This window comes from Modestobacter versicolor (assembly GCF_041028285.1).
GTDB lineage: Bacteria > Actinomycetota > Actinomycetes > Mycobacteriales > Geodermatophilaceae > Modestobacter > Modestobacter versicolor_A.
The window spans coordinates 677,519-791,675 of record NZ_JABGDB010000002.1; the positions used below are offsets into that span (position 1 = coordinate 677,519).

Genomic DNA, 114,157 nt, shown 5'->3' on the forward strand with positions numbered 1-114,157 from the left:
CACGCCCGCGAGGCCGGCGCGGTCCTCGCCCTGCACCGGGACGTCGACGCACTGGCGCTGCGTGCGGCGACGACTCTCCCGCTGCACAGCCTGGCCCGCCTCGGTCCCGACCCGGTCGCCCGCTGGCGGCGCGGGGAGCCCGGTGCCACTGCGCAGCTGGCAGCCCTGCAGTGCCGGGAGTTCGGCGTCCACCCACCCGACGACACGCGGCAGCCGCCGGGCTCCACCCGCGGCTGACCGGACGCCGGCAGTGCGGCACCTGTGCCCCGGTCCCTCACTGCCGGCAACCGCTCGACGTCATCCCCCCACCGCCGGGTCGCACCGGCGTCCCCCTGCACCGGGAGTCCTCATGCACATGTCCGCCCGGCTGGTCCGGGATCCCCAGGCCCTGTTCGTGCGGGTGGCCGGTGAGCTCGACCAGGCCACCGCGCCGGTGCTCGACCAGGTGCTGCGCACCGCCACCCGTCTGCTGTCGGCCGCAGCCGGCCGAGCCACCGGGTCGAACGCAGCCGATCGTGGTCTGTGGGTCGACCTGAGCGACCTGCAGTCGGTCGACGCCGCGGGACTGGTCCCGCTCCGGTCGGCCGAGCAGCGCCTGGCTGCCGACGGCGGGCACCTGCACCTGACGGGAGCTCCCGCGACCGTGCTGCGGCTGCTCGCCCTGCCCGACCCCCCAGCTGCTGCACGCCGATCCCCCGGCGGCACCGGGTCCCGCTGCAGGGCCGTGGTGAGGTGATCGGCGGCCTGGTGGACACCGCGATGGACCTGATGTCCTCACCCTGGGCGTACCTGGTGATCGTGCTCGTGGCCCTCGCCGATGCCCTGGCTCCGGTGGTGCCCAGCGAGACGGTGGTGATCACCGCCGCAGTGCTGGCTGCGTCCGGCTCGACCAGCGTGCCGCTCGTGGTCCTCACCGCGGCCGTCGGCGCCATGCTCGGTGACCACCTCTCGTACCTGGTCGGGCGGACGACGAGCAGGTGGACCACCGGGCGGGACTCCGCTGGACGGCGGGCCCGCACGATGCGGCGAGCCGGCTCGGTGCTCGCCGAACGCGGCGGGATGGCCCTCGTCGTCGCCCGCTACGTGCCCGGCGGGCGCACAGCAGTGACCCTGGCCATGGGCGCCCTGCGCCAGCCACTCGCCAGGTTCACCGGGTGGGACGCGATCGCCGCCATCAGCTGGGCGGGGTACTTCACGGTCATCGGCGTCGTGGGGGGCAGCGCCTTCGCCGAGGACCCCCTGCCCGCCGTGCTCCTCGGCAAGCAGATGACCCGGGACGGCTTCGAGCGGCAGTTCGGCACCAACCACCTGGGCCACTTCGCGCTCACGGGGCTGCTGCTCGACCAGCTGCTGCCCCTTCCCGGTTCGCGGGTGGTGACCGTCAGCAGCACCGGTCACCGCATCCGGGCGGCGATCCACTTCGACGACGTGCAGTGGGAACGCTCGTACTCCCGGACCGGCGCGTACGGGCAGTCCAAGCTGGCCAACGTCATGTTCAGCTACGAGCTGCAGCGCCGGCTCACGGCGCCTGCGTCCGGCGACCGCCACGCCGCGGGCGACATGGCCGTCATCGACCGGTAGGTGCACCAAGGCGCGCCGCGCGACCCACCCCACGACGGTCCGCACGACCACCACCTCCGCAGACGACCCAGGACCACCACGTCCAGCATTGCCATCCGCGGCGGCATCGCCGGGCGTCACCCGGCCCCGGAGGGCCGCCGCTCCTCCCCGTCCACCGCCTCGTCCGCCGCTCCGTCGCCGGCGCGGTCGAACGAGTACATGATGAACGTCGCCGTGCTGGTGAAGGCGGCGACGAGCGCGAGCAGCAGCGACGGGACGAACGCCGACGGATGCGGCAGCCACCCGCCGGCGGCCCACGGCAGGACGACCAGCAGGAGGACCAGGACGGTCGTCGCGACCTCGTTCACGGTGACGGACGGCGACATGCGGGTCGCTCCCTCCGCGGTGATCCGGCGGGAGGTGTCGACGGTCGCCGCGACGAGCGCCGCGCCCAGCAGGGCGAAGGACGCCGCCGCCCACCGCGGCCCCACGCCGGCGAGCACGAGCGGCACGAACAGGGGGAGGCTGTAGGCCGCGAACACCCACCGGGCGCCGGACCGCATGTAGCGGTCCGCGGCCACGCCGGACCCACGCTGCTGGTGCCGCGAGGAGTCGAGGTAGAAGAACACCCCGAGGGTGAACGTGCCCAGCAGCGTCGCGGAGATCCCTGCCAGGCTGAGCAGGAAGGCATCCGACACGTCTCGCACCTCCTCGGCCCGCCCTGCGGCGGCGACAGCGACCTGTGCATCGATGGCGGTGAGCCCGGTGCCCGGACCCGGCCGCGCGCCACCTCGTCGGTCCGGGCCGATCAGGCGAGGACGGCGGTGGCCTCGATCTCGACGAGCAGGTCCGGCGTCCACAGGGCCTGGACGCCGATGACGGTGATGGGTGGCAACGGGGAGCTGAACCCCTCGGACTCCTGGGCGCGCGCGGTCCCTGCCAGCAGTCCGCCCGCCATCCCAGGCGTCCAGCCGACGACGTAGAAGGTCAGTCGAGCGACGTCCCCGACGTCACCTCCTGCGCCTCTGACCGCCGTGGCGACGTTGCGCAGCGCGGAGTGGACCTGCCCCGTCAGGTCTGCCGAGGTCGGTTCGCCCGCGGGGGTCACTGCCGCCTGCCCGGCGAGGAGGAGGAGGCGCGATCCCGCCGCCACGGCGACGGGCGCGTACTCGGCCTGCTGGAGCAGTCCGTCCGGGTGGCTGAGGTGCACGGTCACCTGGGCGTCCTCCGTCGGAGGGTGTCTCGTCCTGAGCAGGAGCACCGGTCATGACAGGAGGGGGCGGGTCGCCGGCGGAGGCAGCTCATGGCGCGGGCACGGCCGGTGCCGCCGTGTCGCCGGCAGCGCCGAGGAAGGCGCGCAGGGCGGCGTTCACCTCGTCGGCGTGCGTCCACAGCAGCCCGTGCGGTGCGCCCTCGATCTCGACGTACTGCGCCAGCGCGAGCAGCTGGCGGAAGCGTCGGGCCGTGGCGTCGATCGGGAGGATGCCGTCGGCGGTCCCGTGCAGGATCAGGGCCGGCACACCGCTGTCCCGGACCGCCTCGACGTCGGTGCGGAAGTCCTCGATCCAGGAGGAGACGACGGCGTGGGCCGCGACGGGAGCGCTGGCGATCGCGACGTCCCAGCTGGCGGTGACCGCCTCCTGGCTGATCCGGCTGCCGAGGTTCTGCTCGAGGTCGTAGAAGTCGGCGAAGAACTGCCTGGACCAGGCGTAGCGATCACCCTTCGCCGCGGCCTCGATCCCGTCGAAGACCTCCTGCGGCACGCCCTCCGGGTCGTCGTCCCGGGCCACGAGGAAGGGCTCCAGCGAGGCGAGGAAGGCGAGCTTCGCGACCCGGTCGGAGCCGTACCGCGAGACGTGGCGGGCGAGTTCCCCCGTGCCCATGGAGAAGCCCACGAGGACGACGTCGCGCAGGTCGAGGGTCGTCATGAGCGTGTCGAGGTCAGCAGCGAACGTGTCGTAGGCGTAGCCGGATCCCACCTTCGAGGACCGCCCGAAGCCGCGACGGTCGTAGGTGATGACGCGGTGGCCGGCGGTGAGCAGCTCCCCCGTCTGGCGCTCCCAGCTGTGGCCGTCCAGCGGGTACCCGTGGACGAGGACGACGGGCTGGCCCGCCCCCTGGTCCTCGTAGTAGAGCTCGATCGGGCTGCTGTTCTCCTGCCCCACCGCGATGTGGCCCACGATCCGACTCCCTCGTACGGCGCGCCGGCCGGATGGCGACCGGCCCCTGACGCCGTCAGGCTCGCCTCGCCGGAGGCGCCTTCGCGTCGGTGAGAACCACCTACGGTGCCCGCCGGGCCGACAGCCGACCGTCACGCGCAGCCGGTGCCTAGTCTGTGTACCGCCAACACAGCGGGCCTCGGACGGGAGTGGACCTGACGGACCTCGTGGGCCGACGCGCGGAGCGCGAGGCCGTCGAACAGCTGCTCGCCGGCGCCCGCGCCGGGCACAGCGGAGCGCTGGTGATCCGCGGCGAGGCGGGCATCGGGAAGAGCGCCGTGCTGGCGTACGCCCGCGACAGCGCTGTGGGATCCGGCTTCCGGGTGGAGCACTCGGTCGGTGCGGAGTCGGAGAGCCAGTTCGCGTTCTCGGGCGTGCACCAGCTCTGCGCGCCGCTGCTCGACCGGGCAGGTGCGCTGCCCGCACCCCAACAGGCAGCCCTCGGCGTGGCGTTGGGGCTGCGCGACGGTCCTGCACCGGACCGGTTCCTGGTGGGGCTGGCCACGCTCAACCTGCTGGCCGAGGTCGCCGAGGAGAGCCCCCTGCTGTGCCTGGTGGACGACGCGCAGTGGCTGGACCGCGCGTCGGCACACGTCTTGGCGTTCGTGGCGCGGCGGGTGGGAGCCGAACGGCTGGCGCTGGTGTTCGCGGAGCGCGACCCGGGTGCAGGCGAGGCCCCTCCGTTCGCCGGGCTGCCGGAGCTACGTCTGGACCCGCTCGGTGAGACCGACGCGTGGGCGCTGCTCACCACCGCGTCCCGAGCACCACTGGACGACGCCGTCCGCGCCCGGATCGTCGCTGAAGCTCGCGGCAACCCCTTGGCACTGCTGGAGCTGCCCCGCACCGCGCAACCAGCACACCTGGCCGGCGGGTTCGAGGTGCGCGATGGGCCGGACGTCCCTCGCCGCATCGAGGAGGCCTTCCGCCGTCGCTCGGGCGACCTCCCCCCGGGGACGCAGCAGCTGCTGCTGGTCGCCGCCTCCGAGCCGACGGGCGACGTGTTGCTGCTGTGGCGTGCGATCGCGCACCTGGGCCTCGCTCGTGAGCTCGCGACGCCGGCGGAGGTCGCCGGCCTGCTGGAGATCGGGGCACGGGTCCGGTTCCGCCACCCGCTGGTCCGGTCGGCGGTGTACCAGGCCGCAACGCCGCCGGACCGTCGCCGCGCCCACGCCGCGCTGGCCGAGGCGACCGACCCGGAGGCCGACCCCGATCGCCGTGCCTGGCACCGCGCCCAGGCGGTGCTCGGAACGGACGAGGAGGCTGCGGACGGGTTGGAGCGCTCCGCCGGACGGGCACGCGCCCGCGGGGGTGTGGCCGCCGCGGCCGCTTTCCTGCAGCAGGCGGCAGAGCTCTCCCCCGAGCCTGCTGCCCGGGCGAGGCGGGCACTGGAAGCCGCGCACGCGAAGCACGAGGCCGGGGCCACCGAAGCGGCCCTCGACCTGCTGGCAGTCGCGGCCGGCGGCCCGATGGACGCCCTGTCCCGCGCCCGCCTCGAACTGCTCCGCGCCCAGATCGCGTTCCACCGGAACCGGGACAGCGCAGGGCCGCAGCTGCTGCTGGACGCCGCGAGGACGCTCGCCCCGCTGGACGCAGCCCTGGCCCGGCAGACCTACCTGCAGGCACTGGACGCGGCCATCGTGACCGGCGACCCCAGCTGCGGCGTGGTGAAGGTGGCCGAGGCAGCCCGGGACGCGCCGGCGCCGCCCTCGTCGCCCCAGCCAGCCGACCTACTGCTCGACGCGCTCGTGACCACCTTCACGCGCGGGTACGAGGCGGGGGTCCCGGAGCTTCGCCGGGCGCTGACCGCCTTCGCCCGCGACGAGCCGCGGCCGGGCTCCGCGGGTGGCAGCGACGGCCACCGCTGGCTGTGGCTGGCCAGCAGGACCGCGATGGCGGTCTTCGACGACGAGACGGCCCACGTCCTGGCGGCCCGCCACGTCCAGCTGGCCCGGGAGACCGGCGCGCTGGCCACGCTCCCGGCTGCCCTCCTGGTCCGTTCCGTCCTGCTGGTGCTGTCCGGTGAGTTCGCTCGTGCCGCCGAGCTGGCGGACGAGCAGACCACCATCACGGCTTCGACGACGGCGGTGCCGCTGCTCCACGCCCAGCTCATCCTCGCGGCCTGGCGCGGCCGCTCGTCCGAGACGGGCGACATCCAGGCGACGATCGTCCGGGAGGCTGCCCGGCGCGGGGACGACACCGAGGTCTCGCTGGCGCAGTACGCCCTGGCAGTGCTGCACAACGGGCTGGGTGACTACCCAGCGGCCCGGACCGCCGCGATCCGGGCGTTCCAGTCGGAGGAGCTGACGCACAGCAACCTGGCCCACTCCGAGCTCATCGAGGCAGCGGCTCGTGCCGGTCAGCCGGAGAGCGCAGCGGAGGCGGTGGACCAGCTCTGCACCCGCGCTCGCGCCAGCGGTACGCCGTGGGCACTGGGGATGGCGGCGCGCGCACAGGCGCTCACGATCAGCGGGCCGGCAGCCGAGGACCAGTACCGCGAGGCGATCAAGCAGCTCCAGGACAGCCGGATGGGCGGTTACCTGGCCCGCACGCACCTCGTCTACGGGGAGTGGTTGCGCCGCGAGGGCCGTCGCCAGGACGCCCGTGAACAGCTGCGCACCGCCCACCAGATGCTGTCGGACATCGGCGCCGAGGCCTTCACGGCGCGGGCAGCGCGCGAGCTGCGCGCCACCGGCGAACACCCGCGCACCCGGAACGCCCAGCCGACCGATGCACTGACGGCCCAGGAACTGCACATCAGTCGGCTGGTGGCCACCGGAGCGACCTCCCGTGAGATCGGGTCGCAGCTGTTCCTCAGCCCCCGCACGATCGAGGCGCACCTGCGGAACATCTTCCGCAAGCTGGGCATCACCTCACGCCGGCAGCTCAGGGAACTGCACCTCCCGTGACCGGCGACCCGTCGAGCGCCCGGCACGACGATCCCCTCCACGGGCGGCCGGCCGACGGACCGCGACCCACTGGTCCGCGACCGCCGCCACTCGCCTCCGACACGGTGCCGCTCGCCGTCGAGGTACGTGACTCTCACCGACGCGAGTGCCCGCACGCGGGAGCCAGTCTGACGGCATGACGACCACGTCGACCGACCTCACCGTGACCAGACACCCCGACCGGCGGCGCTACGAGGCCTCCGCCGGTGGGGCGACGGTCGCAGGCTCCATCGACTACCAGGAGACCAGCGAACTGGTGGTGCTGACCCACACGGAGGTCGACGCCTCGTTCGAGGGCCGCGGCGTCGGCAGCGCGCTGGCCCGGGCCGCGCTGGACGACGTCCGCCACCGCGGGCTGAAGGCACTGGTGATCTGCCCCTTCATCCTCGGCTGGCTGCGGGACCACCGCGAGTACGGCGACGTGCTCTTCAACGCTCCCCCGGCCAAGGCCAGCGACTAGTGGGCCAGGAGACGGACTTCACCGGGCTGCGCGCGATGTACGTCAACTGCACCCTCAACCGCTCCCCCGGGCGCAGCCACACCCAGGGCGTGGTCGACCGCAGCGTGGCGATCATGGAGGCGAACGGGGTCTCGGTGGACCAGATCCGCGCTGTCGACCACGACATCGCCACCGGCGTCCGCCCGGACATGACCGAGCACGGGTGGGACTCCGACGCCTGGCCGGTCCTGCTGCCCCGGATCCTGAGCGCCGACATCCTGGTCATCGCCGGACCGATCTGGCTCGGCGACAACAGCTCGGTGACCCGACGGGTGATCGAGCGGCTCTACGGCCACTCCGGAGTGCTCAACGAGCACGGCCAGTACGCCTACTACGGGCGGGTCGGTGGCTGCCTGCTCACCGGCAACGAGGACGGTCTCAAGCACTGCGCGATGAACATCCTCTACAGCCTGCAGCACATCGGCTTCACCGTCCCGCCGCAGGCCGACGCGGGCTGGCTGGGCGAGGTCGGCCCCGGCCCCTCCTATCTCGACGAGGGCTCCGGCGGCCCGGAGAACGACTTCACCAACCGCAACGTCGCCTTCATGACCTACAACCTGATGCACCTGGCCGCCATGATCCGGCGCGCCGGCGGGATCCCCGCCCACGGCAACCAGCGCACGGCCTGGGACGCCGGCTCGCACCCCGCTCAGACCAACCCGGAGTACCGATGACCGAGCTGATGACCTGGCCGAGCCTCCGGGTCTCGGACTGGACCGCCACCCGCGAGACCCTGCACATGTGGACCCAGGTCGTGGGGAAGGTCCGCCTGGCCCACGCGCCGCTGCTCAACCACTGGTGGCAGGTGACCCTCTACGTCAGCCCGCGCGGGTTGACGACGTCCGCCATCCCCCACGGCACGGGCGCCTTCGAGATCGAGTTCGACTTCCTCGGTCACCAGCTCGAGGTGCGCAGCAGCACCGGTGGCGTCGAGAGCTTCCCGCTCAGGCCCATGCCGGTCGCCGAGTTCTACCGCCGGACCCTGGACGTGCTCGACCGGCTCGGCATCGAGGCGCCGATCCGGCCCTCCCCGAACGAGGTGGACCCGGCGATCCCCTTCGCCGAGGACCACGAGCACGCCTCCTACGACGGCGAGGCGGCCACCCTCTTCTGGCGGCAGCTGCTGCAGGCCGACCGGGTGATCGGCGAGTTCCGGTCCCACTTCGTCGGCAAGGTGAGCCCGGTGCACTTCTTCTGGGGTGCGATGGACCTCGCCTGCACCCGCTTCTCCGGGCGAACTGCTCCCCCGCACCCCGGCGGGGCACCCAACTGCGGGGACTGGGTCATGGTCGAGGGCTACTCGCGGGAGCTCTCCAGCTGCGGGTTCTGGCCCGGTGGCGGCGCGGAAGGTGCCTTCTACTCCTACGCCTACCCGGCACCCGACGGCTTCGCCGATCGGCCGGTCGGTCCTGACGGGGCGTACTACAGCACGGAGTTCCAGCAGTTCCTGCTGCCCTACGAAGTCGCGCGAGCCGCGCCCGACCCCGACCGCGCGGTCGCCGAGTTCCTCCGCACCACCTACGAGGCGGCCGCGGACCTCGGACGATGGGACCGGGCCGCGCTGGAGGACGATCCCCTCCGGTGGCACCGGGCCCCGACGCCCCCCGACCGCTGAGGAGGCCCCCACCGGCCCGTACCGACGTCGCGCGTCTCCGCGACGTCGGTACGGGCCGGCCTCGCTGATCGCCACGACGGGGGGACGTGCCGGGACCGTCGGCCGGCTGGCGCGGAGCAGGCCGGCGCGACCCTCCGTGCGGTGGCTCACCGCCGGGACCGCTCGACACGCTCGCTCCGGATCTCCTCGACGGACCGGGCGTCCTCGTCGGCGATGGTCCGGGCTTCGGCCAGGACCCGGTCGAGACTGCGCGCGGGGATCACCACCCCGCCGGAGGCGTCGGCGAACACGTAGTCGCCTGGGACGACCGTGACGCCGGCGATCTCGACGGCGACGCCGGCTGCGTACGGCATCACGGTGTCCCCGCCCCATCGGGTCGCCTCTCCTCGGCACCAGCTCGCGAACCGGTAGCTGCGGAGCTCGTCGAAGTCGCGGAGCCGTCCGTCGGCGAGGACTCCCGCGATCCGGGTGTGCTGCCCACGGGACAGCTGGGTGCCGCCACCGTGCGACGCCTCCGGGTACCCGCCACTGGAGAGCACCAGCACCCGTCCGTCCGGGTGCTCCCCGACCGCCTGGTGGAAGAGCGCGCCGAACCCCGCGCCGGTCTCTGGCAGGTCGTCGCGGTAGGGCAGGTAGGCCAGGGTGGACGCCGGCCCGAACAACGGCCGGGCGGGGTCGGGGCTGACCAGGGGCAGGATGTGGGCCCGGTGGGAGTGGACCCTGCCCATCGCGTCGACCAGTGGCGCGCACCCCAGGTCGGCGGCCAGCGCGGCGCGGCCGCGCGCGTCATCGGTGCTCATCGGTCCCGGCCCGGCTCGGTGACGGGTCGGTGGTGCTGCTCTGAGCTCGCCGTCCGGTCGGCGAGGATCCCCTCGAGGATGCCCGTGGCCTGGCCGACCTCGATGAGGTGGCCGTCGGGATCGTGCAGGTAGCAGCGCAGCTCGGCTCGGCGGTCCAGGGGTTCGGTGAGGAACCGCGCTCCCTTGGCCGTGGCGTCGGTGTAGAAGGCCGCGATGTCGGCGACGCGGACGTTGAGGAAGCTGGACACGGGGTCGCCGGGCTCCGGGGCGCTCAAGCTGATGTCCGGCTTGTCCGGGGTGGGCCCACCGCCGGGGTTCATGATGATCCACCCGTTGGCGATCTTCACGATCGCCGGGTTCTCCTCCAGCACCACCTCGCCGCCGAAGACGTCGGCGTAGAAGCGTCGGGAGGCGGCGACGTCGCGCACCGTGATGAAGTGGGTGAGGATCAGCCCCTCGCTGGGGGCGGGCAGGTCCTTCTGGGTCGCCATCGGTGGTCTCCTCTGCTCGGATCCGCTACCTGTCTGGCCGCGGTGGTGCTGCTCCACAGCTGGTCTGCTCGAACCCGGGCCGCGCCCGGCTGGGCGTGCCGTGCCGCTGGTGCCCCGGTCAGACCCACCCCCGCGACGGCAGTGCGTCCGTGGCAGCCATGTGGGTGCCCGCCTCGGGCTGTCCCGGCACCGGGGCGCGCTCATCGGGTGTTCGCCCGGACGGCGGCGGTGATCGGCGTCTCCCCCGCGGTGAGCTCGAGGATCTGCCGGCGGATCCGGGGTTCGTGCAGGAGCTCGGCCAGCGTGGCGGCCACGTCCTCACGCGCGATCTCATCGTGCGGCTGGGCCGGGCCGAGCGCGACCCTCCCGGTCCCGGCGCGGTCGACGAGCATCGAGGGCCGGACGATCAGCCAGTCCAGGTCGCTCGAGCTGACCGCGACGTCCGTGAGCTTCTTCACCGCGAAGTAGTGCTCCTGCTCGTCGTCGAGAGCGCGCTCACGCCAGGCCTCGGGGAGCACGGAGACCAGCACGAAGCGCCTCACCCCGGCACCGCGGGCGGCGTCGAGCGCCGTCACGACGCCCTCCCCGTCGACGGCATCGGTGACCTCCTTGCTGCCACCGTTGGAGCCCGCGGCGTACACGACCACGTCGACCCCGACGAGCAGGGCGGCCAGCTCACCGGCGGTCATGGCACCGATGTCACCGACGTGCACCGTGCTGCCCCGCGCGGCGAGACCGGCTCGCTGGTCGTCCCGACGCACCAGTCCCGTCACGACGTCTCCTCGCCGGGTCAGGTCGTCTGCGAGCACCCCGCCGACCCCACCGCTGATCCCGATGACGAAGACCCTCATCCCCGATCCCTCTCTGCGCCTGGGGGCCCGACGGGCCTGACCGGCCCAGGACCGCTGTGGCCTCGTTCCGGCAGCCGACGACGGTGACGGGCGGCAACGTGGAGCTGGAGCCGTCGGGTCGCTGGGCGCGCGATGCCCTGCCGGGGTGCGTCCGCCCGCGCTGATCGCGTCGCCGGCGCCGCCGCCGTCGACCGGTTCCTGCTCGTCACGGCGTGAACAAGGTGGCGGCGATGGAGCCCAGCGGCATGAACGAGAAGCTCCCGTAGAAGGCCAACGCCCACCGGGGCGATGCCATCACGGCGCTGCCCGCCACGATCGGCGACCTCATCGCGCCCGCGGCGGGGTCGAACGGGCGCTGGTCCAGGCGCACCGTCTCGCGACGCGGGCCCGGCGGTCTCCGCACTGCGCGCTTCGGCGACCCTTCCACCAGGCTCGTCGTCGTCACGGCGTGAGGATCGCGCCGCCGGCGGCTGGTTCGCGTCGGTAGGAACCCCGCATGGTGCCACCGGACCCCCCGCCTCAGCGGCCGTACGCAGCGGCGCCCGCACGGCGCCACCCCGTGACGCTCGACCAGCGCCCGGCTGCCCTGCCCACGCGCCACCGAGGGCGAGGCCAGAGGTGCCGCGACGCAGGACGCCAGGTGGCGTCCGGACGCGAGCGGTCAGGCACCCGCGGGCGGACGCTCGTCCTGTCCGGCATCGACAGAAGAACGGGCTCGTCCCAGCCGCCACTCGGCCGTCGCCGGGGCAGCGGTGGAGCCGGTCACGCCGAGGTGCTCGGCCACCGGCCGACCGAGGGGGCGGATGGTGCGCCGCCCGGCCGTCCCTGGTCCCGTCTCGACGGGCCCGCGTCGCCCTGGTGGGGCGTCCGGCAAGCGGTCGCGGGCCTGCCGTCCTCGATCGCGGGAGTCCGCGGCGAGCTGCCGAGCCGCGGTGACCGACGCCGGCTCGGGGCCGGTCATCGGACGCTCACGTGCTCGTACCCGACACGCTGATGGCGACGGCGGCGCTGGACGCGGCGATCCCGGCAGCCGTCCGCGCCACCGCCGTCCCGACCGCCGCGGGGCCCCACTCGCCACGCTGCAGCTCCTGGGCCCGGGTCGCCGTCCGCGTCGTCCAGGGCAGCGGTGGCCGCAGTGAGGGCAGCGAGCCGCTGGCGGACAGCAGCCCGATGAGGGCTGCGGTCCGGGCGTCGGGCTCGTCGCCGTCCTCCAGCACCCGGCGGATGCGCACCCGCAGCTGCGCCTCGTGCCGCTCGTCGTCGGCCGGCCACCTCGTGCTGCGGAACACGCCGAGCCAGCGGCGTTCCTCCCGGCGCAGCAGCCCGCGGTCGACCAGCCGGTCGCGGACCACCTGCCACAAGTCGGCGCCGAGCGCGAGCAGCAGCGGCTGCACCCGCTGGGGCCTCGCGGCCACCGTGTCGTAGGCGGACTGCAGCAGCGGGTCCGGGAGCGGCCCGGTACCCGCGGGGGTGACCCGCGGGCCGTTCACGATGCCGGTGTCGTCGGTCTGCACCCGGCCGAGCAGCGCGAGCTCGGTGAGCACCGCCCCGCCGAGCGTGTAGTACAACGTCCCGGCTCCCTGCACGGAGGCGCCGTCGTCGTCCATCAGCAGCAGCATCAGGTCGTCGACGATGAGCAGGTCGCCACCGCTCGACCCGGTCACCGGCGCGGCTCCCAGCGGAAGAACCGCGCGGCGAGCGCGACCGAGACGACGACCCAGCCGACGGTCGGGAGCAGCAGGAGCAGCGAGTCGGCCACGGGGACGCCGCCGTTCCAGGCATCGATGACCAGCTCGGTGGCCGAGCCGCCGGGCAGCAGACGCTTCAGCCAGGGCATGCTCTCCGTCCCGGCGATGCCGATCCAGCTCGCCACGGCGATGGTGCCGAGGCTGATGGGGAGGGTGGTGACCTGCGCCTGCTCCGGCGACCCGGTCACGCCGGCAGTGGCCACCCCCAGGGCGAGCAGCATGAGGAACGCCGCGAGGACCGCCGTCACCAGGAGCGCGACATCGGCCGGGCGCCCGCTGACCACGGCGAACACCCCGAGGATGACCGCGGCCTGGAGCACCGAGATGACCACGACCGGGAGGACCGAGCCGATCAGGATGGCCGGGTCGCCGACCGCGGTGGACCGCAGCCGCTTGAGGAAGAGGGTCTGCCGGCGGGCGGCCAGCGTGGTCACGATCGTGGCGTAGAGGCTGAAGGCGCCGACGGTGAACACCAGCACCGCGCCGATGTAGCCGAGACCGCCGTCCCCCTGGAACGTGTCGCGGGAGTAGATGAAGAAGGCCGCGGCCGCCGCCGGGAACAGCAGGTTGGTGATGAGCACCGAGCGGTTGCGGAAGACCTGGATGAGCTCGCTGCGCGCGATGGGGAGCATGGGGTTCCTCGTGGAGGGGGATGGGTCAGGAGGTGGGCTCGGAGCCGACGGCACGGAAGACGTCGTCCAACCGGGTGGGGTTCGCGGAGAGCCCGAGCAGCTCGACGGCCTGGGCGTCCGCCCAGTCGAGCAACTGCTTGAGGTCGGCCTGGACGTGGAAGGTCTCGATCACGTAGGTGCTCCCGGAGACCGGTGCCGAGTGCATCGGCGGCGTCGCGGCGTCGGGGGGCAACGAGAACTGGATGGACGCCGGCAGGGCCCGGGTCAGCTCCGACACCGTGCCCTGCTGGCGCAGGGTGCCGTCACGCATCAGCCCGATGCGGTCGGCCCGCTGCTGCGCCTCTTCCAGGTAGTGCGTGGTCAGCACGACCGTGGACCCGTTCTCACGCAGCTGCTGCACGGCCTCCCAGAGCCTGTCCCGGGACTGGATGTCCAGCCCCGTGGTGGGCTCGTCCAGGAAGATCAGCTCGGGTCGTCCGTAGACGGCGGTGGCGAAGTCGAGTCGTCGCTTCTCGCCCCCGGACAGCTGGGACACCAACGTGTCGGCCTTGCGCGTGAGGTCGACGACCTCCAGCACGTCGTCGACGACGTCCGAGCGCCCGGTGAGCCGGCCGATGAGCCGCACCGACTCGGAGACGGTGAGGTCGCCCGAGAAGCCGCTCTCCTGGAGCATGATCCCCGTCCGCGGCCGTACCGCACGCCGGTCGGTCGGGCTGTGGCCGAAGACGCGCACCGTTCCCGACGACGCCGTCCGGTGCCCTTCGACCACCTCCAGGGCGGAGGTCTTGCCTGCTCCGTTCGTGCCGAGGAGTGCGTACAGCTCCCCGGGCTCGACCTGGAACGACAGGTCCTTGACTGCGTGGAAGTCGCCGTAGCGGACGTTCAGCTCGTCGACGTCGATGACGGGGTTGGCGGACATGCGTCCATCGGACAGGCCGCCGACGGGACTGCCCAGTGCCGCGGCGTCACCTCCCCGGCATGACCCTGCTGGGGCTGTCCCCGTGACACGGCGTCACTACCGGCCGGGCGCGCAGGGCCTCAGGATGAGCTCCACCCCTGCCCCCTCGTACAGGAAGCCGCTGATGGAAGCTCTCCGCTCGCGCCGGGCGCTGCCGCGCCCGTCGGCAGCGCCGCGGTCGCCCGGAGCGGCCCGGTCGTCGCGACGTCGGTTCCGGGCGCTCAACCTCGCCGTGTTCCTGCCCGTGCTGTCGGCAGTGGGGGTGCTCCTGGTGGCCCGGCAGGCCCAGACGTGGCAGCAGGCGTGCGTCCTCGGGCTCGGCCTCGGAGCTGCGGTCGTCGCGTTCGAGCGGTGGACGGCGGGCGACCTGGCCCGGGTGGCGGTCCCCTGCCTGGCCGTCGCCGCCGCGGTCTGGCCCTACGGGGTGCTGGTGATCGACACCAGCACTCAGGGGGCGTACTACGCGCTGGCCCTCGTGGGCGCCCTCGTGGTGTCGCAGCTCCCCCGCCACCGCGCCGTGGCTGCCCTGGCGCTGACTGCCTACGTGGCGGCGGTCGGCGGGCTCGGACTGGTCGCCACCGCCGAACCCGGCGTCGGCGACCTCATCGCCGAGGTCATCGTCCCGACCGGTTTCACGGCGGTCCTCACCGGCCTGATGTTCCCCAACAAGCAGTTCTACGACGTCGTGGCCGAGCTCGAGGAAGCGCGGGAACGCGACGCGGAGCTGGCGGTCGTCCGCGAGCGGATGCGCTTCGCCGGCGACCTGCACGACATCCAGGGCCACACGCTGCACGTGGTGAAGCTGAAGATCGCGCTGGCCCGGAAGCTGCTGCACACCGACACCGCGCGCGTGGAGCAGGAACTGCGCGAGGTGTACGCCCTGGTCGGCGACACGATCGAGCAGACCAGGGAGCTCGCCTACGGGCGGCGGAAGCTCAACATCGCCGCGGAGCTCGAGAACGCGAAGAACCTGCTGGAGGCCGCGGGCATCCACGTCCGCGTCGACTGCCACGCCGGGGACTCCCGCGCCGACGAGCTCCTCGCCCAGGTGCTGCGGGAGACGACGACCAACATCCTCCGCCACTCGCGAGCCACGCTCGTCCGGATCGCGCTGTCCGCGGACGGCCTCACCGTCGTGAACGACGGGGTCGACGAGAAGGGTCTGCCGGAACTCCGCGGGCTCGCCGACCTCGCCCGCCGGATGACGGACGAGGGTGGCGAGCTCACCGTCCAGCGGGCGGACGGGTGGTTCCGGACCGCGGCAGCCTTCCTCGCGCCGGCGCCCGAGGGCGACCGGGCGGCGACGGCCGGCGAAGCGAGTCCATGACCACCGTCGTGCTCGCCGATGACGAGATGCTGCTGCGGAGCGCGCTCGCGTCGCTCCTGCCCCTGGAGGGGGACATCACCGTGCTGGCGGAAGCAGCCGACGGCGCATCGGCGGTGGCGGCCACGCTCACCCACCGGCCCGACGTGCTGGTGATCGACCTGGAGATGCCCGGGATCGACGGGCTGGAGGCCGTGGCCGACATCCGCCGGGTGCTGCCCGCGCAGGTCGTCCTCATGCTCACCCGGCACGCCCGGCCCGGCGTGCTGCGCAGCGCCTTGAAGCTCGGGGTCCAGGGCTTCGCGAGCAAGGCAGCCGAACCCGCGCACATCGCCTCGGTCATCGCAGCCCTGCACGACGGCCGGAGGTGGATCGACCAGGACGTCTCGGCCGCGGCGATCGTCGACGACTGCCCGCTGACCGACCGGGAGCTGGAGGTGCTCGGGGTGACGCGCGAGGGCTACTCCGTCGCCGAGATCGCCGATCGGCTGCACCTGGCGCACGGCACGGTGCGCAACTACCTGTCCAGCGCGATGCAGAAGACCCAGACCCACACCAGGCACGAAGCGGCTCGTTACGCGCGTGAGCACGACTGGCTGTGAGCCCTTCCGGCGGGCACGTCCACGAGGTCGTCAGAACATCCCGTTGTCGTTGGCGGAGTGGTCGGGGACGACCTGCAGGACGTCCCAGTGCTCGACGACCTTGCCGTCGGCGTCGAGCCGGAAGACGTCGATGCCGGCGTAGTCGTGGTCGCCGGGCCAGGTCTGGTGGCAGTGCAGGACGACGAGGTCGCGCTCGGCGATCACGCGGACGAACCGCACGTGCTTGCCGGGGTGCTCGCGGGCCATCCGCTCGAAGTAGTCGACGAAGGCGGCCTTGCCGTCCCCGACGTGCGGGTTGTGCTGGGTGTAGCTGTCCCCCGCGTAGCGCTCCAGCGCGTCGGCCGGGCGGCACTGGTTGAACATGAGGTCGTAGAAGGACCGCACGGTGTCCTTGTTGCGCTCCAGCTGGTCGGGGCTCGTCACGGCTGCGACTCCTCGCTCAGGCGGCCGGTGGGGCTGACGTCCCGTCCGCCGACGACGGTGATCGCGCCATCATCGGGGTCGTGACGCCGATCTGGGTCCAGGCCCTCGCCTCCGACGACACGACCGTCGGTGGGGGTGGCGCGCAGGCCGCGGTCGATGAGGTCGACGAGCCACTCGAAGCTCTCGTCGACGTCGGTTGCCCACTGGAACCCGCCGGTCGCCTGCAGGGTGGCGAAGCCGTGGAAGACGCTGCGCAGCGCACGCAGGGCGTGGGTCGTCTGCTGCGGAGGGACGTCGTAGCCGCGGAGCACCGCAGAGAAGGGGCCCAGCCCGCGGACCGCCGCGATCGTCACCGGGTCGTCGGGTCCGGTGGCGGTGAGCCCGATGGTGGCTGCGTACCGGCCGGGGTGGGTGACCACGAAGTCCCGCATCGCCCGGGCGGCCGCCCCGAGTGCGTCCCGGCCGGCCCGGCCCTGCGTGGCCGCGCCGATCGCGTCGGCGACCTCGTCGAGGGCGAGGACGGCGATCCGCCGGTGCAGGTCCTCCTGGCTGGCCACGTGCTTGTACAGCGACGGGGTGCGGACGCCGAGCCGTTCGGCCAGCCGTGCCATCGTCAGCTCGGGGAAGCCGATCTCGTCGGCCAGCTCGGCCGCGGCCGCGACGACCACCCCGGCATCCAGGCCCGCCCTAGGCACCGTGACCGTCCTGGGTGTGGTCGGCGAGGAAGGGCAGGACCACGGCGAGGACCTGCTGGGGGTGCTGGGCGTGCGGGTAGTGCCCGGCGCCCTCGATCATCACCAGGCGGCCCAGGCCGGTGGGCAGGTCGGCGACGATCGCCTCGCCCTCGGCCTCCGGCGACGCCCAGTCCGGGTCCGCGCTGCCCTGCACGACCAGCACCGGGCAGGTCACGTTGGGGAGCTGCTCACCGGCGTCGGTGGGAGCGATCCTGAGCATGGCCTGCAGTGCCTTCATCCGGCCCGGCTCCGCGAGCATGGCGGTGATCTGCTGCATGCGGCTGTCCCAGTCCGCGGGCTTGGTACCGGGGTAGGCGGCATCGAGGTACTTGGCCCACTGCCGACTGCTGCCCAGGACGGTGGTGGCCATCAGGTGGGTGGCGCCGCGCCGGTAGGTGCCCACCCGGAAGTCACCGAGCTTGATCTGCTGCTTGCGGGTGAACGGGGCGAGCTCGACCACCGCCGTCACCAGCTCGGGGGCCTGCGCTGCGGCGATGGTGACCGCACCGCCGGCGATCGAGTGGCCGACCAGGACCGCGGGCCCGCCCAGGTGCCGCACCAGGGCGATGAGGTCACCGGCGAGGTCGGTGCGGGTGTAGCCGGTCCAGCCCACGCTGGTGTCGCCGTGGCCGCGCAGGTCCACCGCCGCGACCCGGTACCCGGCCTCCACCAGGGCGGGGGCGAGGAAGCGGTAGGCCGCGCGGCTGTCGCCCATGCCGTGCGCGAGGACCACGAGGGGACCTGCCGTGCCGCTCAGCTCGTAGGCGATGGTCCCACCGTCGATGGTCAGGTACTCGGTCATCTCGTCCTCCGTCGCACTGGCTCATGCTGTTAGCTCAAAGCTAGTGCTATTAGCCAACACCGTCAATGACCAGTTCCCGGACGTCGCCAGCGGGGCAGCCGGCAACTGACGTCACGCACGGGAGCCGGGTCCACCCACGGTCCCCCGCAGCCGCCGGCGTGGGAGGACTGGCTGTCGCAGCCGGCGAGCTACCGCAGCAGCCGGACGCGGCGCCCGGCGGACAGCCCACCGGCACGCCGACTCACGCCGGTTCCTCCGCAGCCTCGACCGCACCGTCACGGCCCCGCCCGCTGACGCGCAGGTCGGTACCGGTCAGCAGGTCCTGAGGGGCTCGGTCGTCCCGTCGGAGGGCGACGGTGCCGATGACCGCGGCGACCAGGCCGGCCCACAGGACCAGCGGTGCCACGACGACGAGCCCGGGCAGCTCCGCAGCCCGGTCGCCGGTCCAGCGCGAGAACGCAGCGACGACGAACCACGGGCCCGCGATCAGGACGCCCCGCACCACCAGTGCACGACGTGCAGCGGGGCGGCCGTCCCGCTGCACCACTGCGGCCCGTACCAGGCGCTGCCCGGGGGTGGCTCCTCCGGTCAGGAGCGGGACGGCGACGAAGACGAAGAGCAGGGAGACACCCGTCCCGATCACCGAGCTGCCGTCGAGGAGGCCGACGAGCAGGAGGTCGACCGCAGCAGCGGTCGCTCGGCGCAACGGACCGGACCTGCCCGGGCGTGCCGCCCCGTGGCCCGGGTGCGGCACGACCACGACCACCGGCGCGAGCAGAGCGCCGATCAGGGCTCCGCAGACGTTGGTCAGGACGTCGTCGACGTCGAGGACGCGGTAGGCGCAGTCGTAGAGCCCGAGGACGCCGGTGCCCTGGACCACCTCGATCGCCACCGAGGACGCCAGTGCGACCACGAGGACCCGGGGGAGCGACCACCCGAAGGAGCGCCGGAGCAGCACACCCCCGGGGACGAACATCGCGACGTTGTAGAGCAGCTGGAACAGGGCGGGGCTGGACGACAGGGAGTACCCCTCGGCCAGGTCACCGCGAACTGCCCCGACGAAGGCGAGTGGCTCCAGGTTCCTCCCGACGCAGACCACGTCATCGGGTGACGGCAGCGGGAGCAGCGTCAGCGCGACCACGAACACGGCGTAGGCACCGAAGAGGTAGACGCCCGCCGCGCGCCCCCGGTCGACCACCCCGAAACGCCGGTACTGCACGACCAGCACCGGGACGGCCAGCACCGCCAGCACCAGCAGAGCGAGGACCGCACCCAGGCCCAGCTGCCCGCGGAAGGCGTCGAGCACCGTGATCACATCGGCTCCCTCGTCGACCGTGGGTGTCCGACCGTCATGCCGTGCACTGCCCGTGGCCGGACGTCGACGCCCGACGTCCATCGCGACCGCCTCGATGCGCGCACCAGGCCGGTGGTCATGCCGCAGTCAGGGACAGCCAGGCCAGGCCGGCCATCCCCACCACCGCGAGTCCGGAGAGCGTCACCAGGAAGCGCTGGCCGACCATCACCGCCACGAACTCGCGGAGGTACGCGCTCGGCCAGTAGTAGAGCGCGGTCGGGCAACCGACCGCCTGGGCGTCGATGCCCGACCGCCGCGCGAGCAGCGCCGCTCGGGGAGCGTGGTAGTTGCTGGTGACGATCAGGTAGGGCTCGGGGACCCCTCGTTGCTCCAGCAGCCGCGCGCTGAACCGGAGGTTCTCCTGCGTGGTGCGTGAGCGGTCCTCGACGATCACGTCCTCGTCGGCGACGTCGTGCCGGCGCAGCCACTCCGCCATGGCCGCCCCTTCGGCGCGCGGCTCGCCGGGCCCCTGGCCGCCGCTGGGGACGATCGGCAGCTCCCCCGTCCGCCCCCTCAGCTGCTCGACGGCGGTGACGGCACGCCGCAGGCGCGCGGCGAGCAACGGGGAGACCTCTCCCGCCACCAGACCGGACCCGAGCACGATCACTGCCCGGGCCTCGGCACGCCGGGCGATCCGTGCGTAGAGCGCGGTGTGCGTCGCGAAGACCAGGAAGAGCAGACCGGCGCACGCCTGTGCGGTCAGCAGGCCCACCGCCAGAGTGCCGGTCACGGGGTTCTCGTGCCGGAGCAGTGCGACCAGGACGATCGGGAGACCGATCATCGACAGCCCGGCCAGCAGGGAGAGGGCATTGGCCAGCGATCTGCGCTCCCGGCGCAGCACGAGGACACCGTCGAGGACCAGGAGCAGCGGCAGGAGGGCGAGACCGAGCCCGACCAGTGCTGCGGCCGCGAGGAGGACGACGCCGGCGGCGATCTCCAGCCCTCGTGACCGGGAGACCACGACGGCGACCGAGGCCACCAGGTAGTGGACGAGGAGCACCACCAGGACACCGTTGCGGAGGGACCGCGGGTCCCTCCGCAGCGACCAGACCAGTGCTGCGCCCACGACGAGGACCCCGAGGAGAGCAGCCAGACCCCGGCCGGCGAACTCCGTCTGGGCGCCCACGCGTCGATCCAAGCACCCGGGGGGCAGGCGCAGACAGCAGACCCGGGGAACCGTCCGATGTGCAGGTGAGCGGTCCCCTAGGGTGCGGTCATGCCGGTCGGGAGCCCGTACCGCCGCCTGAGCCGCCGGATCCGGGCACTGCCCGGACTGCTGTCCCGGGCGCCGTGGTGGGTGCTCCTCGTCGTCGGCGTGGTGACCACCGCGCTCGGCGTGCTCCTGGCCGTGCGTCCGCTCAGCTCGTTGACCGTCCTGGGCGTCTACATCGGCCTGAGCTGCGTCGTCTCCGGACTGGGCGACCTCGTGACGCGTCGTCACGCTGCCGGATGGCGACCGCTCGTCAGCGGCGCCGGCTGGGTCCTCACCGGCGTCGCCGTGCTGGTCTGGCTCGGCAGGAGCCTCGAGCTGCTCGGGCCCTCGGTTGCCGTCCTCCTCATCGCCAGTGGCGCCGTGCGACTGCTCGACCTGCGCCGCGGCCCGACCGCGGACCGGGCGCTCTCCGGTGTGTTCGGCCTGTCGGAGATCGCGTTCGGCCTCGCCGCACGCTGGTGGCTCGATGCCACCCTGCTGGTCGTCGCCTTCCTGTTCGGCGTGCGCACCGCCGCCTTCGGTCTCTCCCTGCTCTGGCGGGGGGTCGGGCTCGCCCGTCGAACCCCCTCGGGTGCCCGGCGGCCGTCCCGCGGCGCCGCCCTGAGGTGGACGGCCGCAGGCGTCGTCCTGCTGGTGGCGAGCACGACGCTGGCGGTGAGCCACCAGTTCCGGCAGGGCGTCCCGGTGCTGGACGGCTTCTACGACGCCCCGGACGCCGTCCCCGACGAGCCCGGGCAGTTGCTGCGCGTCGAGCCGTACAGCGGGGACCTACCGCCCGGCCTCGTTGCCCACCGCATCCTCTACACGACGACCGCCGACGACGGCGTCCCCGCGCTGGCGAGCGGCGTGGTCGCGGTGCCTGCCGAGCCCACGGGTCGGCCTGTCCCCCTGATCGCCTGGGCACACGGCACGGTCGGTGTCGCGCGAGCGTGCGCGCCCAGCCTGGGCCGCGACGCCATCTCCACCGAGGGCATGCCGGCCATGGACGCGCTGGCCCGCAACGGGTGGGGGATGGTCGCCACCGACTACACCGGCCAGGGCACCGAAGGGGACTTCCCGTACCTGATCGGGCAGGGTGAGGGGCGCTCGGTCCTGGACGCCGTCCGCGCCGCGCATCAGGTCCCCGACCTGGACCTGTCGCCGCAGACGGTCATCTGGGGGCACTCCCAGGGAGGCCACGCCGCCCTGTGGGCCGGCCAGCTCGCCCCGACGTACGCGCCGGACGTCGCCGTCGTGGGGACCGCCGCGCTGTCGGCGGCAAGCGACCCGCTGTCGCTCGCGCAGGTCGTCACCGCACACCCCGGCGCCCTCGGCGCGAGCCTGGGCATCTCCTTCGTGGTCGCCGCGTACAGCCGGTGGTACCCGGACATCTCCCTGGACGACGTCACCCCGGCGGCGCGGACGCTCGTCCGGGAGGCAGCCGCGCGCTGCACCAGCGAGCCGGGGAGCCTCGTCACCGTCCTGACCGGCGTCGCGGTCTCCGCGGACACCCCCATCCTCCGGTCGGACCCGACGACCGGCGCGATCGGCCGTCGACTGCGCGAGAACGTGGCGCTGGGGCCCTGGACCGCACCCCTGTTCCTGGCCCAAGGAGGCGTGGACGAGGTCATCAGCCCCCGTCTCCAGGACGACTACGTGTCCCGGCTCTGCGCTGCCGGGCATCCCCTGCGGTACACGAGGTACGCCGACAGGTCGCACATGGGCGTGCTCGAGCCCGACTCTCCCCTGAACGCCGACCTCGAGCAGTGGACGGGCGACCGGCTGGCCGGCCTCCCCCAGGGCAACACCTGCGGCTGACCCATCGCCCCTCGGATCACCGACCGTCGTCCCCTGGGCATCGGGGGTGGTCCGGTTGGCACTGGTCATCTGCACCCCGGCGTTGCCGACGAGGCGCCGGTCATGACGGGCTCATCGGCACGGGCGGCGGCGCGATCGCACCGCACACCGGCTGGTGTCGCCGCCGGCCCTCCGAGCTCCGGAGGTCCCCTCACCCGGATGACCGACCCGCCCTGCCGAGCAGGAGGGGTCAGGCCGGATCTGTCTCCGTCGGCGGCAGCAGCTCGAACGGCGCCGGCCCCGTCAACACCCCGTTCACCTGCAGTGCGATCGCATGAGCGCCCGGGTGGTAGCGGCGGGTGGTGATCTGCCGGAAGGAGTGCCACCGGTCGATCTCCAACTCCTCCCCCACGGCCAGGTCCCGGCTGGTGAGCTTGAAGGTCTTGGCCGTCGAGCTCCCATCGGCCTTGCGGTGGTGGACGACGTAGTCGATGGCGAGCCGGGCGCCGTCGGCACCGACGTTCCGGAGCACGGCGCGGAAACGAACGCTGCCACCCCACGGGACCTGGGCTTCGAGGACGTGCGGGCCGTCGACGTCCACCGCAGCCGGCGCGAAGCCCAGGAGGCCGAGAGCACCGGGGTGACCGCGTTTGACGAGCGTCCGCAGACCGCGTCGCACGAGGGCAGCCGTCGTGGGCGCGGGGGCGTCGAGCCATCGGTGTGCCGTGTCGACGACCAGGTCCGGTTCGTCCCGACTGAGGTCGTTCAGGTGGTTGGCGACGGAGCGGCGCACGTACTCGCTCTCGTCCCGGTACAGCACGTCGAGGATCGGCACGGTGACGCCGGGGCGGTCGAAGAGCTCCGGGACACGCGTGGCCCAGGGCAGGTAGGGGCGGGTGCCCTCACTGGCCAGTCGCCGCACGTGTTCGTCCGGGGAGACCGTCCACCTCCGGACGCTCTCGAGTGCCAGGTCGAGGTCGTGGCGGAGGAGCGTGCGGACCGCGAACTCCGAGGTCAGTCGGCCCGTGAGCTCGGCGAGGAGCGCCATCGCGTCCGTGAAGTCCGCGGCACTCCCCCGTTGCACGGCACGACTGGCGACCGCGCTGGTGACCGGCCAGATCAGCCACCCGCCGAACGCGGGACCAGCATCCGCCGCCGCACGGACGACGTCCGCCAGGGCGCGGTGGTCGCCGGGGACGTCGGCGAGCAGCGCGTCGCGCAGCAGGTCGGCCCGTTCCCGCAGGGGCAGGCCGTCGAGCGCGCCGGCGGCGTGCGGGAGCACGCGCAGCGATCCGCCGGGGGCCGCGGCCTGGATCGAGTGGAACAGCGTGGTGGCGACCTGCGGGCCGATGAGCTCCTCAGCGAAGGGCATGGCTCCATGATCGGCGCCCCGAAGGACGCGTGGCCGGGCGCGCTGCCCTAGGAGCACCGCACCCTGGGCCGGACGAGAGCCAGCGCCCACAGTCGGCCGTGCCATCCGGCACACCGCGCCTGCTGATCCGCTCCGGAGCAGCGGCCACCACGAGGAGACCGACATGTCGGGCACCGAGCAGCACACCGTCGAAGGACAGTCCCCAGACACCATGCGCGACGCAGCCGAGCCCTCACGGCGACGTCCCCGCCTCGATCGCCGCCATCATCGCCCGACGGTGGTGGACCTTCGGCACACCGTCACCCGGAGCCGTCGTCGTGGGCTCACCTCGGCGGCTGGAGTCGTCACCGCGCTCGTCGCGGCCCTCGGGCTCGCTGCTCCCGCCAGTGCCGGGGGCGGCCACGACGACCGCGACAAGCCGACGGTCGTCATCGTCCACGGCGCCTGGACGGACGCAGGGTCCTTCAGCGACGTCCAGCAGCGGCTGCAGGAGCGCGGCTACCCGGTGCTCGACTTCGCCAACCCGCTGCGGTCGCTCAGCGGCGACAGCGCAGAGCTGGCTTCCTTCCTGGCGAACCGGACGAGCGGCCCGGTGGTCCTCGTCGGCCACTCCTACGGCGGCGCGGTGATCACCGAGGCCGCGACCAGTGACCCCGACGTCCGCGCCCTCGTCTACGTCGACGCCTTCGTACCGGACAAGGGCGAGAGCCTGCTGGCACTGCTCTCCAGTGCGGGCCCCGTCGACCCGTCGGCCCTGTTCGACATGGTGCCCTACGCCGGAGCGCCGGAGGGTGACGTGGACCTGTACCTGAAGGAGGCCGCCTTCCACGCCACGTTCGCGAACGGACTCCCGCGCAAGGACCAGGAAGACCTCTACGCCCGGCAGCGCCCGATCACGTTCAGTGCGGTGAACGAAGCGACGGCGAACGAGCCCGCATGGACGTCGCTGCCCTCGTGGTACGTCGCGGGGACCGAGGACGGCTCCATCCCGCTGGCGCTGCAGGAGCGCATGGCTTCCCGCGCCGGCGCGGAGCTCACCACCGTGAAGGCCGGGCACCTGGCCATGACCAGCTCCCCCGCCACGGTCGCGAAGGTGATCGAACAGGCCGCCACCGCGACGGCCCGTCCCTGAGTCGACGTCGCCGCAGGGCGGGGAGCCGGTGGTCCATCGGCCTCCCACCCTGCGGCGGCGACGCGGGGACCTCCCGCGTCAGAGCGACGCGGCCGCCTACCTCAACGGCGCTTCCCTGGACGTCGACGGCGGCTACAGCGCCCGGCCGGCGTCCGCGCACACACTGCCCGCCCCGACGACGTCGACGTGTCGGCGGGGACACCCCCCGCAGCGTCGGCGGCGCCGTCCCGGCCGCCGGGCGGACCGTCTCCCGCGGCTTCGGATCACCTGCCCGGCCCCATCCGGCAGCGGCGCCCCGCACCGATCTCCACCCAGGACACGAGGAACGAGGAAGCCATGTCACCCAACCGCCGCACGCCCCACCTCCACGCCGCCGACGAGCCCGAGGTCGTGCGCACCCCGGCCGTCCACTACGTCTCCATCAGCGGGGCCGGCGCCCCAGGGACCGACGAGTTCTACCGCAAGAAGGCCTCCGTCGCCGAGGTCGCCCGGGTCCTGGACGAGGGCGGCTCCGACCCGGTGGTGGAGATCCAGTACTGGTACCCGGCAGGGTCGACGCCCGTCGAGATAGCCGACTTCTACAGCGTCAACGCCATCCCCTCACTCCAGTACCGGGTGCTGGCGCTCGTCCCTGTCAGCACGACGACGGACGACCTCGCCGCCGCACGTGCTCGCGCGGCGAGCCCTGCCGAGACGGACGAGGTGGAGCTGTTCGCGCTGCCCGAGCAGGACGTCGTGCAGGTGATGCACCACGGGCCGTTCGCCGATGAGTTCGAGACGCTCGCCCGACTCGGCGAGTTCGCCCGGGGTCTCGGGCTGCACCGCAACGGGCCCCACCACGAGCTGCACCTGGATGGCTTCACCCGGGAGACCCCCCAGCACGCCCTCCGCACGATCCTCCGCGACCCCGTGGCGTAGGTCCAGGGCGGGCGGGTGCCGGGACCACGGTCCCGGCACCCGGCCCGCACCTGGTCGGCGAGGCAGCACCACCGTTCTCGGCGCAGCCACGTGCACCCCGTGGCTGCGCCAGCTCGCGGGCAGCGGATTCCACGACTCGACCACCTGCTCAGGACCCGTGGCCGCACCGCACACCACGAACCCGTCCACGGTCCGCCACCTCGTCGACGACGGCGTGCCCCTTCCGCCACGGCGCGTCGCCCCGATCGGCCTCGTCGACACCGCCCGTCTGCTGCCTGCGGGCCCGAACCGGCGCACGTGGACGTGCCTGCCGGCGGCTCCCGGGTCGGGACGGGCCGCTCGTCAGGGGCCCGGCCGGAGGTCAGGACTGAGCGGTGGGTCCGCCGGCCGAGGGGGCGAGGCCGTGCTCGATCCGGTCCATGGTGTCCGCGAACGCAGCGGAGATGTCGATGCCGAGGCGCTCGGCGATGACGATCACCCACCACAGCGACTCGGACAGCTTGTGTGCCAGCTGCGCGTCGACGTCGCCGGCGATCTCCCAGGTCCCGTCGTGGGCCAGCACCAGCCGACCGACGGTGCCGACGTCGTTGCTGAGACCCAGCATGAGCTCCTGGAGCGTCCACACCTGACCGTTGAGCCGACGCTCGATGGCCTCGTACAGCGCTCGGACCTCCATCGCCCGCCGGCGTGCTGACTCCAGGTCGACCTGTTCCGGGTGGTTCACGAGAGCTCCTGTGTCGGTGAGGTGCGGGGAGCACCCGGCTGGCGGAGACCTGGCGAGCCCTCGCGCTGAGTCGCCTCGATCGTGCCGAGGAGGGCCAGGGCGTCCTCGCTGGGACTGCCTGGTGCAGCGCTGGCCACGGTCAACTGCAGTCCCGGGGACTCGCGTACGTCGAACGTCTGGTACGACAGCTCGAGGTCGCCGACGGCGGGATGACGGATGTGCATGTGCACCGTCGTGAGCCCGGCGACCTCGTGGTCGTCCCACATGGCGGCGAACGCCGGGCTGCGGACGTAGAGCCGGCGCACGAGGGCGGCGACCTCGGGGTGGGGCGGCGAGAAGCCCGCAGCGAGGCGTATGCCGCTGACCGCGGCGTGCGCGGCGTCGTCCCAGTGCACGAAGTACGTCCGCGCGGCCGGATCGAGGAACATGTACTGCAGCACGTGGCCGTCGTGGTTGGCGGGAGCGATCAGCCCGGTCGCGACGTCGTTGGCCGCGACCACCCGGAAGGCGGGGTTCACCACGTAGGCCGCGGCCTTCGGGAACGAGTTCATCAGCTGCCGCAGGTGCGGGCTCGGCTGCTCGTCGGTGACCCGGGTCGTCGGGGCGAGCCTCGCCAGGCGGAAGGCGTGGTCCCGAGCGTCAGCGCCCAGCTGCAGCGCACGTGCGACCGCCTCCATGAGCTGCGGGGACGGGGTGCGCTCGCGACCTTGCTCGAGGCGGGCGTAGTAGTCGGAACTCACGCCGGCCAGCACGGCGACCTCTTCGCGCCGCAGGCCGACCACCCGTCGGCTGCCGATGCTGCGCAGCCCGGCGGACTCGGGGGTGAGCCGGGCGCGGTGAGCCCGGAGGAAGTCCCCGAGTTCGTTTCCCCTCCCGCAGGGGTGCGTTCCGGGCATGGTCAACTCCGTTCGGTGTTCACCATCACGAACCGGCTGCAGCGGCCGGACTCCTCGAAGGTCACGGTCCACAGGTTGTCGAAGTCGCCGAGCTCCGCGTACCGCCCGATCCCGGTGATGACGACGTCCCACCCGTCGATCGCGGTGATGGACCACTCGAACTCCCAGCCGCCACTCTGCCAGTCCCACCGGCTGCGCCAGCCCTCGACGATCGCGTCCCGACCGATCCACTGGGTGTCGAAAGGCGATTCGTGGTACTCGGCGTCGTCGGTGAAGAGGACTTCGATGTCACCGGGATCGTTGCTCTTCCAGGCCGTCACGTAGGCCTCGACCCACCGGGTGATCGAAGCGGTCGTCGGGCCCGGGGCGTCCGGAAGGCCCACTTCCGCGGGGGCTGGCGTCATGGACCCGATGCTGCGCGCAGGCGGAGACGCCAGACAGGGTGCAGCGCTCCCAGGCAGTCGGGCCCTGCGTGTGAGCCCGCTCGCGCTCGGGACGATGGCCTTCGCTGACGGAGCCATGACCTCAGCCGCATGCGTGCTGTGCCCGCCGGGGATGGGCGCGTCGGGACGTCGACTACCTGGAGGTCCCCGCCCGGCGCCAGCACCGCGTTGGTCCACGTCCTGGCGATCCCGCACACCCTGGGACGCGGTGTCCTCGTCGCCACCTGCCACGCACCGTCTGCCTGACCGTCTCCACGCGCCGTCGGGGAACGCCCGTTCCTGGACCGCCCTCGACCTCCCCGAGCCCGAGGTGCATCTCCGCAGGTCGGTCGCCGAGTCAGCGGGACCAGAACTCGTGCGCGAGATCAACGGCCCGGATCGACGGACCCGTCACGTTCGTGGGCCGCTCGCGCCAGCCTGCACGGTCCCGCCCGAGGCGGCTCGGGCCCGGTCTGCGCCGTCGAGGTCACGCCAGCACGGATGCGCCGTCGACGGTGAGCACGGATCCGGAAACGAAGGTCTGGGTCATGCAGAACAGGAACGCCGAGGCGATGTCCTCCACCTCACCGACGCGCCCCAGGGGCACCGCGGCCGCGGTCTGCCGGTACAGCTCAGCACGGTCGTCGTCGCTGAGGGACTGCCACAGGGGGCTCCGCGTCACGCCGGGACGGACGACGTTGACCCGGACAGGAGCCAGTTCCAGCGCCAGCGCGCGGGTCAAGGACTCCATGGCGCCGCAGATCGCCGCAGGCACCGCCCAGCCGGGGCCCGGCCGGTCCCCGAAGGTGCCCGTCACCAGGGTGATCGAGCCCGCCGCCGACAGGTGCGGCAGGACGGCGTGCACGGCGGAGAGGGCACCGAAGAAGCGGAGCTCGAAGAACCTGCGGGCCCGTTCGCCGTCCAACTCGGCCAGCGGCATCGGGGCCAGCGGCTCGCCAGCGGTGTAGACGAGGTGGTCGATCCGCCCCGTCGCGCGGGCGACGTCGCTGACCATCTCGGTGACGGCGGCACTGTCGGTGAGGTCGGTCGCCCGGCCGGTGCTGCCGGCGGGAAGGGACCCGAGGGCTTGCCGGACGTTCTCGCCGCGGCTGGAGACGACGGTGACCGTGGCCCCCTCAGCCGTCGCGGCGACGGCGGTGGCCAGTCCGATGCCCGACGTGCCGCCCAGCACGAGGACGTGCTGGCCGGTGAGGGCGCCGTTGGGGTTGGCGTGCGGGTTGGGCATGGTGTGGCCTCTCGGTGGGACGACGTGTTCGCCGTCCACCTTCGGCGCGGGGTGCTGTACCCGTCCAAGACCTGTTCCCACGCCTGTGATGCCCATAGGGTATTACCGTGCGTGCCGACGTAGACCTGCGCAAGCTCCGGTATTTCCTCGCTGTCGCCGAGCACCTGCACTTCGGCCGGGCAGCCGAGCGGCTGCACATCGCCCAGCCGGTCCTCTCCCGCCAGATCCGCGCACTGGAGCAGGAGCTCGGCGTCCAGCTGTTCGTGCGCGACCAGCGCAGCACCGCGCTCACTGCAGCCGGTCGGCAACTGCAGGTGGACTCGGCTCCTCTGCTGTCGGAGGCCGCGGCGCTGCTGCGCCGGGTGACAGCGGCAGCCCACGGGTCTCCGTCCTTCCGTGTCGGGTTCATGCCCGGGCTGATCGTCACCGCTGAGGTCCGCGCGCTGCGCGAGGCCCACCCCGAGCTCGACGTCGAGGTCCTGCGCACCGGGTGGGACGACCAGACCACCGTGGTCCTCGACGGGCGAGCCGACGTCAGCTACGTGCGCCTGCCCGTCGACCAGCGCGGTCTCGCCTTGGAACCATTGCTCGAGGAGCCCCGCGTCGTGGTGACGGCCGCCGACCACCGCCTCGCGGGCAAGGAGTCGGTGAGCATCACCGACCTCGCCGACGAGCACCTGCTGCAGGACCCCGATGCGGTCCCGGAGTGGCGTGACATCGCCAGCGAACTCCGGACCGGCCGCCGCGCTGCGGCGCCACCGGCCTCGACCGTGGAGGAGAAGCTGGAGCACGTCGCCACCGGCCGGGGGGTCGCTGTGCTGCCCCTGTCGACGGCGACCTTCTACACCCGGCCCGACGTGGCGCACAGCCCCATCACCGACATCGCACCGAACCGGGTCTGCCTGGCCTGGGCGGCTGCCAGCCGCAGCCCCCTGGTCCGCGAGTACGTGGCGCTCGCCCAGCAGCTGCGCCATTCGCCCCACCGGAACTGAAGTCGGCGTCGCCCTGGCACACGCGCGCACGACTGGGCGGACACGGTGACTGCGGAGCCCGGCGTCCTCATCGGACCCTGGTCGTCGACCGTCTGACGCGCAGCCGGTCGTCGTCCTCGAGGACGACTACGACGTTCGTCGGCATGGTCCGAGACCGTCACCCCGTGGCTGCCGCGAGCTCGACCGCGACCCAGCGTCGGACCACGTGCGCGCGCCGTCGCTGTGCGGCGCTCGCCGGCTCGGCGGTCGTCAGCCCTGACGGCCGATGTGACCAGCGAGGGACCCGCCGCAGGCCGCACCGCGAGGCGACCCCGCGGCGGGCGGGGCCCAGAGCCGGTCCGACGACCATGGCGGCGACCCCTCAGCGCCCCTTCCGGACGGTCCATCGGCGCCGGAGCGTTGTTGTTCGCGCTTCCGACGATCGCCGTCACCGGCGCCTCCCCACCGACGCGGGCGAGCACGAGTGACCCCCGGCGGGCGGCGTCGCCACGTCCTCCACGATGGGAGCCGGAGTCACGGCGCCTCGGGCACGCCCCGCCGGTGGACGGTGGAGCGGCCCAGAGCAGGAGTCGGCGCGCGGATCGGGCTCGGCGAGCGGATCTGCAGGCCCGGCACCTCGGTGAACCCCAGCCGGCGGTACACCCGGGCCGCGCGCTCGTCGTCGGGCTGCAGGTGCGCCAGTGCGGCACCAGCGGTGAACGCCCGCGCCAGCAGCCACGAGGAGATGGCGGCCCCGATGCCGCGGCGCCGTGCCGCGGGGAGGACGGCAACCCCGGCCAGCAGCGCGGCGGGACCGGCGCGCTCCGCGGAGTGGACGGCGTACGCGGTGGCAACCGGTTCCCCTCGCCAGGTCGCGAGCGCCACCGCGGCGACCGCACCGCGCTCGGAGGCCGCCAGCAGCCCGGCCAGCCATGCGCGCGCAGGCGCCTCGCTCCCACCGAACGCTGCGAGGTCCACGCCGACGACGGCGTCGGCGTCGGCCTCCCCCGCGATGCGCAGCTCGACGTCGGCGGGCAGCGGCGCGGGACGGAAGCTTGCGGGCTCCAGCCCCATCAGCCGCTGTGTGATCACCAGCTGGCCGGCGTCCCACCTGCGGGCCGCGGGCACCCGCCAGGCCCACGGCACGTCGTGGTCGGCGAACCAGCGGGCGACGGCGGCCTCGTCGACCAGGCGTGCGTCGGTGAGGTCGGCGCCGTTGTGCTGCGGGTGCGGCAGCCCGCTGGCGGCCAGCCGGGCGCCCGGCAGTTCGGCGGTCGCGCCGCCCGGCCGCAGCCGGGCCTGCGCGGCCCAGGCGTCGGCCTGGGCGTGCAGGACGCGGGTCGCGAGGTTCACACGCCGAGGGTGCAGCAGCCGCGCCGGGGGGCGCGACCCCTTTCCGGCGGTGACGGCGCCCGGCGAGACCCGCGCGCGGCGGGTCACCAGCCTCGAGGGTGGTCGAGGGGGTGGGCGTCGCCACCGGCGTGGCTGGTGGTCGGCAGCGCTTCCCGGTTCGTCGCCGACGACCGGCGGGCCCTGGCGCCGTGGTCGGCGCTGGCAGCAGCACCTCACGGCCGTGGACCGAGGACGCATGCACACGGTCATCGGGCCGCGGCGGAAGATCACCGTCGTCTGGTCGCTGCGGCTGTTCACCCGCCGGCGCAACGCACTCACCCACGAGCGCCTGAGCCGCCCGAAGGTGCAGGCGGGGGTCCGAGGCATCAGCCCGCCGCGCCTCCGGACACCGACGACACCGACGACGCCGGCGCGCCGACGGCGTGCGGGCTCTCCCATCGCAGCGAACCAGCTTCGCTGCATGCGGGCCGTGCAGTTCACCCGCTTCGGTGTCCCCGAGGTCACGGACGTAGTCGACCTGCCCGACCCGGTGCCCGGGGACGGCGAGCAGCTCTTCGACATCTCCTCGTCCGGGGTCGAACCTGCGGATGCACACCACCGGCTGTCTCGTCACTGACCTGAACGACCCCCGTGTGCGCGATGCAGCCGCGCGCATCCGCCATCGGCGGACGCGGCCCCTTCCGCCTCCCGAGACACGATCCGGCGCCACGGGGGCATCGGGCGGCGGCGGCATGGCCCGCTGTTCCGAACACCCAGGGCCGGCACGCGGCAGGTGCGCATCCGCGTCGCTGCGACGACGTGCAGGTCGGCGATGCGGTCATCGGCTCCCTCGCGATCATCGGCCTGATCACGCCTTGCAGGCGCTCGTCGACCAAGCAGGTGACGGCCCGCGGACGGGCGTCCGGCGGAGCAACGCCTGCGGCGCGTCGGTGTCGTGACGGTTCCGCGCAGCTGGTCCGTGTCCTCGCGTTCATCCACCCGGAGGACAGGCCGGCCAGTGGAACGGCGCTCGCCCGAGCGACTTCGGGCAGACCGTCACACGCACACGCGGGGCGGATCCGGCGGGACGAGCCCCGACGAGGTGCGGGGCAGGGCAAGCTGACCCCGTGCGGCACATCGGGATCGACCTCGCCTGGGGGCTCAAGCAACCCACCGGCCTCGCCGTGCTGGACGACGCCGGTCGGCTGGTGCACGTCAGCGCGGTGCGCACCGACGAGCAGATCGAGACCGCGCTGGCCCCGTTCACCGCCGGCCCGTGCATCGTGGCGATCGACGCCCCACTGGTGGTCACCAACGCGACCGGGAACCGGGCCGCCGAGCGGGCGCTCAACGCCGACTTCGCGAGGTTCCAGGCTGGGGCGCACCCGACGAACACCGGCAAACCCGAGTTCACCGATGGTGACACCCGTGGAGGGCGGATCGGCCGGCGCCTGGGGCTGGATCTCGACCCCCGCTCGTGCCGCGACCGCCGGGCGATCGAGGTCTACCCGCACGCGGCGACGGTGGCGCTGTTCCGGCTGGGCCGCACGCTGAAGTACAAGAACAAGCCGGGCCGGGCGCTCGAGCAGATGCGCGCGGAGCTGCTGCTGCTCGTCGACCTGCTGGGCGCGGTGGTCGAGCTCGACCTCGGTGCACCGTTCGCCGCGCTGCGCCAGCAGGTGCAGGCCGCCACCCGCAAGAGTGAGCTGCGGGTGGCGGAGGACCAGGTCGACGCCGTGGTGTGCGCCTACGTGGGATGGATCGCCGTCCGGCGCCCGGACGAGGTGACCACCTACGGCGACGCGGCCCGCGGCGCCATCGTGACCCCGACCCTGCCACCGGACCTGCAGCCCGGCCCCCGGGTCGCCGCACCCCCGCCCGACCCGGTGCAGCAGGCCATCCAGGCGTACGCCGACGGCCGGCCCGAGACCCTGGTCGCCGGGGCGCAGGCACTCGCGCTGGTCACCGGGCTGCTCGACGACGCCGGGATCAACTACCTGTCGGTGACCGGGCGGACGAAGACCATCGCCTCGTTCGCAGAGAAGGCGGCCCGCACGGTCGACGGCGTGCCGGCCTACCCAGACCCGGCGCGGGAGATCACCGACCAGATCGGCGTGCGGGTGATCACCTACGTGCAGAGCGACGTGGCGGCGGTCGCCGAGCTGCTGGCCGCGCAGGTGCGGGTGATCGACGACCGCGACATGGGTCGGCGGACCGCGCAGCAGGGCCGGTTCGGTTACTCCAGCCGGCACCTGCTGATCGGCCTGGACCCGGGGCGGGCGGCCGAGCTGCCGGAGTTGGTCGGGCGCGTGGTGCAGGTGCAGGTGCGCACGGTGCTGCAGCACGCGTGGGCTGAGTTCGAGCACGACATCCGCTACAAGGGCACGGTGCCGGACGAGCACGCCTCCGAGTTCGACCGCCGGTTCACCCTGGCCGCCGGGTTGCTGGAGCTGGCCGACCACGAGTTCACCGCGATCCGTGCGCGCCTCCGGGCACCAGTTCCCGGCGACGAGGCCGAGGACACCGACCCCGACGACCCTCGGATCGCGCCCCGGGAACTGGCTGCGTTCCTGGCTGGGCAGTACGCCGACGCCGGCTGGTCGCGCCCGGACCACTACACCTGGATCTCCGGCCTGCTGCTCGAACTGGGCGTGACCAGCCTGGTGGAGCTGGGCGAGGTGCTGCGCGGCGCCGACGACAGCGGCATCCCCGCCCGGATGGACTACCGCTATCCCCCGGGTGCCGTGCGCCGGCTGGACGACACGCTGCTGGCCGGCTTCGGGCAGCGGTACGTGGACCTGCACGGCAACGCCGACCGGCGGACCGCGCTGACCACCCGGCTGCAGCGGCTCGCCGGCGGCTGACCCGCGGCCCGGCAGCCGCCCGCGCCAGCGAACGGCGACCGGCGGGGCCTGGCCGAGTCGACGTCCGGGCGTGAGCAGGTCATGGCCCCACCCCCATGCGCCAGTCCAGATCACCGAGTTCGGTGGCCCCGAGGTCCTGACCGTCGTCGACGTCCCCGAGCCGAGGGGCCCCGGCCGGACCCTGCACGACGTCTCCACCGCCGGCATCAACCACGCCGACACCCACCACCTCCTGTCGTCGAATCGACCTGGACCCGCCCTTCTCCTGGCTGGTACGCGCGCTCCAGCAGGGAGGCCAGGATCCGGCCGGCCTGGGTCCACAGAAGGGCGCCACCAGCGCCGTCCACGACGTGCCGACGTGCCGTCAGGATACGCGCCTCGAGTGCCGCCCCGAGGTCTGGTGAGTGCACCGGGCTGGTGTCCTCGGTCCCGTACCAGAGGTCGACCGGAACCCCGATCTGCGACGCCTCGAAGGGCCAGCGGCTCATCGACAGCACCGTGTCGGTCGCATAGCCGTCCGCACCCTGCGCGAACGCTTCCTCCAGCGCGCGCCGGTAGGCCGCGGCGAAGGCGGTGTCGCGGTACACGAGCCGGTCCGCCGCGCCGCTCATGGCGGTCACCATCTCCTCCATGGTCTGCGGTCCCATGCCGGTGAACGAGGCGGTCGCTGCTGCAGGGTCCGTGACGCAGAGCTCCACCAGACGCTGCACGTCGGGGACGAGCTGCGCACGCACCGACGGATCGGCGAGCTCGTCGGTCCCTGAGACGAGGGCGACCGCGCTCACCACGCCGGCCGCGGCGCAAGCCAGAGCGAACGGAGCGCCCTGCGAGAACCCCACCGCGGCCGGACCTTCGAGCCTGCGGTCGCGTACGAGCGCGGCGACGTCGACGGCCCAGTCGTCCAGGTCGCGGCCGGGGCAGGGATCGGAGGCACCGAGGCCCGGACGGTCGGCCGACACCAGGCGGACGCCGAGGTCCTCGAGAACGTCGGCTCCGAAGCCCAGCCAGCGGCTCGTAGCTGCACCTGGGCAGAGGAGGACCGGCGTGCCCTCGGGCGGCCCCCACTCGCTCCAGCCGAGCCGGCGGCCGTCGGGCAACAGGGTCGTGCCGAGGCGGCCGGGAGGCGTCACCCCCGGCGACGGGATCCACTCCATGCCCTCAGGTTAAGCGGGCGCGGTCGCCCAGCGGCATGCCCCGCCCGCGCTGACCTGGCGGTGACATCCGCCGCCGAAGAGCAGGTCTTAGCCTCTCAGTCATGCGTGCTGTCCAGATCACCGAGTTCGGTGGACCCGAGGTACTCGACGTCGTCGACCTGCCCGACCCCACCCCCGGGGACGGTGAGCAGCTGTTCGAGGTGTCCACCGCGGGCATCAACTACGCCGACACCCACCACCGCGAGTCGTCCAACTGATCTGAGCATCGAGCGGCCCCGAAGGCGCGCGCGGGAAGGGGCGGTCTACGGCCACTGCCCCGCGTGCCCGGCTCGTGCCGAACCGACCACCGGGTCGGAAGAGCGGTACGCCCGTGTTACCGGCGTGCGGGACCTCGTCGTCGGCCCGTTCGCCCACCGGCCTCGTGGCCCACCTCGCCGTTCCGCTGCTCCTGCTCGCCGTCGGGCTCGATCGGCTGCGGGTCCGGGCCCGGACTCGGACAGGAGTCGCGGCCCCGTCCCGGTGAGGGCATGGCGAGCCGACCACGGCGTCATCCATCTCCCCGCCGCATGTCCACCGGTCAGGCACCCGTCCGATCGCGACCTGCCTGCATGGCGGGCCTGCCCCATCCGACCGGGTGAGAGGGCAGTACACCGACGACCACGCTGATCACCGGCGCCACCGGCGCCACCGGCGCCACCGGCAAGCCTCGACCCTCGCTCGTCCGCCCGCGGCCGGGACACGACGTCCGAGCGCGGGACCAGGACGACAGCTCTACGAGGTGAGCTGTGCAGGAGCTGACTCTGCCGACACCCTCTGACACGTCCGGAGCTGGGATGCTGGGCGACGCCACGGGTCCGACTGCGCAGCCGACGAGGACCGGCTGAGAGAGCTACTCCGCCGCGAGATGCCCGAAGTGGCGTCGGTGGTCCCCTGGGGTGGTCTTCAGCCGGCGACGGAACGCGCGGTTCATCGTCTCCGGCGCCCCGAACCCGCAGGTGCGCGAGATGTGGTCGATGGCGTGGCTGGTCGTCTCGAGGAGCCGGCAGGCTGCCTCCAACCGCAGCTCCTCCACGTGCTCGCTGGGTGTCACGTCGACCTCGGCCTTGAACACCCGGCTGAACTGCCGCTCGGACAGGTGGACGCGCCGTGCCAACGTGGGCACCGACAGGTCGTCGGTGAGGTGGTCGGGCAACCACGCCAGCAGGTCCCGCACCGGCTCGCTCTCCGCTGCCTGGGCGGCCAGCATCGTGGAGAACTGCGCCTGCCCACCGGACCGCCGCAGGTAGACCACCAGGTGCCGCGCGACCGCCGCCGCCGCCCGGGCGCCGTGGTCCTCGGCGACCATCGCCAGCGCCAGATCGATGCCGGCGGTCACACCCGCGGAGGTCCAGACGTCGCCGTCGCGCACGTAGATCGCGTCGTCGTCGACCGACACCTGCGGGTACTCGGTGGCCAGTTGCTGGCACTCCGCCCAGTGCGTGGTGGCCCGCCGGCCGTCGAGCAGTCCGCCGGCGGCCAGGATGAAGGCGCCGGAGCAGACGGAGGTGGTCCGCCGGGCGCTGCCGGCCAGCCGCCGGACGTGGCCCAGCAGTTCCTCGTCCGCGCAGGCCCCGTCCATGTCCCGGCCGCCAGCGACCACGAGCGTGTCCACCGGCTCGGCGACGTCGCGCAGGGCGGTCGTGCCGAACGAGAGCCCCGAGCTCGCCAGCACCTGCCCACCCGTACTGCTCACCACCTGCGTCCGGTACGCCGCTCCCGGCACCAGGCGGCTGGCACTGGAGAACACCTCCAGCGGGCCGGTCACGTCCAGGATCTGCGCCGACGGGAAGGTCACCACCGCGACTTCGAGACCGGCCACGGTGACACGCTACGCGGCAGCATGGCCGGATTCGTCAACTCTTCGTCCTGGCGCCGCCGACACCCGCGGCCCACTGTCGGACCGTGCCCGCGACCGCTGCCCTGCCCGCGACGACGAGATCCGACCGCGATGCGGTCCGGAGCGACGGCGGTCGGACCTGCGGCCGTCGCCTGACCTGGGTGGTGGCCGGCTCGGTGCTGCTCGGCCCGCTCGCCGCCGCCCTGCTCGTGCTCGGCGTCGTCCCAGGCGCGCCCGAGCACGTGCTGATCGGGTGCGGACTGCTCGGGCTGGCGCTGGGGTGGGCGGCGCTCGCCCTGGCGTCCTCGGCGCTGACCGACCGACCGCAGCGCTGGGCCGCGGCGCCTGCTGCGGCGCTGGGCGCCGTCGGAGCGGCCCTGCTGCTCCTCGCGCCCGGCGACCGGGCGCTTTCCGCGGCCGGCTGGGTGTGGCCGCCCTTCCTCCTGGCTCTCACGGCGTGGACCACCGCTCGTGCGGCGCGCTCGCTGCAGCTCCGGGTCTCGTTCTGGCTGCTCTGCCCCGCCCTCGTGCTGCTGATGCTCGCCTCGCTCGGCGGCGGCGCGGCGACCGTGCGGACGGCGCTCGCCGATGATCCGCCGTCGATGCCCGGGGAACTGGTCGACGTCGGGGACCACCGGCTGCACCTGTCGTGCACCGGCTCCGGCAGCCCGACCGTCGTGTTGCTGGGCGGGATGGGTGAGACCTCCGCCGCCTGGGGACTCGTGCAGCCCGCCGTCGCCGGTACGACGCGGGTCTGCTCCTACGACCGCGCCGGTCAGGCGTGGAGCGACAGCGCTCCGGGGGCGAAGGACGGCGTGCAGGTGGCCGATGACCTGCACGCCTTGTTGCGCCGAGCGGGCGAGCCCGGCCCCTACGTGCTCGCCGGGCACTCGGTGGGCGGTCCCTACGCGATGGTCTACGCCGCGGAGCACCACGACGACGTCGCCGGCCTGGTCCTGCTGGACTCCGCGAGCCCCTTCCAGTTCACCTTGCTGCCCGACTATCCCGGCGCCTACTCGTTCATGCGGCGGGCCGCCGCACTCCTGCCGGTCCTGCAGCGCCTCGGTGCCGGTCCGCTGCTGGCCTCCGATGTCCCGGCGGATCTGCTGCCCGCTCCCAGGTCGCAGGTGCGAGCGTTCGACTCGAGCTCGCGCGAACTGCGCGGCCTGCGAGAGGAAGTGGCGGCCTACCCCGCGCTCTTCGAGCAGGCACAGGCCCTGACCGGGATCGGCAGCACCCCGCTCGTCGTCGTCACCGCGACCGACGGAGACCGGCAGGCTGGCTGGGCGTCCGCTCAGGCCGAACTGGCCGGGCTCTCCCCCACCAGCAGCCACCGGCTCGTGCCGGCGACCCACACGTCACTGCTGCTGGATGCCGCCGATTCCGACCACAGCGTCGCCGCCATCGAGGACGTGGTGCAGGCGGCGAGGAGCAGCTCATCGGTGTCGGGACCGTGACCGGAGCCGCCCGACCGACACACGCACCGGAGGCCTCGCTGACCGCCGTGGTCGCGCACGGACACCGGCCGGCAGCCGGACCGCGACGGGCAGCCGTCCTGGCTCGCCTGACACGTGCGCCGGCGCTGTGGGGCGTGGTCTTCGGGTGCCTGCAGGCGGCGTCGCCGTTGGGCTTCCCCTGGCTGACCCCCTCCGCCGTCCACGCGTTGGGCCTCACGCTCATCGCGGCCGTGTACGTGGGGTTCAGCGTCGCGGACGGGCGGCGCACGGTCATCGTCGTGGAGACCGGTGTCGCTTCCGTCTTCATCGTCATCGCCGCGGTCGCGGTGACCGGACCGGTTTGGCTGATCGTCGGCGGCCTGGCCGGCCATGGCCTCAAGGACCTCTGGCAGCACCGAACTGGCTTCGTGGCCAACACCCGGTGGTGGCCGTCGTTCTGCGCCGTCGTCGATCTCGTCGCTGCCACTGCCATCGCGCTGATGACGATGACCCACCACGGCTTCCCGCTGTGAGGGCCTACCGGCGACGAGCCGAGCGTCGTCCCCTGGCGTGCCCTGCACTCGTGCTGCGCAGATCACCCGCTCAGGCAGCCCCGTCAGGACGTCGTCGACCTGGCCGACCCGGTCCCCGCCGACGGCGCGGTCCGCTGCGACATCTCCTCCGCCGGCGTGGACCACGCCGACACCCGCCACCGGCGATCCGGGAGCACCAGCCGCCCGGGGACGCGCGGCTGGTGCTAGAGGGACGGGTCGCCCTCCGGCACCTCGGTCGCGACCACCTCAGCCACCTCGGCGTCCTCGCCGGACAGCCCGTCCGCCCGTTCGTGCTCGTCGTGGAACGCCAACCAGCGCATCCCGAGGGCCTCGCGCTGCTCGTCGTCGACGGCCTCCTTGAACGGGGGGAAGAAGTCCGTCTCCTCCTCGCTCATGTGGTCGGCGTTGACCTGCCGCGCGGTGCGCACCGCCTCCCACCAGTCCTCGCTGCCCACCTCGTGCTCCTCGACCGCGGCCGCCGCGTGCCGGATCTCGTTGTGGTCGTGCACGCCCTCCGCCGTCTCCTGCTCGCCGTCCGCCTCCTGGGCGAGCAGCGGGTAGAAGAGCTGCTCCTCGGCGACGGCGTGCACCTCCAGCCTGGCGTGCAGTGCCTCCCACGCGCCGGCGAGCTCCTGGCCGGACAGGTCCTCGAGCGCTGAGAACTCCCGCCGGAAGATCTCGTGCTCCGCCAGGACGAGGGCTGTGATCTCGAAGTCGGACATGCGAACCGCCTACCCGTGCCGAGGGCGACCTAGGCGGACGGGGCAGGCTCGGGCGCCGGGACGGCCCGTCCGGGCAGTGAGGCCGTTGGTCGGGTCGGCGCAGCGCGGCTCTAGCCTCCGTTCATGCGTGCCGTGCAGATCACCCGCTTCGGCGGCCCCGAGGTCATGGACGTCGTCGACCTGCCCGACCCCGTCCCCACCGAGGGCCAGACCCTCTACGACATCTCCTCGTGCGGGGTGAACTACGCCGACACCCACCACCGCCTGTCGGGCAACTGAACTGACACGGCCGTGGGTTGCGGAACGTAGGGCCCCGCCCTCAGCGACGCGGACATCGGCCCTGCCGGGCGGGTCACACACTGGCAGCGGCGGTACGCGGTGGGTGGACGCGTTGTTCCCCGGACTGGCCGGTGCCGTCTCCCTGTGCGCCCGCGGGCTGCGCACGAGGACATGGCTGCGGTGCCCAGCCGATCGCTCCGGGATCTGGTCGGCCCGTTCCTCCACTGACTCTCCGACTACCGCGGACGCAGTAGACGAGACCACCGCGGCAGGATGACGACGACCCGCTGACCAGGCACGACCCTCGTGGAGTGAAGGACTGGGGCCCACCGGCCGGAGATGCGGCTGGCCTGACCATGCCGACGAGTGCCGCGCGGCCCCCAGGCGAGCAGCGCGCCACTGCTGCGCAGACCCTCGCTCGGTCGAGGAGCGACCTCCTGCGCGCCGAGTTCCCGCGGTTCGTAGCGGTGGGCCTGGTCTCCAGCGCTGTCTACGGCGTGATCTTCATGCTGTTGAGCTCCTTCACCGACGCGCCACACCTGGTGGTCAACGTGGTGGCCACCGCGGACTCCGCCGTCCTGGGCAACGAGCTGCACCGTCGCTTCACCTTCCGCGCCGGCACCCCGGCGTCCGTGGCACGTGGCCAAGCCGCCGGCCTGGGCATGGCCGCTGTCGGCCTGGTCCTGAGCAGCCTGGCGTTGACCGGTTGGCAGTGGGTTGCCCCGGATGCCAGGGACGTGAGCTCCTTGTTGGTCGCGTACGGGACCAACGGTCTCGTCGGTCTCGCCAACTTCGCGACCCAGCACACGGTGCTGCGCCCGCGTGCACGACCCAGCGGCGGTCGATGAGGAGAGGGGGCAAGGACACCGGGCTGGCCCGATGACCGCACCTCGCCGACCTGCGGAACCCGATCTGCTCGTGTGACCAGTGCACGGCGCCCGAGCCCTGCTGGCCCTCCGTGCCGTCATCCACCCCGAGCCGGGCAGCGACGGGGGTGATCGGCAGCCCCGACTCCTGCGCGGCGCAGCAGCCGGATCCCGTCCGCCGAGACGACGTCCGACGGGTTCGAACGACGGAGTCTGAGCGCAAGCTCCCCACGGGGTGACCGGGAGATCTGACTGGGCCCAGGGGTCGTGTCAGCCCTCGCCGCCAGCTCGACCAGCAGCCATCACCCGTACCGCTCGTGCGGAGCGGAACAGCCGACATGTCGTCCGGACCCGCCACCGACGCCGTCCGGCCGACGGACCCGGACTCCACCGCGCCTCTGGACGACGACCTCGGCGCAGACCCCGGCCAGCCGAGCAAGCGCCCGTTTCGCGTGGAGCGGACGGACACCATCGCGACACACGGGACCACAGCACCCGGCGCCGTCAGCACCCGAGCTGAGTGGAGGTGCCGCAGCCGTCATGGCCGCGCACCGGCCTCAGGTCGCCTGGAGACCGGCGCGGACGGCCATGGCGACCAGCTGGCCGCGGTCCCGGGCACCGACCTTGGTCATGGCCCGGTTGGCGTGGGTCTTGACCGTGAACGGGGAGAGGAAGAACCGCTCGGCGATCTCGGCGTTGTCCAGACCGGAGACGATCGCGGTGACGACCTCCCGCTCCCGTGGTGTCAGCTCAGCGAATCGGGCGGTCAGCACCGGGTCCAGGTCCACCGCCCGCTGCTGCACGACGTGGTCCACCACCGCACTGACCGCGGTGGGCGACAGCGCTCGACTGCCGGCGGCGACCGCCAGGATCGCGTCGGTGAGCTCGGTGGGTCCCGCGCCCTTGCTGAGGAAGCCGTCGGCGCCGGCGCGCAACGCACGCAGCACGTTCTCGTCCTGGTCGAACGTGGTGAGGACGAGGATCCGCAGCTGCTGCGGGGGGTGGGTGAGCCGGATGCGGCGGGTGGCCTCCACGCCGTCGATGCCGGGCATCCGGATGTCCATGAGGACGACGTCGGGCCGGACCTCGTCCACCTGCCGGAGGACGGCCAGCCCGTCCCCGGCCTCGGCCACCACCTCCAGGTCCTGGTGGGTGCCGATGATCGAGCGCAGCCCGGCCCGGATCATCTCCTGGTCGTCGACCACCATCACGCGGATCACCGCAGGACCTCCTCGACGACGGGCAGCGCCGCTCGGACCCGGAACGTACCGCGGTCGTTGGTCACCTCGAGTCGGCCGCCTGCGGCGGCAGCCCGCTCCCTCATGCCGATGAGGCCGTGGCCGATCCGGTCGGGATCCGAGGCCGGCGATGCGACCGCGTTGACCGCCTCGACGGTCACCGCCGGTCCGGCCACCTCGACGGCCAACCGCACCTGTCCGCGGCCGTACCGCTGGGCGTTGGTCAGCGCCTCCTGGGTGATCCGGTAGGCCGCTGCGCTGGTCTGCGGGGGGAGCTCGCGGGACAGGTCCCCGATGCAGGCGTCCACGTCCATGCCGGCGGCGCGGACCTTGTCCACCAGATCGGGGATGTCGTGGTGGCTGGCGACCGGGCCCGGAGGGACGCCGCCCGGGCCGGTGTGCAGCACGCTCAGGATCTCCTGGGTCTCCGCCAGCAGCGACTTCACGCTGCCGCGCGCCGCCACCAGGTGCTCCCGGGCGGGAGCGGCGGTGGCCGGCAGGTGCACCTCGGCGGCGCCCAGGTGCATGCTCACCACGGCGATCTCGTGTCCCAGGGTGTCGTGCAGGTCGTGGGCGATGCGCAACCGCTCCTCGGCGACGCTGCGCTGGACAGCGGCGTCCCGCCCGGCGACCGCCTCATGGGTGCGTTCCTGCAACGCGGCCCAGTACTGCTGCTGACCGCGGATCGCGCTGCCGGCAGCAGCTGCAGCGAACGCGGTCGTACCGGCGATCCAGGCGATCGGGTCGTCGAAACCGAAGCTGCCCGCCGCCAGGCCCATGGCCAGGAAGTCGGCTGCACCGATCACCACTGCGCACCACACCCCGGACAACCCGCGCAGACACAGCAGGAAGGCCCCGAACATGGACACCTGCCAGGCCACGATCGGCTCGACACCGGCCACGGCGGCGACCAACGGTCCGGCTGCCAGGAGGCCCAGCCCCAGGACCGGGCGGCGATAGCCCAGGACGACCCCGGCTGCGCTCACCACCAGCGTGAGCAACGCACCCACCGCCCGGTCGCTGAAGGGCGACGTCGCCACACCCGCAGCCAGGCTGGCGGCGATGACGATCGGGGTGGTCTTCTCCAGCAGCCGGGGCCTGCGCATCCACAGCGGCGGGGCGGGCAGCTCCGGCAGCTGGGCGGGGAACCTGCTCACCGGCTCATCCTCACACCAGCCCGCTGGCTCGTGCCGGGGTTCGCGCCGTCCTGCACCCGACCGAGCTGGGTGTGCATCTCGCGTCCGCTCCTCTTCCATCTCAGCCCAGGAGCGTCAGCCGACGAGTCACCGGGCCCCCAGGACCCGGTCATGACGACCGGCCTCCCCGCCATGCGCGCCGGGCGAGCCGGTCGGTGCCAGACCGTGCTGGCCGCCCACCGGACCTGCTGCTGCGCACATCGTCCAGCCTGGACGACGATCCGTCGTCATCCGCACGCACCGGGTCCACCTACTGCGCTCGCAGTACGACACCGCGCCAACGGCACACGCCCACTCCTGCAGGCCTTCCCTCGGTCCGTCCACGGGCACGGCTGCGCGGGCGGGCAGGGCGGCGGGCCGACCAGCTGGTCGGCCACCGCGAGAGCCACGGGCGAGGCGTACTGCGGACGCAGTAGGAGAAGTCGATCTGCTCAGACGATCCCCTCGCAGCGAGGCGGCGGAAACCTGGGGTCCGATCTGCTCCCCTCCCCGAGAAGGACCTCATGTCTACGTTCTTGTCCCGCCTGGGACGTCTCAGCGCCCGGTTCCGGTGGTTGGTGGTCGGCGCCTGGATCGCAGTCCTCGCCGCGCTCATCGGCGTCCTGGCGGTGGGGAGCAGTGGCGACTCCGCAGGCGAGGCTGAGGTCTCGGTCCCCGAGTCGCAGGCGTCGCTGGCGCTGGAGCGGCTGAACGCGGAGTTCCCGTCGGAGACCGACGCCGCCGGCGCGAGCCTTCAGCTGGTGTTCCACCCCGACGACGGCGCCGTCACCGACCCGTCGGTGGCGCAGGAGATCGCCGCGGTCCGCACCCAGGCCGAGAGCCTGCCGGGCGTGCAGTCGGTGAGTGATCCGCTGGACCCGGCGAGCCCCTACCTGGCTGCCGACGGCACGCTCGCCGTCGCGACGATCACCTACGGTGAGCTGACCGAGGACGAGCAGGTCGAGTTCTACGACGCCGCACTCGCGCTGCAGGAGAACGCACCCCCGGCGCTGGGGACCGAGCTCGGTGGCAACCTGATCCCACTCGGCGCTCCCGAGCAGGGACCCGGTGAGGCTGTCGGGGTGATCGTGGCCTTCCTCGTACTGGCCTTGACCTTCGGCTCCCTGGTCACAGCCGGGGTGAACCTGCTGATCGCTGTCATCGGGGTCGGCGTCGGGCTCGTCGGCGTCCTGGCCTACGGCTCGTTGACCCCGATCGACGGCAACAGCATCGTCCTCACCGCGATGCTCGGCCTCGCCGTCGGCATCGACTACAGCCTCTTCATCCTCTTCCGGTTCCGGAACGAACTCCGCGCCGGGCGGACCGTCGATGACGCCATCGCCCGCGCCTCCGGTACGGCCGGGACCGCCGTCGTCTTCGCCGGCCTCACCGTGATCGTCGCCCTCGTCGCCTTCATGGTGGCCGACCTCAGCTTCATCACGCAGATGGGTGTCGCCGGCGCCTTCGGCGTCCTCGTGGCGGTCCTCCTGGCACTCACGCTGCTGCCGGCCATGATGCGGTTCCTCGGGATGCGCGCCCTGTCCAGGAAGCACCGGCAGGCCCTCGCCCGCGGCGAGCTGTTCGACGAGGAGCAGACCCAGCAGCGCGGGATCACGAGCCGTTGGGGCGGCTTCGTCGTCCAGCGGCCGGTCATCTCGCTGATCGGCGGGGTGCTGGTCCTGGTCGTGGTGGCCGTGCCGCTGCTGAGCATGAAGACGGCGTTCAGCGTGCCCGGCGGTGCGGACCCCACCTCGACCGAGCGCACGGCCTACGACCTCGTCGTCGAGGAGTTCGGTGGCGTGCAGAGCCCGCTGATCGTCCTCGCCGAGGGCGACCAGGCCGCCACCCAGGCCGCCGCCGTGCAGGCCCAGCTCAGCGGCTACACCGGCGTGCGGAGCGTGGCGCCGGCGCAGATCAGCGCTGACGGTGACACCGCTCGCCTCATCGTGATCCCGTCCGGCGGGCCGATCGACGACTCCACCGAGGACCTGGTGCACCAGATCCGCGACAACGCCGACAGCGTGTCCGGTGTGCACTTGGAGGTCACCGGCGAGACCGCGATCGGGATCGACCAGGACGAGCAGCTCAGGTCCGCGCTGATCAAGTACGTGATCGTGATCGTCTTCATCTCGATCGTGCTGCTGATCGTGCTCTTCCGGTCCCTGCTGATCCCGGTGGTCGCAACGCTGGGGTTCCTGCTCTCGGTCGGTGCGTCCTTCGGCGCCAGCGTGGCCGTGTTCCAGTGGGGTTGGCTCGACCCGCTCATCGCCGCCCCGCAGGGCGACCCGATGCTCAGCCTGCTCCCGCTCCTGCTGGTCGGCGTCCTGTTCGGCTTGGCCATGGACTACCAGGTGTTCCTGGTCTCGCGGATCCAGGAGATGTACCGCAAGGGCATGGACCCGAGGACCGCGATCCGGGAGGGCTTCGGACGGTCCGCCCCGGTGCTGGTCGCCGCCGCATCGATCATGGTCGTGGTCTTCGCCGGGTTCGCCACCAGCTCCTTCGCGGTCGGCGCCTCCATCGCCTTCGGGCTGATGGTCGGCGTGGCCGCTGACGCGTTCATCGTCCGGATGGTGCTGATGCCGGCCCTGCTGTCCCTGCTCGGCCGGTCCGCGTGGTGGATGCCCCGCTGGCTGGACAAGGTCGTCCCCGACGTCGACGTCGAGGGCCACTCCCTGGACCGCCACGAGCACGAGGCACCCAAGCAGCCGGCAATGGCCAGCTGACCGCAATTCCGCGACGACGGGGCCGCTACCGACCAGTTAGCGGCCCCGTCGTCGAGGCGGTCCGGCGTTCGTCCCACAGCGCTGTACATCGCCTTCGCCGGCATGCGACCCGACCCGGATGGTCTTGCTCGATGCGCCTCCGCGCCGACCGACCGTCCCCGCCGCCGCGCCTGGCCATCGGGTCGCGACCGTGAGCTCAGGTCTGTGCTCCTGGCTGGTCCTGGCCTCACTGGCACGCGTGCACTGCTCGGGCTCCCAGCCCTGGGGCTGTGGCCGGTGACTCAGCCGCTCGGCACAGCCGCCGCCCGCTCCCCCGGCTCCTCACCGTCTGGAGCACGGCCGACCGCCGGGTACAAAGGCCATAGCCTCACCGTCATGCGTGCTGTGCAGATCACCCGCTTCGGCGGCCCCGAGGTCATGGACGTCGTCGACCTGCCCGACCCGGTCCCCGGGGACGGCGAGCAACTCTTCGACATCTCGAGCTCGGGCGTCAATTTTGCGGATACACACCAGACCGAGGACACCTACCTGGCCAACCAGACGCTGCCGCTGGTCCCGGGTGCGGAGTTCGTCGGCACCGCCGCCGGCGGCGGTACGCGGGTGGTCGGGCTGGTCGGCGGGGGCGGGTACGCGCAGCGGGTCGCCACCGACCCGCGGCTGACCTGGGCGGTGCCGGACGCCGTCACCGACGAGCAGGCGCTCGCCGTCGTCCTGCAGGGCGCCACCGCCTGGCACCTGCTGAGGACCTCCGCCCACCTGGCGCCCGGCGAGTCCGTCGTCGTCATCGCCGGCGCCGGCGGGGTCGGCTCGCTCGCCGTCCAGCTGGCGAAGCGGTGGGGCGCCGGTCGGGTCATCGCCACCGCCTCCAGCCCGGAGAAGCGCGCGCTCGCCGAGTCCCTCGGCGCCGACGCCACGGTCGACCCGGCGCTGGCCGACGACGACCCGAAGACCTTCACCGCCGCCCTGCGCGAGGCCAACGGCGGCCGCCGCGTCGACGTCGTCCTGGAGATGACCGGCGGCGGCGTCCTGGACGGGTCGCTGTCCGCGCTGGCCCCCTTCGGCCGGCTCGTCGCCTACGGCATGGCCGGCCGGGAGGCCCCGCGCCCGGTGGGCGTCCCCTCGCTGATGGGCACCAGCCGCGCCGTCATCGGCTTCTGGCTGGCGCACTGCATGACCCGTCCGGAGATGATGGACGCCGCCATGGCCGACCTGCTGCCGATGGTCGCCGACGGCACCTTGAAGCCGGTCTCCGGTGGCCGCTACCCGCTGACCGCCGTCCGGGAGGCCCACCAGGACCTGCTGGCGCGGCGCACCAGCGGCAAGCTCACCCTCGACCCGGCCCGCTGACCCGCCGGTAGCGCTCGTAGACCACGCGCGAGCCGAACGTCCGGCTCTCGACCAGGTCCAGCTCGACCTGGTCGGTCACCGGCGGCAGGTACGGCGTCCCGCCCCCGACGACCACCGGGTAGCGGAACACCCGGAACTCGTCGACGAGGCCGAGGCCGATCGCGGTGGAGGCCAGGCCGGGGCCGCCGATCTCGACGTCCCGGTCGGTCCCGTCCAGGACCGCCGCGACCTCCTCGGCCACCGGTCCCGTGGCGAGCCGGGCGTTGCCCTGCACGCTGTCGAGCGTGCGGCTGAACACGACCTTCGGCAGCGCGGTCCAGACGTCGGCGAACGCGGCCCGGGCCCCGTCCACCCGCATCGCCGGGTCGGTCTCCCACGGCAGCATCGCCTCGTAGAGCCGGCGGCCCAGCAGGTAGCCGCCGAGGCTGCCCACCCGGGACAGGTGGAAGCCGAAGAGCTCGTCGTCGGGGGGTGACCAGGAGAAGTCGCCGTCCCGGTCGGCGACGTAGCCGTCGACCGAGACGCCCATCGCGTACAGCAGCATGGCGGCGAGCCTGGCCTCAGAGCAGGCGGTTCGTCCAGAGCAGGGACGCCGCGACGCCGAGGAAGGCGAACAGCAGCCCACCGCGGACGAACCACGGGCTGATGTCCTGCGGCTCGGTGGTGTACCCGATCTGGCTGCCCAGGTCCTCGTACACCTCCTCCAGCTCCTGCGCGCTGGCCGCCTCGCTGTAGTCGCCGCCGGTGTCGTCGGCGATCTCCTCCAGCGTGGCGCGGTCGACCGGCACCGGCACCTGCTCGCCGTTGAGGTCCAGCGTCCCGTAGTCGGTGCCGAAGGCGATCGTGGACACCGGCACCTGCGCGGCGTTGGCGGCGTCCACCGCCTGGGTCGCCTCCCGCCCGACGGTGCTGTAGCCGTCGGACAGCAGCACGATCCGGGCCGGCGGCAGCTCCTCACCACCGGCGTCCAGGCTGGACTGGAAGTTGGTGATCGCGGTGAGCGAGGTGAACACCGCATCGCCGATCGCGGTCGCCTCCGCCAGCTCCAGGTTGTCGATCGCGGTGGTCACCTGGTCCCGGTCGGTGGTCGGGGTGACCAGCGTGGTCGCCGTCCCGGCGAAGCTGACCAGGCCCAGGTTGATCCGGGCCGGCAGCACCTCGACGAACTCCTTGGCCGCCTGCTGCATCGCCTGGAACCGGTCGGGCTCGATGTCGGTGGCGCGCATCGACAGCGACACGTCGACGGCCATGACCACCGTGGCCCGCTCCCGCGGCACCCGCACCTCGGTGCTCGGCTGGGCCAGCGACACCACCAGCACGCCCAGGCCCAGGGTGACCAGGCCGAAGGCCACGTGCCGCCGCCAGCCGGCGCGCTTGGGCACCAGCGAGCCGAGCAGCGCCACGTTGGTGAACCGCGCGGCGTACCGCGCCCGGCGCAGCTGCAGCACCACGTACAGCCCGAGCAGGGCGAGCACGGCCAGCAGGGCGACCAGCCACACCGGCGACTGGAAGGTCATCGGGACGCTCCCCCGCTGCCGGCCCGCCGGCGCTCGGCCACGAAGCGGACGACGTCGGCCAGCCAGTCGCGGTCGGTCTGCAGCCGCAGGTGGCCCGCGCCGCACCGGCGCAGCGCCGCGGCGACCTCCCGCCGCTGCGCGGCCGCCCCCTCGGCGAACCGGCGGCGCACCTCGGCGTTGCCGGTGGGCACCTCCAGCGTCTGGCCGCTCTCCGGGTCGACCACGGTCAGCAGCCCGACGTCGGCGAGCTCCAGCTCCCGCGGGTCGACCACCTCGATGGCCAGCAGCTCGTGCCGCGCGGACAGCCCACGCAGCGGGCGCTCCCAGTCGGCGTCGCCGAGGAAGTCCGAGACCACCACGACCAGCCCGCGGCGGCGGGGCGGACGGCGCAGCGACTCCAGCGCCGTCGCCAGGTCACCGCGGCGGCCGCTGGCGGCGCGCGGCGTCGCGACCACCGAGCGGAGCAGCCGGTCCGCCGCCATCCGCCCGGGCACCGCCGGGTAGCGGTCGACCCGCTCGCCGGTGGTGACGACGGCGCCCAGCCGGTTGCCCCCGCGGACGGTGAGGTGGCTGACGGCGGCCAGCCCGGCGATCGCCAGGTCGCGCTTCTCGCAGTTGGCGGTGCCGAAGTCCAGGCTGGCGGACAGGTCCAGGACGGCCCAGGTCTCCAGCTCGCGGTCGGCGATCGTCTCCCGGACGTGCGGCACCTGGGTGCGCGCGGTGACCGGCCAGTCCATCCGCCGGACGTCGTCCCCGGGGTGGTAGGTGCGCGAGTCGCCCGCCTCGCTGCCCGAACCCGGCACCAGACCCAGGTGGTCGCCCTGCAGCAGCCCGTCGAGCCGCCGGCGGACCGTCAGCTCCAGCCGGCGCAGCAGCACCTCGGCGTTGCTGCCCGAGCCGAAGTGCGGTGGGGCGCCGTCGTCCGGGATCGTGCCGACCGGCGGGCCCTCGGCCGGCTGCGCCTCCGACGGGCCGGTCACACCGGCCGCGGGCCGTCGGGGCGGTCGTCCGCGGACGCCGCCGTGGACCCGGTGCCGGGTTGGCCGTTCGGGCCGGCCGGCCGGCCGGGCTGCTGACCGGCCTGCTGGCCCGGCTGCTGACCCTGGGGCTGGGCGTAGGGGTTGTACTGCTGCTGCCCGTAGGCCTGCGGCTGACCGAACTGCTGCAGTGCGCCCTGCGGCTGCCCCTGCGGCGGGCCGAACTGCCCGGGCTGGCCGAAGCCACCCGGCTGCCCGCCCTGCGGGGCACCGTTCGGCGGGCCCTGCGGGGCGCCGTAGCCGCCGAAGCCGGGCACCGACGGGCCACCGGGGGTGCCCGGGCCGTAGCCGTTGGACCGCTGCCGGGGGGTGACCTGCGGCAGCGGCACGCTCTGCACCACCCGCTTGACCACGTGGTCGGCCGGCACGCCGTCGGCGAGCGCGTCGTAGGAGAGCACCAGGCGGTGCCGGAGCACGTCGCCGGTGACGTCGAGGACGTCCTGCGGCAGCACGTAGTCGCGGCCGCGGATCAGCGCCAGCGCCCGGCTCGCCGCGATCAGCCCGAGCGAGGCACGCGGGCTGGCGCCGTAGGAGACCCAGTTCGCGACGTCGGGCATGCCGTGCTCCCGCGGCGCCCGGGTGGCGACGACCAGCCGGACGACGTAGTCGACCAGCGCGTGGTGCACGAACACCTCCGACGCGGTGCGCTGCAGCCGCCGGACGTCGTCCGGGCCGAGCACCGTCTCCGCCGACGGCGGGTTGGAGCCCATCCGGTAGATGATCTCCCGCTCCTCCTCCGGCGTCGGGTAGTCGACGAGCACCTTGAGCAGGAAGCGGTCGCGCTGCGCCTCGGGCAGCGGGTAGACGCCCTCGTTCTCGATCGGGTTCTGGGTGGCCAGCACCAGGAACGGGTCGGGCAGCTTGTGGGTGACCCCGCCGATGGAGACCTGGCGCTCGGCCATGACCTCGAGCAGCGCCGACTGCACCTTGGCCGGCGCGCGGTTGATTTCGTCGGCGAGCACGAAGTTCGCGAAGACCGGGCCGAGCTCGGTGTCGAAGGCGTCCTGGCCGGACTTGTAGATGCGGGTGCCGAGGATGTCGGCGGGCACCAGGTCGGGGGTGAACTGCAACCGGGCGAACTGCCCGCCGACGACGCGGGCGAGGGTCTCGACAGCCAGGGTCTTGGCCACGCCCGGCACGCCCTCCAGGAGCACGTGGCCGCGGGCGAGCAGACCGACGAGCATCCGCTCGACGAGCCGGTCCTGGCCCACGATGACCCGCTTGATCTCGAACAGCGCGCGCTCCAGGCGCTGCGCGTCGACCGAGGGCGGGGTGGGGCGATCGGAGACGGGTGGGCTGCTGGCAGCGGTCACGTCGCCAGTCTCCTACACCTGGCTGTGCGGGCCACCGGGCCACGCGGCCGGGGGCCGTCCCCCGATCGTGCGCGGCCCTGCCCACGGGGGTCCGCGGCTGCTAGCCTCGTCGGTGCGTCGGGCAGCTCCCCCCGTGGCTGCCCGACGCCCTACTCCTCTGCGCCGTGTCAGCTCCGGCGCCAGCTCAGTCCCCGCCCGGCGTCAGCCGGTCGGGCGCACCGCACCGAAGTAGGTGCCGCTCGACGTCCGGGCGGTGGAGACCTTGACCGACTGGCCCCGGTCGGGCGCCTCGATCATCTGGTTGCCGCCGAGGTAGAGCGCGACGTGCACGATGTCCTGGTAGGTCGGGTTGGCGCTGCCGTTGTCCCAGAAGAGCAGGTCACCGGGCTGGATGTCGCCCTTGGCCACGGTCTGGGTGCGGAACCGGTACCACTGGTCGCGGCTGGTGCCACCGATCTGGATGCCGGCCTTCGCGTAGGCGTACTGGGTCAACCCGGAGCAGTCGAAGCCCCAGATGCCGGTGTCGGGCGAGATGCCGTAGCTCGGGCCGCCGGAGCCGCCGCCGCCCCACGAGTAGGGCACGCCCAGCTGCGAGCGGGCCGCGGCGATCGCGGTCTGCACGGCGTTGCCCGACGGCGCACCGGCGGTGGTGCCCTGCGGCGGCGCCGGCACGCTGACCGGCGGCCGGACCGTCGAGCCGCCGGTGTTGGCCGACGACCCGGACGACGACGACCCGGTCGACGCGGTGGACCCGCCACCGGCCGAGGCGGCCGGCCGGGAGGCGTTGGCCCGCTGGGCGGCGGCCGCGGCCTCGGCGGCGGCGCGCTGGCCCTGCAGGGCGGTGAGCGTCTGCTCGGCCGAGGCCAGGCCCGCCTCGTACTGCTCCTGCTGCTCGGCGAGGGCACCGGCCTGGCGGCGCGCCGCGGCCTCCTGCTCCTGCGCGGTGGCCAGCAGCGTCGCGGCCTCGGCCTTGAGCGCGTCGGCCTGGGCGACGGCGGCCTGCGCGGCCTCATCGGCGGCGGTGGCCTGCTCCTCCAGCACGGTCAGCTGGGCGACGACGTCCACCCGGTGCTCGCCGACCGCGTCGAGCAGGGCGGCCCGCTCCAGCAGCTCGGTGGGGCCGCCGGAGGTCATCAGCGCCAGCGCGCCGGCGTTGGTGGTGCCCTGCATGTAGCTGTCCCGGGCGAAGGCGGCGACCTCGTCCCGGCCACCCTGCAGCGCGACCTGGGCCTGCGCGGCGGCGGCTGCGGCGGCGTCGGCCGCGGCGCGCGCCTCGTCGTAGGCGGCCTGCTTCTCCTCGTAGTCCTGCAGGGCGATGTTGGCCGCAGCCGACGCGCTGGCGGCGGCGGACTCCGCCGCGGCGAGGGCGGCGTTGACCTGCCCGACCTGCGCGGCGGCGGCCTGCCGCGCCTGCTCGGCCGCGCTGATCTGCGAGTCGCTGGGGTTCACCGGCGCGGCCGCGGCGAGGCCCGGGGCGAGCCCGAGCCCGACTGCGGCGACGGCGGCGACGCCGACGAACCGGGTCGCCCAGTGGCGACCCGACCGACGTCCTGTGGTGCTGACCTGCGTCCTGACCTGCGTGCGCACTGTCCCGACTCCTCCGTTGCCCGGCGCCAGGTTGCGTGGCGGCGCCGGTCTCGACCAGTCCCGGCACACCCGTAGGGGTGCGCTCTCCCGGGTGTGATCGACGCGAAGGGGTGGAGCACGGAGGGTCACGGAGGACCGCCTCCCCCTTCCGGGGGACACGGGCGTGACGGACGGTCAGCGGCGGAGCCGTCCGTCCTGGCTCAGCGGACGTGCTCCTGGCTCACCTCCCACGGTGAGCCAGGAGCAGCCGGGATCAGGTCAGCTGATCCCGGGGCAGCGCAGGCGGGGTCAGTTGACCTGCTTCTCGGCGCCGGCCCAGAACGCCTCGCGGAGCTTGAACTTCTGGATCTTGCCGGTGGCCGTCCGCGGGATGGCGTCGCGGAACTCGACCCGCTTGGGCGCCTTGTAGCCGGCCAGCGAGCCGCGGACGTGCGCGATGATCTCCGCCTCGGTGACCTCGGCGCCCTCCGCGCGGACCACCAGCGCGGTCACCATCTCGCCCCACTTGTCGTCGGGCACCCCGATCACCGCGACCTCGGCGACGGCCGGGTGGCTGAAGACCGCGTCCTCCACCTCGATCGAGGAGACGTTCTCCCCGCCGGTGATGATCACGTCCTTCTTGCGGTCGGAGATGGTCAGGTAGCCCTCGTCGTCCACCGAGCCGCCGTCGCCGGTGTGGAACCAGCCGCCCTCCAGCGCGTCGGCGGAGGCGTCGGGGTTCTCCCAGTAGCCGGCCAGCACGGTGTTGCCGCGGGCCAGCACCTCTCCGCTCTCGCTGGTGCTGATCCGGGTGCCCAGCGCGGGGACGCCGGCGCGGGACAGCGCCTTGGCCCGCGCCTGGGGGTCCAGCCCGTCGTACTCGGCGCGCGACCGGTTGATGGTCAGCAGCGGCGCGGTCTCGGTGAGGCCGTAGATCTGGTTGAACTCCCAGCCGAGCTCCTCCTCGACCCGGGCGATCGTCCGGGACGGCGGCGGCGCCCCGGCCACGATGATCCGCACCCGGTCCCGCCCGGGCACCGGACCGTCCCAGTCGGCGGCGGCGTCCAGCACGGCGTTCCAGACGGCGGGCGCCCCGGCCATCAGCGTCACCCCGTGCTGCTCGACGCGGCGGAGGATCTCCGCGCCGTCGACCTTGCGCAGCACCACCTGCGTCACGCCCAGGCCGGCGCTGGTGTACGGCAGGCCCCAGCCGTTGCAGTGGAACATCGGCAGCGTGTGCAGGTAGACGTCCCGGTCGCTGACCTGCATGTGCATGCCGAAGGTCGTGGCGTTGACCCACAGGTTGCGGTGCGTCATCTGCACGCCCTTGGGCCGGGCCGTCGTCCCGCTGGTGTAGTTGATGGTCGCGGTGGCGTCCTCGTCGGGGTCGGACCACGGCGCGGGCTCGGCGTCGTACCGGAGCAGGCCGGCGTCGTACTCCTCCCCCAGCAGGAACCGGTGCGGGACGTCGATGCCGTCGAGCTGACCGGCGACCTCCGGGTCGGCGAGCAGCACGCGCGCGCCGCAGTGGTCGACGATGTAGCGGAACTCCGCGGGTGAGAGCCGGAAGTTGATCGGCACCAGCACCCGCCCGGAGGACGGGACCGCGTACAGCAGCTCCAGCAGCCGGGCGGAGTTGTGGCTGACCACGGCCACCCGCTCGCCCTCGCCGACGCCGAGCGCGTCCAGCCTGGCCGCGATCGCCCGCCCCCGCCGGGCCAGCTCGCGGTAGCTGACCCCGCCCAGCGGTGCTCCGGGCTGGTCGGGCTCGTCGACCACACCGACCCGGTCGCCGTAGACCAGCTCCGCCCGGTCGAGGAAGTCGCGGGTGGTCAGAGGCACGCGCATGCCGGCTCCTGAGGTCGGGGCCGGCAGCGGTGCCGGCCGCGGGACGTGGTCGCCGTCACGCTAACCGGCGGCGACCGGGAGGACGAGGGACGACCGGACGGCGGCGGGGCCGGTCACCCGGTCCCCACCGCCGCCCACGCCGTCACGCGACCGAGGTCACCGGGGTGGGGGCCGCCTGGGTGGCTCCGCCCGGCCGGGGCGGCAGCTCGTCCTCCGCCATGGTGAGCGGGAAGTGGCAGGCCACCTGGTGGGAGGGCAGCAGCTCGACCAGCTGCGGCTCCTCCTCGGCGCACTTCGTCTGCGCCCGGGGGCACCGGGTGCGGAACCGGCAACCGCTCGGCGGGTCCACCGGCGACGGCGGCTCCCCCGGCAGTGAGACGGGCTTGTTCGCCCGCCCGGTGGCCGGGTCGATCCGCGGGATCGAGTCCAGCAGCGCCGAGGTGTAGGGGTGCAGCGGCTGCCGGTAGATGCCCTCGGCCGGCCCGATCTCGGCCAGCTGGCCCAGGTACATGACCGCCACCCGGTCGCTGACCTGCTTGACCAGCGCGAGGTCGTGGGCGATGAACAGGTAGGAGAGGTTGAGCTCGCGGCGCAGCTTCTCGAACAGGTTCAGCACCTGGGCCTGGATCAGCACGTCGAGCGAGGACACCGCCTCGTCGCAGATGACCAGGGCGGGGTCGAGGGCGATCGCGCGGGCGATGGCCACCCGCTGGCACTGGCCACCGGAGATCTCGTGCGGGCGCCGCTTGGCGTACTGCGACGGATCGAGCCCGACCAGGTCGAGCAGCTCCTCGACCCGCTTCTTGCGCGAGGTCGCGTTGCCCTCCCCGTAACCGATCAGCGGCTCCTCGACCAGCTCGGCGATCCGCCAGCGCGGGTTCAGCGAGCCGAACGGGTCCTGGTAGACCATCTGCATCTGCCGGCGGGCCTGCTTGAGGTCGCGGCGGCGGAGCTTCATCAGGTCCTTGCCCTGGAACTCCACCTCACCCGACTTCGGCCGCGGCGCCTGGATCACCGACCGGGCCAGGGTGGACTTCCCCGAGCCGGTCTCCCCCACCACGCCGAGCGTCTCGCCCGGGTAGACGTCGAAGGACACGTTGGACACCGCGTGGACGACGCCGCCCCGCACGCCACCCGCGCCGCGCACCGGGAACTCCTGGACGAGGTTGCGCGCCTTCAGCAGCGGGGTCCTCGGCGCCGCAGGCAGGCCCTGCTGGCGCTCCTCGACTGCCGTCATCGGGCGACTCCCTCGTCCTCGGGTCGATCGTGCTCGGAGTGGTGCGCCGCCTCGGTGGCGCTCGCCGGCGTCAGCGCGGCGGTGATCTCCGGCGCCGTGTCCAGCTCGGTGCCGGCGGGGTTCCAGCAGGCCCACCAGTGGTCCGGCTCGTGCTCCAGGAACGGCGGGTGCTCCAGGCACTTGTCGGTCGCGTTGGAGCACCGCGGCCGGAAGGGGCAGCCCTTGGGCAGCGCCGAGAGGTCCGGCGGCTGCCCCGGCGTCACCGGGAGCATGGAGTGCGGCTCGCGGTCCAGCGCCGGGATCGCCCCGAGCAGCGCCCGGGTGTAGGGCATCCGGACGTTGGAGAACAGCGTCCGGACGGGCGCGTGCTCGACCGCCTGGCCGGCGTACATGACCACGACGTCCTCGGCGTAGCTGGCGGCCAGGCCCAGGTCGTGGCTGATCATGATGACCGCCATGCCCAGCCGCTCGCGCAGCTCGACGAGCAGCTCCATGATCTGCGCCTGGGTGGTCACGTCCAGGGCGGTGGTCGCCTCGTCGGCGATCAGCAGCCGCGGCTCGCCGGCCAGCGCGATCGCGATCATCACGCGCTGGCGCATGCCGCCGGACAGCTGGTGCGGGTACTCGTGGAAGCGCCGCTCGGGGGCGGGCAGCCGGACCAGCCGCAGCAGCTCCACGGCCCGGGCGTGCGCGCCCTTCTTGTCCAGGTCGGAGTGCGCCCGCACCGCCTCGGTGATCTGCGAGCCGATCTTCATCGTCGGGTTCAGCGACCGCGCCGGGTCCTGGAAGACCATGGCGATGTCGCCGCCGCGCAGCTTGCGCAGCTCCTTCTCGTCCAGCCCGATGAGCTCGCGGCCGTCGAAGCGGATCGACCCGGAGATCTTCGCCGTCCCGGGGAGCAGGCCCATCAGCGCCCGGGAGCTCACGCTCTTGCCGGACCCGGACTCGCCGATGATCGCCATCATCTTGCCCGGGACCATCTCGTAGGACAGCCCGTTGACGGCGTTGATCCGGCGTCCCCCGCGGGTGAACTGCACCCGCAGGTCGGACACGGTCAGCAGCGGCTCGCCCGGCACCGCGGCGTGCCGCCCGCGGTCGGGCTGCGCACCGGAGTCGATGACCCCGGTGGAGACGAAGGTGTCGTCGGTGGGGAAGGTCGTGCGGTCACCGGTCATCGTCCGCTCCAGCGCGATCGCAGGTTCTCACCGAGCAGGTTGAAGGAGAGCACCGTGACCAGGAGCGCGAGGCTGGGCCACACCACCAGCATCGGCGTCGCGGACAGGCTCAGCTGACCGTCGGCCACCATGTTCCCCCAGCTCGGTGCCGGGGCGGGGATGCCCAGGCCGAGGAAGCTCAGGGCGCCCTCGATGATGATCACGATGCCCATGCCCAGCATGCCGAAGGTGATCAGCTGCGGGGCGATGTTGGGGGCCAGGTGCTTGAAGAGCATCCGCCAGGCCGACGTCCCGCTGAGCTCGGCGGCCGCCATGAAGGGCTGCCCCCGGAGCCGGAGGACCGCGGACCGCGCGACGCGGGCCACTGCCGGGATGCTGAAGAACGCCAGCGCGAAGATGGTGTTGCGGATGCTGGGGCCGAGCGCCTGGGCCACCGCGAGGGTGAGCACCAGCGACGGGAAGGCGATGAGCACGTCGAGGATCCGCATGATGACGGTGTCCACGACGCCGCCCACGTAGCCGGAGACGGCGCCCAGCGTGCCGCCGAGCACCAGGCCGATGACGTTGACGGTGAAGGCGATGAACAGCGACGCCCGGCCACCGTGCAGCAGCCGCGACAGGATGTCGTTGCCGTTGGGGTCGGTGCCCAGCAGGTGCCCGGGCGACCCCGCGGGCAGGTAGCTCTCCAGCACGCTGCCGCCGACCGGACGAGGCAGCCCGAAGAGGGCCGGCCCCAGGAAGCAGGCGGCGACGATCAGCGCGATCGCGCCACCCGGCAGCCAGATGCCCAGCTTGCCGTGCCAGCGGCGGCCACCCGGGACGGCGTCGTCCTGGTCGGCGGCAGGTTGCTCGGCGACCTGCAGCGGTGTGTCAGCTACTGCCATAGCGGATCCTCGGGTCTAGGACGGCGTACATCAGGTCGACGAACAGGTTCGCCAGCACCGCCACCAGGGCGAAGATCACCACGGCGGCCTGCACGACCACGAAGTCACGCGTGTTGATGGCCTGCAGCAGCATCTGGCCGACGCCGGGCAGCGCGAAGATCTGCTCGACGATGACGGTGCCGCCGATCAAGGCCCCCAGGTTCAGGCCGACGACGGTGATGAGGCCGAAGGACGAGTTGCGGAAGGCGTGCCGCAGGAGCACCTGCCACGACCCGATGCCCTTGGCGCGGGCGGTGGTGACGTACTCCTCCTGCTGCATCTGGTCGACCAGGTCGCCGCGCAGGAAGCGGGCGTAGAAGCAGAACAGCGGCAGGCCGATCGCGGCGGACGGCAGGATCATCGGCTCGAGGTTGGCCCACAGCCCCTCGGACAGCGGGACGTACCCGATGGCCGGCAGCCAGCCCAGGGTCACCGCGAAGACCAGCACCAGCAGCAGCGCCAGCACGTAGTTGGCGACCGACAGGCCCAGCGTGCTGACCATCATGCTGACCCGGTCCAGCACGCCGTTGGGCTTGTGGGCGGCGATGAGGGCCACCGGGACGGCCAGGATGAGCGACACGAAGAAGGCCAGGAAGACCAGCTCACCGGTGACCGGCAGCCGCTCGCCCAGCACGTCGCTGACCGGCTGGCCGCTGACCAGGGAGTTGCCCAGGTCGCCGGTGACCGCGTTGCCGAGCCAGCTGAGGTAACGGGAGACGCCGGACTCGTTGAGCCCGAGCCGCTCCTCGAGCAGGGCGATGTCCTCGGGGGTGGCCTCGGCGCCCAGCAGCTGCTGGGCCGCGTTGCCGGGGATCAGGCTGAGCACCCAGAAGGTGAGGACGGTGACGCCGAGCATGATCGGGATGGCCATGAGCAGCCGCTTCACGACCAGCCGGAGGGCCGGGGACCCGGTCACCCGGCGGAGCGGGGAGACCCGCGGGCCCCGGTTGCCCGGGACCCGCGGGAGGGTGGCAGTGGTCACTGCTCCTGCCAGACCTCGTCCCAGATGACCCCGGCGTTGACCAGGATCGGCGGGATCTTCGTGGTGAGACCCGGACCGTGCACGCCGGCCGCCGAGATGTTCGCCGGGGCGAAGGCGAGGCCGAAGGGCGCGTAGAAGTTCTCCGCGATCAGCTCACCGGCCTGGCGGTACAGGTCGGCGCGCTGGGCCTCGTCCACCGTGGCGGACGCGTCGTTCAGCAGCTGGTCCAGCGCCGGGTCGTTGACCCCGCTGTAGGGGACGCCGGACTGGAAGCGGAAGCCGACGCCGACACCGGCGGCGGGGTCCCAGGCACCGGCGGTCTGCAGCATGGCCTGCCACTGCCCACCGGTGAACTCCTGGATCAGACCGGAGAGCTGGTAGTCGTTGATCTCGACGTTGATCCCGGCCTCCTCCCACTGCGTCTGCAGGGCGGTGTTGATCTGGGTGGCCACGTAGTTGCTGATCGTGCCGAGCCGGACGGTGATCCCACCGACCTCCTCGACCAGCGCCTTGGCGGCGTCCAGGTCGTACTCCGGGTAGCCCTCGACCTCCTGCTCGTAGAACTTGCCGCCGGGGCCGGTGAAGCTCTGGCTGACGTCGTAGGTGCCCTTGAAGATGCCCTCGTTGATGGCCTCGAAGTCCGTGGCGCGGTAGATCGCCTCACGGGCCTTGACGTCGTTGAACGGCGCGATCTCGGTGTTCAGCTGGATCACGTACGGCGAGGTCGCCGGCTGCACGACGACCTGCAGCTGGTCGTTGTTCTGCGCCTGCTCCAGCAGCGGGGTGGTGTTCAGCCCCTCGTAGACCTGGGCCTGGCCGGCCTGCAGCGCCTGGTAGGCGGGCTGGTCGCCACCGATCGACTGGAAGGTCAGGCCGTCCAGGTAGGGCAGCCCCTCCTTGAAGTAGGTCGGGTTCTTCTTGAGCACCAGCGACGAGCTGAGCTGGTTGGACTCGACGGTGAACGGACCCGCGCCGACCGGGGTGATCTTGAAGGCGTCCTCACCGAGCTCCTGGATCGCGGTGGGCGAGGCGATCCAGTTGACGTTGCTGGCCGGGAAGGAGGCCAGGATCGCCGGGTAGGGCCGGGTGAACTGGAGCTGCACCGTCAGCGGGTCGACCACCGTGATGCCGCCCTCGGCCAGCGGCCAGGTCGGCTTGCAGGTGCAGGGGTTGGAGAGGTCGCGCTCCCAGTTGAAGCGGACCGCCTCGGCGTCCAGCGGCGTGCCGTCGCTGAACTCGATGCCCTCGCGGAGCTTCACCGTGAAGGTGAGCCCGTCCTCGGAGATCTCGGAGCTCTCCGCCTGGTTCGGCGTGACCTCGGCGTTGGTGCCGTCGTCGTCCGCCGTGAGCAGGAAGAGCCCGCCGAAGATCGCCTGGTTCATGGCGATGTTCGAACCACCGGTGGTGTTGGTGGCGGGGTCCAGGCCGGCCGGCCAGGAGCCGGCGAACGCAGCGTCCTCGAGGACGGTGATCTCACCACCGGCCACCGGCTCGCCGCCGCCGGCACCGCCGGCAGCGGGCTCGTTGGAGCTGTCGTCCCCGCCGCCGCCGCAGGCGGTCAGGATCATCAGGGCCGCGGCAATCGGGGCCAGCTTGGTCATTCGTCTCACGTCGGTGCTCCCGCTTCAGTGGGCATCGTTGGCTGCGCGGAACCGGCCATCGCCGGTGAGCGAACAGGTGCTCGCAGTGCCCGCGGTCGGAGTGACCGGGCTCACTGCGCTGCCCTCAGAGTCCCGTCTGGCCGGTCGCTCCCGGCCCGCCGCTTCCGTCGGACGGGAGACAACTTCCCGCCCCGTGGTAACGGTTCGGGCACGGCCCGAGGGCCCTCTCCGCGGGCACGCCGACGACCGCGCCGGGCCCGCCGGGGAGGCGGGCCGGACGCGGTCGCGGACGGGCGTCGGACGGGTCAGTCGGTGCCGGCGATGCCCAGCCAGCGGAGCGCGTTCTCCCCGGAGATCGCGGCCCAGTCGGCCTCGGGCAGGTCCATCGAGCGCAGCGTGCGGGCCGCCGGCTCCTCCCGGAGCATCGCCGGGAAGTCCGACCCGACGAGCAGCCGGTCGGCCCCCAGCAGGTCGATGAGGAACCGGATGGCGCGCCGGTCGAAGACCATGGAGTCGTACCAGAACCGGCGGGCCAGCTCGAGCGGTGAGGGGCCGTCGTCGTGCATCACCGCCCGGCTGAGGTCGACCGGCTCCTCGTTCCACGAGCCGCCCCAGAAGTACTGGGCCCGCGGCAGGATCATCGGGAAGCCGCCGGCGCCGTGGCTGAAGGAGATGCGCAGGTCCGGGCAGGCGGCGGCGGTGCCCCCGCTGATCATCGAGCCGGCCGCGAACGCCGCCTCCACGCCGACGACGTGGGTGCCCATGGCCGCCATCGGCAGCCGCTCCGAGGGGCTGGGCATGGCGTGCACGAACACCGACAGGCCCAGCCGCTCGACCTCCTGGAAGAACGGCAGGAACTGCTCGTGGCCGATCGACTTCCCGAGCACGTTGGAGGCGATCTCCACCCCGTGCAGGCCCTGGTCCTTGATGGCCTTCAGCTCGGCGGTGGCGGCCTCCGGGTCCTGCATCGGCACCATGCCCAGGCCCTTGAAGCGGGCCGGGTCGGTGGCGCACAGCGTGGCGGCGAACTCGTTGACGTGCCGGGCCAGGGACAGCCCGTCGCCGGCCGGGAGGTCGTACTTCAGCAGCGGCGGCATCGGGCTCAGCACCTCGACGTCGACACCGGAGGCGTCCATCTCCTCCACCCGGCGCTCGGCGTCGAAGAAGACGTCGCGGGCCTTGAACCGCATGGCCCCGAAGACGAGGGTGCGGGCGGTCTCCCCGTCCACGGCCTCCATCTGCGGGAAGCACTCCGGGGCGTCGGCCGGGTAGTCGCGGGGCAGCAGGTGGGCGTGCGCATCGACGAGCACGAGGGCCTCCTCAGGCAGACAGGTTGGGGTGGACCGACACGTGCACCGGGGACTCGCCGGGCACCTCGCCGGCGAGGGTCTCGATGGCCAGGGCCGTGTCGTCGAGGCCGAACGTGTGGGTGTGCAGCTTCTCCAGCGGGAAGCGGCCGGACTCGATCAGCGCGATGGCCGCCTCCTGGCCGGCGAAGTCCACGCCGAAGGCGCCCTTCACGACCAGCGCGCGGTTGATGATCAGGTCGGTGCTCAGCGGGATCTCCCGGCCGCCCTTGAGGCCGGCGAGCACCACGGTGCCGCCGTGCCGGGCCGCCTTGAGCGCGTCGGTGACCGGGCCGGCCGCCATCGGGGTGAGCTCGAGGACGACGTCGGCCATCTCGCCGTCGGTGATCTCCCGGACCCGCTCGACGACGTCCTCGCCGCCCTCCCCCACGACCACCGTGTGGTCGGCGCCGAACTCGCGGGCCAGCGCCAGCTTGTGCGCGTCGGCCTCGAGCCCGGTGACGATGACCGTGCCGGCACCCGCGGCCTTGGCCGCGATCACCGAGGCGATCCCGCGCTGGCCGGCGCCGAGCACCACGACGGTGTCGCCGAGGCCGATCCCACCGAGGTGGACGGCCCAGCGGACCCCGGCGCCCAGCGGGTTGAACATGACCGCGATCTCCGCGGGGATCGTCTTGTCGATCTTGTGCAGGACCGAGTTGGGCGTCACGTACAGGTGCTCGGCGAAACCGCCGAACAGGCTGGGCGCGACGTCGATGCCGGTGACCCCGTGCCCGAGGGTCCGGTTCGGGCAGGCCTGGTAGCGCCCGGTGAGGCACTTCGCGCAGGCCCGGCAGGGGACGATGACCTCCAGGGCCACCCGGTCGCCGACCTGCACGCCCCAGCGCTCGGCCGCGCGGTCACCGATCTCCTCGATGATCCCCATCGGCTCGTGACCGGGGATGAAGTCGCCGCGGCCCATCGACATGTGGCCCTTGTAGGTCTCCACGTCGCTGCCGCAGATGCCGTTGGCCTCCACCCGCAGCAGGCCGTCGTCGGCGCCGATCACCGGGCGCGGGAACTCCCGGACCTCCATCTTCCGCGGACCGGTCTGGACCACCGCGCGCACGCTGTCGCTCATCGCTCTCCTCGAGCTCGGCCGGCGCGCGGGCGCGCCGGGGACCGGTGCCACCCGTGCGGCGGGTGGCACCGGTTCCGGGGGACGGCCACGGAGGTGGCCGGTGGACGTCAGAGGTCGTGGACGATGACGCCGCGGATGTTCTTGCCGTCGTTCAGGTCCTGGTAGGCCTGGTTGACCTCGTCCAGCTTGTACGTCCGGGTGACCAGCTCGTCGAGCTTGAGGTCGCCGGCGCGGTACAGACCCAGCAGCTTCGGGATGTCGTACAGCGGGTTGCAGTCGCCGAACAGCGCCCCGCGGACCTGTCGCTGGTAGCCGATGAGCGCGCCGGCGTGGAAGTGCACGGCCTTCTCGTTGATCTTGCCGACGCCGGTGATGGTGACCTTGCCGCCCTTGCCGGTCATCTGGACGGCGGAGTTGACCATCTCCTCGGTCACCACGCCCGGGGTGAGGATCGCGTGGTCGGCCAGCTGGCCCCACGTCGTCTCCACCACGAACTCGTGGGCCTCCTTCGCCGAGGCGAACGTGTGCGTCGCGCCGAAGACGGTGGCCATCTCCCGCTTGAACTCCACCGGGTCGACCACGACGACGTTCTTGGCGCCGGCGTACCGCGCGCCCTGGACGGCGTTGCTGCCGACACCGCCGGAGCCGAAGACCACGACGGTGTCACCGGGGCGGACGCCGGCGGCGTAGACCGCCGAGCCCCAGCCGGTGGGCACGCCGCAGCCGACCAGCGAGGCGACCTCCCACGGGATGTCGTCGGCGATCGGCACCGCCGCCCACTCGGAGATGACGGCGTACTGGCTGAAGGTGCCCAGCGAGCAGAAGCCGCCGAGGTCCTCGTCGCCCAGGTGGAAGCGGAACGTGCCGTCCAGGAACATGCCGGTGCCGGCGTTCAGCCCCTTGACGCACATGTTCTGGTGCCCGGTCGAGCAGGGCCGGCAGGCGCCGCAGGCGGGGATGTAGGAGCAGATGACCCGGTCGCCGACCTTGACCCGCCGGACGTCGGGGCCGATCGACTCGACGATGCCCGCGCCCTCGTGGCCGCCGACGACCGGCATCCGCACCGGGGCGTCGCCCTGGGTGATGTGGTCGTCGGAGTGGCACAGCCCGGAGGCGGCGAACTTGATCCGCACCTCGTGGGCCTTGGGCTCGTCGAGCTGGAGGTCGACCATCTCCCAGCCCAGGTGCGGGCCCCGGGCGATGGCGGCGTGGGTGGTGATGCTCATCGGGAGACCCTCCTGGGGGCGGTGCTGCGGGGGACGGGGGTCGGCTCAGGCACCGGTGCCCCGGAGGGAGACGGTCTTGACCGTGGTGTAGTCCAGGACGGCGTCGGCGCCCATGGTGCGGCCGAAGCCGGAGCGCTTGTAGCCGCCGAAGGGGCCACCGATGACGCCGGCGCCCAGGGCCGCGTTGACCGCGACCTGACCGGCCAGCAGGCCGCGGGAGAACTTCACGGCCCGGCCGACGTCGCGGGTCCAGACCGAGGCGACCAGGCCGTAGTCGGTGCCGTTGGCGACCGCCAGGGCCTCGTCCTCGTCGTCCACGGCGGTGACCCCGAGGACCGGACCGAAGATCTCCTCCTGGTGGATCCGCATCTGCGGGTCGACGTTGTCGAAGAGGGTCGGCTCGACGAAGTAGCCGCGCTCGAACTGCTCGCCGGCCGGGCGGCCGCCGCCGAGGACGAGGTCGGCGCCCTCCTCCTGGCCCAGCTGCATGTACTGGAGCACGCGCTCCTGCTGCTTGGCGTTGATCAGCGGGCCCATGTTGACCTGCTCGTGCCACGGGCCGACCTTGACCTGCGACATCTGCTCGGCCAGCCGCTGCACGACCTGCGCGTGCACGGAGCGGTGGACGATCACCCGGGAGCCCGCCGCGCAGATCTGGCCGGTGTTCAGGGTGATGCCGCGGGCGATCGCCGGGACGGCGGCGTCCAGGTCGGCGTCGGCCAGGATGACCTGCGGGGACTTGCCGCCCAGCTCCAGGTGCAGCGGGGTCAGGTTCTGCGCGCAGGCAGCCATGATCAGCGTGCCGGTCTGCGGGGAGCCGGTGAAGCTCATCCGGCGGATCCGCGGGTGCGCTGGGATGGCCGCGCCGGCCTCGTGGCCGTAGCCGGTGACGACGTTGACCACGCCCGGCGGGATGCCGGCCTCCAGCGCCAGCCGGGCCAGCGCCAGCGCCGTCAGCGGCGCGTCCTCGGCCGGCTTGATGACGATGGTGTTGCCGGCCGCGATGGCCGGGCCGACGTCGGTGACGAACATCGGGCCGGGGGCGTTCCACGGGATGATCGCGCCGACGACGCCGTAGGGCTCGCGCAGTGTGAGGCCGATCGCGTCCGGCGAGTAGGTGGGCAGCGACAGGCCCTGCACCTTGTCGGCCTGACCGGCGGTGAAGCGGAGCTGGCCGGCCATCGGCGGCGGGCCCCAGTGCGGTCGGCCGACCTCCTGGGACTCCAGCTTGTCCAGCTCGACGAGGTTGTCCTCGATCAGCTGGGCCCAGCGGAAGAGCAGGGTGGCGCGGGCGGTGGCGTTGGTGTCGCGCCAGGCGGGATAGGCGGCCTCGGCGGCCTGCACCGCGGCCTCGACGTCGGCGGCACCGCCGCGGGGCACCCGGGCGAGGACCTCGCCGGTGGCGGGGTTGACGACGTCGATGGTGCGGCCGTCCGCGGCGCGGACCCAGTCACCGCCGATGAGCTGGGCGTCGTCGATGATGAGCGGGGATCCGGCCACCGGGCCGGGAGGGGCGATCGTCATGGTCTGCAGTCCTTCAGTGCTCGTGGATGATCACGCCGCGGATGTTCTTGCCGTCCAACATGTCCTGGTAGCCCTGGTTGACCTCGTCGAGCCGGTAGGTCCGGGTGATCAGCTCGTCGAGCTTGAGGTCACCGGTGCGGTAGAGGCTCAGCAGGCGGGGCACGTCGAACAGCGGGTTGCAGGCGCCGAAGATCGCGCCCTGGATGCGGCGCTGGTAGCCGATGAAGAGGCCGGGGTGCTCGTCGACCCAGCCGTTGCCGACCGCGGTCACGGTCACCTGGCCGGTCTTCCCCACGATGCGCAGCGCGTCGGCGATGACCTCGTCGTGCAGCACGCCGACGGTGATGATCGCGTGGTCGGCGAGCTCGCCCCAGGAGACCTCGTTGACGAACTCCTGGGCCTCCTTGGCGGTGGCGAAGGTCGAGGTGGCGCCGAAGACGGTGGCCATCTCGCGCTTGAACTCGACCGGGTCGACGACGACGACGTGCTGCGCGCCGGCGAACCGGGCGCCCTGGACGGCGTTGCTGCCGACCCCGCCGGCGCCGAAGACCACGACGGTCTCCCCGGCCCGCACACCGGCCGCGTGCACCGCACTGCCCCAGCCGGTCGGCACCCCGCAGCCGACGAGCGAGGCGACCTCGAACGGGATGTCGTCCGGGATCGGGATGACCGAGTACTCGCTGACGACGGCGTGCTCGGCGAAGGTGCCGAGGACGCACAGGCCGCCGAAGTCCTCGCCGTTCTGGTGGAACCGGAAGGTGCCGTCCGGGAACTGACCGGTCGAGGCGTTCTTGCCCTCGTCGCAGAGGTTCTGCCGGGCGGTGGAGCAGTAGCGGCACTTGCCGCAGGCGGGGATGAAGGAGCAGACGACGTGGTCGCCCACCTTGACCCGGGTGACGCCCTCGCCGACGGCCTCGATGATGCCGGCGCCCTCGTGGCCACCGACCACGGGGAAGCGCATCTGCGCGTCGCCCTTCTGGATGTGGTCGTCGGAGTGGCACATGCCGGCGGCCATGAACTTGATCTGCACCTCGTTGGCGCGGGGGGCGTCGAGCTCGAGCTCGGTGATCTCCCAGGGGAGGCCCGGTTCCCGACAGACGGCGGCTCGGGTGGTCATGCTCATGAAGGGGCCTTCCTGTGCAGGGGCTGCGGGACGGGCACTGGCCGGGCCGCAGAGGCGGACGGCGGCACCGTGACCCACCGGACGATCCCTCCGCCCCGGTGAGATGCACCACAGCGCATTCCGGCTCACGGAAGACCGGGCGGGACGGCGGAGTGCGCATCGTGGACACCGGCCCGGCCATCTTCCCCAGGGTGGAAGAGGCCTTCTCCGCCGGACGGCGTCGTCCATACGTTCGGTCGGTCCAGTGACGCCCGACACAGCCGCCGCACAGCGAGACCGCTGCGGCGAGCCCACTGTCGGCTGCAAGCCCGCCGGCAACAACGAGAGGACCGGGCGTGATCGACAAGTTCCGCGAGGACGTGCTGTCCGTGGTCGACCGGGTGCCCGACGGCGCGTCGATCGCGGTGGGCGGCTTCGGCAGCTCCGGCCGTCCCGACCGCCTGCTCGACGCCCTGTGCGAGCTCGGCAAGCGCGACCTGCACGTGTACGTGAACAACGTCGGCCACGACTTCACCGGGGTCGGGCGGCTGCTGCACGAGGGCCGGCTACGCCGGGTCACGGCGTCGTTCCCGATCCTGCAGGAGTTCTACGACGAGTACTTCGCCGGCAAGGTGGAGCTGGAGCTGGTGCCGCAGGGCACGCTGGCCGAGCGGATGCGGGCCGGTGGCTCGGGCATCCCGGCCTTCTTCACCCCCTCCGGCGCCGGCACGATGCTCACCGACGGCAGCTTCACCCTCCGCTACGCCCCTGAAGGCGGCGTGGCCGAGCACCTGCCCGCCAAGGAGCACCGGCTCATCGACGGCCGGGAGTACGTGCTGGAGACCGGCATCGTCGCCGACTTCGGCCTGGTCAGGGCCCACCGCGGCGACCAGAAGGGCAACCTCCGCTTCCGGCTGTCGGCCCGCAACTTCAACCCGCTGGCCGGGATGGCCGGGCGGCACACCATCGCCGAGGTCGAGCACCTCGTGCCGGTCGACGAGCTGCACCCCGACGACGTGCACCTGCCCGGTGTCTTCGTCGACGACGTGGTGCTCGCCGGCTCCGAACCCGACGACTCCCCCACCCCCGACGACAGCCGGCTGATCGCGAGGACCCCCGCATGACCGAGACGCTCGCCTCCACCCCGGCGCCGCCGCTGACCGGACGGACCCGCGAGGGGATCGCCCAGCGGCTGGCGCAGGACCTCCAGGACGGCTACGTCGTCAACCTCGGCGTCGGCATCCCGCTGGCCGTGCCGCTGTTCATCCCGGCCGACGTCGAGGTCGTGCTGCACGCGGAGAACGGCGTGCTGGGCCTGGGCCCGGCCCCCGAGGGCGAGGGCGACGTCGACCTCACCGACGCCGGCAAGCAGCCGATCACGCTGATGAGCGGCGGGGCCATCACCGACTCGGCGATGTCGTTCGCGATGATCCGTGGCGGCCACCTCGACGTCACCGTGCTGGGCGCGCTGCAGGTGTCCGCCCGCGGCGACCTGGCCAACTGGTACGTCCCGGGCCGCAACCCGGCGGTGGGCGGCGCGATGGACCTCGTCGCCGGCACCCCGCAGGTCTGGGTGACGATGGAGCACGTCGACCGCAAGGGCCGCTCCAAGGTGGTCCCGGAGTGCACGATGCCGCTCACCGGCAAGGCCTGCGTCACCCGCATCTACACCGACCTGGCGGTCTTCCACGTCGTCGACGGCACGCTGCGGCTCGTCGAGTGCGCCCCCGGCGTCACCCCGGCCGACGTCGCCGCCCGCACCGACGCCCCCTACACCGAGGACCTGCAGCCATGACCGGCATCGACCTGAGCGCCATCACCGCGATCGACGTGCACACCCACGTGCACCGCTCGGTCTCCGCCCCGCCCCGCGAGGGCTCCGAGGCCAGCGACATGGGCGCGTACTTCGGCATCGGCTCGATGCCCGAGTACACGGTGCCCGAGCTGGCCGCCTACTACCGCGAGCGCAACATGGCCGCCGTCGTCTTCGGCGTGGACAGCATCTCCCAGACCGGTGACGAGATGGTGCCCACCAACGAGGAGGTCGCCGACCTCGCCGCCGAGCACGCCGACGCGCTGATCCCCTTCGCCAGCATCGACCCGGCCCGCGGTGCGGCCGGCGTCCGGCAGGCCCGCAAGCTCATCGAGGAGCACGGGGTGCGCGGGTTCAAGTTCCACCCGCAGACCCAGGGCTTCTTCCCGAACGACCGGTCGGCCTACCCGCTGTACGAGGTCATCGCCGAGCACCAGCTGGTCGCCCTGTTCCACACCGGCCAGACCGGTGTGGGCGCCGGGACCCGCGGTGGCGGTGGCATCCGGCTGAAGTACGCCAACCCGATGCACATCGACGACGTCGCCGTCGACTTCCCCGACATGCCGATCATCCTGGCCCACCCGTCGTTCCCCTGGCAGGACGAGGCGCTGGCCGTGGCCACCCACAAGCCGCAGGTCTACATCGACCTGTCCGGCTGGTCGCCGAAGTACTTCCCGCCGCAGCTGGTGCAGTACACGAACTCGCTGCTGCAGGACAAGGTCCTCTTCGGTTCGGACTTCCCGGTGATCACCCCGGAGCGCTGGATCAAGGACTTCGAGGGGCTCACGATCAAGGACGCCGTCCGCCCGAAGGTCATGAAGGACAACGCCGCCCGGCTCTTCGGGCTCAGCAGCTGAACGCCGAGAGAGGACCCGCACCCATGCAGGACGTCGAGGGCAAGGTCGCCTTCATCACCGGAGGCTCCAGCGGCATCGGCCGCGGGATCGGGCTCGCCTTCGCCCGGGCCGGCATGCAGGTCGTGATCAGCGGCCGCAAGCCCGAGCACATCGACGAGACCCGGGCCGAGTTCGCCGCCGCGGGGCTCGACGTCACCGCCGTCCAGCTGGACGTCACCGACGCCGCGGCCGTCGAGGCGGCCGCCGCGGAGACGGTGAGCCGGTTCGGCCGGGTCGACGTCCTGGTGAACAACGCCGGCATCGGCCTGACCGGGCCGATCATGGGCGCGACCGCCACCGACTGGGACTGGCTGATCGACGTCAACATCCGCGGCGTCGGCAACGGGATCCGGGCGTTCGTGCCGCACATGCAGGCGCGCGGCGAGGGCGGGCACGTCGTCACCACCACCTCGATGGCCGGGCTGCTGCCGATCGTCGCCGGGCTGTACAGCATGACCAAGGCGGCGGTCATCGCGCTGTCCGAGGCGCTGCACATCGAGCTGGCCGGCGAGGGCATCGGCGTCTCGGCGTACTGCCCCGGACCGGTGCACAGCAACATCGCCGCGGGCACCGCCTCCCGGCCGGCCGAGTACGGCGAGAGCGGCTACACCCCGCCGCCCGCCGAGTTCCTGGAGAAGGCCAAGACACAGCCGTACATGAGCTACGTCGAGGCCGGTGAGCGGGTGCTGGCCGGCGTCCGCCGCAACGACCTGTTCATCCTCACCCACCCGGAGTTCCGGGACGGCGTGCGGGACCGCTTCGAGGCGACGCTGGCCGCGTTCCCCGACGAGCCCATCGACGAGGCCCGCGCCGCGGCGATCCCCTTCCTCACCAGCCACCCGGTCTACGCCCCGGAGAACCGCCTCCCGAGCCCCCGGCACCCCGACCTGGTGCCCTGACCCCACCCGCTCCTGACCCGAAAGTGGCCATCTCCGGGGCCGCCCTGACCCCGGAGATGGCCATGTTCGGGGTTGCCTCGATCCCGGAGATGGCCATCTTCGGGGTCGGGCCAGGCCTGTGGACGACGGCAGCGGCGACGGGGCGGTGTGGGCCAGGCTGCCCTGGTGCCCAGCCACCTGACCGGCGTGTTCATCGGCAGCCACGCCGTCGCGCAACGACTCGTCACCGCAGACCAGTTGCGGCAGCGGAGCTGGCGGCGGGTCGTGCACGGCGTCTACGCCGACCCGGCCCTCGAGGTCGACCACCGGTTGCGCTGCACCGCCGTCGCGCTGCTGCTCCCGCCCGGGGCGGCGATCGGCGGCCACTCCGCGGCGGCCTGGCACGGCGCCCCCTTCGCCGGGCCGGGCGACCCGGTCACCGTCCTGCGACCACCCACGGTGGAGTGGAAGGGCCCGCGCGGCGTGCGCACCCACCGCACCCTGCTCGCGGCCGGCGACGTGCAGCGGCAGGACGACGTCCCGGTCACCACGGCGCTGCGGACGGCGTGGGACGTCGCCGCGCTCGAGCCCCTGGCCACCGCGGTGGCGGCGCTGGACGGGATGGTGCGCGCCGGGACCGTCGGCCTGCCCGAGCTGCACGCACTGGCCGAGGGCGGCGCCGGTCGCCGGGGCGTCGTCCGGGTGCGCCGGGCCGTCCCGCTCGTCGACCCGCGCGCCGAGTCGCCGCCCGAGTCCTGGGTGCGGGTCGCGCTGCGGACGGCGGGGCTGGCGCCCCAGCCGCAGTACGAGGTGTGGGCGGGCGGCCGGTTCCTCGGCCGGGTCGACCTCGCGTTCCCCGAGGCGCGGCTGGCCGTCGAGTACGAGGGCGCCTACCACTTCGCCGGCACCCAGATCGCACGGGACGACGTCCGGCTGGCGGGGCTGGTCGCGGCGGGGTGGCGGGTGATCCGGCTGAGCGCGGCCGACCTGCGGGACCTCGACGCCGTGGTCGCTCGCATCCGCACCGCCCTCGCCGCCTGACCCCGCGGGCGGAGATGGCCGTCTTCGCCCTGGGGATCGAGACGAAGACGGCCATCTCCGCCCCGGGATCGGGGGCGGAGATGGCCATCTCCGCGAAACGGGACGGACGGGCGTCAGAGGGTGGTGCTGTCCAGCGGGATGAGCGGGACCGGGCCGGCGAGGTCGTCGGGGTCGGCCGGGAAGTACGCGAAGTTCTTCGCCCGCGCCCCGCCGTCGACGACGAGGTCGGTGCCGGTGATCAGCCGCGCGTAGTCCGAGCACAGCCAGGCGACCGCGTGGCCGATGTCGGTCGGCGTCCCGGTGCTGCCCATCGGGACCAGCGGCGGGCGCTCCCCCGACCAGCGGGCCGGCCGGCGCCACTCCTCCGCACCGGCGTCGCCACCGAGGCCACCGCCCTTGCGGCCGGCGTTGAGCATGTCCGCCGGCCGGCCCTGGGCGGCCAGCTCGGCCAGCAGCTCGGGGTTGTCGATCGTCGGCGCGGTCGGCGTGTAGCTGTTGACCCGGATGCCGTAGGGCGCGAGGTCCATGGCCGCGGCGCGGACGAAGTTGTTGACCCCGCCCTTGTTGAACGCGTAGGCGATCACCCCGGCCGAGCCGTTCCAGCCGTTGGACGACGAGATGCAGACGATCGAGCCGCGGATGCCCCGCTCGGCCATCGCCCGCCCGACGATCTTCGTGTTCAGGAAGTAGCCCAGCCCGGAGACCTTGATCGACCGCTCGAAGGTCTGCGCGGTCTCGTCCAGCACCCCGCGGCCGCCGAGCATCGCCGCGTTGTTGACGAGGATGTCGATCCGGCCCCAGCGCTCCAGGACGGCGTCGACGTAGCCCTGCACCGCGGCCTCGTCGGTGACGTCGCCCGGGGCGGCCATCGCCTCCCCGCCGTTGCGCTCGATCCGGTCGATGGCGGTCTTGATGACGCCCTCGTCGACGTCGTTGCAGGCCACCTTCGCGCCGTACCGGGACAGCGCCAGCGCGATGCCGCTGCCGATGTTCGGCCCGACCCCGGTGACCAGTGCGACCTTGCCCTCGAGGCTGACCTCCACGCTCACTGCCCGTCGGTCGGGTAGGTGAGGGTGATGCTGGCCGGCTCGACGCCGAGCACGGGGGCCAGCATCGACTGCATCAGCGGCTTGGGCACCAGGCACTCCTCGCAGGCGTCCGGCCCGGCGACGATGGTCACCGCGGCGCCGGCGTCCTGGACGTCGACGTCGAGCCGGTAGTCGTCGGCCTGCAGGGTCTGGCGGAGCCGTTCCAGTTGGAGCTCGTCGACGCTCATGCGGATGCCTCCTGGGCGGTGGGGGGTACGGGGACGGACCGGCCGGACCAGGTGGACCAGCCGAACGGGCGGAAGACCATCGAGATGGCGGCGTTGGCGGCACCGGCGACGATGATCGGGATCTCCGCCGGGGACGGCATCATCGGCATCGGGTCCGGGCCGGGCTCGGCGTCGTGCGACTCCTTGCCGACGGCGCGCAGGTCGGCCTGGGTGCGGACGGCGGCGTCGAACAGCCACTGCTGGACGTCGGCCCGGCCGAACCCGGCGGCGGCGAGCTGCTGGGCGTGCTCGGGCCCGAGGACCAGCCCGCCGGTGGAGTGCTTCATGCCCAGGTAGGCGCCGGTGCGGGCGAGGGTGTCGGCGAGGTCGCGGAGCAGCGCCTCGGGGTCCTCGGTGTGCCGGTTGTCGACGTACTCGCAGTCGCGGATGAGCATCGCCGAGACGGCGTCGGTGCCGGCCGGGACGCCGCCGCCGACGCTGAACGGCTCCCACGGGGAGAGCTCCTCGTTCTCGCCGATGCACAGCTGCCAGCGGCCGGGCACGCCCTGGGTGGCCTGCTCGAGCTGCTGCGGACGGATGCCGAAGCCGTTGCGGACCAGCAGCCCGAGCGCGCGCGGCACGGTGGCGTTGGCGCGGAAGCCGGGGCCGAACACGCCGCCGGCGTAGTTCACGCCGAGCCGCTGCCGGATCGGGCCGTTGACCACCAGCATCGGCGAGGGGCCGCTGGTGGACTGCCAGGCGCCGCCCTGGGCGGCGGGCTCACCGGTGACGGCGGCCCAGGCGGCGAGCACCAGCGGGAAGTACTCGGGCAGGCAGCCGGCCATGACCGCGTTGACCGCGGCCTGGGCGACGGTGACCCGGCGGTCGAGGTGCGCCTGGGTGCCGATGACCTCGTCGGGGTCGCGGTCGACGGTGGCCAGGAACTCGGCGACGTCGGCCTCGGTGGCCGGCACGACCGGCAGGCCGTCGGTCCAGCCCTGCGCGTGGCAGTGCTCGATGGCCTGCCGGACGGTGGCCAGCGGGTCGGTGGCGGTGGCCGTCACCGGGGCGCCGGGCCGGTCAGCAGGGCGACGATCTCCGGGGTGGCGGCGGCGGCCCGGTCGCGCAGGCCCTCGCGGGACAGGTTGGCCACCGGGTGCGGCGTCGTCACGTACTGGTAGCCGGTGGTGCCCTGCAGCTCGGCCATCGCGTCGGCGCTGACCCGGAAGGCGTCGCTGACGACGACCACGGTGGGCACGCCGGCCTTCTCCAGCTGCAGGCCGTCGGCGATGGCGGAGGCGCTGCAGGAGCCGCAGTCCCCCACGCCGACGACGACCACGTCGCAGGCCTCGCGCAGCTCGGCCACCATCTCGTCCGGCGCCGGGTGCACGATGCTCGGCTTGGTCCGGGTCATCACCGGGGTCATCCCGTGCTGGGAGCTCAGCACGGAGGTGACCTCCTCGACGAACTCCGCGGCGTTGCGCTTGGTGTTGACCAGCAGCCCGAGCCGCAGCCCGGAGAGGTCGCCGGGGCGGGGGGCCAGTGCGGTCCGGCTGCGGGCGTCGCCGGGCGGGCCGACGGTCGGGTCGATGATCCGGTCGAACACGGCGGTGTCCTGCACGGCGGTCTCCTCGGGGTGGGTCGGGTGCACGGTGGCGGTCACGACGTCGCCGTCGCGGCGGGCTCGGGACGGCGCAGCGGGAACGGGCTGAGCCCACCGCCGTCGATCGGGATGGCCTGGCCGGTGACGTAGCCGGCGTCCGGGGAGGCGAGGAAGGCGACCGCGGCCGCGATGTCCTCGGCCTGACCGGCCCGGCCCACCGGGATGTTGCGCCCGCGCTGGGCCATCAGCTCGGCCTCGTCGACGTCCGCGGCGGCGGACAGGAACGCCCGGCTGGTGGCGACCAGCCCGGGGCACAGCGCGTTGACCGTGACGCCCCACGGCCCCAGGTCCATGGCCAGCGCGCGGGTCATCCCGATCACGCCGGCCTTGGACGCGGAGTAGGCGCCGGAGAACGGGGCGGCGGTGAGCCCGGCCATCGAGGAGATGTTGACGATCCGGCCGGACCGCTGCGCGCGCATCACCGGGACGGCGGCCTGGCTCATCAGCCACGGGCCGCGCAGGTTGACCGCGATCACCCGGTCGAACACCTCGATCGGCACGTCGGCGACGTCGGCCCGGTCCGGGCCCTGCGGCGCGGCCGCGTTGTTGACCAGCACGTCGAGCCGGCCGTGCCGGTCGACCGCGGCGGCGACCATGGCCTCGGCGTCGGCGGGGTCGCTGACGTCGCCCAGCACGGCCAGGGCGTCGCCGCCGGCCGCGGTGATCTCCTCGGCCAGCGCGTGCACGCCGCCCCAGCCGGCGGAGCGCTGCTCCTGCCGGGCGTTGGGCACCCCGGCCGGCTGCAGGTCGGTGACGACGACGGCGAGGCCGGAGCCGGCGAGCCGCCGGGCGATGGCCTGCCCCATCCCGTCCGGCTTGCCGCAGCCGGTGACCAGTGCGACCCGGGCGGTCACGCCTGCGCCACCGGGACGCCCTCGGGACCGACGGTCGCCGGCTCACCGGGCGGCGGCGTCTCGGTCAGCACGGCCTGGGCCGGCTTGCCCGGGCGGCCGGTGGACGGCCCGCCGTCGACCGACAGCACCTGGCCGGAGACCCACCGGGCGTGGTCGCTGGAGAGGAAGAGAACCGCCTGGGCGATGTCCCACGGGGTGCCCTCGGTGCCCAGGCCGATCCAGCCCTTGCGCACCTCGCGCATGTGCGGCGCCATGTTGGCCGCGGCGAAGGCGCCCCAGATCGCGCCGACCTGCACGCAGTTGACCCGGACCCCCTGCGGGCCGAGGGTGTTGGCCGCGCCCACGGTGAGGTTCTCCAGCCCGGCCTTGGCCAGGTTGTAGACCATCCCGGGGCCACCGGCGCGCACGCCCACCGAGCTGATGTTCACGATCGCCCCGCCGCGCGGCAGCCGCGGGGCGGCGTGCCGGGTCATCTGCCAGGCGGTGGTCAGGTTGAGGTCCATCAGCTGGTGGAAGCGCTCCGGCGTCACCTCGAAGACGCCGGCCCGGTCGCCGACGGCCACGTTGTTGACCAGCGTGTCCAGCCCGCCGAGCGCCTTCTCGGCCTCCTCGACGGCGGCCCGGCAGGCGTCGTCGTCCAGCACGTCGGCGATGACCGGGACGGCGGTGCCGCCGGCGGCGGTGATCGCCGCGACGGTGCGGTCGGCGGCGGCCGGGTCGCGGTCGAGGACGGCGACCGAGGCGCCGTGCGCGGCGAAGACCCGGCTGATCGCGTAGCCGACGCCGGGCTCCTCACCGGTCTGCCCACCGCCGGTGACCAGCGCGGTGCGGCCGGCCATCCACGGGTCGCCGGCGGCGCCGAACGGGTCGCTGAGCGGGTCGGGCTGGGTCACGAGGAACTCCCTGGGGTGGTGCGGCCGAGGACGGGGACGGAGCGGGCGGACCAGCCGGTGAAGACGCGCACGACCATGGAGATGCCGGCGTTCCGGGCGCCGGCGACGGCGATCGGCAGCACCTCGGGCCCGGTGCCGGAGAAGAGCGGGTCGAAGTCCGCCGGCGGGGTGGTGCCGTCGGCGAAGCGGACGCCGTTGGGGCCGACGCCGTCCTTGCCGACCCGGGCGAGGTCGGCCTTGGTGCGGCCGCAGCGCTCGACCAGCCAGGCGCGGACGTCGGCGCGGCTCATCCCGGCCCCGGCGAGCAGCTGGGCGTGCTCGGGGCAGAACACCACACCGGCCGGGGCGTGCCCGAAGATCAGCGCGCCGCTGCGGGAGATGGTGTCGGCGAAGTCGGCGAGCAGCTGCTCGGGGTCGGCGGTGTGCCGGTTGTCGACGTACTCGACGGTGCGGGTCAGCATCGCCGACACCGCGCTGGTGCCGGCCGGGACGCCGCCCTCGACCGACATCGGCTCCCAGGGGCTCTCCTCCTCGTTCTCCCCCAGGCAGACCTGCCAGCGGCCGGGGAGGCCCTGGGTGGCCTGCTCGAAGCCGTGCGGCACCACGCCGAGGGCGTTGCGCACGATGAGGCCGAGCGCGCGGGCGACGGTCATGTTCGGCCGGAAGCCCGGGCCGAACGCGCCGCCGGCGGAGTTGAACCCGAGCTCCTGGCGCACCGGGCCGTTGACGACCAGCAGCGGCGAGGGGCCGCTGGTGCTCTGCCAGCCGCCGCCGGTGGCGGCCCGGTCGGTCTGGACCGCCTCCCAGGCGGCGAGCACGACCGGGAAGTACTCCGGCCGGCAGCCGGCCATGGCGGCGTTGATCGCGGCCAGCTCGACGGTGACGGTGCGGTGCAGGTGCTCGAGCGAGCCGATGACCTCCTCCGGCGACCGGTCGACGGTGGCCAGGAAGCGGTCGACCAGCCGGCGGGTGGCCGGCACGACGGGCAGCCCGTCGGACCAGCCCTGGTCGAAGCCGTGCTCGACGGCGGCCCAGGCGGCGTCCGGGTCGGCGTCGGGGAGGGCGTCGGCGGTCCCGACGGCCGTCACGAGGCCTGCTCCCGCGGTGCCGTGGCACCGTCGGCCGTGACGGTGCCGACGACCTGCGGCGCCAGCTGGACGGCGCGCTCGGCGACCGCCTCCGGCGCGAGCACGGCCACCGGGTGCGGGGTGGTCAGGTACGCGTAGCCGGGGTCGCCCTGCACCTCGGCCATGGCGCTGGCGGTGGTGGTGAAGGCGTCGGAGCAGATGACCGCGGTCGGGACGCCGGCCCGCTCCAGCGCGATGCCGTCGGCGACCGCGGCGGCGCTGCACGACCCGCAGTCCCCGACGCCGACGAGCACGACGTCGCACTCGCGGACCAGCTCGTCGAGCTGCTCCTGCGGCATCGGCAGCGCGAACGCCGTCTTGGTGCGGCGCAGCACGGTGACCGCGCCGCGGTCCCGCTCGAGCAGGCCGCCGATCTCGTCCAGCAGCAGCGCGGCGTTGTGCTTGGTGTTCTCCAGCAGGCCGATGCGGGCGCCGGCCAGGTCGGCGCGGCGGGGGGCGCGGGTGTTGCTGACCGAGCGGACCGCGGAGCGGCCGGTCGGGTCCAGGACGTCGGCGAGCGTGGCCATCAGACGACCGGACCCGTCGCGGTGGGGTGGGACATCGGGTCCTCCTCGGGTGGGGTGCCGCCCGGCCCGGAGGTGCGGGCGGACGGCCGGCAGGACGGCGGCAGACCCCGGTGACGGCGGTCACCTCGTCGCTCGATGTGATCCTGCGCGTGACGTGTGCCACGCTGCGAGGACTCTTCCCCGGGACGGAAGCCACGCCGGTCAGCGGCCTGCTTGACATCCGTCCCAGCCGGTCGGACCGTGTGATCGAGACCACGGGTCGCTGGCCCGTGCGCCTACCGAAAGACCAGGAGGACGACATGCCGGCAACGATGCCGCTGCAGCCCGTCGAGGGTGCCCGCCAGGGGCGGCGCCCGTCCACGACCGGTGCCACGCCCGTCGGGGGCTCGTCCCCCGCGACCGCCGCCGGCCGCACCCTCGCGGTGCTCGCCGCCTTCGGGCCGGAGCACCCCTGGCTGTCGCTGTCGGACATCAGCCGGCGCACCGGTCTGTCGCTGACCACCACCCACCGGCTCGTGGGCGAGCTCCGCCAGTGGGGCGCGCTGGAGCGGGGCTCCGACGGGCGGTACGGCATCGGCCTGCGGCTGCTCGAGCTCGGCGCGTGCGCCCCGCACGGGCTCAAGCTGCGCGAGCTGGCGCTCCCCTTCCTGGACGACCTGCACCACGCCACCCGGGCGAACATCCACCTCGCCGTCCGGGACGGCCACGACGTCGTCTACGTCGAGGCGCTGCGGGCGCGCGGCGCCATCCGGGTGATGTCCCGGCTCGGCGGGCGCTGGCCGCTGCACGCCACCGGCACCGGGCAGGTGCTGCTCGCCTTCGCCTCCACCGAGGTCCAGGAGGAGGTGCTCGCCAGCCCGCTGCGGCGGTTCACCGCCAACACGATCACCGACGTCGACCACCTGCGCCGGGTGCTGGCCGAGGTGCGGCGCACCGGTGTCGCGGTCGCGGAGAACCAGCTGCCCCCGGCCGGCGCGCTCGCCGTGGCGGTGCCGGTCCGCGGTCCGGGCGACGAGGTGGTCGCGGCGCTCGGCGTCACCGTGCAGCGCGACGCGACGAAGAGCCACGCGCTGATCCCGGTGATGGCGGCCACCGCCCGCGGCATCAGCCGGGCGCTGGGCGCGCCGTCGGTGAGCACCGTCGACCCGCGCACCGTCCGCCGCTCGGTCGAGCCCGACCTGATCTGACCCCGCCGCGACGGCGGGCCGAGCCGGCACGTCGTCCGGCCGCGACGGCGGGCCCGGCAGCGCGGCGCGTCGTCCTGGCTCACCTCCCGTGCTCCTGGCTCAGCGCAGGACGTGAGCCAGGAGCACCCGGGATCAGGTGACCTGATCCCGGGGCGACCCGACCGCCCCGGTGCTCAGCCGGCCGGCTCGACCAGCCGGTCCGGGGTGCGGCGACCCCGCTGCAGCGCGGTGCCGAGCGCCGTCACCAGCCGGGGCACCAGCGCCCACACGGCGCCGGCGTAGAGGGCGCCCAGCAGCGTGTCCACCACGTAGTGCTCGCCGGACCAGACCAGCACCAGCGGCATGACGACCGCGTAGGACACCAGCAGCACCCGCTGCCAGAGGTGGCGGGCCAGCGGCAGCAGCACCAGGCAGGTCAGCACGGCGAAGGCGGTGTGCAGCGAGGGCACCGCGGCGACGGCGTTGACCTGGCCCTGCCCGGTGTGCAGCACGGCACCGGCCTTGGGCAGCCCGAGCACCGCCCACCCGGAGCTGCTGATCCGGTCGACGTGCTCGATGACGCCCTCACGTGCGGCCAGCCACGGCGGGGCGGCCGGGTAGAGGACGTAGGTGACCAGCCCGGCCGCCGAGAGCCCGACGACCAGCCGGGCGTAGCCGACCCAACGGGCCCGGTCGCGCAGCCACAGCACGGCCAGCACCAGCGGGGTCACCACGAAGTGGCTGGCGTACACCAGCGAGGCGACGGCCTTCCACCAGTCGGCGTCCCAGCGCTCCTGCAGCCAGGCGGTGGGGAGCACGCCGTCGGCCAGCCACCGGTCGGCGTCGGCCAGCTCGGCGACGTGCACCGGCATGCCCAGCCCGTCGGCCATCCCCCGGCTGAGGTCGTAGAGCAGCAGGAGCCCGACCAGCGGCAGCCAGTCGGCCAGCAGCCGCAGCAGCGCCGACCAGCCCCGACCGAGCGACTGCAGGGCGAGCGCGGCCAGCACCCAGCCGAGCAGCACCAGCCGGTCGGTGGGCAGCCCGGTGGTGGTGCAGGTGGCGACGAAGGCGGCGAGCAGCCCAACGGTGAGCGACCACCGGAGCCCGCGGGCCCGGTCGGCGGCGGACGTCGTCACCGCGGGTGCCGGCGCCCCCGTGCTGGTGACGGTGGTCATGGCGAGGCACGCTAGGGGACGGCGACGCCCGGTGGGACCGCGCCGGGCACGGCACGCCGCCCGGTGCAGCGGCCGGGACTGCGGTGACGCGTGGTGCGGTCACCGGCGACCGGCCGCCCGCGAACCGGCCACCGAGGGTGGCGCGGACGGTGAGCCCGGTCACCGAGGGTGAACATAGGGTGGCCTTGCTCCGCAGACTCCGGTGCGGGCTGGGATGATCGAGGGTGGTACATCGAGGCGCAGGACGCGCGCAGGACCAGCGAGGGTGAGGCGCAAGCAGTGGCAGCCAGCAAGGACAGCTTCGGGGCCCGGACGACGCTCGACGTCGACGGGACCGAGTACGACATCTTCCGGCTCGACGCGGTGGAGGGCGCGGACAAGCTGCCCTTCAGCCTGAAGGTCCTGCTGGAGAACCTCCTCCGCACCGAGGACGGCGCCAACATCACCGCGGACCACATCCGCGCCCTGGCGAACTGGGACCCGTCCGCCGAGCCGGACCAGGAGATCCAGTTCACCCCGGCCCGGGTGGTCATGCAGGACTTCACCGGCGTCCCGTGCATCGTCGACCTCGCCACCATGCGCGAGGCGATGGCCGACCTCGGCGGCGACCCGCAGAAGATCAACCCGCTGGCCCCGGCCGAGCTGGTCATCGACCACTCCGTGATCGCCGACGTCTTCGGCACGCCGGAGTCCTTCGAGCGCAACGTCGAGATCGAGTACGAGCGCAACGGCGAGCGCTACCAGTTCCTCCGCTGGGGCCAGGGCGCGTTCGACGACTTCAAGGTCGTCCCCCCGGGCACCGGCATCGTGCACCAGGTCAACATCGAGCACCTGGCCCGCGTCGTCTTCCCGCGGGCGGAGGGCGACCGCACCCTCGCCTACCCCGACACCTGCGTCGGCACCGACTCCCACACCACCATGGTCAACGGCCTGGGCGTGCTGGGCTGGGGCGTCGGCGGCATCGAGGCCGAGGCGGCCATGCTGGGCCAGCCGGTCTCGATGCTCATCCCCCGGGTCGTCGGCTTCAAGCTCACCGGCCAGCTGCCGGACGGCGCCACCGCCACCGACCTGGTGCTGACCATCACCGAGATGCTGCGCCAGCACGGCGTGGTCGGGAAGTTCGTCGAGTTCTACGGCGCCGGCGTCTCCGCCGTCCCGCTGGCCAACCGGGCCACGATCGGCAACATGAGCCCGGAGTTCGGCTCCACCGCGGCGATGTTCCCCATCGACGAGGAGACCATCACCTACCTGCAGCTCACCGGCCGCAGCGCCGAGCAGGTCGCCCTGGTCGAGGCCTACGCCAAGGAGCAGGGCCTCTGGCACGACGCCTCCCGCGAGCCGGCGTTCTCCGAGTACCTGGAGCTCGACCTCGGCACCGTCGTCCCGTCGATCGCCGGGCCGAAGCGCCCGCAGGACCGGGTCGCCATCACCGAGGCCAAGGAGGCGTTCCGCGAGGCGCTGCCCACCTACGCCCCCGGCGGTGACGACGACCCCGACGACGCCGCGGCCGAGACCTCCACGGTCGACGAGGCCGTCGAGGAGACGTTCCCCGCGTCGGACCCGGCCAGCCCCTTCGCCACCGGCAACGGCGACGCCGGCAAGCCGCACACCGCGGTGAACGGCTCGGACTCCGGCCGCACGTCCAAGCGCACCCCGGTGGTGATGGAGGACGGCACCGAGACCTTCGTCGACCACGGGCACGTGGTGATCGCCGCGATCACCTCCTGCACCAACACCTCCAACCCGCAGGTGATGATCGGTGCGGCGCTGCTGGCCAAGAACGCCGTCGAGCGCGGGCTGACCACCAAGCCGTGGGTGAAGACGACGCTGGCTCCCGGGTCCAAGGTCGTCATGGACTACTACGAGAAGGCCGAGCTCACCCCGTACCTGGAGAAGCTCGGCTTCTACCTGGTCGGCTACGGCTGCACCACCTGCATCGGCAACTCCGGGCCGCTGCCCGAGCCGGTCAGCAAGGCGGTCAACGAGGCCGACCTCGCGGTCGTCTCGGTGCTGTCGGGCAACCGGAACTTCGAGGGCCGGATCAACCCCGACGTCAAGATGAACTACCTGGCCTCCCCGCCGCTGGTCATCGCCTACGCCCTGGCCGGCTCCATGGACGTCGACCTGAACAACGACCCGCTGGGCCAGGACACCGACGGCACCGACGTCTTCCTGCGCGACATCTGGCCGTCGCCGCAGGAGGTGCAGCGGACCATCGACCTCGCCGTGTCCGCCGAGCAGTTCGGCCGCAGCTACGAGGACGTCTTCGCCGGCACCGAGCAGTGGCAGAACCTGCCCACGCCCACCGGCGACACCTTCGAGTGGGACGCGCAGAGCACCTACGTGCGCAAGCCCCCGTACTTCGACGGCATGCCGGCCGAGCCGGCCCCGGTGCAGGACATCACCGGCGCCCGCACCCTCGCTGTCCTGGGCGACTCGGTCACGACCGACCACATCTCCCCGGCCGGTTCGATCAAGGCCGACTCCCCCGCGGGCCGGTACCTGCAGGAGCACGGCATCGAGCGCCGCGACTTCAACTCCTACGGCTCGCGCCGCGGGAACCACGAGGTCATGATCCGCGGCACCTTCGCCAACATCCGGCTGCGCAACCAGCTGGTGCCCGGCACCGAGGGCGGCGTCACCAAGAACCACCTGACCGGGGAGACGACCTCGATCTACGACGCCTCGCGGGCCTACATCGACGCCGGCGTCCCGCTGGTCGTGCTGGCCGGCAAGGAGTACGGCTCCGGCTCCTCCCGCGACTGGGCGGCCAAGGGGACGGCGCTGCTCGGCGTCCGCGCGGTCATCGCGGAGAGCTACGAGCGCATCCACCGGTCGAACCTGATCGGCATGGGCGTGCTGCCGCTGCAGTACCCCGAGGGCCAGGACCGGGAGTCCCTCGGCCTGACCGGTGACGAGGAGTTCGAGATCACCGGGGTGACGGCGCTGAACGACGGCGGCGTCCCCCGCACGGTGAAGGTCAAGGCCGGGGCGGTCGAGTTCGACGCCCGGGTCCGGATCGACACCCCCGGTGAGGCGAACTACTACCGCAACGGCGGGATCATGCAGTACGTGCTGCGGTCGCTCCGCGGCACCGTCTCCGCCTGACCGGCTGATGGACCTGGGTCTGGGTGGTCGCGGGTACCTGCTCACCGGCGCGAGCCGGGGGCTGGGCTTCGCGACCGCCCGGGCCCTGGTCGACGACGGAGCCCGGGTGCTGCTCAGCGCCCGGTCCGCGGCGTCGGTCGACGCCGCGGCCGCCGCGCTCGGCGGTGCGCCGGCCGCGACCGGCGTGGCCGCCGACCTCGCGGACCCCGCGGCAGCCGAGGAGCTCGTCGGTGCCGCCGTCGACCGGCTCGGCCGGGTGGACGGCGTGTTGATCTCGGTCGGCGGCCCGGCCACCGGCGGCGTCCTGGACGTCGACGAGGCGGCCTGGCGCGCCGGCGTCGACAGCGTGCTGCTCGGCCCGCTGTGGCTGGTCCGGGCGCTGGTGCCGCACCTGTCCGAGGGCGCGGCGATCGCCTTCGTCCTGTCCACCTCGGTGCGCCAGCCGATCGGGTACCTGGCCGTCTCCAACGGCCTGCGGCCCGGGCTGGCGATGACCGCCAAGGCCCTGGCCGACGAGCTCGGGCCCCGCGGCATCCGGGTGGTCGGGCTGCTGCCCGGCACCATCGCCACCGACCGGATCACCGAGATCGAGGACGCGTCCGGGGACGCCGGGGCGATGCGGGCCCGGACCGAGTCGACGATCCCGCTGCGCCGGGTCGGCCGGCCCGAGGAGTTCGGCGCCGTCGCCGCCTTCGCCCTCTCCCCCGCCGCCTCCTACGTCACCGGGACGATGCTCACCGTCGACGGCGGCATCACGAGGGCTCTCTGATGACGGACGACCCCCAGCCAGTGCTCGTCGCCTGCGCGCACGGCACCCGCAGCCCGACCGGACGGCGGCTGATCGGCGAGCTCGCGCTGGCCGCCCGCGCGCTGCGGCCGGGCCTGCGGACGACGGCGGCCTTCGTCGACGTGCAGCCGCCGACCGTCGTCGACGTCGTCGCCGGGCTCGGTACGGCCGGCACCCCGGCGGTCGTCGTCCCGTTGCTGCTGTCCGGCGGCTACCACGTGCACGTCGACATCGCCGGTGCCGTGGCCGACCACCCCTCGGCGGTCGCCGCCCGGCCGCTGGGACCCGACCCGCGACTGGTGGCGGTGCTCACCGACCGGCTGCTCGCCGCAGGCGCGGACCGCGACGACCCGGCCACCGCCGTCGTCCTGGCCGCCGCCGGCTCGAGCGACCCGCGTGCGGTGGCCGACGTCGAGGACACCGCCCGGCTGCTGCAGCAGGACTGGGCCGGTCCGGTGAGCACCGGCTACGGCTCGGCCGCCCAGCCCCCCGTCCCCGACGCCGTCGCCGCGGCCCGAGCGGCCGGCGCGCGGCGGGTGGTGGTCGCGGCCTACCTGCTGGCGCCGGGGCACTTCCACGACAAGCTGCAGGGTGCTGGCGCCGATTGCGTCACGGCGCCATTGCTGCCCGACGAGCGGATCGCCGCCGTCCTGCTCGACCGCTACGACGCCGCGCTGCCCGCCTGAGCCTCAGGGCTGCCAGCCCAGCCACGTCTCGCCGGCGGTGACGACCAGCCACCAGGACAGCGCCGCGACCACCGGCACGGCCAGCACCCACCAGGACCGCGCCTGCGCCAGCCGGACCAGCACCCAGGCCAGCACCACCCACAGCATCCACAGCGGGACGAGCGCCCAGCCCGGGACGAGCAGCCCGGCGGCCAGGTAGAGCAGGCCGACGCCCAGCAGCGCCAGCCCGGCGACGACGGCGGCCACCAGCGGGCCGCGGGAGGTGCGCACGGGGAGGGTCACGGCGGCAGTCTGCCCGGCCGGACGCGCTCAGCGGGCGTCGTGCGGCGCGGGTCCGGTGGCGACCGGGCGGTCCGGGTCCGCCGACCACTGGGACCACGACCCCGGCCACAGCGCCGCCTCGATCCCGGCCTCGGCCAGCGCGGCGACCTGGTGGGCGGCGGTGACGCCGGAGCCGCAGTAGACACCGACCGTCGTCCCCGGGGCCACGCCGAGCGCGGCGAAGCGCTCGGTCAGTACAGCGGCGGTACGGAACCGGCCGTCGGCGTCGAGGTTCTCCGCGGTCGGCGCGCTGACCGCCCCCGGCACGTGCCCGGCCCGCGGGTCGACGGGCTCGTGCTCACCGCGGTACCGCTCGCCGGCCCGGGCGTCGAGCAGCACGCCGTCGCCCGCGGCCAGCGCGGCCGCCTCGTCGGGGCCGAGCACCGGGAGCGCCCCGCCGGTGAGCGTCACGCTCCCCGGCCGCGGGACCACCTCGCCCTGCTCCAGCGGGCCCCGCCAGGCGGCGAGCCCGCCGTCCAGGATGCTGACGTCGGTCAGGCCCGCCCAGCGCAGCACCCACCAGGCCCGGGCCGCGGCCAGCCCGCCTGCGGCGTCGTAGACGACGACCCTCGACCCGTCCTCGAGCCCCCACCGGCGTGCGGCTGACTGCAGCGCCTGTACCGACGGCAGCGGGTGCCGGCCCTCGGCCGGGCTGCCCGGCGCCGCGAGCTCGGTCTCGAGGTCCACGAAGACGGCTCCGGGCAGGTGGCCGGCGCGGTACTGCTCCCGGCCGTCGGTGCGGCCGAGCTGCCAGCGGACGTCGAGCAGCACGGCGTCGGCGGGCACCTGGTCCGCCGCGGTCAGCACGGTCACCGGGCCGGCTCCGAGCGGGCCGCCTCCAGCTCCGCGGTCAGCGCCGCGACCGCGTCCGCCCGGCCGCCGTAGCGGGCCGGGGTGCTCTGCAGCACCGCGATCTTCCACCGGCTGCCGTCCTCCACCGCGGTGAGCACGTGGACCGCGTGCAGCGCCGGGTCGACCGACGTGGCCCCGGGCGGCACCATGCCGGCGACGCCGTGCAGCACGGCCACGCCCTCGGTGAGCCGGCGCACCGACCGGACGATGCCGACGAAGCTCGGGGTGGCGTGCTCGCTGAAGATGCGGCGCATGTCCGCCGCGATGGACAGCCGCCCGCTGCGCAGCGTGCCGTCCATCTCGACCCACTCGCCGTCGTCGGCGAACACCGAGGAGACCGTGACGCCGCTGCGCTGGTTCCACCCGGCGAGGAAGCGGGCGTACAGCGCCCGGATCTGGGTGTCGTGCGGATGGCCTGCGCTCAAGGGACTGCTCCTGCGAGGTGGTGCGGGTGGGTCGGGAGTGACGCTAGTGCGCCGTCCACGACCACGGTCTCTCCCGCGCCGGGCAGGGGCGGACAGGTCCGTCCGGGCCACCGCCGTGAGGCTCGCCGGTGACCCTCAGCGACTCAGCGGTGACTCGGAAGGCACCTGTCCGGCTCAGAACGCGGAGACCGTCTCCGCGACGAACCCGCCGCCCTGCTCCCTCACGAGCCAGACCCGCACGTCCTTCCCACCGGCTGCGCTCTTCTCGTGGAAGCGGACCACCTCCCCGTGCCGGACGCCGTGCCCGCGGATGTGCAGCTCCTGACCACCGCCGTCGATGCAGAACTCGGCGTCCCCGGCGAACTGCTCCAGCGAGCCGCTCTCCCCGTCCGGGACGACGGTCACCGGGTAGGGCTTGCCGGATGCCACGGAGTGCCACTGCTGAGCGGTCATGGGTGCCCCTGTCCTCGGGAGTGCGCTGACGGACCCAACGGTCCCACGAGCCGGGTGCCGATGTGCTGTCAGCCGACCGGTATGTCGGTGTGCATCTCTGCCGGCGCGAACTGGGTGCGGTACAGGTCGGCGTAGTGGCCGCCCCGGGCCAGCAGCTCCTCGTGCGTGCCGCGCTCGATGATCCGCCCGGCGTCCACCACCAGGATCAGGTCGGCGCCCCGGATGGTCGACAGCCGGTGCGCGATCACCAGCGACGTCCGGCCGGCGAGGGCGGCGTCCAGAGCGTGCTGCACGGCCACCTCGGACTCGCTGTCCAGGTGCGCGGTCGCCTCGTCCAGGATCACCACGCCCGGCGCCTTGAGCAGCACCCGGGCGATCGCGAGCCGCTGCTTCTCCCCGCCCGACATCCGGTAGCCGCGGTCGCCGACCACGGTGTCCAGCCCGTCCGGGAGGGAGTGCACCAGGGCGGCGATCCGGGCGCCGGTCAGCGCCTCCCACAGCTCGGCCTCGGTGGCCTCCGGCCGGGCGTAGCGCAGGTTCGCGCCGATGGTGTCGTGGAACAGGTGGGAGTCCTGGCTGACCACGCCGATGGCGTCCCGCAGCGAGGCGCTGGTGGCGCGGCGGACGTCCACCCCGCCGACCCGCACCGCGCCGTCGGTGACGTCGTAGAGCCGGGAGACCAGCGCGGCCATCGTCGACTTGCCCGCACCGGAGGTGCCGACCAGCGCGACCAGCTGCCCGGGCTCGGCCCGGAACGAGACGTCGTGCAGCACGTCGGCCGAGGCGTGCTGCTCGGGGACCGCGACGTCCTCCAGCGACGCCAGCGACACCTCGTCCGGCGAGGGGTAGCGGAAGGAGACCCGGTCGAACTCGATCGACCGGTCGTCGGCCGGCACCGGGACGGCGTCCGGCGCCTCGGCGATCATCGGCGCCAGGTCGAGCACCTCGAAGACCCGGTCGAAGCTGACCAGCGCGCTCATCACGTCGACCCGCACGTTGGCCAGCGCGGTCAGCGGGCCGTAGAGCCGGGACAGCAGCAGCGCCAGCGCGACGACGTCCCCGGCCGACAGCGACCCGGTGAAGGCCAGCGCCCCGCCCAGCCCGTACACCAGGGCGGTGGCCAGCGCGGCGACCAGGGTGAGCGAGGTGAAGAAGACCCGGCCGTACATCGCCGACAGCACGCCGATGTCGCGCACCCGGGACGCCCGGCCGCGGAACGAGTCGGCCTCGGCCTCGGGGCGGCCGAAGAGCTTGACCAGCAGCGCGCCCGCGACGTTGAACCGCTCGGTCATGGTGGCGTTCATCGAGGCGTTCAGCCCGTAGGACTCCCGGGTGATCTCCTGCAGCCGCTTGCCGATCCGCTGCGCCGGCAGCACGAACAGCGGCACCATCACGATCGACAGCAGGGTGATCTGCCAGGACAGGCTGAACATGACGCCGGCGGTGAGCACCAGCGCGATCACGTTGGACACGACGCCGGACAGCGTGGAGGTGAACGCCCGCTGCGCCCCGACGACGTCGTTGTTGAGCCGGCTGACCAGGGCGCCGGTCTGGGTGCGGGTGAAGAAGGCGACCGGCATCCGCTGCACGTGCTCGAACACCCGGGTGCGCAGGTCGTAGATGACGCCCTCGCCGATCCGCGCGGAGTACCAGCGCTGGACCAGCGAGCTCACCGCGTCCAGCAGGGCGAGGCCGGCGATGAACAGCGCGATCCGGACGACGTCGCCCGCGGTGCCGGTCAGCCCGGCGATCCGGTTGACGATGTCGCCGGCCAGCAGCGGGGTGACCACGCCGATGACCGACGAGAACACCACCAGCGACAGGAAGCCGACCAGCTCCCGCCGGTAGGGGCCGGCGATGCCGAGGATCCGGCGGACCGTCCCCTTCGGGATCTGCCGCGACGTCACCGACGAGTCGCGGCTGAACGACCGCATCGCGGCCATCGAGGTCATCGGGGAGTCCATGGCACTACCTCATCGCTGCCGCTGCAACTGTGTAATCAACCGCTCGAACAGCGCGGCTCCCCGCGATGTTCCGGCGCCGGTCAGTTCCGTACGGCGAGGGCGGCCAGCCGGCGCACCTGGGCGGCCCGCTCGGCGGCGTCCTGCTTCGCCGGCTCCGCCCGCACGGCGGACCGGAGCAGCGCGAGGGTCTCCCGGGCGGCGTCCACGTCGGGGCCGAGCAGCGCCGCGGTGAGGTCGGCGACGGTGGCCTCGAGCTGGTCGACCGGGACCGCGGCGTTGGCCAGGCCGACCGCGACGGCCTCCGCGGCACCGACGGCGCGGCCGGTCAGGCAGATCTCCACGGCCCGGCTGTAGCCCACCAGCTCCACCAGCGTGCTGGTGCCGGTCAGGTCGGGCACCAGGCCCAGGGTGGCCTCGGGCAGCCGCAGCTGCGCGTCCTCGGCGAAGACCCGCAGGTCGCAGGCGAGGGCCAGCTGCGCGCCGGCGCCGATGGCGTGGCCCTGCACCGCGGCCACGGAGACCACGCCGGGTGAGCGCAGCCACCGGAAGGCGGCCTGGAAACCGCGGATCCGCTCCTGCGCCTGCTCCGGGGGCATCGAGCCGAGGTCGGCGAGCCCGCCGGTCACCCCGGGGTCGGGGCTGAACAGCGTCCGATCCAGGCCGGCGGAGAACGCCCGCCCGGCGCCCCGCACGACGACCACCCGGACGTCGCCGTCCAGCTGCTCACCGACGGCGCGCAGCGCCGCCCAGGTGGCCGGGGTCTGCGCGTTGAGCTGGTCGGCGCGGTCCAGGGTGACGGTGAGGACGGCGCCGTCGCGGGCCGTCCTCACCCAGCCGTCAGGGTCCGGCGAGCTCACGCACTCTTCTTGTTCGCGTTGCGGTTCGCCCCGCCCCGGCCACGCAGGCTCGCGCCCGACTCCGACAGCAGCCGGTGGACGAACCCGTAGGAGCGGTTGGTCGACGTGGCCAGCGAGCGGATGCTCTCCCCGCCGTCGTACCGCTCGCGGAGCTCGTCGGCCAGCGACGTGCGGTCGTCCCCGGTGATGCGCTTGCCCTTGGTCAGGTCAGCAGTGCTCGAGTCGGCCATGACTCCCCTCCTGTCAGGGGTGCCCCGCCGGTTCGCACCGACGGCTGCCCCTTGTCCCCCGGCGCCGTCGTCCCGGTGACATCGGCGTCCCAGGACCGATGATCACCCGGCTGACCCCGCTCGGCCACCGGAGATGGGAAGTGCACGACCGAAATATCCGGCAGCACCCCAGCGGAGGGGGCGGCCTCGCTGCAGGGGCCCGCGTCGAGCTCGCGAGACGTGGGGCGCAGCGAGGTCCTTCGTCAGGCCAGGGAGACCAGGTCGGCGAAGTCGGCGCTCCAGGTGTCCTCGGTGCCGTCGGGCAGGATGATCACCTTGTCCGGGTTGAGCGCGAGCACCGCACCCTCGTCGTGGGTGACCAGCACGATCGCGCCCTGGTAGGTGCGCAGCGCCTCGAGCACCTGCTCGCGGCTGGCGGGGTCCAGGTTGTTGGTCGGCTCGTCGAGCAGCAGCACGTTGGCCCCGGAGACCACCAGCGTGGCCATCGCCAGCCGGGTGCGCTCGCCACCGGACAGCGTGCCGGTGCGCTGGTCGACGGCGTCACCGGAGAAGAGGAACGCACCGAGGATCTTCCGAAGCTCGGTGTCGGTGCTGCCCGGCGCCGCGGAGCGCATGTTCTCCAGCAGCGTGCGGTCCATGTCGATCGTCTCGTGCTCCTGGGCGTAGTAGCCCACGCGCAGGCCGTGCCCGGCCTTGACCTCGCCGGTGTCCGGGGTCTCGGTGCCGGCGAGCATGCGCAGCAGGGTGGTCTTGCCCGCGCCGTTGAAGCCCAGGACGACGACCCGGGTGCCCTTGTCGATGGCCAGGTCGACGCCGGTGAAGATCTCCAGCGAGCCGTAGCTCTTGCTGAGGTGCTCGGCGGTGAGCGGGGTGCGGCCGCAGGGCGCCGGCGTCGGGAACCGCAGCTTGGCGACCTTGTCCTGCACGCGCACCTGCTCCAGGCCGGCGGCCAGCCGCTGCGCGCGCTTGTCCATGCTCTGCGCGGCCTTGGCCTTGGTGGCCTTGGCGCGCATCTTGTCGGCCTGGGCGGTCAGCGCGTCGATCTTCTTCTCGGCGTTGGCCCGCTCGGAGCGGCGACGGCGCTCGTCGGTCTCCCGGGCGTCCAGGTACCGCTTCCAGCCCAGGTTGTAGACGTCGACGGTCGCCCGGTTGGCGTCGAGGTGCCAGACCTTGTTGACGACGGCCTCGAGCAGCTCGACGTCGTGGCTGATGACCACGAGCCCGGCCCGGTGGCCGGCCAGGTACCCCTTGAGCCAGACGATGGAGTCGGCGTCGAGGTGGTTGGTCGGCTCGTCGAGCAGCAGGGTGTCGGCGTCGGAGAAGAGAATCCGGGCGAGCTCGACCCGGCGGCGCTGGCCGCCGGAGAGGGTGCGCAGCGGCTGCTGCAGCACCCGGTCGGGCAGGCCCAGGTTGGTGCAGATCCGGGCCGCGTCGCTCTCCGCGGCGTACCCGCCCAGCGCCGCGAACTGGTCCTCGAGCCGGCCGTACTGCCGGACGGCGCGGTCCATCTCGGCGTCGTCGGCGGGCTCGGCCATCGCGATCTGCGCCTTGGTCAGCTTCGCCTTGAGCACGTCGAGCCCGCGGCCGGACAGCACCCGGTCGCTGGCGGTGATGTCGAGGTCGCCGCTGCGCGGGTCCTGCGGCAGGTAGCCGAGCTCCCCGGTCACCTCGACCTTGCCGGCGTGCGGCACGCGCTCGCCGGCCAGGGTGGTGAGGGTGGTGGTCTTCCCGGCGCCGTTGCGGCCGACGAGGCCGATCCGGTCGCCGGGCTGCACGCGGAGGTCGGCCTCGCTGATGAGGATGCGGGCGCCGGCGCGCAGCTCCAGACCGGTCGTCGTTATCACTGACCCCAGGGTAGGCGCTCGGACGCCGTACTCCGACCCCTTTCCCGGGTGACGTCCACGTCACCCGGGCGAGCGCGTCCTGGGGACGACGGGCCGGTCGGGGGCCGCGGACACGACAGGAGGCGGCCCGCGAGGCGGTGGCCCGGGTGGCGCAGACGGCGTGAGCAGGACCGCCCGTGCGCCCGTAGCGTGGACCGCCACGTCGAGCGCGAGGAGGTGGTCCGGGGTGTCGCAGGGCCCCGAGGTGCAGTACCCGCCTCCGCTCGGCGTCCCGGTGCCGCCACCGCCCGCCCCGCCGGAGGACGCCGGCCTGCGGCGGGTGAGCCCCCAGCAGGTGCTGCTCGTCGCCGGCGCCGTGGCGGTGGTGGTCGCCGGGACCGCCTCGGTCGGCCTGCTCGGCTGGGTGCTCACCACGGCGCTGGCCGCCGGCACCGCCGCCACCTCGCTGTGGGCCGGCCGGCGCGGGCTGCGGACGTCGGAGGAGACCCTCGCCGTCGCCACCGTGGTGCTGCTCGTGGCGGGTGACCGCGCCGACCCGGGCCGCGCGTCGGCGCTCGCGCTGGCCGCGTTCGCGGCGGCGTACTGGCTGCTCGGCCGGCTGGGCCGCCGGGCGGTGACCTGGCCGGTCGCGGCCTGGGTCACCGCGCAGCTCGCCGTGCTCACCGCGGTCACCGACGCCGGGCTCGACGGCCTCGGGCAGGTCGGCGCGGTGCTCGGGACCGCGGTCGCCGGCACGCTGGTCGCCCAGTGCGTCCGGCGGACCGTGGCCGCCGTCGTGCTCAGCACGACCGCGCTGTGGTGGGTCACCGGCGTCGTCCTCGGCACGTCCCTGGTCTGGACGACGACCTCCCCCGCCACCGCCGCCGGCGCCGCCGTCCTGCTGGTCGCCGCCGCCGCGGGGCTGCTGGCGCTGCGGCGGCGCGGGGAGCTGCGGCCGCTGCTGGGCCCCCGCCCGCTGGTGCCCGTGCTGGCCGGGGCGGTCACCGGGGCCGCGCTGGCCGGCGTGCTGCAGTCGACCGGCGCGGGCGGCGTCCCGGCGGCGGGGTACCTGGGGCTGGTCACCGCGGCGCTGGTGGCCGTCCGGGCCTCGCCGCGGCCGGACTCCGTCGTGCGCCCGGCCGGCCTGGCGCTGGCCTGCACCGCCACCGCGCTGAGCGTCGTCCAGCTGCTCGCCGACAGCCGGTGGAACGCCCTCGCGCTGCTCCTGGTCGCCGCCGCGCTGCCCGCCGTGCTCGTCGCCGCCCGCCAGCCCACCGACCGGCCGGGTGCGCTGCCGGTGGGGGTGGGCTGCCTGGCCGGGGCGGCGCTGCTCGCCGAGGCCGGCGGCAGCCTCGCGTCCGGGTGGGCCGGGCCGCTGCTCCTGGTGCTCGCCGTGGCGGCGCTGGCCGTCGCCTCGCTGGAGCGCCACCAGCGGGCCGAGGTGCCGCTGGCGGTCTCCGCGGTGGTCGTCGGCGTCGTCGCCGTGGCGCACGTCGGCCGCACCACGGACCTGCTCGCCGCCGGGGCGCTGGCCGTGCTGGGTGCGGCGCTGGTCGGGTACTCCTCCCGCACCGGTCGCCGGGCGGCCCGGATGGGCGGGTGCGCGGCCCTGGTCGTCGCCGTGTGGCTGGCCGACTGGCACGTCGGAGTCGAGGTGCCGGAGGCCTGGACGCTTCCGCTGGCCGCCGGGCTGCTGCTGTACTCCGGACGCCGGCTCGCGACCGCGCCGTCCTGGTCGTCCTGGGGGCCCGCGCTGGGCGCCGCCTTCGGGCCGTCGGTGCTGCTGGCGCTGGTCCAGCCGGCGCTGCTGCGGGTGCTGCTGGTGGTCGCGGCCGCGACGCTGACCACCACGGTCGCCGCCGGCCGGTCGGTGCGAGCGCCGTTCCTGGTCGGCGCGGCCTCGCTGGTCGTCGTCGGCGTCGGCCGGCTGGTGGCGGTGCTGCCGCCGCCGGCGCTGGTGGCCTTCGCGGTCGCCGGTGCCGCGCTGCTGGCCGCCGGCACCCGCTTCGAGAGCCGCCGCCGTCAGGCCCGCGAGCCCACCGTCTCCCTCGCCGACATGCGCTGACCCGCCCCTCCCCCGATCCCCGACCTGTGGTTTCGCGCGATCGTGCGCAGGGGGTTTCGCGCGTCCATGCGCAGGGGGTTTCGCGCGTCCATGCGCAGGGGTTTTTGCGCGTCCATGCGCGGGGGTTTCGCGCGTCTATGCGCAGGGGGTTTCGCGCGTCTATGCGCAGGGGGTCTCGCGTGATCGACCGCGCGTGGGAAGGCACGTGGGACCGCGGGCTGGTCGACGCTCTCGGGGGTGGGTCAGGCGGAGCCGAAGAGTGTCTCGGCGCAGACCGGGCGGTAGCCGGCGGCCAGGAACGACCGGAGCGACGCGGTGTTGGCCGGGGCCACCTGGGCCCACAGCGGCGCGCCGTCGGGCACCAGGGACGGCGCGGCGGCGGCCAGCGCGGTGCCCAGGCCTCGGCCGCGGGCGGCCGGCTCCACCTCGCAGCTGACCTCCCACCGACCGCACACGCCGCGGCCCAGGGCGAGCACGGCGCTGGTGTCGGGCGTCGTCCAGACCCGGACCCCGGTGCGGTGGGCCAGCGCCCGCTGCACGCGGGGGTGGTCGAACGGCTCGGCCTCGACCAGCTTGAGCCCGGGGTGCACCGGCGCCGGCGGGGCGACGAGCACCGAGTCGATCACGCCGGGCTCGACGCCCACCTCGTCGGCGAGCGCGGCGAGGAACCGCGCGCCCAGCGGGGCGGCGATCGGGTCGTGGGCGACCTGCGCGGCCACCCACGCCGGGTCGACGTCGGCGGCGACCACGTGCCAGGCGCTGCCCCCGACGACGAGTGCCGGCGCCCGCTGCCCGTCGAGCAGCAGCGGCGCCGGCACGGTCGTGACGCTCGCGTCGGCCGGCGGGGACTCTCCCGCGGCCAGCCGGTCCAGCAGACCGGCGAGCGAAAGGACCTCGCTGCCCCCCTCGCTTTGCGAGCTCAGCGCGGGCCCCTGCAGCGAGGCCTCATCACACACGGAAGCCGAGGGCGCGGAGCTGCTCGCGGCCGTCGTCGGTGATCTTGTCCGGTCCCCACGGCGGCATCCAGACCCAGTTGATCCGGATGTCGCCGACCAGGCCGGGGCCGGGGCCGCCGGTGAGGGCCTGGCGGGCCTGGTCCTCGATGACGTCGGTCAGCGGGCAGGCCGCCGAGGTGAGCGTCATGTCGATGATGGCCACGTTGGCCTCGGTGTCGACGTCCATGCCGTAGACCAGGCCCAGGTCGACGACGTTGACCCCCAGCTCGGGGTCGACGACGTCGCGCATGGCCTCCTCGAGGTCCTCGAGCAGCGCGGACTTGCCGCCGTAGATCCCGGCCTCGGGGGCGGTGGGCTCGGTCATGTCAGTGGGTTCCTTCCGGGTTGGACAGGGCGCGGGCGCTCGCGTCCTTCAGCGCCATCCAGCTCATCAGTGCGCACTTCACCCGGGCCGGGTACTTGGAGACCCCGGCGAACGCGACGGCGTCCTCCAGGTCGTCCTCGAGCTCCTCGGCCACGGTGGCGTCGCCCTTGCTCTGCATCAGCCGCATGAACTGCTCGCCGGTGCCGAGCGCGTCGGTGACGCTCCGGCCGACCACCAGGTCGTACATCGCCGAGACCGACGCCTGGCTGATCGAGCAGCCCATCCCCTCGTAGGAGACGTCGGCGATCGTGTCGCCGTCCAGGTGGACCCGCAGGGTCACCTCGTCGCCGCACGTCGGGTTGACGTGGTGCACCTCGGCCTCGAAGGGGTCGCGGAGGCCACGCCCGTGGGGGTTCCGGTAGTGGTCCAGGATGATGTCCTGGTACATCGACTGCAGTTGCATCAGCTCGCCCCGCCCTCGGTCACACCAGGTGCAACACCGAAGAAGCGCTGGGCTTCCCGCACGCCCTCGACGAGCGCGTCGACGTCGTCGTAGCCGGTGTGCACGTAGAAGGTGGCGCGGGTGGTCGCCGGGACGCCGTAGCGCCGGACGACCGGCCAGGCGCAGTGGTGCCCGACCCGGACGGCGATGCCGAGGTCGTCGAGGACCTGGCCGACGTCGTGCGGGTGGATGCCCTCGACGGTGAAGCTGATCGCGCCACCGCGGGCCACCGTGTCCGGCGGGCCGATCACGGTGACGCCGGGGACCGCCTGCAGCTGCTCCAGCGCATAGCCGGTGAGCACCTCCTCGTGGGCGAGGACGGCGTCCATGCCCAGCGCCTGCAGGTACTCCACGGCCGCGGCCAGCCCGATCACCTGGGCCGTCATCGGCACACCGGCCTCGAAGCGCTGCGGCGGGGCGGCGAAGGTGCTGCCCTCCATCCGGACGACCTCGATCATCGAGCCGCCGGTGAGGAACGGCGGCAGCGCGTCGAGCACCTCGTACCGGCCCCACAGCACCCCGACCCCGGTGGGCCCGAGCATCTTGTGCCCGGAGAACACCAGGAAGTCCGCGCCCATGGCGGCGACGTCGACCGGCTGGTGCGGCACCGACTGCGCGCCGTCGACGAGCACCAGCGCACCGACCTCGTGCGCCCGGGCGACGATGTCGCCGAGCGGGTTGATCGTGCCGAGGATGTTCGACTGCTGGGTGACGGCGACCAGCTTGGTGCGTTCGTTCACCACCTCGGCCAGGTCGGAGAGGTCCAGCCGGCCGTCGTCGGTCAGCCCGAGCCAGCGCAGGGTCGCACCCGTCCGCTCGCACAGCTGCTGCCAGGGGATGAGGTTGGCGTGGTGCTCCATCTCGGTGACCACGATCTCGTCGCCCTGGCCGACGGCGTACCGGCGGAACTCCGGCTCCTTGGCCGTCGCCGCGTTGGACAGCGCGTAGGCGACCAGGTTGATCGCCTCGGTGCTGTTGCGGGTGAAGACGACCTCGTCGACCCCCGCCCCGATGAAGCCGGCGATGGTGGCCCGGGCCGCCTCGTAGGCGGCGGTGGCCTCCTCGGCGAGCTGGTGGGCACCGCGGTGCGGGGCGGCGTTGACGTTCTCGTAGAACCAGCGCTCGGCGTCCAGGACGCTGCGCGGCTTCTGCGAGGTAGCGCCGGAGTCGAGGTAGACCAGCCGGCGTCCGTCGCGCACGGTGCGGGTCAGGATCGGGAAGTCAGCCCGGATCGCCTCGACGTCCAGCGGCAGGGGCGCCCTCTGCGCCCCGGCGGGACGCGAGACGGTCTGGGTCATGCGTGCGCACCCCCGGGCAGCTCCGCGAGGGCCTCCTCCTTGGAGTCCTTCACGTAGGCCGCGTAGCCCTCGCTCTCCAGCTTGTCGGCGAGCTCGGAGCCGCCCTCCTCGACGACCCGGCCGGCCACGAAGACGTGCACGTAGTCCGGCTTGATGTAGCGCAGGATCCGCGTGTAGTGCGTGATCAGCAGGACGCCGACGGGGCTGTCGGCCTTGGCCCGGTTGACGCCCTCGGAGACGATCCGCAGCGCGTCGACGTCCAGGCCGGAGTCGGTCTCGTCGAGGATCGCGATCTTCGGCTTGAGCAGCCGCATCTGCAGGATCTCGTGGCGCTTCTTCTCGCCACCGGAGAAGCCCTCGTTGACGTTGCGCTCGGCGAAGGCGGAGTCCATCTCGAGCGCCTCCATCTCGGTGCGCACGTCCTTGACCCAGGTGCGCAGCTTCGGCGCCTCGCCGGTGACCGCGGTGGCCGCGGTGCGCAGGAAGTTCGACACCGAGACGCCGGGGACCTCGACCGGGTACTGCATGGCCAGGAACAGGCCGGCCCGGGCGCGCTCGTCGACGGTCATCGCGAGGACGTCCTCGCCGTCGAGGGTGACCGTGCCACCGGTGATCGTGTACTTGGGGTGCCCGGCGATCGAGTACGCCAGGGTCGACTTGCCCGACCCGTTGGGACCCATGATCGCGTGGGTCTCGCCGCCGCGGACGGTCAGCGTGACGCCGCGGAGGATCTCCTTGACGTCCTCGCCCTCGCCGACGGTGACGTGCAGGTCGCGGATCTCCAGGACGCTGCCGGCGGCGAGGCCGCTGGCGGTCGGGGTGGTGCTGGGGCTGGTCACAGGGTGTCGCTCCTCAGGAGGTGGCCGCGGCGAGGGGGGCGTCGACGTCGACCAGGACGTCGTCGCCCTCCACCCGGACCGGGTAGACGGGGACCGGCTCGGTGGCCGGGAGGTTGGTGGGCTCGCCGGTGCGGAGGTCGAAGCAGGAGCCGTGCAGCGCGCACTCGATGGTGGGCGCGCCGTCGAACTCCTCGACCTCGCCGTCGGTCAGCGCGACCTCGGCGTGCGAGCAGACGTCCTCGATCGCGTAGATCGTGCCGTCGAAGTTGACGACCGCGACGTCGACGTCGGGCAGCTCGACCCGCAGCGACCCGTCCTCGGGCACCTCGGACAGGCTGCAGACGCGCTCGAACGTCATGCCGGCACCTCGACGGGCTGCTCCTCGAGCTCCGGCAGCGCACCGAGGCGGGCCTCGATCGTCGTCATCAGCCGGTCCTGCAGCTCGGGGATCCCGATGTGCTGGACGACGTCGGCGAAGAAGCCGCGGACGACCAGGCGGCGCGCGGTCTCGGCGTCGATGCCGCGCGAGCAGAGGTAGAACAGCTGCTCGTCGTCGAACCGGCCGGTGGCGCTGGCGTGGCCGGCGCCGACGATCTCGCCGGTCTCGATCTCCAGGTTGGGCACCGAGTCGGCGCGGGCGCCGTCGGTGAGCACCAGGTTGCGGTTGAGCTCGTAGGTGTCGGTGCCGGTCGCTGCCGGGCGGATCCGGACGTCGCCGATCCACACCGTGCGCGCGTCCTCGCCCTGCAGCGCGCCCTTGTAGACGACGTTGCTGCGGCAGTTCGGGGTGCCGTGGTCGACCCAGAGCCGGTGCTCCTGGTGCTGGGTCTCGTCGGCGAAGTAGACGCCGAACAGGTCCGCCGAGCCGCCGGGGCCGGCGTACTGCACGTTGCTGACCAGCCGGACCAGGTCGCCGCCGAGGGTGACCACGACCTGCTTGAGGCTGGCGTCCCGGCCGACGACGGCGTCGTACTGGCCGCCGTGCACGCTGCCGGGGGCCCAGTCCTGCACCGAGACGACGGTGAGCTGGGCGCCGTCGCCGAGCAGGAAGGCGACGCCGCCGGAGTAGCGGGCCAGGCCGCTGTGGTCCAGCACGACGGTGGCCTGGGCGAACTGCCCGACCTCGACGACCAGCTGGCCCCAGACGACGTCCTCGCCGCCGGTGCCGGACAGCCCCAGGCGGACCGGGCGGTCGAGCACGGTCTCCTTGACGATCCGGACGACCGCGGCGCCACCGCTGCGCTGGCGGGTCAGCGCGGCGAGTCGGTCGACCGGCTCGGGCAGGCCCTTGAGCAGCGGGTCGTCGGCCTCGACGGAGGTCAGCTCGACGCCCTCGGGGAGGTCGGTGTCCCACTGCAGGTGAGCGTCGGACGGAGCGCCGTCCAGCAGCTGGCGGACGCGGCGCATCGGGGTGAAGCGCCACTCCTCCTCCCGGCCGGTGGGCCGGGGGAAGGCGTCCGGGTCGGTCGAGGTGAACCGCTCCGCCGGGGAGCCGGTCGGGGCCGGGCCGCCATGTGAGTGCGCCCCGGGGGGCGTGTCGCCGGCTGTGCCGGTCCCGGGGGCCGGGGTGGTCGGCGGGCCGGCCTGCGCGCCCACGCCCGGAGCGAAGAGCTCCGAGGCGAGGGCGGCGGTGTCCGTGGTGAGGGTGGTCTGGTCGTCTGTTGCCGACATCAGCCGACGGCACCTTCCATCTGCAGCTCGATCAGGCGGTTCAGCTCGAGGGCGTACTCCATCGGCAGCTCCCGGGCGATCGGCTCGACGAAGCCGCGCACGACCATCGCCATCGCCTCGTCCTCGGACAGACCGCGGCTCATCAGGTAGAAGAGCTGGTCGTCGCTGACCCGGGAGACGGTCGCCTCGTGGCCCATGGACACGTCGTCCTCGCGGACGTCGACGTAGGGGTAAGTGTCCGACCGGCTGATCGTGTCGACCAGCAGGGCGTCGCACTTCACCGTGGAGCGCGAGCCGTGCGCACCCTCGTCGATCTGGACGAGACCGCGGTAGGAGGTGCGGCCACCGCCCCGGGCGACGGACTTCGACACGATCGTCGAGGAGGTGTGCGGCGCGGCGTGCACCATCTTGGCGCCGGCGTCCTGGTGCTGGCCCTCGCCGGCGAAGGCGATGGACATGACCTCGCCCTTGGCGTGCTCACCGGTCATCCACACGGCCGGGTACTTCATCGTCACCTTGGAGCCGATGTTGCCGTCGACCCACTCCATGGTCGCGCCCTCGTGGGCCACGGCCCGCTTGGTGACCAGGTTGTAGACGTTGTTCGACCAGTTCTGGATGGTCGTGTACCGGCAGCGCGCGTTCTTCTTGACGATGATCTCGACGACCGCGGAGTGCAGCGAGTCGGTCTTGTAGATCGGCGCGGTGCAGCCCTCGACGTAATGCACGTAAGCGCCCTCGTCGATGATCATCAGGGTCCGCTCGAACTGGCCCATGTTCTCGGTGTTGATCCGGAAGTACGCCTGCAGCGGGATCTCCACGTGGACGCCCTTGGGCACGTAGATGAACGAGCCGCCGGACCACACCGCGGTGTTCAGCGCGGCGAACTTGTTGTCACCGGCCGGGATGACCGAGCCGAAGTACTCGCGGAACAGCTCGGGCTGCTCGCGGAGGGCGGTGTCGGTGTCCAGGAACAGGACGCCCTGCTCCTCGAGGTCCTCGCGGATCTTGTGGTAGACGACCTCGGACTCGTACTGGGCGGCGACACCGGAGACGAGGCGCTGCTTCTCGGCCTCCGGGATGCCCAGCTTGTCGTAGGTGTTCTTGATGTCGTCGGGCAGGTCGTCCCACGACGCGGCCTGCGCCTCGGTGGACCGCACGAAGTACTTGATGTTCTGGAAGTCGATGCCGGAGAGGTCCGAACCCCAGTCGGGCATGGGCTTCTTGCCGAAGATCTTGAGCGCCTTGAGCCGGCGCTCGAGCATCCACTCGGGCTCGTTCTTGCGGCGGGAGATGTCGCGGACGACGTCCTCGTTGATGCCGCGGGTGGCAGAGGCCCCGGCGACGTCGGTGTCCGACCAGCCGTACTGGTAGTTGCCGAGCGAGTCGATCGTCTCGTCCTGCGTCATCGGCGTGCTGGGCACCGGCTGTGTGGTGGTCATGCGGGGGTCCTCTCCCGGTCGATCGAGGGGGCGGTGCTCGTGCTGGCGCGGGCGTCGTTCGCCACGGCGCGACCAGCAGGTACAGGGCGTGCGGGGGTGGCTTTGTTCCCGGCGCGCTGGGCCGGGATCTGCACGGCGGGGATGTGCGTGGTGCAGATCCCGTCGCCGTGGGCGATGGTCGCCAGCCGCTGCACGTGGGTGCCGACGAGCGTGCTGATCACCGCCGTCTCAGCCTCGCACAGCTGCGGGAACTCGGCCGCGACGTGGGCGACCGGGCAGTGGTGCTGGCACAGCTGACCGCCGCTGGAGATGGCGGAGGCGGTGGCCGCGTAGCCCTCGGCGGTCAGCGCGGCGGCGAGCACCTGGGCCCGGTCGACGGCCACCCCGTCCGCGGCGCCGGCCTCGGCGGTGCGGACCGCGGTGGAGCAGCGCTCGGCCAGGCCGGCCAGCTGCTGCTCGGCCACCGCGCGGACGGCGTCCGGCCCGCCGTGCTCGGCGACGAAGCGGAGCGCGGTCAGCGCCAGGTCGTCGTAGGCGTGCGGGAAGGCGGACCGGCCGGCGTCGGTGAGGGTGAAGTGCCGCGCGGGGCGGCCCCTCCCCCGCTGGGCGCCGGGGGCCTCGCGCTCGGCCACCCGGCCGGCGGCCACCAGGCCGTCGAGGTGCCGGCGGACGGCGGCCGCCGAGACGCCCAGCCGGGCGGCGAGCTCGGTGGCGGTCTGCGGGCCGTGCTCGAGGAGCAGGCTGCCCACCCGGTCACGGGTGCGCCCGTCCTCGGCCGGGACCCCGGCCGGGGGGAGGGCGGCGCGTGCCGCAGCGGTTTCCACAACACGATTGTGTGCTTAATCGGGGAGCCCGCAAGCAAGGCAGTCCTTACTTGCGGGCTCCCGGGACCGAGGTCACACCGCGGCGGGGGTCTGCGCCTCTGCCACGGTGTCCGGCCGGGCGGCGACCCGGAGGTCCAGCTCGCCGTCCACCACGTCGACGGTCACCTGCTGCCCGGGCTGCAGCTCGCCGCCCAGGACCAGCCGGGACAGCCGGTTGTCGACCTCGCGCTGGATCGCCCGGCGCAGCGGCCGGGCACCGAACTGCGGCTCGTGGCCGCGCTCGGCCAGCCAGCCGACGGCCGCCGGGGTCACCTCGATGCCGATGCCCTGCGCGGTCAGCCGCCGCCGGGTCTCGTCCAGCAGCAGGTCGGTGATCCGGGCCAGCTGCTCGGCCGCCAGCTGCCGGAAGACCACGATCTCGTCGATCCGGTTGAGGAACTCCGGGCGGAACGAGTCACGCAGCCGCCGCATCACCTGGTCGCGCAGGTCGTCGCCGGTGGACCCGTTGGCGGTGAAGCCCAGCGGCCCCCGGCCGGCGTTGACGATCGCCTCCGACCCCAGGTTGCTGGTCATGATCACCACGGTGTTGCTGAAGTCGACCGTCCGGCCCTGGCTGTCGGTGAGCCGGCCGTCGTCCAGCAGCTGCAGCAGCGTGTTGAACACGTCCGGGTGCGCCTTCTCGACCTCGTCGAGCAGGACCACCGAGTACGGACGGCGACGCACCGCCTCGGTCAGCTGCCCGGCGTCCTCGTACCCGACGTAGCCGGGAGGCGAGCCGACCAGCCGGCTGACCGTGTGCCGCTCCTGGAACTCGCTCATGTCCAGCCGGACCATCCGGTCGGAGTCGCCGAACAGCGCCTCCGCCAGCGCCCGGGCCAGCTCGGTCTTGCCCACGCCGGTCGGGCCGAGGAACAGGAAGCTGCCGATCGGCCGGTCCGGGTCGCCCAGGCCCGCCCGGGACCGGCGGATCGCCTCGGCGACGACCTCGACGGCCTCGTCCTGGCCGACGACCCGCTCGTGCAGCACGTCCTCCAGCCGCAGCAGCCGGTCGCGCTCCTCCTCGGTCAGCTGGGCCACCGGGATGCCGGTCGCCCGGGAGACGACCTCGGCGATCTCCGCCGTCCCCACCTCCGGGACGCCGGCCGCCCCGCCGGACCGCGCCGTCTCCAGCTCGGCCTGGGCCGCGGTGACCTCGTCGCGCAGCGTCGAGGCGCGCTCGTACTGCTCGGCGGCGACCGCCTGGTCCTTCTCCCGCTGCAGCCGCTGCACCTCCTGCTCCAGCGCCCGCAGGTCGGTGGTCGGCCGCTTCACCCGCAGCCGGGTGCGCGCGCCGGCCTGGTCGATCAGGTCGATCGCCTTGTCCGGCAGGTGCCGGTCGCTGATGTAGCGCTCGGACAGCTCCGCCGCGGCGACCAGCGCCTCGTCGGTGAACCGCACCTGGTGGTGCGCCTCGTAGCGGTCCCGCAGCCCGCGCAGGATCTCGATGGTGTCCAGGGTGCTCGGCTCGGACACCAGCACCGGCTGGAAGCGGCGCTCCAGGGCCGGGTCCTTCTCGATGTTGCGCCGGTACTCCTCGAGCGTCGTCGCGCCCACGACGTGCAGCTCACCCCGGGCCAGCGCCGGCTTGAGGATGTTGCCCGCACCCGCCGACCCCTCGGAGCCGCCGGCGGCGACCACGGTGTGCAGCTCGTCGACGAAGACGATCACCTCGTCGCTGTGCTCGCGGATCTCGTCCATCACCTTCTTGAGCCGCTCCTCGAAGTCACCGCGGTAGCGGGTGCCGGCGACCAGGCCGGTCAGGTCCAGCTCGACCAGCCGCCGCCCGCGCAGGCTCTCCGGCACGTCGCCGTCGACGATCTGCGCGGCGATGCCCTCGACGATCGCGGTCTTGCCGACGCCGGCCTCACCGATGAGCACCGGGTTGTTCTTGGTGCGGCGGGACAGCACCTCGATGGTCTGCTCGATCTCCTCGGCCCGGCCGATGACCGGGTCGATCTTCCCGTCGCGGGCCAGCTGGGTGAGGTCGCGGCCGTACTCGTCGAGCGTCGGCGTGCTCGACGGCGGCTGCTCGGCGTTCCCGCCGGAGCCGCCGCGCGCCACGGCCGGGCCGCCCGCCGCTGCCCGCTGCAGCGCCTCGGGCGTGACCCGCGCGCCACCCAGCGCCCGGCCGGCCCCGGAGTCCGGGTTCAGCGACAGGGCGAAGAGCAGGTGCTCCGGGCCGATGTAGGTGGAGCCGCTGGCCCGGGACACCTGGTGGGCGTCGAGCAGCGCCCGCTTGGCCGCGGGGGTGAGCGTCGGCGGCCGGCCGGTGGCCTCGCCGCGGCGCAGCTGGGACTCCAGCTGGTGGCGCAGCTGGTCGGGGTCGGCGCCGGCGCCGGCCAGCAGGGTGCGGGTGGGCTCGTGGCCGGCGAGCGCCCAGAGCAGGTGCTCACCGTCCAGGTCCAGGTCGCCCCACTCCGCTGCCTGCGCGGCGGCCGTGGCCACCACCTCGCGGGAGTGCTCGCTGAGCAGCTGGGTGATGTCGACCCGCTGCATGCCGCGGCGGGCGCCGGGCCCACCGAGGAAGGCCTGGAAGAAGTCGTCGAACGGGCTGCCCCCGAAGGAGCCGCCGGGGAATCCGCTGGTCATCGCTGGATGGCCGCCTCTCGTGTCGTCGGAGAGGTGCTCACCGGCCCGCGGCGGACGCGGCGCTCGTGCCGCGCGGCAACAGATCTCGGCCGGCTCGGCGCGCGTCGGGCGGGTCACCGGGCGGCTGATCGGGTCGCGCGGTGAGGGGCACCGCGGTAAGTAGCATCGGGCGCGTGTCGGTTCTTCCCGCTCGATTCCGCTCTCGGGTGAACCCCGCGACCGTCTCGCGCATCGCCCTGGCCAACGTCGTCGCGAACGGCGTCATCGTCGTCACCGGGGGCGCGGTGCGGCTCACCGGCTCCGGTCTGGGCTGCCCCACCTGGCCCGAGTGCACCGACGGCAGCATCCGGCCGACCGCCGAGCTGGCCGGGCACGGGCTGATCGAGTTCGGCAACCGGCTGCTGACCTTCGCGCTGGTCGTCGTCGCCGTGGCCACCGTGGTGGCGGTCTTCCGGTCCGGACGGCGGGACCTGCGCGTGCTGGCGGCGCTGAGCTTCCTCGGCATCCCGGCCCAGGCGCTGCTCGGCGGCGTCACCGTGCTCACCGGGCTCAACCCGTGGACGGTGGCCGCGCACTTCCTGCTGTCGATGGTCCTGGTCGCGATCGCCACGGTGCTCTGGCTGCGGTCCCGCGAGCCCGGCGTCGGCCAGCTGCTGGTGCGCCGGCCGTTCTGGCTGCTGGCCCTCGGCATCGCGGCCGCGGTCGCCGCCGTCCAGGTGCTCGGCACCGTGGTCACCGGCAGCGGGCCGCACAGCGGCGACCCGGAGGCCGGCCGGACCGGCTTCGATCCCGAGCTGGTCAGCCAGCTGCACGCCGACGCGGTGTTCCTGCTGATCGGGCTGACCGTGGCGCTGCTGGTCTCCCTCGCCGCGACCGACGCCCCCGGCCGGGTCCGCCGCGCCGCCCGCGACCTGCTCGTCGTGCAGCTGCTTCAGGGCGTCATCGGCTACGTGCAGTACTTCACCGACCTGCCCGAGCTGCTGGTGCTCGCGCACATGGCGGGCGCGGTGCTCATCACCGCCTACACCGCCCGGCTGCTGTGGTCGGTGCGCGGGCCGTCGTCCGAGCTGCCGGTCGGCGCCGAGCCGCCCGTCCGCACCGCAGCCACCCGCTGAGCCGCGCGGGCGGCCCCGTCGTCCGGCGCCGTGCCCGCCCCCTCGCCGTCCGGGCTCACCGCACGCCGTCCTGGCTCACCGCACGCCGTCCTGGCTCACCGCACGTGCTCCTGGCTCACCTTCTGCCCTGAGCCAGGAGCACGCAGGATCAGGTGACCTGATCCCGGAGGACGGTGACGGGCGCTGGCGGCAACCCACCGCGGTCCGGCGTCCTGGCTCACCGCACGCCGTCCTGGCTCACCGCACGTGCTCCTGGCTCACCTCCTGCCCTGAGTCAGGAGCACGCAGGATCAGGTGACCTGATCCCGGAGCCGTCGACGGGCGCTGGACGCCGGGCGAGCTCGCTCAGACCAGGACGTCGACGACCAGGGCGATCGACACCAGGGTCATGTAGGTGATCGACACCGAGAACAGCCGCATCGGCCGGTCGGGCACGCCGGCCCGGATCCGGTTCAGCCAGGCGTGCGACTCGACGACGTACCAGCCGCCGAGGACCAGCGTGGCGATGCCGGTGGTCCAGCCGAGCAGCGGCGTCACCGGCGCCATGAGCAGCGAGACGGCCAGGGTGGCCCACGCCCAGGCGACCGACTGCCGGCCGACGCTGACCGGGCCGGCGACCACGGACAGCATCGGCACGCCGGCGCGGAAGTAGTCGTAGCGGAAGCGGCTGGCCAGCGCCCAGAAGTGCGGCATCTGCCAGCAGAAGACGATGCCGAAGAAGACGACGGCCGGCCAGTCCAGCGACCCGGTGACCGCGGCCCAGCCGATGAGCACCGGCGCCGCGCCGGGCAGCCCGCCGAAGACGGTGTTGTGGTGCGTCCGGCGCTTGAGCACCATCGTGTAGACGACCGAGTAGGCCAGCACGGCCCCGGCCGCCAGCGCCGTGGCCAGCGGGGTGGTGAAGAGCCCCAGCAGGACCAGCGAGACCCACGCCAGCAGGACGCCGAACCACAGCGCGTTCCGCGGGGCGATCACCCCGCTGGGGATCGGCCGGTCGCGGGTGCGGGACATCAGCCGGTCGATGTCCCGGTCGTACCAGCAGTTGATCGTGTTGGCCGCGCCCGCGGCGAGCATCCCGCCGACCAGGGTGGCCACCACCAGCCCCGTGTCGGGCCACCCCCCGGCCGCCAGCATCATCGCCGGCAGCGTGGTGACCAGCAGCAGCTCGACGAGCTTGGGCTTGGTCAGCGACACGTAGGCGCCCACCGTCGCGCGGGCGGACCGGAGGGTCCGGGCGCGGTCGACGCGGCGGTCGGCGATCGTCGTCACCGGGTACCCGGGAGCGCGGCGTCGCGCGGGCAGGAGGGCACCACGAGGTCCTTCTCCGCAGGGGGATGGGTTGCCCCGCCACTCTAGCCCGGCGGTCGTCCGGGAATTGCCGGGCACCGCTAGGGTTTGATCACGTTGACTCTGCGCGTGGAGCGGGTAGGGCGGTCGTCGAGGACGCCGGCGCACCGACCGCTGTACGACTCTCGGTCGCACCCGATCAGGTGCGGCCGTGGTGCGCACCGTCGTCCGCCCGGGGTGGGTGGGTCCACGCGCCCCCGGGCGGTCTGACTCCGACCGACCCCCGAGGGAGCACCGAGCGCCACATGACCAGCGACAGCGGCACCAGAAGCACCGAAGCCGAAGCACCGGCCGAGGCCGCCAGCGACAGCCCGACCGGCGACCCGAAGCAGCCCAACCCGACCCTCCCCGAGGGGTTCACCGAGCTCGACCGGCGCGCGATCGACACCGCCCGGGTGCTCGCCATGGACGCGGTGCAGAAGGTCGGCAACGGCCACCCGGGCACCGCGATGAGCATGGCGCCGACCGCCTACCTGCTCTTCCAGAAGTGGCTGAAGCACGACCCGAGCGACCCGCAGTGGACCGGCCGTGACCGGTTCGTCCTGTCGATGGGCCACTCCAGCCTGACCCTGTACGTCCAGCTCTACCTGGCCGGCTACGGCCTGGAGCTCGACGACCTCAAGGCGCTGCGCACCTGGGGCTCGCTCACCCCGGGCCACCCGGAGGTCAACCACACCCCCGGAGTCGAGACCACCACCGGTCCGCTCGGCCAGGGCGTGGGCAACGCCGTCGGGATGGCCATGGCCGCCCGTCGCGAGCGCGGTCTGTTCGACCCGGACACCGCGGACGGCGAGAGCTTGTTCGACCACACCATCTGGGCCTTCGCCTCCGACGGCGACCTGGAGGAGGGCGTCAGCGGCGAGGCGTCCTCGATCGCCGGCACCCAGCGGCTGGGCAACCTCGTGCTGGTCTACGACGACAACAAGATCTCGATCGAGGACAACACCGAGATCGCCTTCACCGAGGACGTCGGCAAGCGCTACGAGGCGTACGGCTGGCACGTGCAGCACGTGGACGACGGTGAGGACCTCGCCGCCCTGGACGCCGCCTTCGCCGCGGCCAAGGCCGAGACCGGCCGTCCCTCGATCATCGTGCTCCGCACGATCATCGGCTGGCCCTCGCCGAACAAGCAGAACACCGGCGCCGCGCACGGATCGGCGCTCGGCGACGACGAGGTCACGGCCACCAAGCAGGTCCTCGGCTTCGACCCCGAGCAGACCTTCGAGGTCAGCGACGAGGTCATCGGGCACACCCGCAAGGTGGTCGAGCGCGGCCAGGCGGCCCACGCCGAGTGGTCGCAGGGCTTCACCGCCTGGGAGCAGAGCAACCCCGAGGGGGCCGCGCTGCTGGCCCGGATGAAGACCCGCACGCTGCCCGAGGGTTGGGCGGAGAAGCTGCCCAGCTGGCCCGCCGACGCCAAGGGCGTGGCCACCCGCAAGGCCTCCGGCGAGGTGCTCGCCGCGATCTACCCCGAGCTCCCCGAGCTGTGGGGCGGCTCGGCCGACCTGGCCGAGAGCAACAACACCGCGGTCAAGGGCGAACCGTCGTTCCTGCCCGCCGACCGGCAGACGAAGATGTGGTCCGGTGGCCCCTACGGCCGCACGCTGCACTTCGGCGTCCGCGAGCACGCGATGGGCGCGATCATGAACGGCATCGCGCTGCACGGCGGCACCCGCGTCTACGGCGGCACGTTCCTCACCTTCTCCGACTACATGCGCGGCGCGGTCCGGCTGGCGGCGCTGATGCAGATCCCGGTCACCTACGTGTGGACGCACGACTCCATCGGCCTGGGCGAGGACGGCCCGACCCACCAGCCGATCGAGCACTACGCCGCACTGCGCGCCATCCCCGGGCTGGACTTCGTCCGCCCGGCCGACGCCAACGAGACGGCCGTCGCGTGGCGGACGATCCTGGAGAACAACGACCGCCCGGCCGGTCTGGCACTGTCCCGGCAGAACCTGCCGACCTTCGACCGCGACGTGATGAACTCGGCCGAGGGCACCGCCAAGGGCGGCTACGTGCTGGCCGAGGCGTCGTCCGGCACCCCCGAGGTCATCCTGATGGGCACCGGCTCCGAGGTGCAGATCGCCGTGGCCGCCCGCGAGGTGCTCGAGGCGGAGGGCATCGCGACCCGCGTGGTCTCCCTGCCTTGCTGGGAGTGGTTCGCCGAGCAGGACGAGGCGTACCGCCTCGAGGTCCTGCCCGCCTCCGTGCGGGCCCGGGTCAGCGTCGAGGCCGGTGTGCCGATGGGCTGGCGCGACTTCGTCGGCGACGCCGGCCGGATGGTCGGGCTGAACCACTACGGCGCCAGCGCCAGCTTCGCCAAGCTCTACGAGGAGTTCGGCCTCACCGCCGAGGCCGTCGTCGCCGCCGCCCGCGAGAGCATCGAGGCCGCGGGGTCGGCTCCGGTGCCCCCCACCGGCCCCGGCGTCTCGGTCGGCGGGCTCGACAGCCCGACCGGCGATCGCTGAAGAAGGACCACACCGACCACGAGCTCGCGGCGGGCCCCGGGACCGGGGCCCGCCACCCACCTCACAGGAGGGCACGACATGGCCCAGAACGAGAACCTCGCAGCGCTGTCGAAGGCAGGGGTCGCCGTCTGGCTCGACGACCTCTCCCGCGACCGCATCCGCAGCGGCAACCTGCAGCAGCTGGTCGACGAGCAGAGCGTCGTCGGCGTCACCACCAACCCGAGCATCTTCGCGGCCGCCATCAGCGGCTCGAAGAGCTACGACGACCAGCTGCACGCGATGGCCGTGCGGAAGGTCAGCGTCGAGGAGGCGCTGCGCACCATCACCGCCGCCGACGTCCGGGACGCCTGCGACCTGCTGGCGCCGGTCGCTGCCGCCCAGCCGGGCGACGGCCGGGTCTCCCTGGAGGTCGCGCCCGGTCTCGCGCACGAGACGGACGCCACCGCCGCCGAGGCCGCCCACCTCTGGTGGCTGGTCGACCGGCCGAACCTGTTCATCAAGATCCCGGCCACCGTCGAGGGCCTGCCGGCGATCACCTCCACCATCGCCGCGGGCATCAGCGTCAACGTCACGCTGATCTTCAGCCTCGAGCGCTACCGCGCGGTCATGGAGGCCTACCTCGCCGGCCTCGAGCAGCGTCTCGCGGACGACCCGGAGGCGTCGTTCGAGGGAATCGCCTCGGTCGCCTCGTTCTTCGTGTCCCGGGTGGACACCGAGATCGACAAGCGTCTGGACGCCGCCGGTGCCGACGCCTCGCTCAAGGGCAAGGCCGGCATCGCCAACGCCCAGCTGGCCTACCAGGCCTACGAGGAGGTCTTCTCCTCCGACCGCTGGAAGGCCCTGGCCGCCAAGGGCGCGCAGCCGCAGCGGCCGCTGTGGGCCTCGACCGGGGTCAAGAACCCCGACTACTCGGACACGATGTACCTGTCCGAGCTCATCGCCCCCGGCACGGTCAACACCATGCCCGAGAAGACGATGCAGGCCTACGCCGACCACGGTGCTGCGGGCACCCCGGTGCAGTCGTCGTACGCGGACGCCGAGAAGGTCATGCAGTCCGTCGCCGACGCCGGCATCGACCTGGACGACGTCTTCCGCGTGCTCGAGGTGGAGGGCGTCCAGAAGTTCAGCGACGCCTGGGACGAGCTGACCGGCTCGGTGCAGGAGCAGCTGCAGGACAAGGCCTGACGTCCTCCCCCGGGTCCGCCCGGGACAGCACCACCCACTGAGCAACCCACCCGTCGTCCGGCCCAGCGCCGAGCCGGACGACGGGTGGCCCAGCGAGAGCCCCGAGGACGGACGAGACGATGGCCACCAACCCGTTGCGGGACCCGCGGGACCGGCGACTGCCCCGCGTACCGGAGCCCTGCGCCCTGGTCGTGTTCGGCATCACCGGCGACCTGGCGCGCAAGAAGCTGCTCCCGGCCGTGTACGACCTGGCCAACCGCGGCCTGCTGCCCACCAACTTCGCCCTGCTGGGCTTCGCCCGCCGCGACTGGGGCGACGTGGAGTTCTCCGAGCTGGCCCGCTCGGCCGCCCGCGAGCACGCCCGCACCCCGTGGCGCGAGGAGGTCTGGGAGCGGCTGGCCAACAGCGTCCGCTTCGTCCAGGGCTCCTTCGACGACGACAACGCCTTCGACGAGCTGGCCGAGAACCTCGCCGAGCTCGAGGGCAGCCACGGCATCGGCGGCAACGCCGCGTTCTACCTGTCGATCCCCCCGGCGATGTTCCCGACCGTGCTCAAGCAGATGCAGCGCACCGGGATGGCCGAGAGCACCCCGGACCGCTGGCGCCGGGTGGTCGTGGAGAAGCCCTTCGGCACCGACCTGGCCTCCAGCCGCGAGCTGAACGCGCTGGTCGACTCGGTGTTCAGCGCCGACGACGTCTTCCGGATCGACCACTACCTGGGCAAGGAGACGGTCCAGAACCTGCTGGCCCTCCGCTTCGCCAACACGCTGTTCGAGCCGATCTGGAACGGCCACCACGTCGACTCGGTGCAGATCACCATGGCCGAGGACGTCGGCATCGGCGGCCGGGCCGGGTTCTACGAGAAGACCGGCGCCGCCCGCGACGTGCTGCAGAACCACCTGCTGCAGCTGCTGGCGCTCACCGCGATGGAGGAGCCGGTCGAGTTCTCCGCCGAGGAGATCCGCACCGAGAAGCTCAAGGTGCTGCGGGCGGTCTCGGTGCCCGCCGACATGGCGCAGTTCGCCATCCGCGGGCAGTACGAGCAGGGCTGGCTGGCCGGGCAGCGCGCCACCGGCTACCGCCAGGAGGAGGGCGTGAGCCCGGAGTCCACCACCGAGACCTACGCCGCCGTCCGGCTGGGCGTGGAGACCCGCCGGTGGGCCGGCGTCCCGTTCTACCTGCGCACCGGCAAGCGCCTCCCCCGCCGGGTCACCGAGATCGCGCTGGTCTTCAAGCGCGCCCCGCACCTGCCCTTCGCCCCGACCGACACCGAGGAGCTGGGCCACAACCAGCTGGTGATCCGGGTGCAGCCCGACGAGGGCGTCACGCTCAAGTTCGGCTCCAAGGTGCCCGGCAGCGTGATGGAGGTCCGGGACGTCGCAATGGACTTCCTCTACGGCGAGCAGTTCACCGAGGCCAGCCCCGAGGCCTACGAGCGGCTGCTGCTCGACGTGCTGCTCGGCGACGCGACGCTCTTCCCGCGCAACGCCGAGGTCGAGGCGTCCTGGGCGGTCATCGACCCGCTCGAGGAGCACTGGGCGACCATCCCGCCGCAGCCCTACCGGGCCGGCGAGTGGGGCCCGCGGGCCGCCGACGCCATGCTCGAGGCCGAGGGCCGGCAGTGGCGCCGACCGTGACCCGCCACCCCGCCACCCCGTACTCCAGGAGCCTGTCGTGACGACGCTGTGGGACACCACCGGATCCGCGGTGGTCAAGGAACTGGCGGCCCAGCGCCGCACCGGCGGTGCGGTGATGAGCGGGGTCGCGCTGACCCTGGTCGTCGTCGCCGACGAGGGCCGGGTCGCCGAGGCCGAGCAGGCCGCGACCGCCGCCGCCGAGGTGCACCCGTGCCGGCTGCTGATCGTGGTGCGCCGGCAGATCGAGGCGCCGGTGCCCCGGTTGGACGCCGAGGTGCAGATCGGCGGCCGGCTGGGCCCGGGCGAGGCCGTGGTGATGCGGATGTACGGCCGGCTCGGCCTGCACGCGGAGTCCGTCGTCCTGCCGTTGCTGGCCGCGGACGCCCCGGTCGTCACCTGGTGGCACGAGGCGCCGCCGGAGCGGATCGCCCGGGACGCCCTCGGCGTCATCGCCGACCGGCGGATCACCGACGCCTCGATGTCGCCGGACCCGATCGCGGCCCTGCGCACCCGGGCCGACGACTACGCCCCCGGCGACACCGACCTCACCTGGACGCGCAGCACCCCCTGGCGGGCCACCCTCGCCTCGACCATCGACTCCGTCGCCGGCCGCCGTGGTGAGCCGGTGCGGGTGCTCGGCGGCCAGGTCGAGGGCGACCCGGCCAACGCGACCGCCCGGCTGGTCGCCGGCTGGCTCGCCTCCCGCTGCGGCTGCGCGGTGCCGGTGGTGCCGAGCACCCGGGTGCCCGGCCCGTCCGGCATCGCCGGCGTGGTGCTGCAGCTCGACGAGGACGAGGAGGTGCGCCTCCAGGACGACCGCAAGGGCGGCGCGGTCATCCAGCAGCCGTTCCGCCCCGAGGCGGTCGTCGCGCTGCCCGACCGGTCGCTCGGCGAGCTGATCGGCGAGGAGCTGCGCCGGCTGGACTCCGACGAGCCGTACAGCGAGGCGCTGGAGTCGGTCACCGGTGCCACCGGGTTGGCCGCGCGGTCGGCCGACCGGGACCACGTCTGGTTCGACCCGATGCGCCCCGAGCAGGCGGTCGAGCCGACCAGCGCCGACGCCGACGGCCCGGTGCTGCCCTCCGGGGCCGCGGCTCCGGCACCGACCGTGCCCGACGTGCCCGGCGACACCGACGAGGTCACGCCGGACGCCGAGCCGGCCGCCCCGGGCCGCCGCACCCCCGCCGCGAAGAAGGCCCGGACGTGAGCCAGCAGCCGCCCGGTGAGCCGGTCGAGGCGGCGCTCGCCGCCGAGGGCCTGCCCACCCCCGACGTCGTCATCGAGCCCGACGCCGACCGGCTGGCCCGGGCGGTCGCCTCCGCGCTGGTCGCCCGGCTGGCGGCCGCCCAAGCCGTCCACGGGACGGCGTCGGTGGTGCTGACCGGGGGCGGCATCGGGACCGCGGTGCTCGAGCGGGTCGCCGCGCTCGCCGCGGAGCCCGAGCACGCCGTGGTCGACTGGACCGCCGTCGACGTCTGGTGGGGCGACGAGCGCTTCGTGCCGGCCGACTCCCCCGACCGCAACGAGCTCGGCGCCCGGGCGGCGTTCCTCGGCCGGGTCGGCCTCGACCCGGAGCGGATCCACCCGATGCCGTCCTCGGACGCCGGGTTCGACGAGCCGGAGGAGGCCGCCGCCTGGTACGCCGGGGAGCTGGCCGCGGTGGCGGGCGAGGGGCGCGCCCTGCCCCGGATCGACGTGCTGCTGCTGGGCATGGGCCCCGAGGGCCACGTCGCGTCGATCTTCCCGGA

The 114,157-nt window shown here is 73.4% G+C and carries 108 protein-coding genes (2 of these 108 cut by a window edge); 38 read left to right on the forward strand and 70 right to left on the reverse strand.

From position 1 onward, the window contains the following. The 3 genes from HL054_RS09635 to HL054_RS09645 form a co-directional block, all read left to right on the forward strand. Nucleotides 1-237, forward strand: the 3' end of a protein-coding gene (locus HL054_RS09635) for a hypothetical protein (RefSeq protein ID WP_369138731.1). 330 nt of this gene lie to the left of the window's left edge; 237 of the gene's 567 nt are visible here — the last part of the coding sequence; its start codon lies beyond the left edge, outside the window; it ends in the stop codon at nt 235-237. Between the two features lie 112 nt (nt 238-349). Continuing rightward, a complete protein-coding gene (locus HL054_RS09640) occupies nt 350-736 on the forward strand; it encodes an STAS domain-containing protein (protein WP_369138732.1) in 387 nt (128 codons plus the stop codon). After that, a complete protein-coding gene (locus HL054_RS09645) occupies nt 733-1,581 on the forward strand; it encodes a VTT domain-containing protein (protein WP_369138733.1) in 849 nt (282 codons plus the stop codon). The genes HL054_RS09640 and HL054_RS09645 overlap by 4 nt, the downstream gene beginning before the upstream one ends. Nucleotides 1,582-1,697: 116 nt before the next feature. On the opposite strand, the gene HL054_RS09650 is transcribed toward HL054_RS09645, so the two are convergent. From HL054_RS09650 to HL054_RS09660, 3 genes are all read right to left on the reverse strand, one after another. After that, nucleotides 1,698-2,258, reverse strand: coding sequence for a hypothetical protein (locus HL054_RS09650; protein WP_369138734.1), 561 nt, complete (start codon nt 2,256-2,258; stop codon nt 1,698-1,700). Nucleotides 2,259-2,368: 110 nt separating this feature from the next. Then, nucleotides 2,369-2,776 carry a RidA family protein gene (locus HL054_RS09655; protein ID WP_369138735.1) on the reverse strand — a complete coding sequence of 136 codons (408 nt, stop codon included), beginning with the start codon at nt 2,774-2,776 and terminating at the stop codon, nt 2,369-2,371. An 85-nt stretch (nt 2,777-2,861) separates the two neighbouring features. Next, nucleotides 2,862-3,740, reverse strand: coding sequence for an alpha/beta fold hydrolase (locus tag HL054_RS09660; protein ID WP_369138736.1), 879 nt, complete (start codon nt 3,738-3,740; stop codon nt 2,862-2,864). Nucleotides 3,741-3,946: 206 nt separating this feature from the next. Between HL054_RS09660 and HL054_RS09665 the strand changes: the two genes are divergently transcribed. The 4 genes from HL054_RS09665 (at nt 3,947) to HL054_RS09680 (ending at nt 8,838) form a co-directional block, all read left to right on the forward strand. Next, nucleotides 3,947-6,685 carry an ATP-binding protein gene (locus HL054_RS09665; RefSeq protein ID WP_369138737.1) on the forward strand — a complete coding sequence of 913 codons (2,739 nt, stop codon included), beginning with the start codon at nt 3,947-3,949 and terminating at the stop codon, nt 6,683-6,685. 175 nt (nt 6,686-6,860) lie between these two features. Next, nucleotides 6,861-7,184 (forward strand): GNAT family N-acetyltransferase, encoded by a 324-nt coding sequence (locus HL054_RS09670; RefSeq protein ID WP_369138738.1) that lies wholly within the window; start codon nt 6,861-6,863, stop codon nt 7,182-7,184. Next, the gene (locus tag HL054_RS09675; RefSeq protein WP_369138739.1) at nt 7,184-7,897 is read left to right on the forward strand and encodes a flavodoxin family protein; all 714 of its coding nucleotides are present in this window, start codon (nt 7,184-7,186) and stop codon (nt 7,895-7,897) included. Before HL054_RS09670 ends, HL054_RS09675 begins: the two co-directional genes overlap by 1 nt. Further along, a complete protein-coding gene (locus HL054_RS09680; RefSeq protein ID WP_369138740.1) occupies nt 7,894-8,838 on the forward strand; it encodes a DUF5996 family protein in 945 nt (314 codons plus the stop codon). The genes HL054_RS09675 and HL054_RS09680 overlap by 4 nt, the downstream gene beginning before the upstream one ends. Nucleotides 8,839-8,984: 146 nt before the next feature. Here the strand turns inward: HL054_RS09680 and HL054_RS09685 are convergent, their stop codons facing one another. The 7 genes from HL054_RS09685 to HL054_RS09715 form a co-directional block, all read right to left on the reverse strand. After that, nucleotides 8,985-9,638 carry an RraA family protein gene (locus HL054_RS09685; RefSeq protein WP_369138741.1) on the reverse strand — a complete coding sequence of 218 codons (654 nt, stop codon included), beginning with the start codon at nt 9,636-9,638 and terminating at the stop codon, nt 8,985-8,987. Continuing rightward, nucleotides 9,635-10,129 carry a VOC family protein gene (locus tag HL054_RS09690; protein WP_369138742.1) on the reverse strand — a complete coding sequence of 165 codons (495 nt, stop codon included), beginning with the start codon at nt 10,127-10,129 and terminating at the stop codon, nt 9,635-9,637. The genes HL054_RS09685 and HL054_RS09690 overlap by 4 nt, the downstream gene beginning before the upstream one ends. A 200-nt stretch (nt 10,130-10,329) precedes the next feature. After that, nucleotides 10,330-10,980, reverse strand: coding sequence for an NAD(P)H-binding protein (locus HL054_RS09695; protein ID WP_369138743.1), 651 nt, complete (start codon nt 10,978-10,980; stop codon nt 10,330-10,332). 205 nt (nt 10,981-11,185) lie between these two features. Next, nucleotides 11,186-11,425: a hypothetical protein gene (locus HL054_RS09700; RefSeq protein WP_369138744.1), complete on the reverse strand. Its 240-nt coding sequence runs from the start codon at nt 11,423-11,425 to the stop codon at nt 11,186-11,188. A 523-nt stretch (nt 11,426-11,948) separates the two neighbouring features. Beyond that, nucleotides 11,949-12,644 (reverse strand): GOLPH3/VPS74 family protein, encoded by a 696-nt coding sequence (locus tag HL054_RS09705; RefSeq protein WP_369138745.1) that lies wholly within the window; start codon nt 12,642-12,644, stop codon nt 11,949-11,951. Continuing rightward, complete coding sequence (locus HL054_RS09710) at nt 12,641-13,360, reverse strand: ABC transporter permease (RefSeq protein WP_369138746.1); 720 nt, start codon at nt 13,358-13,360, stop codon at nt 12,641-12,643. The genes HL054_RS09705 and HL054_RS09710 overlap by 4 nt, the downstream gene beginning before the upstream one ends. Nucleotides 13,361-13,385: 25 nt before the next feature. Next, on the reverse strand, nt 13,386-14,279 hold the full coding sequence (locus tag HL054_RS09715; RefSeq protein ID WP_369138747.1) for an ABC transporter ATP-binding protein: 894 nt from the start codon (nt 14,277-14,279) through the stop codon (nt 13,386-13,388). A 163-nt stretch (nt 14,280-14,442) separates the two neighbouring features. On the opposite strand from HL054_RS09715, the gene HL054_RS09720 reads away from it, so the two are divergent. Together HL054_RS09720 and HL054_RS09725 are read left to right on the forward strand one after the other, a co-directional pair. After that, the gene (locus tag HL054_RS09720) at nt 14,443-15,645 is read left to right on the forward strand and encodes a sensor histidine kinase (protein WP_369138748.1); all 1,203 of its coding nucleotides are present in this window, start codon (nt 14,443-14,445) and stop codon (nt 15,643-15,645) included. Then, complete coding sequence (locus tag HL054_RS09725; RefSeq protein WP_369138749.1) at nt 15,642-16,244, forward strand: response regulator transcription factor; 603 nt, start codon at nt 15,642-15,644, stop codon at nt 16,242-16,244. The genes HL054_RS09720 and HL054_RS09725 overlap by 4 nt, the downstream gene beginning before the upstream one ends. Nucleotides 16,245-16,274: 30 nt before the next feature. On the opposite strand, the gene HL054_RS09730 is transcribed toward HL054_RS09725, so the two are convergent. The 5 genes from HL054_RS09730 to HL054_RS09750 form a co-directional block, all read right to left on the reverse strand. Then, nucleotides 16,275-16,667, reverse strand: coding sequence for a nuclear transport factor 2 family protein (locus HL054_RS09730; RefSeq protein WP_369138750.1), 393 nt, complete (start codon nt 16,665-16,667; stop codon nt 16,275-16,277). Next, nucleotides 16,664-17,362 (reverse strand): TetR-like C-terminal domain-containing protein, encoded by a 699-nt coding sequence (locus HL054_RS09735; RefSeq protein ID WP_369138751.1) that lies wholly within the window; start codon nt 17,360-17,362, stop codon nt 16,664-16,666. Before HL054_RS09735 ends, HL054_RS09730 begins: the two co-directional genes overlap by 4 nt. Continuing rightward, complete coding sequence (locus HL054_RS09740; RefSeq protein ID WP_369138752.1) at nt 17,355-18,203, reverse strand: alpha/beta fold hydrolase; 849 nt, start codon at nt 18,201-18,203, stop codon at nt 17,355-17,357. The genes HL054_RS09735 and HL054_RS09740 overlap by 8 nt, the downstream gene beginning before the upstream one ends. A 241-nt stretch (nt 18,204-18,444) precedes the next feature. Continuing rightward, complete coding sequence (locus tag HL054_RS09745; RefSeq protein ID WP_369138754.1) at nt 18,445-19,518, reverse strand: VanZ family protein; 1,074 nt, start codon at nt 19,516-19,518, stop codon at nt 18,445-18,447. A gap of 115 nt (nt 19,519-19,633) precedes the next feature. Continuing rightward, nucleotides 19,634-20,683 carry a YdcF family protein gene (locus HL054_RS09750; RefSeq protein ID WP_369138755.1) on the reverse strand — a complete coding sequence of 350 codons (1,050 nt, stop codon included), beginning with the start codon at nt 20,681-20,683 and terminating at the stop codon, nt 19,634-19,636. Nucleotides 20,684-20,773: 90 nt separating this feature from the next. On the opposite strand from HL054_RS09750, the gene HL054_RS09755 reads away from it, so the two are divergent. After that, nucleotides 20,774-22,567 carry a lipase family protein gene (locus HL054_RS09755; protein WP_369138756.1) on the forward strand — a complete coding sequence of 598 codons (1,794 nt, stop codon included), beginning with the start codon at nt 20,774-20,776 and terminating at the stop codon, nt 22,565-22,567. A gap of 229 nt (nt 22,568-22,796) precedes the next feature. Here the strand turns inward: HL054_RS09755 and HL054_RS09760 are convergent, their stop codons facing one another. Then, nucleotides 22,797-23,918 carry a DNA alkylation repair protein gene (locus HL054_RS09760; protein WP_369138757.1) on the reverse strand — a complete coding sequence of 374 codons (1,122 nt, stop codon included), beginning with the start codon at nt 23,916-23,918 and terminating at the stop codon, nt 22,797-22,799. A gap of 163 nt (nt 23,919-24,081) precedes the next feature. Between HL054_RS09760 and HL054_RS09765 the strand changes: the two genes are divergently transcribed. After that, nucleotides 24,082-25,050, forward strand: a complete 969-nt coding sequence (locus HL054_RS09765; RefSeq protein WP_369138758.1) for an alpha/beta fold hydrolase — start codon at nt 24,082-24,084, stop codon at nt 25,048-25,050. 336 nt (nt 25,051-25,386) lie between these two features. Continuing rightward, nucleotides 25,387-25,968, forward strand: a complete 582-nt coding sequence (locus HL054_RS09770; protein WP_369138760.1) for a GyrI-like domain-containing protein — start codon at nt 25,387-25,389, stop codon at nt 25,966-25,968. A 361-nt stretch (nt 25,969-26,329) separates the two neighbouring features. On the opposite strand, the gene HL054_RS09775 is transcribed toward HL054_RS09770, so the two are convergent. From HL054_RS09775 to HL054_RS09790, 4 genes are all read right to left on the reverse strand, one after another. Beyond that, nucleotides 26,330-26,692: a hypothetical protein gene (locus tag HL054_RS09775; RefSeq protein WP_369138761.1), complete on the reverse strand. Its 363-nt coding sequence runs from the start codon at nt 26,690-26,692 to the stop codon at nt 26,330-26,332. Beyond that, nucleotides 26,689-27,588 carry a helix-turn-helix transcriptional regulator gene (locus HL054_RS09780; RefSeq protein ID WP_369138763.1) on the reverse strand — a complete coding sequence of 300 codons (900 nt, stop codon included), beginning with the start codon at nt 27,586-27,588 and terminating at the stop codon, nt 26,689-26,691. The genes HL054_RS09775 and HL054_RS09780 overlap by 4 nt, the downstream gene beginning before the upstream one ends. 2 nt (nt 27,589-27,590) lie before the next feature. After that, nucleotides 27,591-27,992: a nuclear transport factor 2 family protein gene (locus HL054_RS09785; protein ID WP_369138764.1), complete on the reverse strand. Its 402-nt coding sequence runs from the start codon at nt 27,990-27,992 to the stop codon at nt 27,591-27,593. Nucleotides 27,993-28,497: 505 nt separating this feature from the next. Beyond that, nucleotides 28,498-29,256, reverse strand: a complete 759-nt coding sequence (locus HL054_RS09790; RefSeq protein WP_369138765.1) for an SDR family oxidoreductase — start codon at nt 29,254-29,256, stop codon at nt 28,498-28,500. A gap of 107 nt (nt 29,257-29,363) precedes the next feature. Between HL054_RS09790 and HL054_RS09795 the strand changes: the two genes are divergently transcribed. Then, nucleotides 29,364-30,248 (forward strand): LysR family transcriptional regulator, encoded by an 885-nt coding sequence (locus HL054_RS09795; RefSeq protein WP_369138766.1) that lies wholly within the window; start codon nt 29,364-29,366, stop codon nt 30,246-30,248. Nucleotides 30,249-30,761: 513 nt separating this feature from the next. On the opposite strand, the gene HL054_RS09800 is transcribed toward HL054_RS09795, so the two are convergent. After that, the gene (locus tag HL054_RS09800; RefSeq protein WP_369138767.1) at nt 30,762-31,580 is read right to left on the reverse strand and encodes a GNAT family N-acetyltransferase; all 819 of its coding nucleotides are present in this window, start codon (nt 31,578-31,580) and stop codon (nt 30,762-30,764) included. Nucleotides 31,581-31,815: 235 nt separating this feature from the next. On the opposite strand from HL054_RS09800, the gene HL054_RS09805 reads away from it, so the two are divergent. Together HL054_RS09805 and HL054_RS09810 are read left to right on the forward strand one after the other, a co-directional pair. Then, a complete protein-coding gene (locus tag HL054_RS09805; protein WP_369138768.1) occupies nt 31,816-32,196 on the forward strand; it encodes a hypothetical protein in 381 nt (126 codons plus the stop codon). A gap of 490 nt (nt 32,197-32,686) precedes the next feature. Beyond that, entirely contained in the window at nt 32,687-34,423 is a 1,737-nt protein-coding gene (locus HL054_RS09810) for a DUF429 domain-containing protein (RefSeq protein WP_369138769.1), read from the forward strand. 206 nt (nt 34,424-34,629) lie between these two features. On the opposite strand, the gene HL054_RS09815 is transcribed toward HL054_RS09810, so the two are convergent. Next, entirely contained in the window at nt 34,630-35,577 is a 948-nt protein-coding gene (locus HL054_RS09815) for an alpha/beta fold hydrolase (protein WP_369138770.1), read from the reverse strand. 101 nt (nt 35,578-35,678) lie between these two features. On the opposite strand from HL054_RS09815, the gene HL054_RS09820 reads away from it, so the two are divergent. Next, on the forward strand, nt 35,679-35,834 hold the full coding sequence (locus tag HL054_RS09820; protein ID WP_369138771.1) for a Zn-dependent oxidoreductase: 156 nt from the start codon (nt 35,679-35,681) through the stop codon (nt 35,832-35,834). A gap of 632 nt (nt 35,835-36,466) precedes the next feature. On the opposite strand, the gene HL054_RS09825 is transcribed toward HL054_RS09820, so the two are convergent. Then, on the reverse strand, nt 36,467-37,435 hold the full coding sequence (locus HL054_RS09825; protein ID WP_369138772.1) for a GlxA family transcriptional regulator: 969 nt from the start codon (nt 37,433-37,435) through the stop codon (nt 36,467-36,469). 227 nt (nt 37,436-37,662) lie between these two features. Between HL054_RS09825 and HL054_RS09830 the strand changes: the two genes are divergently transcribed. Then, nucleotides 37,663-38,910 carry an alpha/beta fold hydrolase gene (locus tag HL054_RS09830; protein WP_369138773.1) on the forward strand — a complete coding sequence of 416 codons (1,248 nt, stop codon included), beginning with the start codon at nt 37,663-37,665 and terminating at the stop codon, nt 38,908-38,910. Further along, on the forward strand, nt 38,907-39,422 hold the full coding sequence (locus HL054_RS09835) for a hypothetical protein (RefSeq protein WP_369138774.1): 516 nt from the start codon (nt 38,907-38,909) through the stop codon (nt 39,420-39,422). Before HL054_RS09830 ends, HL054_RS09835 begins: the two co-directional genes overlap by 4 nt. A gap of 224 nt (nt 39,423-39,646) precedes the next feature. Here the strand turns inward: HL054_RS09835 and HL054_RS09840 are convergent, their stop codons facing one another. Continuing rightward, nucleotides 39,647-40,165, reverse strand: coding sequence for a hemerythrin domain-containing protein (locus HL054_RS09840; protein WP_369138775.1), 519 nt, complete (start codon nt 40,163-40,165; stop codon nt 39,647-39,649). A 123-nt stretch (nt 40,166-40,288) separates the two neighbouring features. Here HL054_RS09840 and HL054_RS09845 point away from each other — a divergent pair, with 123 nt between their 5' ends. Beyond that, nucleotides 40,289-40,444 (forward strand): Zn-dependent oxidoreductase, encoded by a 156-nt coding sequence (locus tag HL054_RS09845; protein ID WP_369138776.1) that lies wholly within the window; start codon nt 40,289-40,291, stop codon nt 40,442-40,444. Nucleotides 40,445-40,911: 467 nt separating this feature from the next. Further along, nucleotides 40,912-41,292 carry a GtrA family protein gene (locus HL054_RS09850; RefSeq protein ID WP_369138777.1) on the forward strand — a complete coding sequence of 127 codons (381 nt, stop codon included), beginning with the start codon at nt 40,912-40,914 and terminating at the stop codon, nt 41,290-41,292. Between the two features lie 575 nt (nt 41,293-41,867). On the opposite strand, the gene HL054_RS09855 is transcribed toward HL054_RS09850, so the two are convergent. Together HL054_RS09855 and HL054_RS09860 are read right to left on the reverse strand one after the other, a co-directional pair. Continuing rightward, nucleotides 41,868-42,530 carry a response regulator gene (locus HL054_RS09855; RefSeq protein WP_369138778.1) on the reverse strand — a complete coding sequence of 221 codons (663 nt, stop codon included), beginning with the start codon at nt 42,528-42,530 and terminating at the stop codon, nt 41,868-41,870. Then, entirely contained in the window at nt 42,527-43,705 is a 1,179-nt protein-coding gene (locus HL054_RS09860) for a sensor histidine kinase (RefSeq protein ID WP_369138779.1), read from the reverse strand. Before HL054_RS09860 ends, HL054_RS09855 begins: the two co-directional genes overlap by 4 nt. A 542-nt stretch (nt 43,706-44,247) precedes the next feature. On the opposite strand from HL054_RS09860, the gene HL054_RS09865 reads away from it, so the two are divergent. Together HL054_RS09865 and HL054_RS09870 are read left to right on the forward strand one after the other, a co-directional pair. After that, nucleotides 44,248-46,449 (forward strand): MMPL family transporter, encoded by a 2,202-nt coding sequence (locus HL054_RS09865; RefSeq protein WP_369138781.1) that lies wholly within the window; start codon nt 44,248-44,250, stop codon nt 46,447-46,449. A gap of 375 nt (nt 46,450-46,824) precedes the next feature. Beyond that, a complete protein-coding gene (locus tag HL054_RS09870) occupies nt 46,825-47,796 on the forward strand; it encodes a quinone oxidoreductase family protein (protein WP_369138783.1) in 972 nt (323 codons plus the stop codon). Here the strand turns inward: HL054_RS09870 and HL054_RS09875 are convergent. From HL054_RS09875 to HL054_RS09950, 16 genes are all read right to left on the reverse strand, one after another. Next, nucleotides 47,774-48,340 carry a dihydrofolate reductase family protein gene (locus HL054_RS09875; RefSeq protein ID WP_369138784.1) on the reverse strand — a complete coding sequence of 189 codons (567 nt, stop codon included), beginning with the start codon at nt 48,338-48,340 and terminating at the stop codon, nt 47,774-47,776. The two genes, HL054_RS09870 and HL054_RS09875, sit on opposite strands and share 23 nt — an antisense overlap. A gap of 16 nt (nt 48,341-48,356) precedes the next feature. Further along, entirely contained in the window at nt 48,357-49,313 is a 957-nt protein-coding gene (locus HL054_RS09880; protein ID WP_369138785.1) for a VWA domain-containing protein, read from the reverse strand. After that, entirely contained in the window at nt 49,310-50,293 is a 984-nt protein-coding gene (locus tag HL054_RS09885) for a DUF58 domain-containing protein (protein WP_369138786.1), read from the reverse strand. Before HL054_RS09885 ends, HL054_RS09880 begins: the two co-directional genes overlap by 4 nt. Beyond that, nucleotides 50,290-51,663 carry an AAA family ATPase gene (locus tag HL054_RS09890; RefSeq protein ID WP_440347929.1) on the reverse strand — a complete coding sequence of 458 codons (1,374 nt, stop codon included), beginning with the start codon at nt 51,661-51,663 and terminating at the stop codon, nt 50,290-50,292. Before HL054_RS09890 ends, HL054_RS09885 begins: the two co-directional genes overlap by 4 nt. Nucleotides 51,664-51,864: 201 nt before the next feature. After that, nucleotides 51,865-53,250, reverse strand: a complete 1,386-nt coding sequence (locus tag HL054_RS09895; protein WP_369138787.1) for a C40 family peptidase — start codon at nt 53,248-53,250, stop codon at nt 51,865-51,867. A 288-nt stretch (nt 53,251-53,538) separates the two neighbouring features. Continuing rightward, nucleotides 53,539-55,077, reverse strand: coding sequence for an AMP-binding protein (locus tag HL054_RS09900; RefSeq protein ID WP_369138788.1), 1,539 nt, complete (start codon nt 55,075-55,077; stop codon nt 53,539-53,541). 142 nt (nt 55,078-55,219) lie between these two features. Then, the gene (locus HL054_RS09905) at nt 55,220-56,314 is read right to left on the reverse strand and encodes an ABC transporter ATP-binding protein (RefSeq protein ID WP_369138789.1); all 1,095 of its coding nucleotides are present in this window, start codon (nt 56,312-56,314) and stop codon (nt 55,220-55,222) included. Beyond that, nucleotides 56,311-57,489, reverse strand: coding sequence for an ABC transporter ATP-binding protein (locus HL054_RS09910; RefSeq protein ID WP_369138790.1), 1,179 nt, complete (start codon nt 57,487-57,489; stop codon nt 56,311-56,313). The genes HL054_RS09905 and HL054_RS09910 overlap by 4 nt, the downstream gene beginning before the upstream one ends. Continuing rightward, nucleotides 57,486-58,373 (reverse strand): ABC transporter permease, encoded by an 888-nt coding sequence (locus HL054_RS09915; protein ID WP_369138791.1) that lies wholly within the window; start codon nt 58,371-58,373, stop codon nt 57,486-57,488. The genes HL054_RS09910 and HL054_RS09915 overlap by 4 nt, the downstream gene beginning before the upstream one ends. Then, on the reverse strand, nt 58,360-59,394 hold the full coding sequence (locus tag HL054_RS09920; protein ID WP_369138792.1) for an ABC transporter permease: 1,035 nt from the start codon (nt 59,392-59,394) through the stop codon (nt 58,360-58,362). The genes HL054_RS09915 and HL054_RS09920 overlap by 14 nt, the downstream gene beginning before the upstream one ends. After that, complete coding sequence (locus HL054_RS09925) at nt 59,391-60,995, reverse strand: ABC transporter substrate-binding protein (protein ID WP_369138794.1); 1,605 nt, start codon at nt 60,993-60,995, stop codon at nt 59,391-59,393. The genes HL054_RS09920 and HL054_RS09925 overlap by 4 nt, the downstream gene beginning before the upstream one ends. Before the next feature lie 305 nt (nt 60,996-61,300). After that, nucleotides 61,301-62,305: an amidohydrolase family protein gene (locus tag HL054_RS09930; protein WP_369138795.1), complete on the reverse strand. Its 1,005-nt coding sequence runs from the start codon at nt 62,303-62,305 to the stop codon at nt 61,301-61,303. Between the two features lie 10 nt (nt 62,306-62,315). Further along, nucleotides 62,316-63,422: a zinc-dependent alcohol dehydrogenase gene (locus HL054_RS09935; protein ID WP_369138796.1), complete on the reverse strand. Its 1,107-nt coding sequence runs from the start codon at nt 63,420-63,422 to the stop codon at nt 62,316-62,318. 107 nt (nt 63,423-63,529) lie between these two features. Further along, a complete protein-coding gene (locus tag HL054_RS09940; protein ID WP_369138797.1) occupies nt 63,530-64,648 on the reverse strand; it encodes an NDMA-dependent alcohol dehydrogenase in 1,119 nt (372 codons plus the stop codon). A 45-nt stretch (nt 64,649-64,693) separates the two neighbouring features. Next, nucleotides 64,694-66,172, reverse strand: a complete 1,479-nt coding sequence (locus HL054_RS09945; RefSeq protein WP_369138798.1) for an aldehyde dehydrogenase family protein — start codon at nt 66,170-66,172, stop codon at nt 64,694-64,696. A 13-nt stretch (nt 66,173-66,185) separates the two neighbouring features. Next, complete coding sequence (locus tag HL054_RS09950) at nt 66,186-67,295, reverse strand: NDMA-dependent alcohol dehydrogenase (protein ID WP_369138799.1); 1,110 nt, start codon at nt 67,293-67,295, stop codon at nt 66,186-66,188. Between the two features lie 335 nt (nt 67,296-67,630). On the opposite strand from HL054_RS09950, the gene HL054_RS09955 reads away from it, so the two are divergent. The 5 genes from HL054_RS09955 to HL054_RS09975 all read left to right on the forward strand — a co-directional run bounded on the left by HL054_RS09955 (nt 67,631) and on the right by HL054_RS09975 (nt 71,902). After that, a complete protein-coding gene (locus HL054_RS09955) occupies nt 67,631-68,398 on the forward strand; it encodes a CoA transferase subunit A (RefSeq protein WP_369138800.1) in 768 nt (255 codons plus the stop codon). After that, the gene (locus HL054_RS09960; RefSeq protein ID WP_369138801.1) at nt 68,395-69,069 is read left to right on the forward strand and encodes a 3-oxoacid CoA-transferase subunit B; all 675 of its coding nucleotides are present in this window, start codon (nt 68,395-68,397) and stop codon (nt 69,067-69,069) included. Before HL054_RS09955 ends, HL054_RS09960 begins: the two co-directional genes overlap by 4 nt. Further along, complete coding sequence (locus HL054_RS09965; protein ID WP_369138802.1) at nt 69,066-69,944, forward strand: amidohydrolase family protein; 879 nt, start codon at nt 69,066-69,068, stop codon at nt 69,942-69,944. The genes HL054_RS09960 and HL054_RS09965 overlap by 4 nt, the downstream gene beginning before the upstream one ends. 23 nt (nt 69,945-69,967) lie before the next feature. Further along, on the forward strand, nt 69,968-70,882 hold the full coding sequence (locus tag HL054_RS09970; protein ID WP_369138803.1) for an SDR family NAD(P)-dependent oxidoreductase: 915 nt from the start codon (nt 69,968-69,970) through the stop codon (nt 70,880-70,882). A gap of 165 nt (nt 70,883-71,047) precedes the next feature. Further along, a complete protein-coding gene (locus HL054_RS09975) occupies nt 71,048-71,902 on the forward strand; it encodes a DUF559 domain-containing protein (RefSeq protein WP_369138804.1) in 855 nt (284 codons plus the stop codon). A gap of 113 nt (nt 71,903-72,015) precedes the next feature. Here the strand turns inward: HL054_RS09975 and HL054_RS09980 are convergent, their stop codons facing one another. From HL054_RS09980 to HL054_RS10015, 8 genes are read right to left on the reverse strand one after another with little or no spacing between them, the layout of a single operon-like run. Continuing rightward, nucleotides 72,016-72,945, reverse strand: coding sequence for an SDR family NAD(P)-dependent oxidoreductase (locus HL054_RS09980; protein ID WP_369138805.1), 930 nt, complete (start codon nt 72,943-72,945; stop codon nt 72,016-72,018). 2 nt (nt 72,946-72,947) lie between these two features. After that, nucleotides 72,948-73,178: a hypothetical protein gene (locus tag HL054_RS09985; RefSeq protein WP_369138806.1), complete on the reverse strand. Its 231-nt coding sequence runs from the start codon at nt 73,176-73,178 to the stop codon at nt 72,948-72,950. Beyond that, complete coding sequence (locus HL054_RS09990) at nt 73,175-74,221, reverse strand: hypothetical protein (RefSeq protein WP_369138807.1); 1,047 nt, start codon at nt 74,219-74,221, stop codon at nt 73,175-73,177. The genes HL054_RS09985 and HL054_RS09990 overlap by 4 nt, the downstream gene beginning before the upstream one ends. Next, nucleotides 74,218-74,820: a UGSC family (seleno)protein gene (locus tag HL054_RS09995; protein WP_369138808.1), complete on the reverse strand. Its 603-nt coding sequence runs from the start codon at nt 74,818-74,820 to the stop codon at nt 74,218-74,220. The genes HL054_RS09990 and HL054_RS09995 overlap by 4 nt, the downstream gene beginning before the upstream one ends. After that, the gene (locus HL054_RS10000) at nt 74,817-75,674 is read right to left on the reverse strand and encodes an SDR family NAD(P)-dependent oxidoreductase (protein WP_369138809.1); all 858 of its coding nucleotides are present in this window, start codon (nt 75,672-75,674) and stop codon (nt 74,817-74,819) included. Before HL054_RS10000 ends, HL054_RS09995 begins: the two co-directional genes overlap by 4 nt. Continuing rightward, on the reverse strand, nt 75,671-76,567 hold the full coding sequence (locus HL054_RS10005; protein ID WP_369138810.1) for an SDR family NAD(P)-dependent oxidoreductase: 897 nt from the start codon (nt 76,565-76,567) through the stop codon (nt 75,671-75,673). The genes HL054_RS10000 and HL054_RS10005 overlap by 4 nt, the downstream gene beginning before the upstream one ends. After that, entirely contained in the window at nt 76,564-77,655 is a 1,092-nt protein-coding gene (locus HL054_RS10010) for a hypothetical protein (RefSeq protein ID WP_369138811.1), read from the reverse strand. The genes HL054_RS10005 and HL054_RS10010 overlap by 4 nt, the downstream gene beginning before the upstream one ends. Then, nucleotides 77,652-78,221, reverse strand: coding sequence for a UGSC family (seleno)protein (locus tag HL054_RS10015; protein ID WP_369138812.1), 570 nt, complete (start codon nt 78,219-78,221; stop codon nt 77,652-77,654). The genes HL054_RS10010 and HL054_RS10015 overlap by 4 nt, the downstream gene beginning before the upstream one ends. 299 nt (nt 78,222-78,520) lie before the next feature. On the opposite strand from HL054_RS10015, the gene HL054_RS10020 reads away from it, so the two are divergent. Then, nucleotides 78,521-79,408, forward strand: coding sequence for an IclR family transcriptional regulator (locus tag HL054_RS10020; protein WP_369138813.1), 888 nt, complete (start codon nt 78,521-78,523; stop codon nt 79,406-79,408). 173 nt (nt 79,409-79,581) lie between these two features. On the opposite strand, the gene HL054_RS10025 is transcribed toward HL054_RS10020, so the two are convergent. Next, nucleotides 79,582-80,562, reverse strand: a complete 981-nt coding sequence (locus HL054_RS10025; protein WP_369138814.1) for a phosphatase PAP2 family protein — start codon at nt 80,560-80,562, stop codon at nt 79,582-79,584. A gap of 279 nt (nt 80,563-80,841) precedes the next feature. Here HL054_RS10025 and HL054_RS10030 point away from each other — a divergent pair, with 279 nt between their 5' ends. The 3 genes from HL054_RS10030 to HL054_RS10040 are packed head-to-tail and all read left to right on the forward strand — an operon-like array spanning nt 80,842 to nt 85,143. Continuing rightward, on the forward strand, nt 80,842-83,670 hold the full coding sequence (locus HL054_RS10030; RefSeq protein ID WP_369138815.1) for an aconitate hydratase: 2,829 nt from the start codon (nt 80,842-80,844) through the stop codon (nt 83,668-83,670). 7 nt (nt 83,671-83,677) lie between these two features. Then, a complete protein-coding gene (locus tag HL054_RS10035) occupies nt 83,678-84,439 on the forward strand; it encodes an SDR family oxidoreductase (RefSeq protein WP_369138816.1) in 762 nt (253 codons plus the stop codon). After that, complete coding sequence (locus HL054_RS10040; RefSeq protein ID WP_369138817.1) at nt 84,439-85,143, forward strand: sirohydrochlorin chelatase; 705 nt, start codon at nt 84,439-84,441, stop codon at nt 85,141-85,143. The genes HL054_RS10035 and HL054_RS10040 overlap by 1 nt, the downstream gene beginning before the upstream one ends. A gap of 3 nt (nt 85,144-85,146) precedes the next feature. On the opposite strand, the gene HL054_RS10045 is transcribed toward HL054_RS10040, so the two are convergent. The 8 genes from HL054_RS10045 to HL054_RS10080 all read right to left on the reverse strand — a co-directional run bounded on the left by HL054_RS10045 (nt 85,147) and on the right by HL054_RS10080 (nt 92,089). Beyond that, nucleotides 85,147-85,425, reverse strand: coding sequence for a hypothetical protein (locus HL054_RS10045; RefSeq protein ID WP_369138818.1), 279 nt, complete (start codon nt 85,423-85,425; stop codon nt 85,147-85,149). Between the two features lie 27 nt (nt 85,426-85,452). Then, a complete protein-coding gene (locus tag HL054_RS10050; RefSeq protein WP_369138819.1) occupies nt 85,453-86,277 on the reverse strand; it encodes a sulfurtransferase in 825 nt (274 codons plus the stop codon). Then, entirely contained in the window at nt 86,274-86,741 is a 468-nt protein-coding gene (locus tag HL054_RS10055; protein ID WP_369138820.1) for an SgcJ/EcaC family oxidoreductase, read from the reverse strand. The genes HL054_RS10050 and HL054_RS10055 overlap by 4 nt, the downstream gene beginning before the upstream one ends. Before the next feature lie 174 nt (nt 86,742-86,915). Next, on the reverse strand, nt 86,916-87,194 hold the full coding sequence (locus HL054_RS10060) for a hypothetical protein (RefSeq protein ID WP_369138821.1): 279 nt from the start codon (nt 87,192-87,194) through the stop codon (nt 86,916-86,918). A 68-nt stretch (nt 87,195-87,262) separates the two neighbouring features. After that, nucleotides 87,263-89,158: an ABC transporter ATP-binding protein gene (locus HL054_RS10065; protein ID WP_369138822.1), complete on the reverse strand. Its 1,896-nt coding sequence runs from the start codon at nt 89,156-89,158 to the stop codon at nt 87,263-87,265. An 80-nt stretch (nt 89,159-89,238) separates the two neighbouring features. Continuing rightward, nucleotides 89,239-90,015 carry an enoyl-CoA hydratase/isomerase family protein gene (locus HL054_RS10070; protein WP_369138823.1) on the reverse strand — a complete coding sequence of 259 codons (777 nt, stop codon included), beginning with the start codon at nt 90,013-90,015 and terminating at the stop codon, nt 89,239-89,241. Beyond that, nucleotides 90,012-90,245: a helix-turn-helix domain-containing protein gene (locus tag HL054_RS10075; protein WP_369138824.1), complete on the reverse strand. Its 234-nt coding sequence runs from the start codon at nt 90,243-90,245 to the stop codon at nt 90,012-90,014. Before HL054_RS10075 ends, HL054_RS10070 begins: the two co-directional genes overlap by 4 nt. Nucleotides 90,246-90,487: 242 nt before the next feature. After that, nucleotides 90,488-92,089, reverse strand: a complete 1,602-nt coding sequence (locus HL054_RS10080) for an ABC-F family ATP-binding cassette domain-containing protein (protein ID WP_369138825.1) — start codon at nt 92,087-92,089, stop codon at nt 90,488-90,490. Nucleotides 92,090-92,315: 226 nt separating this feature from the next. Here HL054_RS10080 and HL054_RS10085 point away from each other — a divergent pair, with 226 nt between their 5' ends. Further along, complete coding sequence (locus HL054_RS10085) at nt 92,316-94,133, forward strand: SCO7613 C-terminal domain-containing membrane protein (protein WP_369138826.1); 1,818 nt, start codon at nt 92,316-92,318, stop codon at nt 94,131-94,133. 242 nt (nt 94,134-94,375) lie between these two features. Here the strand turns inward: HL054_RS10085 and HL054_RS10090 are convergent, their stop codons facing one another. The 10 genes from HL054_RS10090 to HL054_RS10135 form a co-directional block, all read right to left on the reverse strand. Next, nucleotides 94,376-94,951 carry a hypothetical protein gene (locus tag HL054_RS10090; RefSeq protein ID WP_369138827.1) on the reverse strand — a complete coding sequence of 192 codons (576 nt, stop codon included), beginning with the start codon at nt 94,949-94,951 and terminating at the stop codon, nt 94,376-94,378. Between the two features lie 130 nt (nt 94,952-95,081). Then, on the reverse strand, nt 95,082-95,453 hold the full coding sequence (locus HL054_RS10095) for a metal-sulfur cluster assembly factor (RefSeq protein WP_369138829.1): 372 nt from the start codon (nt 95,451-95,453) through the stop codon (nt 95,082-95,084). A gap of 1 nt (nt 95,454) precedes the next feature. Continuing rightward, the gene (gene sufU / locus HL054_RS10100; RefSeq protein WP_369138830.1) at nt 95,455-95,916 is read right to left on the reverse strand and encodes a Fe-S cluster assembly sulfur transfer protein SufU; all 462 of its coding nucleotides are present in this window, start codon (nt 95,914-95,916) and stop codon (nt 95,455-95,457) included. Then, nucleotides 95,916-97,253, reverse strand: coding sequence for a cysteine desulfurase (locus HL054_RS10105; protein WP_369138832.1), 1,338 nt, complete (start codon nt 97,251-97,253; stop codon nt 95,916-95,918). Before HL054_RS10105 ends, sufU begins: the two co-directional genes overlap by 1 nt. Then, entirely contained in the window at nt 97,250-98,092 is an 843-nt protein-coding gene (gene sufC, locus HL054_RS10110) for a Fe-S cluster assembly ATPase SufC (RefSeq protein WP_369138833.1), read from the reverse strand. Before sufC ends, HL054_RS10105 begins: the two co-directional genes overlap by 4 nt. A gap of 13 nt (nt 98,093-98,105) precedes the next feature. After that, nucleotides 98,106-98,450, reverse strand: coding sequence for a non-heme iron oxygenase ferredoxin subunit (locus HL054_RS10115; protein WP_369138834.1), 345 nt, complete (start codon nt 98,448-98,450; stop codon nt 98,106-98,108). Continuing rightward, entirely contained in the window at nt 98,447-99,763 is a 1,317-nt protein-coding gene (gene sufD, locus HL054_RS10120; protein WP_369138836.1) for a Fe-S cluster assembly protein SufD, read from the reverse strand. The genes HL054_RS10115 and sufD overlap by 4 nt, the downstream gene beginning before the upstream one ends. Further along, nucleotides 99,763-101,202, reverse strand: coding sequence for a Fe-S cluster assembly protein SufB (sufB, locus tag HL054_RS10125; protein WP_369138838.1), 1,440 nt, complete (start codon nt 101,200-101,202; stop codon nt 99,763-99,765). The genes sufD and sufB overlap by 1 nt, the downstream gene beginning before the upstream one ends. Then, nucleotides 101,199-102,026: a helix-turn-helix transcriptional regulator gene (locus tag HL054_RS10130; RefSeq protein ID WP_369138839.1), complete on the reverse strand. Its 828-nt coding sequence runs from the start codon at nt 102,024-102,026 to the stop codon at nt 101,199-101,201. Before HL054_RS10130 ends, sufB begins: the two co-directional genes overlap by 4 nt. 72 nt (nt 102,027-102,098) lie before the next feature. Next, nucleotides 102,099-104,654 carry an ATP-dependent Clp protease ATP-binding subunit gene (locus tag HL054_RS10135; RefSeq protein ID WP_369138840.1) on the reverse strand — a complete coding sequence of 852 codons (2,556 nt, stop codon included), beginning with the start codon at nt 104,652-104,654 and terminating at the stop codon, nt 102,099-102,101. Nucleotides 104,655-104,860: 206 nt separating this feature from the next. Here HL054_RS10135 and HL054_RS10140 point away from each other — a divergent pair, with 206 nt between their 5' ends. After that, a complete protein-coding gene (locus HL054_RS10140; protein WP_369138841.1) occupies nt 104,861-105,769 on the forward strand; it encodes a COX15/CtaA family protein in 909 nt (302 codons plus the stop codon). A 345-nt stretch (nt 105,770-106,114) separates the two neighbouring features. On the opposite strand, the gene HL054_RS10145 is transcribed toward HL054_RS10140, so the two are convergent. Beyond that, nucleotides 106,115-107,038 carry a heme o synthase gene (locus HL054_RS10145; protein ID WP_369138842.1) on the reverse strand — a complete coding sequence of 308 codons (924 nt, stop codon included), beginning with the start codon at nt 107,036-107,038 and terminating at the stop codon, nt 106,115-106,117. Nucleotides 107,039-107,361: 323 nt separating this feature from the next. Here HL054_RS10145 and tkt point away from each other — a divergent pair, with 323 nt between their 5' ends. The 5 genes from tkt to pgl all read left to right on the forward strand — a co-directional run. Further along, nucleotides 107,362-109,587 carry a transketolase gene (gene tkt / locus HL054_RS10150; RefSeq protein WP_369138843.1) on the forward strand — a complete coding sequence of 742 codons (2,226 nt, stop codon included), beginning with the start codon at nt 107,362-107,364 and terminating at the stop codon, nt 109,585-109,587. Nucleotides 109,588-109,665: 78 nt separating this feature from the next. Next, complete coding sequence (tal, locus tag HL054_RS10155) at nt 109,666-110,772, forward strand: transaldolase (RefSeq protein ID WP_369138844.1); 1,107 nt, start codon at nt 109,666-109,668, stop codon at nt 110,770-110,772. 119 nt (nt 110,773-110,891) lie between these two features. After that, entirely contained in the window at nt 110,892-112,409 is a 1,518-nt protein-coding gene (zwf, locus tag HL054_RS10160) for a glucose-6-phosphate dehydrogenase (protein ID WP_369138845.1), read from the forward strand. Between the two features lie 37 nt (nt 112,410-112,446). Beyond that, the gene (locus HL054_RS10165) at nt 112,447-113,616 is read left to right on the forward strand and encodes a glucose-6-phosphate dehydrogenase assembly protein OpcA (RefSeq protein ID WP_369138847.1); all 1,170 of its coding nucleotides are present in this window, start codon (nt 112,447-112,449) and stop codon (nt 113,614-113,616) included. Continuing rightward, on the forward strand, nt 113,613-114,157 hold the 5' portion of the coding sequence (pgl, locus tag HL054_RS10170) for a 6-phosphogluconolactonase (RefSeq protein WP_369138848.1). It continues 268 nt past the right edge of the window; only the first 545 of its 813 coding nucleotides appear in the window; the start codon lies at nt 113,613-113,615; the stop codon falls past the right edge of the window. The genes HL054_RS10165 and pgl overlap by 4 nt, the downstream gene beginning before the upstream one ends.

Coding starts and splice junctions, on each gene's coding strand:
- HL054_RS09640 (WP_369138732.1), top strand. CDS start 350: ATGCACATGTCCGCCCGGCTGGTCCGGGATCCCCAGGCCCTGTTCGTG.
- HL054_RS09670 (WP_369138738.1), top strand. CDS start 6,861: ATGACGACCACGTCGACCGACCTCACCGTGACCAGACACCCCGACCGG.
- HL054_RS09680 (WP_369138740.1), top strand. CDS start 7,894: ATGACCGAGCTGATGACCTGGCCGAGCCTCCGGGTCTCGGACTGGACC.
- HL054_RS09685 (WP_369138741.1), bottom strand. CDS start 9,638: ATGAGCACCGATGACGCGCGCGGCCGCGCCGCGCTGGCCGCCGACCTG.
- HL054_RS09690 (WP_369138742.1), bottom strand. CDS start 10,129: ATGGCGACCCAGAAGGACCTGCCCGCCCCCAGCGAGGGGCTGATCCTC.
- HL054_RS09695 (WP_369138743.1), bottom strand. CDS start 10,980: ATGAGGGTCTTCGTCATCGGGATCAGCGGTGGGGTCGGCGGGGTGCTC.
- HL054_RS09710 (WP_369138746.1), bottom strand. CDS start 13,360: ATGCTCCCCATCGCGCGCAGCGAGCTCATCCAGGTCTTCCGCAACCGC.
- HL054_RS09715 (WP_369138747.1), bottom strand. CDS start 14,279: ATGTCCGCCAACCCCGTCATCGACGTCGACGAGCTGAACGTCCGCTAC.
- HL054_RS09720 (WP_369138748.1), top strand. CDS start 14,443: ATGGAAGCTCTCCGCTCGCGCCGGGCGCTGCCGCGCCCGTCGGCAGCG.
- HL054_RS09725 (WP_369138749.1), top strand. CDS start 15,642: ATGACCACCGTCGTGCTCGCCGATGACGAGATGCTGCTGCGGAGCGCG.
- HL054_RS09740 (WP_369138752.1), bottom strand. CDS start 18,203: ATGACCGAGTACCTGACCATCGACGGTGGGACCATCGCCTACGAGCTG.
- HL054_RS09755 (WP_369138756.1), top strand. CDS start 20,774: ATGCCGGTCGGGAGCCCGTACCGCCGCCTGAGCCGCCGGATCCGGGCA.
- HL054_RS09760 (WP_369138757.1), bottom strand. CDS start 23,918: ATGCCCTTCGCTGAGGAGCTCATCGGCCCGCAGGTCGCCACCACGCTG.
- HL054_RS09765 (WP_369138758.1), top strand. CDS start 24,082: ATGTCGGGCACCGAGCAGCACACCGTCGAAGGACAGTCCCCAGACACC.
- HL054_RS09770 (WP_369138760.1), top strand. CDS start 25,387: ATGTCACCCAACCGCCGCACGCCCCACCTCCACGCCGCCGACGAGCCC.
- HL054_RS09780 (WP_369138763.1), bottom strand. CDS start 27,588: ATGCCCGGAACGCACCCCTGCGGGAGGGGAAACGAACTCGGGGACTTC.
- HL054_RS09785 (WP_369138764.1), bottom strand. CDS start 27,992: ATGACGCCAGCCCCCGCGGAAGTGGGCCTTCCGGACGCCCCGGGCCCG.
- HL054_RS09790 (WP_369138765.1), bottom strand. CDS start 29,256: ATGCCCAACCCGCACGCCAACCCCAACGGCGCCCTCACCGGCCAGCAC.
- HL054_RS09805 (WP_369138768.1), top strand. CDS start 31,816: ATGCACACGGTCATCGGGCCGCGGCGGAAGATCACCGTCGTCTGGTCG.
- HL054_RS09815 (WP_369138770.1), bottom strand. CDS start 35,577: ATGGAGTGGATCCCGTCGCCGGGGGTGACGCCTCCCGGCCGCCTCGGC.
- HL054_RS09820 (WP_369138771.1), top strand. CDS start 35,679: ATGCGTGCTGTCCAGATCACCGAGTTCGGTGGACCCGAGGTACTCGAC.
- HL054_RS09840 (WP_369138775.1), bottom strand. CDS start 40,165: ATGTCCGACTTCGAGATCACAGCCCTCGTCCTGGCGGAGCACGAGATC.
- HL054_RS09845 (WP_369138776.1), top strand. CDS start 40,289: ATGCGTGCCGTGCAGATCACCCGCTTCGGCGGCCCCGAGGTCATGGAC.
- HL054_RS09865 (WP_369138781.1), top strand. CDS start 44,248: ATGTCTACGTTCTTGTCCCGCCTGGGACGTCTCAGCGCCCGGTTCCGG.
- HL054_RS09870 (WP_369138783.1), top strand. CDS start 46,825: ATGCGTGCTGTGCAGATCACCCGCTTCGGCGGCCCCGAGGTCATGGAC.
- HL054_RS09875 (WP_369138784.1), bottom strand. CDS start 48,340: ATGCTGCTGTACGCGATGGGCGTCTCGGTCGACGGCTACGTCGCCGAC.
- HL054_RS09880 (WP_369138785.1), bottom strand. CDS start 49,313: ATGACCTTCCAGTCGCCGGTGTGGCTGGTCGCCCTGCTGGCCGTGCTC.
- HL054_RS09900 (WP_369138788.1), bottom strand. CDS start 55,077: ATGCGCGTGCCTCTGACCACCCGCGACTTCCTCGACCGGGCGGAGCTG.
- HL054_RS09905 (WP_369138789.1), bottom strand. CDS start 56,314: ATGACGGCAGTCGAGGAGCGCCAGCAGGGCCTGCCTGCGGCGCCGAGG.
- HL054_RS09910 (WP_369138790.1), bottom strand. CDS start 57,489: ATGACCGGTGACCGCACGACCTTCCCCACCGACGACACCTTCGTCTCC.
- HL054_RS09915 (WP_369138791.1), bottom strand. CDS start 58,373: ATGGCAGTAGCTGACACACCGCTGCAGGTCGCCGAGCAACCTGCCGCC.
- HL054_RS09925 (WP_369138794.1), bottom strand. CDS start 60,995: ATGACCAAGCTGGCCCCGATTGCCGCGGCCCTGATGATCCTGACCGCC.
- HL054_RS09935 (WP_369138796.1), bottom strand. CDS start 63,422: ATGAGCGACAGCGTGCGCGCGGTGGTCCAGACCGGTCCGCGGAAGATG.
- HL054_RS09940 (WP_369138797.1), bottom strand. CDS start 64,648: ATGAGCATCACCACCCACGCCGCCATCGCCCGGGGCCCGCACCTGGGC.
- HL054_RS09945 (WP_369138798.1), bottom strand. CDS start 66,172: ATGACGATCGCCCCTCCCGGCCCGGTGGCCGGATCCCCGCTCATCATC.
- HL054_RS09950 (WP_369138799.1), bottom strand. CDS start 67,295: ATGAGCATGACCACCCGAGCCGCCGTCTGTCGGGAACCGGGCCTCCCC.
- HL054_RS09960 (WP_369138801.1), top strand. CDS start 68,395: ATGACCGAGACGCTCGCCTCCACCCCGGCGCCGCCGCTGACCGGACGG.
- HL054_RS09965 (WP_369138802.1), top strand. CDS start 69,066: ATGACCGGCATCGACCTGAGCGCCATCACCGCGATCGACGTGCACACC.
- HL054_RS09970 (WP_369138803.1), top strand. CDS start 69,968: ATGCAGGACGTCGAGGGCAAGGTCGCCTTCATCACCGGAGGCTCCAGC.
- HL054_RS09985 (WP_369138806.1), bottom strand. CDS start 73,178: ATGAGCGTCGACGAGCTCCAACTGGAACGGCTCCGCCAGACCCTGCAG.
- HL054_RS10015 (WP_369138812.1), bottom strand. CDS start 78,221: ATGGCCACGCTCGCCGACGTCCTGGACCCGACCGGCCGCTCCGCGGTC.
- HL054_RS10020 (WP_369138813.1), top strand. CDS start 78,521: ATGCCGGCAACGATGCCGCTGCAGCCCGTCGAGGGTGCCCGCCAGGGG.
- HL054_RS10025 (WP_369138814.1), bottom strand. CDS start 80,562: ATGACCACCGTCACCAGCACGGGGGCGCCGGCACCCGCGGTGACGACG.
- HL054_RS10035 (WP_369138816.1), top strand. CDS start 83,678: ATGGACCTGGGTCTGGGTGGTCGCGGGTACCTGCTCACCGGCGCGAGC.
- HL054_RS10040 (WP_369138817.1), top strand. CDS start 84,439: ATGACGGACGACCCCCAGCCAGTGCTCGTCGCCTGCGCGCACGGCACC.
- HL054_RS10060 (WP_369138821.1), bottom strand. CDS start 87,194: ATGACCGCTCAGCAGTGGCACTCCGTGGCATCCGGCAAGCCCTACCCG.
- HL054_RS10065 (WP_369138822.1), bottom strand. CDS start 89,158: ATGGACTCCCCGATGACCTCGATGGCCGCGATGCGGTCGTTCAGCCGC.
- HL054_RS10075 (WP_369138824.1), bottom strand. CDS start 90,245: ATGGCCGACTCGAGCACTGCTGACCTGACCAAGGGCAAGCGCATCACC.
- HL054_RS10095 (WP_369138829.1), bottom strand. CDS start 95,453: ATGACCGAGCCCACCGCCCCCGAGGCCGGGATCTACGGCGGCAAGTCC.
- sufU (WP_369138830.1), bottom strand. CDS start 95,916: ATGCAACTGCAGTCGATGTACCAGGACATCATCCTGGACCACTACCGG.
- HL054_RS10105 (WP_369138832.1), bottom strand. CDS start 97,253: ATGACCCAGACCGTCTCGCGTCCCGCCGGGGCGCAGAGGGCGCCCCTG.
- HL054_RS10115 (WP_369138834.1), bottom strand. CDS start 98,450: ATGACGTTCGAGCGCGTCTGCAGCCTGTCCGAGGTGCCCGAGGACGGG.
- sufD (WP_369138836.1), bottom strand. CDS start 99,763: ATGTCGGCAACAGACGACCAGACCACCCTCACCACGGACACCGCCGCC.
- sufB (WP_369138838.1), bottom strand. CDS start 101,202: ATGACCACCACACAGCCGGTGCCCAGCACGCCGATGACGCAGGACGAG.
- HL054_RS10135 (WP_369138840.1), bottom strand. CDS start 104,654: ATGACCAGCGGATTCCCCGGCGGCTCCTTCGGGGGCAGCCCGTTCGAC.
- tkt (WP_369138843.1), top strand. CDS start 107,362: ATGACCAGCGACAGCGGCACCAGAAGCACCGAAGCCGAAGCACCGGCC.
- tal (WP_369138844.1), top strand. CDS start 109,666: ATGGCCCAGAACGAGAACCTCGCAGCGCTGTCGAAGGCAGGGGTCGCC.
- zwf (WP_369138845.1), top strand. CDS start 110,892: ATGGCCACCAACCCGTTGCGGGACCCGCGGGACCGGCGACTGCCCCGC.